This window comes from Periweissella beninensis, from assembly GCF_016908275.1.
Lineage (GTDB): Bacteria > Bacillota > Bacilli > Lactobacillales > Lactobacillaceae > Periweissella > Periweissella beninensis.
The window spans coordinates 57,672-143,373 of record NZ_JAFBDN010000004.1 but is presented as its reverse complement, the minus strand read 5'-3'; the positions used below and the strand labels follow the sequence as shown (position 1 = coordinate 143,373).

Here is an 85,702-nt window from a genome sequence, read left to right as displayed (position 1 = left end):
TGGTCAAAAATTCTTGGGTGGGCATTGGTATTTATTTGATAGTAAAACTGGTGTCATGAAGACTGGTTGGCAGTATATCAGTAATAAGCACAAGAAGGTATATTATAATAGCCAGGGTCAAATGGTTTATGGGAAACAGGTAATTGCTGGCAAAACCTATTATTTTGATACTAAAACCGGTAGAAAACTTTAAGTAAAGTAAATCAGTTAGAAAAATTCTTGCTAGCTGGTGAGTGTGTAGCAAAACCGAAAAAATAAGCCTTTTTCTGGAGTGGAGAAATCCGCTCTTTTTTTTTTTGCGCCCTTACGAAATATTTAGTATGGACATTGACAAAAGAACCAACTCAGAATCTTTCAGGATAAGATTCTTTGCAAGCACCTAATAACCCACCTTAATCAAAGAATAAATTATCTAAAATTTGTTCATCAACGTTATCACGCTGTGATAAAGCCAAAATTTCATAGTTAGACGAACCACATAATCCGTCGTAACTTTGAACTTGGGCTTGGTCAAATTGAAGATACTGTTTTTTCTAATTGCTTTATTTTAGACAGTTTTACTTCAATGTAGGCAAAAGAATTCACAGACCATTGCCATTAACCATTGCCATTAATTGATAACGTTTTTCATATCTCCTAATAAATATGCTTTTATATTATCAACAGTCATATGCAACAACCGTTCTCTTGTCTCATATGGTGCCCAAGCAATATGTGGGGTAATATAACAATTTTTGGCCTGTAATAATGGGCTATCACTAGTAATTGGCTCCCCTTTAACAACATCAGTGGCGTAGGCATAAATTTTGCCTTCATTCAAGGCATTCTTGATGTCCGCTTCATTGGCCAATTTGCCTCGGGCCGTATTCAATAAAATCACCCCTCTAAAAATCTATTAAAATAGCCCCCATTATCTAACCGCTAGATAATAGGGGCTGTTTTTGATTTAAATGGCATAATAGGCTTTAAAATTCAGAGCTAAATTGAATGGTTAATTATTGATTGTGGTTTAACAATCAAACCGACAAACTCACGTTGGCTCATACCCGTGTTTTTACGAAGATCATAAAATTGCCGATGAATTGGGAGTTTCAAAGTAAAGAATTGAACACATAATGCCAAGTAAAAAAATGATAAGTAAATGCAATAAAAAAACCACCAACTCAAACTTCGAATTAGTGGCTTATTCCTAAGCTAGTCTTTTTACAACTTTGCAAGTTCCTTCAAAACTTTTAGTTATTACTTGTACTCTTAAATAATTTACCAACAGTTGGGATTTTACCAAAGTCAGCAGCACTATCAGATGGAACGACAACGGTGTTAGCTGATGAATTAGCTAATTTTTCAAAAGCATTAATCGATTGATTTTGGAAATACTTATCATCAGCATTGGCTAAACCAGCTTGGATAGTATCAATGCGGTAGCGTTCTGCATCAGCCCGTGTTTTAGTAGCTTGAGCTTCAGCGGTAGCAGTAGCCATCAATGCATCATTGCGGGCTTTAGTGGTAAGTTCAATTGATTTAGCTTCACCTTCAGCTTTGGCAATGGCAGCAACTCTTTCTCGGTCAGATGTTAGCTGCTTATCCATAGCCGCTTGAATGGCTGAAGAAGGCGTTAATTCATCAATATTAATGCGATCAACATTAATTCCATACGTATTAGTTAAATCACCAATGGCGATGGCTAATTCTTGGTTAATTTTAGCGGTTGAACCCAGGGCTTCATTTAAATCCATTCGACCAACAATATCCCGTAAGTGACCACGGACAAGTTGGGCCATTGACTCAACTGAATCAGTATTTTCATATTGGTATTTAGCAGCGTTGGTAACGTGATAGTTCAAAGTGACACTAGCTGAAACATCAGCATTATCTTTAGTAATAATTGAATAGTTAGGTAGGGCAAGAGGTGCCATAGCTAAGCTTACTTTATGAATTTTTTGAATAAATGGGATATAAAAATGTAGGCCTGAATCAACACTACGTCGATATTTACCAAGAGTCTCAACTAATCCTTGGTTATTTTGTTGAATAATTTTAATTCCAAATGGCATGATAAAATTCCTTTCTATAATGTAATGGTAACGGTTAAACACGTTGGAGTGTTAATAAATTACCATCAGTAGCAACAATACAGTAATTAGCACTTATATCAATCGACAAATTATTATCAGTTTTAAAACGATAATAAATCCCATTAACATAGACCAGATTATTAACCAAATCAAGACTAGCACCATTAATAATTTGTTTGATGATATGACGATCTTCAAAATTGTTAATAGGTAGCTGTTGCGCTAACAGATTGACAATGTACGAATTGACACTACGGTGATCTTTTCGGGCTAATTCACTAATTTGGTCATATAAATCTTGACTAAGGCGTAATAAAAATCGTTTTTCATCACTCATATGATAGCCTCTCAATATTTATTTGATACTATTATGATATCACAAGGATATAATTATTCAACTAAAATTTATCTATCATTAATTATTTATTATATGTAAGTGTAAAATAAAAGCTTTATTATGTTTTAATTTCGTTTAATTATCGTTAAGGAATGTATAAAAGCTCACATCAGCTAATGCTTATTTGTTAAAACTAGGGTACACTATGGTTAGTGAAATTTAGGAAAAAAGAGATTCTAACATGAATAAATATAATGAACTTACCAAAGAACTATTATCACGCTTATACATGAATTTTGATGGCAACGATCCTATTCAAAAACAAGCCCAAAAATTAATTGTTAAAACTTATCACAAATTAGAAAAATCACAAGACTCATTACAACGGACATTGATGTTTCTTTTTAATAACCTAACAAAACTAGAAAGAATTAAAAAGTTAGTGTTAAATTATCCTAGTCAAGAACTAGTAAATGAATTACGGCACTTAATGCAACCACAACTGGCACTTGGGATAAAGACAAATAATTAGTGTCTAGGAAGGGAAATAATTCCCCAACTAAAGACAGTCTTCAACGCAAGAAATCCTTTTCAAGGCAGGTAAAAACCACTATAATGCGATAGTGGACTGAAAAGAAAGGGAAGTGAACATCGTGCAAAAAAAAGTGGCTAATATACTTGCGATAGTAATGATAACTTGTGTAGCGTTTAGTTTTATTTGGATATTACGACCCACAACATCTTTATTTGCAAGCCAAAATGTTGAAAAATTAACAAAACAAGGCAATGTGTTAACGACCAAGCGAGTGTTGCTTGGTAAAACAACAACTAAGGGCGTTGTTATAGGTTATGCTAAAGCAACGCCACATTGGCGCAAAAAAGCCAACTATCAAGTAAAACAGATGATGACTAGTAATGGACAAGCAACGTTGGTGACAGCTAATATTCCCGCAAATGTGAAAAAAGCTAGCCGGTTAGTAAAGGTAGCGGATAAAACAGTTTTGACGTATCGCCAAATAAAGTATGTACCTGCATTGAATCATTATTATCAAAAAATAGTTACGAAAAGTAAAATAAAAGCAACGTATTTAATTGTTACTTATAAGTAGTTGGTTATGTGATTTATTTAATTTGAATAAAAAGCATTAGCCACAGATTTATAAAATGAAATTTCAGTAGAATAAGCGCAGCGCCGTGGTTAGTTAAGTGGGTTAATCACGGCTTTTTTAGCGGCTAAAAATTAAAAAATCCTTTAAAAAGGTTAATAACATAAAAATTTAATTATCCTTATTGAACTATTGTGAAAAAAAGAGTAATATTGAATGTTAGTGATTGTGCTTTTTTTCACTAAAACGAAGAGAACTTAACAGGAGGAAATTCTTATGAAGAATATCATAGGAATAGTTGGTAGTACGTATAGTAAATCTACCAACCGCTTATTATTACAATTTATTCAAAAACGGTATAGTAATGGTGAACAGGTACAAATCGAATTAGTACCACTTGATAAATTACCATTATTTGACAAACCAGCAGATCGAAAAATTCCAGCAGTAGCACAAACGATTTCGGATAAAATTGAAGCGGCTGATGGTGTTATTATTGCGATTCCTGAGTATGATCATTCAGTACCTGCTCGTTTATCAAATGCATTGGCTTGGTTGTCTTATACGACCCATCCATTTATTGATAAACCTGTTATGATTACTGGTGCATCATATGGTTCTTTAGGTTCGTCACGGGCTCAAGCACATTTAAAACAGATTTTAGATTCACCTGAATTGGGTGCATTAACAATGCCAAGCTCAGAATTTTTATTAGCTCGGTCACTACAAGCATTTAATGAAGATGGTGCTATTACCGATCAAGCAACGTTAGATTACCTTGATCGAGTTTTTGCTAATTTTATGATTTTCATGGATATTGCCGCACAGTTAAAACACACTGTTGTTAAAGATAAAGAAAAAGTGCAAAGTTTTTCTTGGGATAATATTTAGGTTGGAGGAAAAATAATGAAATTAGTTGGAATTGTGGGCTCTGCAGCCAAAGAATCATACAATCGTTTCTTGTTAAAGTATATTGCCGCAGAATTTGGTGATTTATTTGAACTTGAATTACTAGAAGTGAAAGACTTACCATTATTTGATCAAGAAGCTACCGTAACAGCAGATTCATTGATTAATAAATATAGTGATACAATCAAGGCAGCGGATGGCGTGATTATTGCCACCCCTGAGCATAATCATACTGTTGGTGCTGCGCTTAAAAGTGCTTTGGAATGGTTATCATATGATGTGCATCCCTTTAATGACAAACCAGTTATGGTGATAGGAACATCATATTATGATCAAGGAACTTCACGGGCTCAATTACATTTACGCCAAATTTTAGAAGCACCTGGTGTTAATGCGATTACGTTCCCAGGCCATGAATTTCTATTAGCTAATGCTAAAGATGCGTTTGATGAAGCTCATGAAATTAAGGATTACCGCACAGTTAAATTTTTAGAGGCTAACTTAAAAGAATTTAAAAAATTTGTTAAGCTAATTCAACGCATGGACGATGAAGAGTTAGTGGATGATGTAGCCGGCGCATCTGAAAATGCAGATACAGCAAAGGCACCAGTTGCTCCGGTTACTGATAAAGAAATAGCTGCAGACAATGAAGTCGATGATGTAGCTAGTGCTTCGGTTGATGAGTAAGCGTTAATATGTTATTGACCAAAAAATTACATTTGATGGGGACAAGTATTAAATTAAATATTGAGCACCCACAAGCAGACGCATTGTTGGCTAATTTAGCAACTCAACTAGTAGTCTATGAGCGCAGATTTAGTGCCAATGATCAGCGGTCTGAGTTAATGCAAATTACCAAACAAGCTGGAAACGCAGCCGTGAAAGTTAACTCTGATTTATATGAGCTAATTAAAATTGGCAAAAAAATTAGTGCTGACTCTACTAACAATCTAAATATTGCAATAGGCCCACTTGTTCAAACGTGGCGCATTGGCTTTGCTGATGCCCAAATGCCTACTGAAACCCAAATTAACGCGGTCATGCCATTGACTGATCCGAACGCGATTATTTTAGATGATGCCAAACAGACCGTTTTTTTACAACATCATGGTATGGCAATTGATTTGGGGTGTTTAGCCAAGGGTTTTATAACAGACTTATTAGTACAATACCTGGACCAATTTCAGCCACTATCAGCACTTTTAAATTTAGGTGGGAGTAATATTTTAGTTATGGGAGCGGCACCAAATCAACGACCATTTTGGAAAATTGGATTGCAAGTTCCCGGCGATGCGCGTGGCCAGTATGGCTTAATTTTAAATGTTAATGAAACCGCCATTGTAACGTCTGGTATTTATGAACGCACTTTAAACGTAAATGGGCATCAGTACCATCATTTACTTGATGCAACGAGTGGTTATCCGTTACTAACTGATGTAACGAGCATTACTATTATGGCTCCCAACTCATTGCTTGGTGAGATTTGGACCACCGCCTTATTTGGACAATCAGTGGCTACGATTATGCATAAGTTAGATCAACTACCCGACATTGAAGGCATCTTGATTACTAGAGATAAGCAGGTTTTTATATCAAAAGGATTTGTTAAACAGGTTAAAATAGTTAATCCCGCCTTTAAGTATCAAGTAAGTTATCCCAAGTAAAAAGTGTTCATGGTGATAGTTCAAAAAATTTAAAATACCAAAAAAGGGCTGAATATTTAAATTCAGTCCTTTTTACTAGTTTTATTACGAAACTAATTGGCTTGTACGCTACAGGTTCATATTTTGGGGCATGTCCTAACTTACTTGCTTAGCGGAACTGCTAATAAATCGCATAAGGTACTAATTTCAGTAGGGACGGGGTAGTGATTACTAGTTGATAATGCCACTAGTTCATCATGTAGGCTAATATTAGCTTGCATTGACACATGCTTATTTGCTATCAATTGATGATAGTTCAATAATGGCGCTTGCAAAGCAGGTAAACACGCAGTTGCCATAATTGCAGCTTCTAAGGCAGTTCCAATCCGAACTGTACTATTAGTATTTTCATCTCGCTGTTGAAAGAGACGCATAATTTAATCCTCACTAAAATTAATATTATCTGATTTTTGTTCTATGGTTAATTTATAGACAATCTAATGTGACCGAAATTCATCATACCACTTTTTAAATAAAAAGCTAGTAGTTAAACTATGAAATTTTATTACAAATCATGAAAGCGGTTTAATGTTTCATTGTTGTTAAAAAAACGATAAAAGCAAGCTGATTGTTTGATAATATGCTAGAATCAATTAACAACTAAGCACTAGTTAATACTAATTTATTGAGGAGCAAGATGATTAGAAAAATTATTCACCACCCAGAAGCTATCGGGATTGCAACTATGGCCACGATGGTTTTTTTGATGTCAAACTATAATATGCTTTGGCGTTTTGGCTTTGCACACTATACGTTTAAACGCGAAATGGTAATCTATCCGATTGTCTTTTGTGTTGTTTTTATCGTTAAAAACATGATTTCAGCTCCAATTGTGGCTAAAATTCACCAACACTCGGTATGGTTACAACAAAGACCACGTCACATCAGTTTTCCGATATTAGTGATCACTATTAACATTACAATTGTCATGGCAATTATGACATATTTTACTCGTAATTATATTCCTAATCACTATTTTACAAGTTATATAATGAATTGGTTACATACCGTAATTGTTGCAATTCCATTATTTTTCTTTGTGGTTCGGCCAATTATTAAAAAAGTAATTGTGTTGTTACGCAATGTTTATCAGTTAGAAGCTAATTAGTAGGAGTTACAAGAAAAACGTATTTTAATAACCAATAATAGTCAAGAAAGAATGGGGCAACAGCATTGAATTTTTATAAGTTCAATGCTGTTGCCCCATTCATTCTTTCTTGATTGTGAAAATAGTTAACTAATAAGGTAGTTGGTGCTATATATTATGCAGACGCTCCGCTACTTAGTATTATAATAATTGCTCATAATTTGCTGGCCATTTTTATCAGTAGCTTTATAAGCAACTGCTTTATAAGTCCATGAAAGTTTATGCTTATTACTTAAACGTTGTGTTAAGAAGTAACTGTTACTTGATTCGTAAGAGTCAAGTAAGTTAAGCTGTTTACCATAAGTGAAGTTGGCCGCTAAATTTAGAATTGTGGTGGCATGATTAGCACTATCACTATGGCCATTAGAACGATTTAATAAGACGATAAAGTAACCAGACTTAGCCCACTTGTTAATATACCTAGCTACTAAATTACCATGGCTATTACCTTTACCATAACCAAAGTATGCTGAGCCAATCGCTTTGAATGATTCCTTTTTAGTTAAAACCTGATATTTTTTATTAGCTTGTTGAATAACCTGATTAGCTTTGGTTTTGGAAACAGGTCGGGTATAGCCAACATACCCAACTGATTGCCCATTGTTGGATGTTCTTTGATTAGGATTTTTTCCGGTTTGAGCTTGCCAAAGAGCAGCGGCAAACTTGCTGACATTTTCACCACTACGGTAATCAATGATGCCAGCTAGGGCCATCGCATTTGCAATTGAATTTTCAGTACAACCAGAATTGACAAAAGTATGCCCCATATTATCAATTTGCGAACTTGTTGGAATAGTAAAGCGATACCATTTTGTACCAATTTTGACATTTTTAGTGCGACTACCTTGTAAATACTGCCCTGAAAAGTAATTAACAGGTTGTGTGGTACTATTGACGGTAGTGGTTGAACTTTTATGAATATTATTACTATCAGCATAGATCGCTGGTAATCCAATGCCAAGGAGCGTTGTTGATAGCGACAGCGTAGTTGTGATTTTATAAAATGCAGAGTTCATATGTTATTCCTTTAAAACTTATTTAATTTATTTCAATAAAATTATTAATGTTAGCAATAATTATACCGTTTTTATACCAAATTAAAGGTTACATTTAAGTTACTAGTTGTTATCATTGATTGTCATTAGATGATGATGCGCCACCGAGGATAATTATTAAAAACTTGTGAGAACTACACCGAAATGCGAAGTACTTCACAATTTTAAACGAAAGCATGCTATAATTAACTTATTCTCTCATATGTATTTCTTCTTAGTCGGGCTGTAACAGATGTTACAGCTCTTTTTTTATTACGATAAAGATAATGATAAAGTGAACAATCTTTAGCCTTTAATAGGTAATGAATTAAAAAGAAGTAAAATGCTGCTGTCACGAGCATCAGTACTTGAAGGCTATTTAATCTTGGTTGCAACTGGATACGATGTTATAGTTTGTCGTTTTGAAATAAAGCTGGCAAGGATCATAAATAGTTATATAATTAAGAAGGATAAATTTTTAGGTTTATAGGATGAAAAAACAATGAAGATAAGTTTAAAAACATTTTGGGGTCTGACATTTGAGAGTGTCTGTGGTTTGAGTATCTCTAATGGGATAATAGTAGCCAGTCCTAAAAGTAATTTGAATACGAAAAACATCACTTTTTTTAGAAAGTATGTAGGCTCAAACACGTATACGCAAAAAATTTATAAAATCCACCCTAAGTGGGTTACTAATGATAAATTATTATCGGCTGTTATGTGGCAGCCAAATAACAGTTATTTTGTTAAAACTAAAGATATTAAACTGGGAATTAAAGCTAGTAAATTAAATAATTGTGTTTTGAATAGCCATAATATTTATCGAGTCGCTTTGTATGTAGGGCAACATGCCCAACCAAACACGAAATGGCAAGCGTATTATAGCAGTTTATATAATATAAAAATGCAAAAAAATAATAAGTTAGTACGTAATATGACCTTTAATTGGACCCCATTACTTAAAACCAAGTATGGTTATCAAACAACTATGCATTATACAGTTACGAATAATTCACAAACTACTTCATTTATAACTGATTTGCATCCAGTAACGGGGTGGCATGGAACAATCAAATTGGTGTATTAATAAGATGATAGGGTTACCCTAATTGATAAGACTCAATAAAAAGGAGATAAGTATGGCAGATTATATTAAAGATATTCGAAGTAAAGTTGGGCATATGCCAATTATTTTAAATGCGGTCGCAGGGGCTATTATTAATCAAAAGAACCAAGTCCTATTACAAAAAAGATCAGATACACATAATTGGAGTTTGCCAGGTGGCTATATGGAATATGGGGAATCCTTCCAGGATACACTGTGGCGAGAAATGCAAGAAGATACAGGCTATGAGGTTGAAATACTTACTCAAATTGGGATTTTTGAACAAGGGTTTACGATCTATCCAAATGGTGACGAAACGCAAGCTATTAGTATCTTCTATTTAGTAAAGCCAATTGGAAGCACAGCTATTACGGGTGAAACTGATGAAACCTTAGCCTTAGCGTATTTTGATTTAGATAACTTACCACCCTTATTCAATCAACAAAATGCAGATATGTTGCATGCATTAAAAGTGTATTTGCAAAAATAACGCTAGATGATGATTTTCAAAATCTATGCTTAGTGCATATGAAGAGCCAAAACGAACGTACTTTACTCATAGGAGGATAAAACAAATTTTATGTCAAAAGAGGCGCTCGATATCTTACAGCAAAGCGCACCAATTTTTGCAATGTTACAAGATGAAAATCGGCAACAAATTTTATTAATGTTGTGTCAAACTGGGCCACAAAGTGTTAAACAAATTACAGATAAAATGAAATTGTCACGTCCTGCAGTATCACACCATCTAAAGCTATTATTAGATCAAAATTTAGTAAGTGTGAAAAAAAACGGGACAGAACGCAAATATGCCGTAACGTTACAACCAGCCATTGTGCTATTAAAACAATTAACGCAGGCGCTAGAAGATCAATTATAGGTCTTGTCATAAGATACTGAAACAAAGAAAATCGGATAGATTACTTTGTTATCAGTATTTTTTAATTACTAATTAATTTCTCAAAGATGAGGGGAGGACTTGTCAATGAAATTATTAATTGTTATTGATTTTATGTAATTACATATTATTTAATAAGTGAATATATATATTGACTATCAAAGTATACCAATTAGCTTAAAATTAAATATGCATATATTTTTAAGTATTTGATATTTTAAGATAAATAATTGCTTAATAAAAATTAAATTTTCTATATGTTCATAACATTATTATTGAAATCACCAAAATATTAACTTACAATGGATAATAGTTGTATAGAAGGAGATAATAATAGAATATTGGATGTATATATAAAAATTTTTCAAGCAAAAGATAAAGAAGAGTTAGAAAAACTAATTACGGGTGTTGATACTTGGTTACATGAAAACAATGCGTCCTTATACGGTAATGGTTCTTTTAAAATTAATAAACCTAAAAATCAAATAAAAATTAAATATACCAAAAATTAAAAATAACTAAACATTTCAAAATTGAAGTTGATTAAAATTATATTAAAAAATAATTGACAAGCTTTAATTTATTAGCTAAGATACATGTAACTTGTAAATATTTAATTGGCATTGAAAAGATGAGTAAGAAGATATTGATTACTAGCGAGTCTGTGTTTGGTGAAAACAGATAATTGATTAATCTGAAGATGGTCTTGGAGCCGATAAGATAGTGAACGATTGCAAATTATCTTTGGGTACGCCCATTATCGCGTAATGGTTAGTTTCTTTGACCAAATAAGGTTATTTTGGTAACAAAATAGCAAATGTAGGTGGTAACACGAGTAAATCGTCCCGCAGTTTTATAAACTGTGGGGCTTTTTTGCATTCATCGATAGTGAGCAACGCAAAAAATTGGAGGGTAAAAAATGACAAAAATTATTGAAGAATTAGCAGTAGGACCGATCGTATTTAATGGTGCGATGGGAACTGAACTTGATAAGTTGGGTGTTGATACGACTACTAAGTTATGGTCAGCCGCGGCTATTCAAAATGCACCACAAGCTATTTATGATATTCATTATGCTTATTTTAGAAGCGGAGCGCGTATTACTGATACGAATACGTATCAAGCAACAGTACCTGGATTATTAGCAGCTGGGTATGATCAAGCAACGGCCACTTCATTAATTAGGAAAGCGGTGCTAATTGCTAAAAAAGCGCGTGATGACTATGCAAGTGCAACGCATACGCCAAAAGGGTATGTTGGCGCATCTATTGGACCCTATGGAGCTTATTTAGCAAATGGTGCTGAGTATACAGGTGCCTATCAGTTAAGTAAAGAGCAGTATCAAGAATTTCATGTGGGGCGTTTGCAAGAAATTGAAAAAGTAGGGGTGGATTTTTTAGCTTTAGAAACACTACCTCGGTTAGATGAAGCAATAGCAGTTTTAGATTATATTGAAAAAAAGTATCCAAAAGAATTGGTGTGGGTCGCATTTTCTGTTAAGAATGATCAGTCTTTAGCTGATGGTTCAAGTCTAGCTAATGCGATTAAAGCAGTTAGTCAATACCGGCAAGTATTTGCTGTCGGAGTAAACTGCATTGACTTACATCAGTTAACACCAATTATTCAGACTGTTAAAGCTAATACAAATAAAGCGGTTGTCGTTTACCCTAATTCGGGTGAGCGATATAACCCGGCAACTAAAACCTGGGATGCTAACCCCGATGAATTAAATTTTAAGTCCGAAACTGGGACGTGGCTAGCAAATGGTGCGGATATTATTGGTGGTTGTTGCCGAACAAGTCCCCAAGATATTGCACAAATTACACAAGTTGTAACGGAGGCCCGGTTACATGTCTAGACAACACACAAACTTAGAACGGAAAATGCAAGCGCGCCATGTCCAAATGATTAGCATGGGTGGGGTAATTGGCACCGGGCTATTTCTGAGTTCCGGTTATACTATTGCTCAAGCCGGGCCACTTGGGACAATTCTTTCCTATATAATTGGTGCAGTTCTGGTTTATCTAGTCATGGTGTGTTTAGGTGAGCTAGCAGTGGCAATGCCGTATACTGGTGCCTTTCATGTTTATGCAAAACGCTATCTGGGTCCCGCAACCGGATTTGTTGTGGCAATTTTATATTGGTTAACATGGACAATTGCACTAGGATCGGAGTTTACTGGTGCTGGATTAATTATGCAGCAATGGTTTCCACAAATTCCAGTTTGGATTTGGAGTACGTTATTCATTATTTTGATCTTTGGTTTAAACGCATTTTCCGTACGAATTTTTGCAGAAGGGGAGTTTTGGCTAGCTATTATAAAAGTTATCGCAATTTTGACATTTATCGTACTTGGGACGTTGGCTATTGTGCATTTATTACCTTTAAAAAACGGCCAAACTGCACATGTGACAACTAATCTATTTGGGCACGGGCTGTTTCCAAATGGTGTTAGTAAAGTATTTAGTACAATGTTAACCGTAACATTTGCGTTCTCTGGGACAGAATTAATTGGTGTAACTGCTGGTGAGACTAAAGATCCAGCGACAACGATCCCCAAAGCAATTCATAGTACAGTATGGCGCTTAATTATCTTTTTCGTCGGTGCGATTATTGTCATGGCCGCACTAATTCCGTATAAGGAAGCGGGTGTAAGTACTAGCCCATTTGTGGTTGTATTTCGGCAATTAGGCATTCCATATGTGGCTGATATTATGAATTTTGTAATTTTAACCGCTATTATTTCTACTGCTAATTCAGGGCTGTATGCTTCAGCAAGAATGCTCTGGTCATTGAGTAATGAAGGTTTGATTAGTAAAAAAATTGCCCAAACAAATGCTGCCGGGGTCCCAATGCGTGCCTTAGTTTGGAGTATGTTTGGCGGATTATTGGCGTTATTATCCAGTGTAATCGCAGCAGATACTTTGTATGTCGTCCTAGTTTCAATTTCGGGAATGGCTGTAATGTTGGTTTGGGTAGCTATTGCAGCAAGCGCCATTAAATTTAGACAACAGTTCTTCGCGCAAGGTCATCAAGTTGATGAATTAGCATACCATATGCCTGGGTATCCGGTAGTACCATGGTTGGCGTTAATTGGCTCAAGTCTGTCAGTTCTATTGACTATTTTTGATGCGACACAACGCGTAGCACTATACTATACAGTGCCATTTGTAATCTTATGTTATCTGGGGTATTATCTAATTAGTCGGCACTCGGTAACAAATAAATTGTAAAGTAAATATAAATTACAGCTGATTAATAGGAACTTTAACTTTTAATAGTAATATATGATGAAGAAGCATTACTTAAAAGCATTGCGATTGAGACAAACAGGTAAACGGTTTGGCACATGGGCAACGCTTTTTTTGTATGCTTAAAAAAAGATGGTTTATTCCCGTACTTGGTTAACTCAAAGGTAAGGTTGTTAGACGTTGCACCCGGGAACAGATTGGTAAAGAAGCTTGTCTAGGGTGAGGATAGGGGATTGGCTAGTGATATGGTAGAATTAAAATTACTGATGAAAAAATTATTTAAAAACAGAATAAGTTTAGTTAGGAGCGGATAATGAAAAAAGTGAGTGCACCTGTTTTGGTGCTTAGTTCATTTTTAAATACAGCAGGGAGTAGCTTCATTTGGCCCTTAAATACTATTTTTATGCACGATTACTTACATAAATCACTTAGCTTAGCAGGGTTAGTGTTACTCTTAAATTCGTTAGTTACGCTCGGTGGGAATTATTTAGGTGGTAAATTATTTGATAAATTAGGTGGCTATAGAACGCTATTAAGTGGGTTAAGTATTTCAATTATTGCGTTGCTGATTTTGGTATGGCAACACATTTGGCCAACTTACCCATTCTTATTAGCGATGCTAGGCTTTGGTTCTGGGATTACATTAACAGCAATTAATGCTTATGCTGCGAATGCTGACTATCCCAATAAGCAACGCTTGTTTAATTATTTATATGTTGGTTTAAATTTAGGAGTGGCACTTGGCACGGCACTCGCTGGTTTTTTGGCTGATATCAATATTGATTTAATTTTTGAAGCGAATCTAATAACATGTCTTTTATTTGGACTTTTGTGTCTTATTGCTTTTGCAGGAACGAGTCAGCAAAAGCAGGCTACCGTTGTGATGAGTGATTTACGAGATTCTCCTAAGATTGATAAAACAGCTAAGCGTGGTTTAGCATTAGTCATGTTCTTTTATCTGATCAGTTGGGCCACATATTCTCAATGGAGTAGTAATATTGCTTCACATCTGACTAATATAGGGATTTCGATTGGTGCTTATAGTTTTCTCTGGACCATTAATGCGTTAGTTATTGTTATTTGCTTACCACTTATTAGTAAATTAATTGATAAATCGCGGTGGTTCAGCGCTAAACAAGTAGCAATTGGGACGTATTTATATGCAATATCATTTTTAATATTATTGATGGCTCAAACGTATACCATGTTTATGGGCGCAATTATTATCCTGACGGTTGGTGAAATGTTAGTCTTTCCCGCTGTCCCCGCCCAAATAAGTAAGGTGACCCCACCAGGTCAAGCAGGGACATACCAAAGTTTAATCAACATGGCATCAACGGCTGGGAAAGCATGTGGTCCATATTTAGGAGCGTTACTTATATTATTGTGGCATTATAATGGCTTATATATATTAATTGCCGTGATATTAGTTTTATCATTGGGGATGTGGTATCGGGGGATGCAGCTTTTGCACGGAGATAATGAGTAGGAAAACGCCGTTCTTAATTGACTTTTATTATTTATTTATACTAAATTTTTTATTAAAATAATTATTATAGTTATCAACGTTATGTTTTAGGTTTTTAAATGCCAAAGTAAAATTTTTATATTATTACGATGAACAGTTTCATTAGGATTTTTGAAAGTATTATCGATTTGTAAATTTGAGTCTTTTAAGGTGAGTGATATTTTGAGATAATTATCCATGGAGATTTCCTTTCTGCTTGGTGGTGGGTTATCTCTTTTTTTTACACTTTTTTAAAAAATGCAAAAAAAAAAATATACCGGTTAACGTGACGACGTCATGTCTATCAGTACCAAAAAGTGTAGCCCCTTTAGTAAGAGTTATGCTCGCGCATAGCTCTTTTTTTGCAACACTATACATGCTAAAAAGGGTGTACAAATAAAAGTCGCCGTTAAGAAACCTGATGATAGAAAGTATATCGTTGTTCTAAGTTTTGGATAACAAAAAAACGACAATTGCTTTATTTGCAACCATTGTCGCTTTTATGATTCTAAATTAGATAAATTTTTTATAACCTTAGCTTCATCATTTACGATAGTAATTGTTTTTAAACTAGTTCATAGGGTTAAATCTTGCTGACGATAACCGGCAATACCTAAAACAAAGAGTACTCCGGTACTAATAATCATCACACTTAGCCACATCTGACTAACTGCTGTCAGCGGGACATTTGTAATCCAGCCAAAAGGTGTCAAATTATCAATTTGCTTTGGTAAATCAAATAGTCCCCGAAAAACTTTAACGATTAATCCGCTTCCCATGTAAATCCAAAATAGGATACTTAAACGAGGCCAAAGACCACTTATGGCTATACCGAGCGCAATAAAAGAAGTTACAGCCGGAATGCTAGCGCTTAAAAGGTGTTCAAGATATCTAAGTGGTAGTGGTTGATTAAGGACTGTGTTGCCAGTGAAAAACAGAGCCAATAATCCGGCAGAAAGAACAAGTCCCCCCACTAGTAGGCCAAAACAATAGTAGCTTGCGCTAATCGTGATTCGCGTTGGTTTTCCAGCATGAATGATACTCAAATATCCAAAGTTATCATCACGTTTGAGTCTGAATACAATTTGGACACCGGCGATTGCGGCTAAGGCAATAAAAATACTGAGATACATGCCAAGAAAGGATAGAATCATGCTTTGATTAGCAGCGTTAATTTGGCCCACATCTAATATTTTACGATAAAGAGAATTTGTTTTAACAATATCACCAACACCATTGAGCATACTACCCATGACGCAACCAAATATTACCGCACTGATTAACCAGCCAATAAACAAGTAACGTTCAGTTCGCCACAATAAAGTCGGAATTGAGTGAAGCCAACTAGCAGCCGTAGTTCTACCAGCACGTTCAGAAATGATACTGGATCCCAAATCGCGATTAGAACCAATTATGAAAGCACTACTTATAACAAGTATGCTGACGAGCAATGACAAACCTAACTCCCAAAGATTATTTTTAGTATAAAAGTCTACTTTTTCGAACCAGCCAATAGGTGAAAACCACGTTAATTTCTGCTGTTTGAGATCGGTAACCAACCTCAGTAAATAGGTGAAGAGTAAAAACATGTAGCTCAATGTACTGGCTGTACGGCTGTTATTAGTCAATTGTCCAAATAGTAACGCAATGGATCCAAATAGCAAGTTGGCACTGAGCATCCCCAATGCAAACAAGCAATCTCCATACAAATTAGTACCATTCATGTCGATTGTGAATAATAAAAGAAAGTAGAACCCGCTCATAATAATGCTATCAATAAGAAGTTCAAGTAAAGTAGCGGTGATGATCGCAGTTCGGCCAACATTTAGGGCACGAATCATTTCAATCAAGCCATTCTCTTCTTGAACACATGTATTGCGTATAATCAACTGCATAACCCATAAAGCTTGTAAAATAATCATGAAAACGACCATCACACCAGCAAATACAATTGCTGTGTTATATGTTGCCACCCTTGGAATCGTACCAAACATTGCCATCATGCTTGGTGCTTGTAGTATTTTGACAATCGCTATTGAACTCGAGGCTTTCCCTACAAACGCAGCTTCCAATTTACTAGCGCCACTGGCAAGCATCGTAAGTAACAGAATAAGCCAAATTAGCGAGAATTTTAGATTTTGTTGAAGATTTGTCAGAAGTAGATACTTTGCATTTCGATTACTAGTCTGCATAATGTGCACCTTGCTTTCCATAATATCTTAAAAATAAGTCTTCAAGGGTTGGGGAGGTTGACTGGATATCAAGTATAGTTTTGGCGGCAAGGGTTTTCATAATCATACCAAGCGCGTCACGATCAGCAGTGAAAACAGCTTTGGTGTGCGCAGTATTTTTATATGTCAGATCGTAAACACCAACCTGATTACTGATGTCAGTCATTGAAGTAGCGGTGGCAACTGCAATTTTGATCCGTGATAAATGCCGTAATTGAGCAAGACTACCGCTCGCAATCACTTGACCCTCACGAATGATGACAATTGAATCACACATTCGTTCAACTTCGGACAAAATATGACTCGATAGCAACACACTTTTACCAGCCTTCTTCAATTTTAAAACCTCCGTTTGGAAAGTCTGCTCATTTAATGGATCAAGTCCGGCAGTAGGTTCATCAAAAATATACAAATCTACATCTTGTGATAGAGCAGCAATTAACGCAACTTTTTGCCGATTGCCTCTTGAATAGGTGTGTGCTTTTTTCTTCGGATCGAGTTCAAAGCTTTTAATTAGTTCATCGGTCTTTTGATTATGCTTTTGGTTGTTCAAACGTAGCAAGAGATCAATAATTTCACCACCAGAAAGGTTTGGCCACAAATTAACATCACCAGGAATATATGCGATGCGGGGATGAATTTTAGCATCATTCTGCCAGGCATCCTTACCGAAGACAGAGACTGAACCGCCACTGCTTTTTAATAAGCCTAAAATAATTCGAATAGTAGTTGATTTTCCAGCCCCATTAGGTCCCAAAAAGCCCAAAATTTGACCGGTCTCCAAGGTGAAACTGACATCGCTTAATGCTACAAATTTACCAAATTTTTTCTGAAGATGATCAAGCTTGATGATAGTTGTTGTCATGTTATTCGTCCCCCTCAACGATGTTAAAATTTGTGTCATGTGACAAGCAGATTTCTTGTTCAATCACATTTTTCCAATACGATAGTGGTGATTGACTCAGCGATTAACGATCCCCGGCTTTTTAAGCCATACATTAAATACAAAACATAACGAACGAGGAATATCTTAAGTAATCATGCCTATCTTTTGTTCAATATAACATAGCGTAAAAACTTTTTAAATTTGAATAACTCCACTTAGCTTATTTATTTCAATATTCATTTGTCTGATTTATCAAAATTTGTCAAAAAATTAAATAAGTTACACATCTAGCAACTAATTTGAAACTTAAGTTAGGGGCTTTTTTACTAATTACGGTAAGCAAATTGGTATCAATTTATTGGTTTATAAATTAAATTGAGATATTTTTTATTTAGTTTTAAAGTTCGTCTTTTACTATTTGTTACTACCATAGTGTGAATAATGTGACTTAAATTAAAATTAAAAGCGAACTATTATAAAATATTAATTTATTAATATACGTAAAAAACTTGAAAACGACAAAAGTTTACGTTACTATAATCACATATTATTACAAAAAACGAACTTTGTTGAGGTGAAAAGAAAAATGGTTCAGGTAGCAGTTATTATGGGTTCTATTTCTGATTGGCCAGTTATGCAAGCAACTACCGCCCAGTTAAAGGAATTGGGTGTAACTTTTGAAAAACATATTATTTCAGCTCATCGGATGCCGAATGAACTACAAGAATTTGGACTAACGGCTCAAACAAAAGGGTTAAAAGTTATCATCGCTGGGGCGGGGGGAGCGGCACATTTACCCGGCATGGTCGCAGCCAATACGCAAATTCCTGTAATTGGTGTCCCAATGCAAACGCATGCTTTAAATGGCTTAGATTCACTTTTATCGATTGTTCAAATGCCAACTGGAGTACCAGTAGCTACGGTCGCAATTGGCAAGGCTGGGGCAAGTAATGCGGCCATCTTAGCTGCAGAAATTGTCGCATTAAATGATAGTGCCGTCGCGCGAAATCTAGCTAGTTTTAGGGCAAATCAGACCTACATGGCACAAGAAAGTGAGGCACAGCTAGATGAAGATGAATAAGGCACCAATTTTACCGCCAGCAACGATTGGGATTATTGGTGGCGGGCAACTTGGCCAGATGTTAGCGCAAAGTGCTAAGACTATGGGCTATCATGTTGGTATTTTAGATCCGATACCTGACTGTCCGGCGGCGCAAGTTAGTGATTTTCAAATTATTGCGGCCTACGATGATCAAGTGGCTTTAAAAAAATTAGCTAATAAGTGTGCATTATTAACCTATGAGTTTGAAAATGTTAGTTTAATTGCGCTAGAAACGCTTAAAAATGATGTCAGTTTACCGCAAGGATTGAGGCTATTAGCAATTACTCAAAATCGGTTAGTTGAGAAAAACTTTTTACGCGCTAATGATATTCCAACCGTACCGTTTACAGAAATTCAAGCAACGACAGATTTAACAACAGTGGGTGCCTATCTACCAGGTATTTTAAAAACAACAGTGGGTGGTTATGATGGTCATGGACAAGTAGATATTGCAAATACCACGATGATTACGGCCCACGCGCAATTATATCAACAGGCGCCGGCAATTCTTGAAAAACGGCTTGCCTTTGTACAAGAAATTTCAGTAATGGTTACGCAAGATGGCCTAGATCAAGTGCATATTTGGCCAATTGCAGAAAATAAACACGAACAACATGTTTTAAAAACAAGTTTAATACCGGCACAAGTAAGTCCTAAGGTGGCCTTACAAGTAACGCAAATTGCGACAAAATTAGCTAAAAAACTTGATTTAAGAGGTGTCCTGGGGGTTGAAATGTTTGTTACTGCTGATGAGCAAGTATTAGTGAATGAACTTGCCCCACGTCCCCATAATTCGGGGCATTACTCAATTGAAGCAATGAACGTATCACAATTTGAAGGCCACATTCGCAGTATTACTAATTTACCAATTGCACCGTTAAAATTATACCAGCCAGCCCTCATGGTTAACTTACTAGGTGAACAGTTAACGCATGCTAGAAACGAGCTAAGTCATCACCCTGAGTGGCACTTTCACGATTACGGTAAAGCACAAATTCGACCATTGCGTAAATTGGGCCACATTACCGTTATTGGGACCAACGCAATTAATCACAATAAAAATTGGTTAAAAACGGATAAATAAGAGGATAGTAACCTAATGGAAAAGCAAACATTGTTATATGAAGGTAAAGCTAAACAAGTTTATAGCACAAATGAGCCTAATATTTTGTGGGTTCATTTTATGGACCAAGTTACTGCTTTAAATGGTAAGCGTAAAACACAAATCGCTCAAAAGGGGCAATTAGCGAGTGCAATCTCTGATTATCTCTTTAACTATTTAACAGATAAAGGTATCGCTAATCATTATCTAAAAAAAGTGGGCCCAGTTGATCAACTTGTAAAAAAGGTCGAGATCTTACCACTTGAAGTTGTAGTTCGTAATTTAGCAGCCGGCCACTTTGTGACTAAGTATGGGGTACCGATGCATCAAAAATTAACCGCAACGATCCACGAATTTTATTTAAAAAATGATGAACTAGATGATCCATTCATGAATGATGAACAAATTATGGCTTTAAACTTAGCGACAAAAGCGGAAATTGCGACCTTAAAAGCCCAGGCTGATTTGGTAAATCAATATTTAACAACGCTTTTTAAAGAAATTAATATTGAATTAGTCGATTTCAAATTAGAGTTTGGCTATGATGAAACCCAAACTTTAATCTTGGCTGATGAATTATCACCAGATAATATGCGGCTACTTGATATGACAACGCATGCTTCACTAGATAAAGATGTCTTTCGGCAACAAAGTGGTGACATGACGAGTGGTTATCAAATTGTTTTAGACCGCTTAATTAATCGCAAATAATAGGAGAAAAAGCCATGTACTTAGCAAAAATCTATGTAACTTACAAACCATCAATTCTTGATCCAAAAGGTGAAACGGTTAAGGATGCCCTTCATCGGTTAGATTATCAAGCCGTTAGCGATGTCGTGATGGGCAAATACTTTGAAATAAAAATTGCTAATGATAATGAAAGTGATGTGCGGAAAATGGTTGAAGCGTTCAGTCAACAACTACTAATTAATGTTAATATGGAAGTTTTTCGATATGAATTAATAGCACTCTCAACGGCAGTTTAAGGAGATAATAATGAAGGCAGCGGTAATTAGTTTTCCAGGATCCAACTGTGATTATGACATGTACTATGCGTTAAAAAATTGGCAAATTACACCAACAATTGTTCCGGCTAGTGTTACTGATTTGACAGCCTATGATGTAATTTTTTTACCTGGTGGCTTTTCCTATGGGGACTATTTAAGAACGGGGGCCATTGCCCAATTTTCACCAATTATGCAAGCGTTACAAACGGCGAATGCAGCGGGTAAGTTAATTATTGGTATCTGTAATGGCTTTCAAATTTTAACTGAGGCAGGTTTATTACCCGGTACTTTACAAACTAATCAAAATCCAGGCTTTATTTGTACAACGACGGCTTTGCATATTGTCAATTCTACATCAGCATTTTCGAGTGCCTATCAAAAAACCGATATTAATTTACCAATTGCACACGGTGAAGGAAACTATTATATTGACGATGAACAGTTAAGCCAACTAAAAGCAAATAACCAAATTATTTTTACATATAACGATAACCCTAATGGATCCGTAGCTAATATTGCTGGCGTGACAAATGTCGCGGGTAATGTCTTTGGGATGATGCCCCATCCAGAACGGGCTGTTGAAACAATTTTAAACAACACAGATGGCCAAGCTTTTTTTACCTCAATTATTAATTTTTTAAATCAAAAAACGGAGGCTGTTAAAGCATGACACCCACTTATCATGAACCAACCCCAGCTGAAATTAAAACGGCTAAATTGTATTTACCCTGGGGCTTAACAACACAAGAATATGACTTAATTACGACTAAGCTCAAGCGCTTACCTAATTATACGGAGACTGGCTTGTTTGCTGCCATGTGGAGTGAACATTGTTCATATAAAAAATCAAAACCAGTTTTGCGGCGTTTTTGGTCCCAAAATGAACGCGTTTTACAAGGGCCGGGTGAAGGGGCGGGGATTTTAGATATTGGTGATAATCAAGCCGTTGTTTTCAAGGCGGAAAGTCATAATCATCCCTCAGCCGTTGAACCTTATGAAGGAGCTGCCACTGGTGTGGGGGGCATCTTGCGCGATATTTTCTCAATGGGTGCACAACCAATTGCGTTATTAGATAGTTTACGTTTTGGCGAAATTAATGATGCACATACAAAGTACTTAATCAATGAAATTGTGGCCGGTATTGCTGGGTACGGTAATGCCATTGGGATTCCCACTGTTGGTGGTGATACCGCATTTGATGATACGTATGCGGGTAATCCACTAGTAAACGTTATGGCAGTTGGGTTACTCGATCAAGCTGCTATGAAGGTTGGTCAAGCTAAAGGCGCAGATAATGCAATTATTTATGTCGGGGCCAAAACTGGTCGCGATGGTATCCATGGGGCTACTTTTGCATCAGCTGCATTTTCTGATGAAGCTCACGTTGATCGTTCTGCTGTTCAGGTTGGCGATCCGTTTACCGAAAAATTAGTCATGGATGCCACAATTGAAATTGCTACTAAATACCCAGAATTAGTAATTGGTATTCAAGATATGGGCGCGGCCGGCCTGGTATCATCATCAGCAGAAATGGCAGCTAAGGCTAAAATGGGGGTTAACTTAAATCTGGATTTAGTTCCCCAAAGAGAAACTAATATGACACCTTATGAATTGATGCTTTCTGAATCGCAAGAACGGATGCTGTTAGTTATTAAAAAAGGAGCAGAACAAAAAATCATTGCGGTTTTTGCACGCTATGGGCTAGATGCAGTCGTTATCGGGCGGGTCACAGCAGATGAACGCTACCGGTTAACTTTCCAAGCGAAAACGGTCGCTGATTTAGATGTTCAATTTTTGACACATGCGCCTAACTATCAATTGCCAAGTGTCAAGCCTACGCGCTTAATACAGGCTAATCCGCACCAATACCAACCCGTTATTACTGATTTTAAGACCACCTTATTATCGTTATTGGCACAGCCAACGATTGCATCAAAAGCTAGTTTATATCAGCATTTTGATTCGATGGTACGTACTAATACGGTGGTAGGGCCAGGAAGTGATGCCGCTGTCTTACGAATTCGTGATACTAAAAAGGCGTTAGCCATGACTACTGATGTTAATGGGCGTTATTTGTACTTAGATCCATTTAACGGTGCTCAGATGGCGGTAGCCGAAGCAGCCCGTAACATTATTGCGGCCGGAGCGGAACCAATTGGGATTACCGATTGCTTAAATTTTGGTAATCCCGATAAACCTGAAGTATATTATGAACTGACGCAAGCCGGCGCTGGCATTACGGCGTTTGCCAAAGCAATTAATACCCCAGTTATTTCGGGGAATGTTTCTTTATACAATGAATATAATGATGAAGCAATTTACCCAACACCAATGATTGGAATGGTTGGCCTACACACAGATGTCGCCCACATTACGACGCAAAGTTTTAAAAATGCTGGTGATTTAATTTATCTGGTTGGGCAAACAACTGATGCTTTTAATGGAAGTGAAATTCAAAAATTAGAAACCGGTCAAATTACCGGCGCCTTGTTTGGTTTTGATGCACAACAAGAAGTTACTAATCAGCAAGGTGTCTTAGCAGCAATCCGCGGTGGGGTGGTTAACAGTGCCCATGATTTAGCAGAAGGTGGCTTAGCAGTAGCGCTTGCTGAAGCGACTTTTGGTACCGCACTAGGCTTTACTGTTAACTTTAACGGAACCGATGCGCAGTTATTTAGTGAAACCCAAGGTCGGTTTATTATTTCGGTTGATCCAGCTAACCAAGCCACTTTTGAGAGCTATTTTAGTGCTGATTTAACGCAAATTGGTACGGTAACAGCAACTAGGCAGTTAGTATTTAATACCAAGCTAAGCACCACCGAAATCGATCAAAAAACAGCTTATCAAACTTGGAAGGATGCACTAAAATGGCGATTGAAGTGAATGAAAAAACGATGACGGGCTTAAATGAAGAGTGTGGCGTCTTTGGTATTTGGGGGACACAAAAGGCTGCCGAGATCACCTATTATGGGCTCCACGCGCTACAGCATCGGGGTCAAGAAGGAGCTGGCATTGTTGGGTGCTGTGAAGGCACATTGCGACAAGAACGCGGATTAGGTCTACTAGCAGATGTTTTTGGTAAGGGGACTCGTTTGGTTAACTTAGCCGGGAGTACTAGTGCCTTGGGTCATGTGCGCTATGCCACTAGTGGGGCCAATGGTATTGAAAATATTCAGCCATTACTGGCTCATTTTAGTGATACCCAACTTGCTTTGGCGCACAATGGTAACTTGACTAATCAGGTTAGTTTACGACGGCAATTGGAAGCAGAAGGGGCCATTTTCCAATCAACATCGGACTCAGAAATTTTATTACATCTAATTCGTCATTCAAAGGCAACGACTTTGACCGCACAAATTAAAGATGCGCTAAACCAAATCCATGGTGGCTTTGCATTTTTGCTTTTGACACCAAATGCCTTATATGCCGCGCTTGACCCCCATGGTTTTCGCCCCTTTGTGATTGGCCAATTACCAGGTGGTGAATACATTGTGACTAGTGAAACAGCGGCATTAAATGTTGTTGGCGCTAAGTTAGTCCGTGATGTTTTTCCTGGGGAATTAATTAAAATTGATGACACTGGTATGCAAATTGATCATTTTACGGATAAGACGGCACTCCAAATCGATGCCATGGAGTATATCTATTTTGCTCGCCCTGACTCAGATATTTATGGTATTAATGTCCACAATGCGCGGAAACGGATGGGGGCACGCTTAGCTAACGAGCATCCTGTTGAAGCTGATATGGTGGTTGGTGTTCCTAATTCATCACTTTCGGCTGCCTCTGGTTATGCTGAAGCACTTGGTCTACCAAATGAAATGGGACTAGTAAAAAATCAATATATTGCCCGAACATTTATTGAACCTACTCAAGAACGCCGTGAACGATCAGTGCGGATGAAATTAGCCGCGGTAGCTAGTATTGTCAAAAATCAGCGAGTTGTATTAGTTGATGATTCAATTGTCCGGGGAACAACTTCAATGTATATCGTTAAAATGTTGCGTGAAGCTGGGGCAAAAGAAGTACACGTCCGCATTGCTTCGCCAGCGTTTAAATTCCCGTCATTTTATGGTATTGATATGCAAACAACCGCCGAATTAATGGCAGCTAATCATAGTTTAGCTGAAATGACGGCTTTAATTGGTGCCGATAGTCTTGCCTTTTTAAGTGTTGATGGATTAGTTAATGCGATTGGCTTAAATCAACAAGTTGCCGGGACTGGTTTAACAACTGCTTATTTTGACGGACACTATCCATCGCCAATTTATGATTATGCACCGACAATGGCAAAATTTGTAGCTACTGGAAAAGTTGATTATATGGAGGAACCACGATGACAGATGCATATGCCCAAGCAGGAGTTGATATTAGCGCCGGTAATACCGCAGTTAACTTAATGAAGGCGGCTGTTAATGCAACTCATAATGATCATGTCCTAACTGGTTTAGGTTCATTCGGTAGTTTATTTTCGCTACCAGCTAATTTTAAAGAACCAATTTTAGTTGCCGGCAGTGACGGTGTTGGTTCCAAACTTTTATTGGCGATTGCAGCCCAAGATCATACTACAATTGGCCAAGACTTAGTAGCAATGGTGGTTAATGATATTTTAGCACAAGGGGCACAGCCATTATTTTTGCTTGATTATATTGGCACTAATCATGTGAACCCCCAGCAAATAGCGACGATTGTAGGTGGTATTGCGCAGGCATGTCAACTGACTAAAACCGCTCTAATTGGTGGTGAAACAGCTGAGTTACCTGCTTTATACGGTAAAAATCATTATGATTTGGCTGGCTTTGCGGTAGGAATTGTTGAAAAAAAAGATCTACTAGATGGTAGTAAAGTACAAGTTGGTGATGTCGTAATTGGTCTAGCAGCGAGTGGGTTACATTCTAATGGTTTTACACTTGCGCGTAAAATTTTGCTTACTGATCAGCAAAAAAAATGGGCTGATTTGTCCAAAAAGACTCAAGCAGCGTTACTAAATCCAACTAAATTATATGGACCAACGGTATTGCCTTTAATTGATAAGCAACTAATTAAGGGGGCCGCTCATATTACTGGTGGTGGTTTATTAGAAAATTTACCGCGTGCCTTTGGTTCCGATGTACAAGTTGAACTAGATTTAACCAGTTGGCATATTCCGATGATTTATCAAACTATGGCCCAATTAGGTAAGCTTACGTTTCATGATTTATTACGGACCTTTAATTTAGGAATTGGCTTTTGTTTAATCGTGGCACCGGAACACGTCACCCAAGTGTTAAACCAATTAGCAGCCCATAATGAAGAAGCACACGTGATAGGACACATCAAAAAAGCATCACCATCAACACCTACACGGCTAACAATGATTGGAGAAGCTCATTATGGTGACTAAAATTGCGATATTTGCCTCGGGAACGGGCACTAATTTTAGTGCTTTGCACCAAGCCATTATTAATCAAAAATTACCCGCTAAAATTAGTCTAGTTGTAGTTGATCAACCTAACGCACCAGTTATTGCCAAGGCGCAAGCATTAGGTATTCCGGTGTTTATTGTGAACTATCGTGCTTACGCTGAAAAAAAGTTGGCCGAATTAGCAATAATTGAACAACTTAATTTACATCGAGTTACACTCATTTTATTAGCCGGTTATATGCGTATTTTGACACCAACACTGATTACAGCGTATCCCAACCAAATTATTAATATTCATCCGGCATTGTTACCAAATTTTCCTGGTCGGCACGGGATTTTAGATGCCTATCAGGCCAATGTTAAGCTGACTGGTGTTACTGTGCACTATGTTGACACTGGTATTGATACAGGCACAATTATTCAGCAAATGACGGTACCACGGTTGGCAACGGATACCTTAGCTGATCTTGAAAAACGAATTCATGCCGCAGAACACCAACTTTATCCAGCTGTTTTAGCTAAATTACTTTCGGAGGAATAAAAAATTATGCAACGGGCATTACTTAGTGTTTCAGATAAAACGGGCATTGTTGAATTTGCCACGGAACTGGTCGCATTAGATTTTGAATTAGTCTCAACAGGGGGGACATTAAAAGTATTGGCCCAAGCCGGGTTACCGGTCGTAGCAATTGACGATGTGACGGGGTTTCCAGAGATGTTGGACGGACGGGTTAAAACATTGCATCCCCGGGTCCATGCTGGTCTTTTAGCACGGCGCGACTTACCAGCACATATGCAAACGTTAGCAGAGCATCAAATTACACCAATTGATTTGGTCGTTGTTAATCTGTATCCATTTAAAGAAACGATTAAGCAACCTGATATTAAATTAGCCCAAGCAATTGAGCAAATTGATATTGGTGGTCCATCAATGCTTAGATCAGCTGCCAAAAACTACGTGAGTGTCTTACCAGTAATTGACCCAACAGATTATGAAAAAGTTCTTGAATTACTGCATACTGATGGCCTAACGAATCCCATTCGAAAAGCTTTTGCCGCTAAGGTTTTTGCGCATACGGCAGCTTACGATAGTTTAATCGCAACGTATCTTGCTGAAACTGAATTTCCTGAAAAATTAACTTTAAGCTACGAAAAATTTGCTAATCTCCGCTATGGTGAAAACAGTCACCAACAAGCCACCGCATATCGTAGTGCCATGCCCGAAGCATATTCCATCTTATCGGCTGATATTATGCATGGTAAACAACTTTCATATAATAACTTACGCGATGCTGATACAGCATTACGCATTATTGCTGATTTTACTGATCAACCGACCGTCGTGACCCTTAAGCACATGAACCCAGCTGGTATTGGTCAGGCAGACACTATTTATGATGCTTGGGACAAAGCCTTTAAAGCTGATGATATTTCGATTTTTGGGGGAATTGTGGTTTTAAACCGGGAAGTGGATTTAAAAACGGCTCAAGCCATGCACCAAATTTTCCTAGAAATTATTATTGCGCCGAGCTATACACCAGAAGCTTATGCTGAGTTGGCTAAGAAAAAGAATTTGCGCCTGTTAAAATTACCATTTGCACAACCCATTGCACCGATGAAAGATGTTGTGTCTGTTTTAGGAGGAGTATTAGTGCAAGATCGTGATTTAGAAACGGAAAGGGCGTCTGATTTTACAGTTGTGTCGGAAAAACAACCAACTGCCGATCAATTGGCTAGTTTAGTATTTGCCCAAAAAGCAGTGAAACATGTTAAATCAAATGCCATTATGGTTGCCGTGGCTGGTCAGACCCTTGGAATGGGAGCGGGGCAGCCAAACCGGATTGACTCGGTCAAAATGGCCATTCAAAAAGCACAAACCAAAGTAGCCTTTAAAGAGGCCGTCCTAGCTTCAGATGCGTTTTTTCCAATGGCTGATTCAGTGGCCTACGCTGCAGCTCACGGGATTCAAGCTATTGTCGAACCAGGTGGTTCCATTAAAGATCAAGCATCCATTGATAAAGCTAACGAATTAGGAATTGTTCTAGTCTTTTCAAAGACAAGACACTTTAAACATTAGGAGTGATAACATGGCACAGGTATTGGTAATTGGCAATGGGGCACGGGAACATGCTCTCGCCCAACAATTATTAGCTAGTTCGCAAGTGACACAGGTTTTTGTGGCACCGGGTAATCCTGGTATGACTGAAACTGGAATTACGGTAGTTCCAATTGCTGTCACGGATATTGCTAGTTTAGTGACTTTTGCGCAACAAAAAGCGATTGACTTAACCGTTGTAGGAATGGAAGATGCTTTAATGGCTGGTGTTGTAGATGCTTTTAACACGGCTAAGTTAAAAATTTTTGGGCCTAATAAAGCGGCAGCCATACTAGAAGGTTCAAAATCATTTACTAAGGAATTATTATCGAATGCAGCCATTCCGACTGCGCAGTATCAAGTCGTTACTGATTTAGCAACGGCACAAGCCTACATTGCGACGCAAACCTTTCCCTTGGTTTTTAAGTTGGATGGCTTGGCTTTCGGTAAAGGTGTGACGATAATTAAAAGTCAACAAGTGGCTCAAACTTATTTGACAAAACTATATCAAAATAACCCGACCGCTAAACTTGTGATTGAAGAGTATTTGACAGGTGAAGAATTTTCGTTATTTACATTAGTTGGGGAAAAGCAGCTGATTACGTTGCCCTTAGCCCAAGATCATAAACGACTTTTGGACAATGATTTAGGTCCTAATACAGGGGGGATGGGTGCCTATAGCCCACTACCACAATTTGATGATATAATTAAACAGGTTGCTATTGATGAGATTGTGAAACCAACACTAGCCGCGATGCAAGCATTAGGTCGCCCCTTCACCGGTGTTTTATATACCGGGGTCATGCAAACAAGTACCGGTCCTAAGGTAATTGAATTTAATGTACGGTTTGGTGATCCTGAAGCACAAGTACTGTTGCCACAATTAGAAGGGGATTTATATGAATTACTCAATAAGTTAGTTACCGGTGAACCCGTAGTTGCTAAATGGCAAACTGATAAATACTATCTAGGTGTTGTTCTTGCAGCGCAAGGATATCCACAAAATTCAGTCAGTGGTGATCTTTTACCAACACTAAGTAATTCAGGATTAACGCAAGTTAACTATGCCAGTGTCACTAAAACAGATGCCGGTTTCGTGACAGCGGGTGGTCGGGTTGCGACGTTAGTGACAGCTGCTAATACAATTACAGCAGCACAAGAACAAATCTATCAAATCCTAGCGGCTAGTCAAACACAATTACAATATCGTCATGATATTGGTAATAAGGCACTAACCAAAAATTAATCATTAAATTAAAACTGAGTGAGGTACTTACTTAAATGTTATCAGATATTGAAATTGCCCAGGCAGCCAAGATTGCCCCCATTAATGAAATTGCAACTAATCTCGGCTTAGCGCCTCAAGAAATTGAACCATATGGGCATTATATGGCCAAACTAGATTTAAAAAACCGAAAAAATGATCCCATGACTGGTAAATTGGTGCTAGTCACTTCGATTAATCCAACCCCTGCTGGTGAAGGAAAATCGACAGTAACGGTTGGCTTAGGCGATGCGCTCACACAAGCTGGTAAAAAAACCGTGATTGCTTTGCGTGAACCATCACTAGGCCCTGTCATGGGGATGAAGGGTGGTGCAACCGGTGGTGGCTTCAGCCAAGTTATTCCCATGGATAAAATTAATCTGCACTTTACAGGGGATTTTCATGCACTAACAACGGCGCATAATACTTTAGCTGCGCTAATTGACAACCACATGTATCAAGGGAACACCTTAAGACTTGATCCTCGCCGTATTTTATGGAAACGCGTATTAGATATTAATGACCGTGCATTACGGCACACAACGATTGGTCTAGGGGGGCCAACTAGTGGAATTGTCCGTGAAGATGGTTTTGATATTACAGTTGCTTCTGAATTAATGGCTATTTTGACATTAGCAACGGACTTACCAGATTTAAAACACCGAATTGAAGCAATCGTTGTTGGTTACACGTATGATAAAGAACCAGTTACTGTAGCCCAATTAGATGTTGCCGGAGCATTAACTGTTTTATTAAAAGATGCGATTAAGCCGAACTTGGTTCAAACACTTGCACAAACGCCGGTAATTATGCATGGCGGACCATTTGCTAATATTGCCCAAGGTACGAATTCAGTGCAAGCAACCAAAGCGGCTCTCCAATTAGGTGAAATTGCTGTAACAGAAGGTGGTTTTGGGGCTGACTTAGGAGCCGAAAAATTTCTAGATATCAAAGTACCTAAACTCGGCAAAGCCCCTAGTGCGGTGGTCATTGTTGCCACAGTACGGGCTTTAAAAATGCATGGTGGTCAAGCTAAAAGCGATTTAACAACACCTAATATTGCCGCGTTAACTACTGGATTAGCTAACTTAGGGCGACATATCCAAAGCATGCAACGTTATGACTTACCAGTTGTTGTTGCCATTAATGAATTTAGTAGTGATACGCCAGCTGAATTGGCGTTAATTGCAAATTACACACAACAATTTGATGTTAAGGCAATTCCAACTGATGTTTGGGCCAAAGGTGGTGCAGGGGCTAATGCCTTAGCAGCTGAGGTGATTAAATTAACGGAAAAAGCCAGTCAACTACGACCATTGTATGCTAGTGAGGATGCTTTAACGACCAAAATTGAAAAAATTGTGACAGAAATTTATGGTGGTAGTAAGGTTGAGTACAGCCCGAAAGCATTGCGTGAATTAAAGACATTTGCCAAATATGGATGGGATAAACTACCAGTGGTCATGGCAAAAACGCAGTATTCATTATCGGATGATGCTCAGGCACTAGGGGCACCGCGTGATTTTACTATCCATATAAAAACACTGGTGCCAAAACTTGGCGCTGGTTTTATTGTGGCGTTAACTGGGAATATCCTTACGATGCCTGGTTTGCCAGCCGATCCAGCTGCTAATCATATTGATTTATTACCAGACGGTGAAACGATTACCGGTTTATTCTAATTAAAATTGATGGAAGTTGGTTAATTAAGCGTTATAATAAATGAAAACAAATCGATGCTTGAGGAATAAATAAGAATGAAACCTATGATCTAATTCTTATTGGTAGTGGTTCGGTGGGAGCTAGTGCTAGTTATTATGCAGCTAAACAAGGCTTAAAAGTATTAGCCATTGATGCCAATCAACCACCCCATACCCAAAGATCTCACCATGGTGAAACTAGAATAATTCGGCAGGCCTATGGTGAAGGGGCAACCTATATTCCGTTGTTATACTAGCAATTAAACTTTACTAATATTACAAATCAGCCACCAATTGCATAATGCAATTAGTGGCTGATTATTTGTCTTTGATATTTAATAAGCATTAATTATCAAAATAAAATTTAGCTTGATTTAATATTATCATAGGTCTAAAATAAAATGAGTAAAAAATGATAAAACAATGGCATGAAACTAATATAAAAGGCGCAAACATTAAATATAGACTGAATTTGTGTTTAATAAAGCCTAGGAGGAAAAAGAATGATATATCAGAATTATTCACATTATAAGTTTTTCTGGCTGAATTTTTTTGGCTTAATCTACAGTACAGAAAATATTATTATGGCATACATTGTTGGCACTTTGACAAATATGGCGACCCGTCACCAGTTTGCTAAAGTATCTACTTTTTTTATTGAAATTTTGGTAGCGTTAATTATCGTTTTGGCCGCTAATTTGATTTTCAATTATCTTAAGGCTGACGCAATCAAGCAGACAAACACTGTACTAAGAACGAATATACTGCGAGGAATGCTACTCAATAAAAAGGAAGACAGTTCGAATTTAGGTTTTTTGACAAATGATTTTAAACTACTCGAAACGAATCGATACGAGTCTGAGATTGAAATCTTGATTAATCTTTATACAGTTATTTTGGCGCTAAGTTATGCACTGTACTTGAACATTGGAATTACACTTATTTTCTTACTTGGATCCATTCTACCAACGATTGCTTCTAATTTTTTTCAAAAAGGAATTCAAAAAGCCTCTAGAGAATGGACAACTGCTAATAAACAATACGTTAATCAAACCAAAAACTTGTTAGCTGGAACAGGAACTTTTAATTTATATGGCCAACAAGATAGCGCAGTTATGCAGAGTAAAGGGACGATTAGCCACTTAGAAGAAAAATTAGCCAAAATGAATTTACTTAATAATAATACTAATGCGTATCTTAATATTATCGCAATTGGTGGAACTTTCTTATTACCTTTTTCCATTGGAATTATTTTGGTTATCAAGGGACAGACAAGTTTAGGAGCACTTTTTGCAATTACGCAACTATCTAATTCCTTTACTAATCCAATTCTACAAATCCTAAATCAGCGTAATAATTTATCAACGACTAAGGAAATTGTAGCAAAGATAAAACGTTTTACGAGAAAGAATAATCACAAAACGATAAACACCGTTGAACTCAGTCATTTCAATCATTTGCAGGTTGACAATCTTTCATTAAAACGTCAACAAAACAGTCTGGCAAGTAATATTAGTTTTACTCTCAGTAACGGCCAAAAAATTGCATTAATTGGACCATCTGGCTCTGGCAAATCAACATTACTTCAATTTTTGATGTATGGGGATTATGGACAAGCGCAAAGAATCATGCTTAATCAAAAAGAGGTCACCAAGGGTTCATTTACTAATTTGTTTGCTTATTCGAGTCAGAGTGCCGTAATCTTTGCGGATACCATGTGGTTTAACTTGACCTTGGGTGTCCCTCTTGAAAAGGAAAAAGTTATTGCAGTGTGTGAAGGCTTAGATTTGGGTAAACTCATCACAGAAAAAGGGCTAGACTATCAGCTGGGCGATAATGCCGATCAACTATCTGGTGGTCAATTAGCGCGAATCGAACTGGCAAGAGCAATTTTGGCTAATCGGCCGATTCTATTGTTAGACGAAATCAATGCCTCATTGGATAAAACAACATCGAAGGTGATTCATGACTATCTGTTCAGGTCAAATTTTACTTTTATTGAAGTGATTCACCATTATGAACCAGCAAATTTGAAACGTTACGATATGGTCATCAATTTCAATGATTATATGGACGATGATGTTACTATAAAAAAATAATATAAGTAATACAATATCAACGAATATCACTGTTTCAAGGTTGTAAAAATAAAAATTAAAAAAACAACTAATTCAAATTATGAACTAGTTGTTTTTTTATGAGCTACGCTAGCAGTACCATTTGACCAAAAGCGTGATTTCAAAGTGCTTGGACCTTAAATCATGATAAACATTGGCAAAATCATTGGCCGCCGTTCAGTCTTTTCATATAAAAAGGCTTGTAGATCTTCGATAATAGCCATTCTAATCGTGTTTTCAGTTGCGTTAGGATTTTCCATGGCATGTCGGATAGCCCAAAAGACTCTTTTACGACCTTCATTAATCATTTCTCCAGATTCCCGCATGTAAACAAAGCCACGTGAAAGGAGGTCAGGACCAGCCGTAATTTCTTTACGTGCTAAGTCAATCGTTGCAACAACGACAACTAAGCCATCTTGGGAGAGCATTTGGCGATCGCGTAAAACAACATTTCCAATATCACCAATGCCATTACCATCAACATAAACATCGTTAGCCGGGAATTTACCAGCGACACGCGCAGTGTCCTTAGTCAGAGCTAATACATCACCATTATCCAAAACAAACGTATTTTCATGTAAAACTCCAATTTCTTCAGCTAAACCAGCGTGCACTTTAAGCATTCGATATTCACCATGAATTGGCATAAAGAATTTTGGCTTAATTAGTGAAAGCATGAGTTTTTGCTCTTCTTGGCCACCGTGACCGGAAGTATGAATATTATTAATCTTACCATGAATTACATTGGCTCCAGCTTCTTCTAGTTCGTTGATAACCCGATTAACTGATTGGGTATTACCAGGAATGGGTGAAGAACTAAAGATAACGGTATCATTTGGCTGAATGGTGACCTGCCGGTGTGTACCATTGGCAATCCGTGCGAGGGCAGCCATAGGTTCCCCTTGCGAACCAGTACATAAAATCATGACTTCTTCAGCAGGTAAGTGATTAATTTCATAAGCATCAACTAAGGCTTCATCCGGAATGTTTAAATAACCTAATTCGCGGCCATTATTGATAGCAGTTTCCATTGAACGGCCAAAAACAGCGATTTTACGACCTTCAGCAATGGCAACTTCAGCAGCGACCTTCACACGCGATAAATTTGAGGCAAAAGTTGCAAAAATAATCCGACCATCAATATTTTTAAAAATCTTTTTGATAGAATTAGCGACAAACTGTTCAGACTTAGTAAATTCTGCCCGTTCAGCATTCGTTGAATCTGAAAGCAGGGCTAATACACCTTCGGCCCCAAATTTAGCCATTTTTTGTAAGTTAGGTGGCTGTTTAGTCGTTGGTGTCAGATCGAATTTAAAGTCCCCAGTTTCCACAATGACCCCAACTGGTGTTGTGACTGCGACCCCAAATGTGTCTGGAATTGAGTGAGTTGTGCGGAAAAATTCAACTTTTAAATGATCATATTGCAAAACAGTATCTTCATTAATTTCATGTAGCTCGGTACTGTTTAATAATCCATGTTCTTCCAGTTTCCCCTTAATTAAAGCAAGGGCAAGTGGACCAGCATACACGGGAACGTTGACGGCGTTTAAAAAGTAATGGATTGCTCCAATGTGGTCTTCGTGACCATGAGTAATTACCAAAGCCTTAATTTTTTCAACATTTTCTTTAAGGTAGGTATAATCAGGAATTACATAATCAATTCCCAATAACTCATCTTCTGGAAATTTAATACCAGCATCAACCACGATGATTTCATCACCATACTGAATACCATATGTATTTTTTCCAATTTCACCAAGACCACCAACAGCATATACTGCTGCTTCATCGGGGCGAATATCAACTTTGTGCATTAATTAAAACTCCGTGATTGCAAAATTAACACCATCTTGTTCATATTCGAGTGCCGCCGTCGACAATTCTTCAATGAATTCAATATTATGGGTAGTGTTAGTTTCGACCAATTCACGTGCATCTGCTAAGTTATCAGCATTGATGTACAACACTTGCGTGTTTTCACGCTTTGGATTTTGTTTTTTTGTTTCTTGGTAGTAAATCTTAAATACCATGAATAGTAATGCTCCTTAAAATAAATTTTTCACGACATACATTTAGTATCATTATAGCAAAAATAATATTTAATGTCATATAGCAATCAACTGAAAGTTATAAATTAGCCAAATTAGCTTAAATACTGCTATAATTAAAGTAGATTGAGAGGTGTTAAAATGCATGTTTTTTTAATTAGCGTTGTTGCCGTAATTAGTATGATTATCATTTATCATTTAGTTAGTCACCAATCAGCCCAAAAAACAACTGGTACGTTAATCTTAGCAGCACAACACCCAACTAACAAAGCAATGAGTTATGCAATGGCCCAATTGTCTAGTCAATTTAAAGTGGATCCAGCGATGCTTAATTCAACTTTAATTGCCAATGTTTGGGGCCACGGGGTGATGGTATTTGAATTTATTATTCCAGAAGCTAAGATTGATAGTGCGATAAGCACTCAAATTGCACTGGAAAATGAGTTAAATCGCTATGCGCAGCAAGAAAAAATTGTTGGGTATCAAGCTAATTCACAACCTTTTAAGGTTACTGATTTTTGGCAAGAACAGCCTAAACAAGGGGCAAAATGGCATATTGATGTTGCCTATTTAATTAATGAAGCAACAAACGAATATGTGCGAGATATCACGAAACTAAACAATGCATGATATGCTTATATCTGCTATAATTATTTGCAAATGGTTATGACCATAAATGATTCCACTGGGAGAAAAAATTAATGACCCAAATTAAAATTGTGACTGATTCATCCGTCCAATTATCACCAGCAGAAATTGCACAATATGATATTAAAATTGTCCCCTTATCTGTAATGATAGATGGGACCGTCTATTTTGACGGCGAGACAATTCAACGTTCCGAATTCATGGATAAGATGGCACTAGCCCATGCTTTACCGAAAACGAGCCAACCACCATTGGGTTCATTTGTTGATATATACAATCAATTAGCTGATGATGATACCGAAATAATTAGTATTCATATGACTGAGCATTTATCAGGGACCGTCCATGCTGCACATCAAGCAGCTGAATTAACCCATGCTAAGGTAACGGTTATCGATTCGCAATTTGCTGATCGTGGTTTAGCGTTTCAGGTTATTGCAGCGGCACAAATGGCGGCGGCTGGTCAAACTAAAGCGACTATTTTGGCAAAAATGACTGATATTCGACAACATACGCGGCTATTTTTGGCGGTTGATAATCTAGATAACCTTGTTGCTGGTGGTCGTTTAAGTAAAGTTGCTGGGGTAGTTGGTGGTTTTTTAAATATCAAAGTAATTATTGAATTAATTAATGGGGCTATTACGATTAACAGTAAAGGCCGGGGTAATAAAACAATTAATAAATTTTATACTCAACTATATAATGACATGGCTAGCTATCCAAAAATTGAAAAAATTGGTGTTTCACACGTTGGGGCTTTGACGGTTGGTCAAACAGTCGTCGCACAAATGCAAGCACACTTTCCGGATAGTGAAATTTTGTTAGAGCAATCTTCACCAATTCTGTCAACGCATGCGGGCCCTGGGGCCATTGCGATTTCGTATTTGTACGCAGATTAAGGACTTTGTAGCAAAACTAAAAGATAATTATAAGAGCTACTGCCACCACAGATTTGCCTTTTAGGCTTCTTTGGCAATGAGATTGATAGATTAAATAATGCGATTAACTTATTAAGCAACTAATTCAAGTTTGAATTAGCTGCTTTTTTAATGTATCGCCGCATCTAAAACACTAAGCTTGCTTAAAATGTGTAGCCTTATCTTTTAGTGATGTTTAAAGTAATTAATTGGATAGTGTAGTCTGGCATACCAGTTAATTTTGCTTTAATTTGTTTATTGGGATTGATGGTTATAACTTTTCAAGAACTAGAATAAATAAAAATTCGAGTGAATAGCGAGTTTTTACAAACTAAGAAGCTGGTTAAAATTTTAGTCAAGATGTGGTGTTAACATGAAAGGAGGCTTGTAATTAATAGTGATTCGTGGTTATTATTTTAATGAAGATACGATTAAGGAGAAGCAGCATGCGACTAAATAAAAAAAGGGCCCTCATCACCATTTCCGCTACAGTTGTTGGCATTGGAATTGTTGGTTTGGCTTATTATAAGTATATGAATAATAAAGAAACTGTTAAACCACAGTTAAAATTAGTCGCCCTTGGTGATTCCTTAACTGAAGGGATGGGTGATTCGACTAAGCAAGGTGGCTATACGCAACGCTTAGCGAAATTAATTAACAATAAATTAGTAGTTCCTACAAAAGTGCTTAATTATGGTAATTCAGGAGATCGGTCCGATCAAATTAATCAGCATTTAACGAATAGTACCCAACAGCAAATTGCAATTAAAAAAGCCGATGCCATTATTATGACCGTTGGGGGGGATGATTTAATTCAAAAAATTGGTGGGAGTGTTCTCGATCGCTCAGCTAAGGAATTAACGCAGGCGATTAAAGCGAGCGAACCTGAGTATACAGCCAAGTTGACAAAATTAATGCAGTCAATTCGCCGCTACAATAAAACTGCACCAATTTTTGTGTTTGGTAACTACAATCCACTTTATGTTTACTTTGCTAATTTACAAAGTATAAATACTAGCGTTATTGCATATAACAATATTAATAAAAAAATTGTCAAAAAATATCATGGCTACTATGTTTCAACCTTTAAACAACTTACTTTTGGCCAATACCAAAGTGCCTTGGCTAAACAAAAATTATTACAGGAAGCGAATGCCTCGTCTGTTGAAGGAGTGGTCAAAACATTACATGAAAATAAGATAACGGATGAAAAAAATGCCTATATTGCGAAAAGTGATCATTTTCATCCTAATAGCAAAGGATACAACTATATGACCAAAAAGTTGTATGCTACAATGATAAAACATAAGGCGACATGGCTCTATGAAAAATAGTAAGGAGAGTAAGCATGCAAAGAGAACGGAAACAAAAGGCACCAACACGTTTGTGGTTTTGGTTGTTTTGGGCATTAGCCACGCTTATTATTATCAGTGGTATCACAGCAACAACTTTGGTATTCGTGCCTAACAATTATCAAGAAACGCAACAAGTGAATACGAAAACCTCAGATTTTGAAATTAGTTTACAAAAAAATCAAATTAATCGCTTAGCTAAACATTTTTTAAGTCAATATCAAAATAAGCAAACTAAACTCCAGTTTGTCATTACTGATGAGGCGCTTTTGACAGGAACCGTTAAAATCCTGGGCCAAAATATTAACGCTGGAATCACCTTTAAGCCAACCGTCACAAAGGCCGGTAATATTAATTTAAAGGCAAGCTCAATGGCTGTTGGTTCTTTAAATCTACCAGTCTCATTAGTCTTGGCTGTTTTAAAGCAGACATATAGCTTACCAAATTGGGTGCATGTTAATGCCAAAAGTGAATCAATTTTATTCGATTTAAATGCTTTAAAACTAAGTAATGGGCTCACGATTCATGCAAAAACGATTGACATTGATAATGATAAATTTGTTTTTGAAGGTGGAATAAAATAATGCAGGATTCTTTTTATCACTATTTATTAACGCAACGTAGCGATGATCAGGCTGATTTGGTCAGTATTTTTGCGCATAATGCTGCTTTAGATCATGCGTTTCCAAAGCAAAGCCAAAATTATCATGAAATTACGGAATATTTAGAATTAACAGCTGGCTATTTACCAAGTATGGATGTTTTTGATGACGCTTGGCAAAGATATTTAGATAATTGTTAATAATTTAGTACAAATAGGCGTTGGTAACTTTTTTAAAGCTACTAACGCCTAATGTATTTAATGTAATATTGTTAATATCTTGAGATTAACTAAGACAGCAGTTAGCATTAAATGCTAGAATAAGATTGGCTATACTTGAGACTATTTTAGCCTTTTGCTAAAGTAGTTTGCTTGATAAAAAAATTAAACCAAACTATTAATTTTTAAGATTGCCCAAAATACAGATAAGACATTAGTGTCTCTAACCTAAGGAGTTATTAATTTATGGCAAATATTCAATGGTATCCCGGCCATATGGCTAAAGCTTTTCGCCAAATGCGGGAAAATTTGAACGTTGTTGATATTGTTTTTGAACTAGTTGATGCGCGAATTCCAGCTGCTTCACGTAATCCACAATTGGATGAAATAATCACCAATAAACCACGATTATTAATTATGACAAAAACGGACTTAGCTGATCCAGATGAAACTAGTCGATGGTTAACTTTTTATCGCCAACAGGGTATTCATGCCATTGGCTTAGATTCGAGAGATCATAAAACACCGCAAACAGTTACTAAAGCCGCTAAATTAGTGTTAAAAGATAAGCTCGCCAAAGATGCTGAGCGAGGAATTAAAGAACAACCATTGCGGGCATTGGTTGCTGGTATTCCTAACGTAGGGAAATCAACGCTGTTAAACCATTTAGTAATGAAAAACGTTGCCATTACTGGTGATCGACCAGGAGTCACTAAAAAGCAACAGTGGTTGAAAACGCCCACTAATTTACAACTACTTGATACACCAGGTGTTTTATGGCCAAAATTTGAAGATCCGTTGGTAGGTAAGCATTTAGCAATGACGGGAGCGATTAAAGATGCGCTATTAGCCAAAGACGATATTGCTTTAGCCATTATTGCGTTTTATCGTCTTGATAAGCCGCAAGCAATGATTGAACGCTATCATTTAAGTCCGGCGATTTTTGAAACACAAAGCGATGTTGATATTTTATTAACCATTACGCAAAAATTAGGTTTTCGTGATGATTATGATCGAGCAGCAGAACGAATGATGCTTGATTTACGCCGCGGTAAGCTAGGTCGTTATACTATCGAAAAAGTTGCTACTTATCGGACTACCACGGAGGAGGCTTAAGTGGCAACTATTTTAGCAATCAAGCAACAATTGGCAACCTTAGTTGAGCCCGATGAAGCATTTTTAACAGCATTGAAAGCCGATCCACGTAAAGGAGTTCAGGCAGCGGTTAATAATTGGTATAAGCAATATGCTAAGCAACAAGCTAAATTAATCCGTTTTGAGCAGCATCTCCAACTTGAAAAAGAACTGTGGCACGCCGGAGTCAAATATATTGCCGGCGTTGATGAGGTTGGTCGTGGACCATTAGCAGGGCCTGTGGTTGCGGCAGCGGTTATTTTACCGCAAGACTTTTTGTTAGTTGGTGTTAATGATTCTAAACAATTAAATGACCACCAACGGCGACAACTTGCGCCTTTAATTAAAGAGCGGGCCCTAGCATGGGCCACCGGGGTGGTAGAACCACCGATAATCGATGAGATAAATATTTATGAAGCAAGTAGAGTGGCTATGCAAACTGCTATTGAAAATCTTGAGTTAGTTCCTAATCACTTATTAATTGATGCGATGACGGTTGATTTAGCCATTCCTCAAGATAAATTAATTAAAGGGGATGCACGGTCAGCATCGATTGGGGCAGCTAGTATTATCGCTAAAGTTACGCGTGATGATATGATGGCAGCCTTCGCTAAAACATACCCTGGCTATGATTTTGCTCAAAATGCTGGTTATGGTACTAAAAAGCATATAGCAGCGCTCGTTAAGTATGGGGTTACACCACTGCATCGTAAAAGTTTTGCCCCTGTTAAAAAATATTTGTAATAAACCTTATTAGTAAAACCCCACGGTGAATCTCTTTTAATTCTGTGGGGTTTTAAGTTTGACCACTCCGTATTTTATATAAAGATTAATTATGTATTTTAATACGAGGTGTTTATGAAATTAAGAGATTATTTATTACTATTAACATTAGTCCCCCATATTGGTTTAAAGCGGCAACAGCACGTATGGCAATGGCTCCAAAAGCATCCCCAAGCAACACTACCGTTAACAACGCATGTTTTATTTGAAATTCTAACGTTGCCAACTAGTCTTCAGACATTAATTGGGCATGCATACTTGTCAGAGCATCACTATCAGCAAGCCCACAAACAAGGGCCTTTTTTAGCAATTTGTGATTTAGCGTATCCGTTATTATTAAAAGAAATAGCGTTACCACCATTAATTTTATTTTATCAGGGTGATTTACGGGCATTAAAACTACCAAAAATTGCCTTAGTCGGGTCTCGTTTGCCTGACAAACATAGCTATCATGTTTTAGATCAGTTACTACCCGAAATAATTGCTAAGGGAATTGGCGTTGTTAGTGGGTTAGCCCAAGGGATTGATGGGTGGGCCCACCAATTGACTATCCAGCATGGTGGCGTCGCAATTGGGTGCATTGGCACAGGGCTTAATCAGGTATATCCGCAACAACTTGCGAGTTTGCAGGCCCAAGTTAAAGCATATGGTTTAGTCCTTTCAGAGTATCCACTTGATACACCACCACGAAAACACCATTTTCCAGCTCGTAATCGTATTATTGCCGGCCTTTGTCAAGCAACGGTCGTTGTTGAAGCACGGCAAAAATCAGGTAGTTTAATCACCGCTAATATGGCCTTACATGCCAATCGTAATGTATTAGCAATTCCTGGTCCAGCGTTAAATGAGCACTTTAAAGGTAGTAATGCGCTTTTAAATGAAGGAGCTGAATGTGTTATAGGGGCTAATAATATTATTGCGGCGGCGTTAACTAATTTTAAATATTTACCTTAAATTTAAGATTAGCTTTTGACATGCTTATTTAATTTGTGGTATTGTCCTAATTGACCGATAAAAGAACGGTACTAATATTTAAATAAGAAGAAAAAAAACAATTAGGAGCATTTATGGCGACTACTGTAAAGAAAACTACAAAACGCAAAAAAAATTTGGTGATTGTCGAATCACCATCTAAAGCCAAAACAATCGAAAAATATCTAGGGAGTACCTACAAAGTAGTGGCCTCACTAGGACATGTCCGTGATTTGCCAAAATCGCAAATGGGTATTGATATTGAAAATCACTTTGAACCCAAATATATTTCAATTCGCGGAAAAGGTGATGTGATTAAAGGCCTCCGGAAAGAAGCAAAAGCCGCGAAAAAAGTTTTTCTTGCAAGTGATCCGGACCGTGAGGGAGAAGCAATTGCATGGCATTTAAGCTACTTACTAGGTTTGGATCCAACTGATACTAATCGGGTTGTTTTCAATGAAATAACCAAAGATGCAGTTAAAGATGCATTTAAAAATCCACGTTCAATTGATATGAAATTAGTTGATGCCCAACAAGCACGCCGTGTTTTAGATCGGTTAGTCGGGTATTCAATTTCACCAGTTCTTTGGAAAAAAGTAAAGAAGGGTTTATCTGCAGGTCGTGTTCAGTCAATTGCACTTGACTTAATTATCAAACGTGAGCAAGAGATTAAAGCATTTATACCTGAAGAGTATTGGACTGTTGATGCTGAATTTAAAAAACAACGCAACAAGTTTAAAGCGACATTTTATGGTCTTGCTAATAAAAAGGAAAAATTAACCAATAATGCTGCGGTGCAAGCAATTTTGGCTAAACTTGATCAAACAGCTGACTTCACGATTACCAATGTTGTTAAAAAAGAACGGAAACGCCAACCACAACCACCATTTACCACATCAACAATGCAACAAACTGCCAATACCCAACTTAATTTCCGCACACGTAAAACAATGATGGCGGCCCAACAATTGTATGAAGGTATTAATCTTGGTGGTAAGGAAGGCACGGTTGGTCTCATTACGTATATGCGGACTGATTCGACCCGAATTTCTGCGGGTGCCAAAGCGGATGCGGCTCAATATATTCATACTGAATTTGGTGCTGATTTTGCGGCTAGTAAACCTCGAACAACCAAAATGCAAGAGGGCGCGCAAGATGCTCACGAAGCGATTCGCCCATCTTCTGTTTTTAGAACACCAACGTCAATTAAAGACAAGTTAACCAACGATCAGTTTAAATTATATTCCTTAATTTGGTCACGTTTTGTTGCGAGCCAAATGACAGCTGAAGTCTTGGATACAATGACGGTGACAATTGAACAAAACGGGGTAAGTTTTAAGGCTAATGGTGCAAAAACAAAGTTTGCAGGGTTTACCAAAGCCTACCCAGCTGCTAAAGAAAAGGACAATGTCTTACCTGATTTAGTGCTTGGCGACCATGTTAATTTAGTTAAGCTAGATCCGGCCCAACATTTTACGCAGCCACCAGCCCGTTATTCAGAAGCTGCTTTAATTAAAGCATTAGAAGAAAACGGTGTTGGCCGACCATCAACTTATGCTCCAACGCTAGATACGATTCAACGGCGTAACTACGTTAAATTAGAAGCCCGGCGCTTTGAACCAACGGAATTGGGGATGATTGTTGAAGAGGTGATTCGTGAATTTTTCCCCGATATTATTGATATCAAGTTTACCGCCAATGTTGAAAATAAACTTGATAATGTTGAATTAGGTAAAGAAGAATGGGTAAAAGTTATTGAAGATTTCTTTGGTCCTTTTGAAAAAGAAGTTAAAGTAGCTGAAGAAAACTTAGAAAAAATTATTGTAAAAGATGAACTTGCCGGCTTTGATTGTGAAGTTTGTGGGGCGCCGATGGTCGTTAAATTAGGTAAGTATGGTAAGTTTTTTGCTTGCTCACGCTTCCCTGATTGTCGCAATACCAAGGCGGTAATTAAAGAGATTGGAATGGTGTGCCCAATTTGTGGTCTTGGTCAAGTAGTTGAACGTAAGTCACGCCGGAATCGCGTATTTTATGGTTGTTCGCGGTATCCTGAATGTGAATTTACCTCATGGGATAAGCCACTAACCCGTAACTGCCCACATGATCAACATTTCTTAGTTGAAAAGAAGGTTAAAGGTGGTAAACAAGTGGTTTGTCCAAATGGCGATTACGAAGAAGATATTCAAAAATAATGAAAATTAACTTATTAAACGCTTAGTACTAAAATAAGTATCAAAGTAATAAGTATGAATATGCAATATAATAACAAGGGCCGAGTTTTTATAAATTCAGTCCTTTTTATTATTGGTTCACAGTTTTAAGGGTTGTCAAGCTTTTAGCACGCATGTTTTGCAGGGAGATTAAATATCAAATACAATGATATTACTTGTTATAATATAAGAAGCTTAAGCAAGGGAGAGAAATGAATGTCTAGTTTTTTTGTTGTTATTTTAATTATGGTCGGTGCATTGGATGCTGACTTGCTTGGTCGGTTGGTACCAAAAATACCGTTTTAATTTATACTATTATGTTTATGTTTGCGCTACGGTACTTTTTTGTTCGCTTTAATTTAGCCGATCAACACTGGCCTCGTGCTAAACATCGCCTCGATTCATTGATATTTGCTTTGGGCGGATTTCATGGGACAATCACACTTACAATGGCCTTTTCACTACCATTAACCATAAATAAGCAGCCGCTCCCATATCGTATCGAGATTTTATTTATTGCAGCAATGGTTATTATGCTAAGCTTATTATTGCCGGCAATCGTAAGGTCATTAAAAGTTTATTACAAGGCATTAATAATGCGAATCTGCATGCGTTAGAACAAGCCCTTGATGATGGTCGCTTACCAGCTAATATTGAGCCCCTAGTTAATCGTACAATTCGGCATGATTAAAGCCATACTTGGTGGCGGATTAAGCGGCAATTACAACATTGGCATATTTTCAAGCATAAGCGAAATGAGCTAAAACACATTTCCCAAACTCAAGGTTTAAAAACTATGCAAGTAATAATTAAAACGACCACTGAAAACTATCTAGCTAGTCAGACCACTGAAAATAATTTAGCAGAAGTAAATGCCCTTAAAGTTTCTTATCTAACTCGTTGGCATAAATTAGTTCAATTACAAACTAATCAGCAAAATATGATTAATAGTGATACTTTAAATGAAGCATATGTGCAAGGTTTTTAATTAGAATATCAATATTTAAGTGATTCAGTTGCTAATCACATAATCACTAAAGCAGTTACTAAAGAGTTAGCGGATGTCATTGCCAATGCTGAACTAGTTCAATTTCAAACTCACTATTTTGGAAATGAGTAATAGTCGGTATAATATACTTAATATATTTAATGGGGGAATACCATGCAATTATCTTTATCAATGCCAATAACGGGTAAAATTGAATCATTGGCTAATTCACAAGTAGATTTGTTTAACAGCGGCGTCTTAGGGGATGGGTTAGTTGTTTTTGCCACAGGAACAGAACTACAAGCGCCATTTGACGGCTACTATACCCAAATCAATGATCACAATCTCCACATTGAAACAGCTGACGGAGGCCAATGGTTATTACACATTGGTGTGGGATTGGAGCAATTACCAATTATGCCTGTTGAATTTTTTGGTATTTATAATGCAACTAAGCTTGAAGCTGGGGTAACGTTAGCATCAGTGGCGTGGCCAGATACGAAGATGGAACAATTAACAGATCTTTTTTGTGAGGTTGCCTTAGTTAATACCAATCAAGCACGCTTACAATTACAATTTATTTCGCTAGCTGATCATGAAGTTGGTGATTTATTAGGCAATATTTTAACTTTTTAAGTTAACTTAATAATTCAGGAGAACATGATGAACTTAAAAGACATTCAAAATTTATTAACGCAATTTGACGCAAGTTCCTTACAAGAGTTAGATTTATCAGATGGCACGGAAAAAATTTATTTCAGTAAACAAATCAATAGACATAGTCACACACCCAGTGTAACAACAACTTCCTCTGATGAGGCGAGTCCGTTAATACCAGTGGCTGCGGCAATGACAGATAATAAAAACAATTCACAACTAACAATTAAATCACCACTCGTAGGAACAGTTTATTTACAACCAGGAGATGATCAACCTGTTTACAAGCAAGTTGGTGATCATGTGGCAGTTGGTGAGCCACTTGCCATTATTGAGGCAATGAAAATGATGACTGAAATTCCAAGTACGGTAACCGGTACTGTAACAAGTATCTTAGTTAAAAATGAAGAAATTGTGGAATATGATCAACCTTTAATGACCATTCAGCCAATTGATTAAGTTGTGAGGAAAGGATTTTTTGATGGTACAAGACCAACATTTTAATGGCATTATTATGTATCGGCAGAATTACCGTGAACAAGATTTATTAGTCAAAGTTTTAACAGAACATGCCGGTAAACGAATGTTTTTTTTAAAACGGGCGCGGCAAACTAATTTCCCACTAGCGAGTGCCTTATTACCTTTTACCACGGCAACTTATGAGGGTAAACTAAACTTAACGGGTTTATCGTTTATTAATACTGCGCGCAATGTGACTAATTATCCGCAACTTTTGGCAGATATTAAGCTCAATGCGTATACAACTTACATTATGAGTCTGCTAGATGCAGCGTATGAAGATCGTATTAGTATTCCAAAATGGTATAACCAGCTAAAAGTAGTCTTAGGTAAACTCAATGCGGGTATTGATCCGCAAGTAATTGCACAGATTATTGCCATTCAAATGTTAGAACCGTTTGGGGTCAAGCCTAGCTTAAGTGCGTGTGTTAGCTGTCAACAAACGCAAATAACAATGGATTTCTCGCCACGCCATAATGGGATGCTTTGCCAAAATCATTGGGCTTTAGATGAACACCGGTTGCACTTAAGCCCCCGAGCTGTTTATTACTTACAACACTTTCAGACCTTAGATTTAACCCGTATAAATTCCATCACGATGAAACAAGGTACTAAAGATGAACTACAACGGTTTATTGATGAACGTTATACGAATGCTGTCGGTATCCAATTGAAAGCTAAATCGTTTATTGATCAAATGGACTCATGGCAACAAGCTAGTCAAACACTAATTGCTAAAAGACGGCATCTACAAGATAATTAAACGTCTTTTGCGCTTAATTCGTGCCATTATGGCAACGTTACCATAATTTTTTAGCTAATACGTTAAAAAACATGAGCTTAATCACGGTAATTCTTATATTAATGTGGTATTATGATATAAAGCTTATATATAGGCTTTATCTAATATAAATCTTAAGGGGGAATATATCATGGGATTAATATGGTCATTAATTGTAGGTGCTATTATTGGAGCGATTGCCGGCGCGATTACAAGTAAAGGGGCCGCAATGGGCTGGATTAGTAATATTGTGGCTGGTTTAGTTGGTTCTTGGCTTGGGGAAGCCCTTTTAGGTAGTTGGGGCCCACATCTTGCAGGAATGGCTTTAATACCATCAATTATTGGAGCAGTTATTTTAGTTGTTGTTGTTTCATGGGTGGTTAGCCGTAGTCACTAAATATCACTTTTAGGGTAAAAACATAAGTATACAAGAAAGAAGTTGAGGGTTGTGTGCCCTTGATTTCTTTTTTTATGTTAAATGAAGAAGTAATGTTAAGATATTTATGCCTAATGTTATTAATTTTTTAACTGAGAGTTGTGCAATACCCTTCGTTTAGTTTACATAATATTTTTTAGAAAATTAAATGTATTATGCAAAATGTATAAATAATCTACTTTATTAATTCTGTCAAGGGGTTGACAAAACATAAATAATTATATATCATAGAATTGTATTAAAAATCAATCGTTATAGTCGCGCTCAATTTGAGTGCGACTTTTCTAGGCTTATGAGAAAGTTGGTGAGTTTTGTGGCCAAACGCATTCCTGATGAGGTTATCAGCGATGTCCGCAATAGTGTCAATATTACGGACATCGTGAGTGAATATGTGCAATTGCATAAACAAGGGCGGAATTATTTTGGTAAATGTCCTTGGCATGAAGAACGGACAGCCTCATTTTCGGTTAATGAAGAAAAACAGATTTTTCATTGTTTCTCGTGTGGGCGTGGAGGGAATGTTTTTCAATTTCTAATTGACATCTTAAATATCAGTTTTCCCGAAGCCGTCATAAAAATCGCCGAGCAACAAAATATTCCGATTGATGAGCAATATTTAAAAAATGAGCAAGCTCCTAAACCTAAGGGGAAAGAAGCCGCCATTTATGATTTATATCAGCAAGCAGCTAAGTTATACCACCATATGTTAGTTAATACGCAAGCCGGGGATGCCGCTTTGAATTATTTAACGGGACGTGGGCTTGGTCGCGATTTAATTGATACTTTTAACTTAGGTTATGCACCCACAAATGAATTATTATTACCGTATTTTCAAGAAAAAGGGATTGAATATACTGTACTACGCGATAGTGCTTTGTTTATTGAGGATGATGAAGGGCAATTACATGATCGCTTTACCAATCGAGTATTATTTCCCATTCGTAATATGGCAGGTCAAGTAGTTGCTTTCTCTGGCCGGCGGATGGCTAATGATGATAGCCCAAAGTATATTAATTCACCGGAAAGTGCGATTTTCAAAAAAAGTCGAGAACTCTTTAATCTGGACTTAGCCAAGCAAATGATTCGTAAAAGCAAAACGGTTTTTTTATTTGAAGGTTATATGGATGTTTTAGCAGCATATACTACTGGTCTTCCTAATGGTGTTGCTTCCATGGGAACATCGTTAACACCAGAACAAGTTGGCATTTTAACGCGCTTTGCAGAAACACTAATTATTGCCTATGATGATGATGAAGCTGGCCAAAAAGCAACAGCTCGTGCCATTAAATTAGTACAGGCACATAGTAATAAGCTCGCGATTAAGGTTGTGCGGTTAGCTGAAAAATTAGATCCTGATGAATACTTGAAAAAATATGGAGCAACTGCTTTACAAAATGCTTTGCAGCATTCGCTTGAAACACCATTAACTTTCATGCGTAAGTATTTACGTAATAATTATAATTTAGCTAATGAAGCGGAAAAACTCGCGTATATTGAAGCCATTTTAAAAGTTATTGCCCAAAGCCCTAATCAAATAGAACGGCAAATTCAAGTCAATGAATTAGCAACTGAATTTGCAATTAAAGCAACTACGTTAGAGCAACAGCTCAGCCATTTTGAACAAGAACCACAAAATGACCAGCGAGGACATGCTAACCCCTTGTCAGTAACCAAAAATAAGCAATTAATCCAAGCGCCGCCCCTTAAAAGTTATTCACGCATTGAACGGGCCCAACGTACGTTGCTGTTATGGATGATTCATGATCCTTTAGTGTGGCAAAATGTGACAGCGCTTGATGATTTTCACTTTAGTCAAGTTGAATATGAAACCTTATTTTTAATGGCTCAAGGTTATAAAACAATGTATCAAACCTTTGACTTAGGAGCATTTCTAGATTTTATTCAAGATCCTAATCTGATTAGTAAAATGAGTGAACTAGAAAATGATCCGTTAATTTCAGCCCCTCAATTATCAATTGTGCCGGAATTAATTCAGATTATTACTAAAGAAATACCCTTGGCAACTCAAATTGCTACAACAGTTGCCGATATTAACGAGGCTAAACAGTTAGGTAATAACGAATTGTTGTTACAACTGACTAACCAATATATTTCATTACTAAGAGAGCAGCAAGCAAGTCGTCAGTAGAAGAGAAGGAGACTATAAATGGCTGAAGCACAAGAGTTTGATAAAAAAACGTTTTTAAAGGACGTTAATGGTTTAATTAAAGATTATCGCGCAAAAAAAGAAATTAATTATGATGAATTAGAAAGTCGCATTGCACAAAAGTACAATTTGGATGCGGATCAAATTGATAAATTGATTGAACGGGTTGAAGATGCTGGTATTTCAATCGTTGATGAAAATGGTAATCCATCCGAGCATGCGTTGACAGCTAAAAAAAATACCCCTACTAAAAAAGAACTAGCTGCAGCTGATACAGCACCGAGTGGTGTTAAAATTAATGATCCGGTCCGCATGTATTTGAAAGAAATTGGCCGTGTTTCACTATTAACTGGTGAACAAGAAGTCGCTTTAGCTTTACGAATTGAAGAAGGCGATGAAGAGGCTAAACAAGAGTTAGCTGAAGCAAACTTACGGTTAGTTGTTTCTATTGCGAAACGCTATGTTGGCCGTGGCATGCAGTTTCTTGATTTAATTCAAGAAGGAAACATGGGCTTGATGAAAGCAGTTGAAAAATTTGATTACCGTAAAGGATTTAAATTTTCAACTTATGCTACGTGGTGGATTCGCCAAGCAATTACGCGAGCCATTGCCGATCAAGCCAGAACTATTCGGATTCCCGTACACATGGTGGAAACAATTAATAAATTAATTAGAATTCAACGCCAATTGCTACAAGACTTAGGCCGGGAACCAACCCCTGAAGAAATTGGGGCTGAAATGGACATGCCAACTGAAAAAGTACGTGAGATTTTAAAGATTGCACAAGAACCAGTTTCGTTAGAAACACCAATTGGTGAAGAAGATGATTCACATCTGGGTGATTTCATTGAAGATCAAGATGCAACATCCCCTGCGGATTCAGCGGCTTATCAAATGTTAAAAGAACAGCTTGAAAACGTCCTAGATACCTTAACTGATCGAGAAGAAAATGTTTTACGCCTACGGTTTGGCTTGGAGGATGGACGCACGAGAACTTTAGAAGAAGTTGGTAAAGTCTTTGGGGTAACGCGTGAGCGGATTCGGCAAATTGAAGCCAAGGCGCTTAGAAAGTTACGGCATCCTTCACGTTCAAAACAACTAAAAGATTTTCTAGACTAAGCTACGTTACTGTACCGTCACTAATCAATTAAGGTAGTAGCAGCCTATTATTATCTAGAGTTTGCTTAAGCTGTTTTTATCAAAATAGTGTTGTAACTAATACCTTTTAACAACCCCCTTGCATTGGTAAGTACCAAGCGAGGGGGTTTTCTAGTACAAAATCGTATTATGGAGGGTGTTAGTAATTAATTTTTGATTGCAAAGTTAAGTTTGTTGTCCATATTTAAGTAACTTATAGTATAATCTTTAAGTTAAAGTGTACAGTTTGGGCTATCATGGTCTTAAAACATGATATTAACAGACTTTACGACCTGATTAAAAGCGTGTAAGCTAAAAGAGGTGCAATTTTAAATTGCCATTAACTTAATAATGCAATCCTTATGCATATAATTGTAGCATTAACAAATGCGATTAATAAAATTTAATAAACGAAAGAAGGAATCAGTAATATGGCGCAAAAACCGGAATACTCAGATGATTCCATTACAGTCCTTGAAGGACTTGAAGCAGTCCGTAAACGACCAGGGATGTATATCGGTTCAACCGATGGGCGTGGATTACATCACTTGGTATATGAAATTGTTGATAATGCTGTTGATGAAGCGTTAGCTGGTTATGGCGATGAAATTGCCGTAGTAATTCATCAAGATAACGCGATTACAGTCGTTGATCATGGGCGGGGAATGCCAGTGGGGATGCATGCCTCTGGTAAACCAACCCCAGAAGTAATTTTAACCGTACTACATGCAGGTGGAAAATTTGGTCAAGGTGGCTATAAAACATCAGGTGGTTTACATGGTGTTGGGTCATCAGTTGTAAATGCCTTGAGTGCGAGCTTAACCGTCACAATTGTTAGGGATGGTTATGCGTATCAAGAAATCTTTGAAAATGGTGGCCAGCCCGTCGGAACACTTGAACGTTTAGGTGCGACCAAAAAACATTCTGGAACCACCGTAACCTTCAAACCTGATCCGAAAATCTTTTCGACCACTGTGTATAGTTTTAATACTTTGGCGCAACGGTTGCGTGAATCCGCCTTTTTATTAAAAGATATCAAAATTACTTTAACAGATGAGCGTGTTGGTCAAGAGCGACATGAAGAATTCTTTTATCAAGCCGGAATTAAAGAGTTTGTCGCTTATTTAAATGAAGATAAAGAAACCCTTGGTGATATTATGTATTTTGATGGTTTTAACCAAGGCGTGGAAGTTGAAGTTGCGGCACAATATAATGATGGTTATTCCGAAACAACATTATCATTTGTTAACAATGTCCGTACACCAGATGGGGGGACCCATGAGGCTGGGTTTAGATCAGCCTGGACCAAGGCGTTTAATGAGTATGCCCGCAAAGTTAGTTTATTAAAAGAAAAAGATAAGAACTTAGAAGGTGCTGATGTCCGTGAAGGATTATCAACAGTCATTTCTTTACGGGTGCCTGAGGAATTATTACAATTTGAAGGACAAACTAAAGATAAATTAGGTACGCCTGAAGCTCGGACAATTGTTGATACCATTGTTAATGAGCAATTAGGTTTCTATTTAATGGAAAATGGCGAATTTGCGCAAACATTAATCCGGAAAGCTATTAAAGCGCGTGAAGCCCGTGAGGCTGCCCGCAAAGCCCGTGATGAGAGTCGCAATGGTAAGAAGCGTGGTAAACAAGAACGCTTGCTATCTGGTAAATTGACCCCGGCACAGTCCAAAAATGCCAAACGAAATGAACTTTTCCTTGTCGAAGGTGATTCCGCTGGTGGTTCAGCCAAACAAGGGCGTGATCGTAAGTTTCAAGCCATTCTGCCATTGCGGGGAAAAGTTTTGAATACGGAAAAAGCTAAATTAGCGGATATTTTAAAAAACGAAGAAATTGCGACAATGATTTATACGATTGGTGCTTCAGTTGGTGCGGATTTTAAGCTTGAGGATGCTAATTACGACAAAATTATAATTATGACCGATGCCGATGATGACGGGGCGCATATCCAAACCTTATTATTAACATTCTTTTATAAATATATGCGACCTATGATTGAAGCCGGGCGAGTCTATATTGCTTTACCACCACTTTATAAATTACAAAAAGGGGCCGGCAAAAAGCAAATGATTGAATATGCCTGGACAAATGATCAATTAGCACAAAAAGAAGCTACCTTTGGCCGTGGTTATGCCCTTCAACGATTTAAAGGGTTAGGGGAAATGAATGCTGACCAACTGTGGGAGACGACTATGAATCCCGAGACGCGAACACTTATTCGGGTTAAGCTAGAAGATACCATGTTAGCTGAAAAACGCGTAACGACCTTGATGGGTGATAAGGTGGAGCCCCGCCGGAAATGGATTGAGAACAATGTCGCCTTTACTTTAGAAGAAGCCGACTCAATTTTGGATACTACCAATACATTAAGTCAAACAACGACGCCAATTCCAAGTGGTGTTGAAACTAACGACCTAACTACGGTAGTTCAACCTGAGATAACTAATTGGCAAGAATAAAGATAGTATTAACAGATAACACTTTTCAAAGGAGCAAAACATGGCTGACAATATTCAAGAATTAGCCCTTGAAGATGTAATGAGTGACCGCTTTGCACGTTATTCAAAATACATTATTCAAGAACGGGCCTTACCTGACATTCGGGATGGCTTAAAGCCAGTGCAACGCAGAATTTTGTTTGCAATGAATAAGGATGGTAATACATACGATAAAGCATATCGTAAATCAGCTAAGTCCGTTGGGAACGTCATGGGTAATTTTCATCCCCATGGTGACTCATCAATTTATGAAGCAATGGTGCGGATGTCACAAAATTGGAAATTACGCGCACCACTAATTGAAATGCATGGGAACAATGGTTCAATCGATGCGGATCCCGCAGCGGCCATGCGGTATACAGAGGCACGGCTTAGCAAAATTGCTGGTGAGTTGTTGCGAGATTTAGATAAAGATACGGTAGAAATGGTTTTAAATTTTGATGATACAGAGTATGAACCAACCGTCTTACCAGCACATTTTCCCAATTTACTAGTTAATGGGGCGACTGGGATATCAGCAGGGTATGCTACTGACATTCCACCCCACAACCTTCGGGAAGTAGTTGACGCATTAATTTATTTATTAAGTCACCCTAGTGCCACCACTGATGCATTAATGGAATTTATTAAAGGTCCTGATTTTCCAACTGGTGGAATTATCCAAGGGATTGATGGAATTAAGCGAGCTTATGAGACTGGTAAAGGTAAAGTTATTTTACGGTCTAAAACAGCCATTAAACCTTTAAAAGCAGGTAAACAACAAATTGAAGTTAGTGAAATTCCATATGAAGTCAACAAAGCCCAACTTGTCAAAAAGATTGATGAAATTCGCCTTAATAAAGATGTTGCTGGAATTGTTGAAGTTCGGGATGAATCCGATCGACAGGGTTTAGCGATTGTCATTGAATTAGCTAAGGATGCCAATGCCGATGGGATTTTAACATATCTCTTCAAAAAAACAGATTTACAAATCACTTACAACTTTAATATGGTAGCAATCCATAAGCAACGGCCAGAACGTGTCAGCTTAAAGACAGCTCTAAGTGCCTATTTAGAACATCAAAAAGAAATTATTACGAAGCGAACGGCTTTTAATTTGGCTAAGGCCCAAAAACGACAACATATTGTCGCTGGTTTAATAAAAATGATTTCAATTCTAGATGCGGTCGTAGCTGCAATTCGAGCGAGTGAAAATCGGAAAAATGCCAAGCAAAATATTATGGACCAATTTGGCTTTACTGATGAACAAGCAGAAGCTATTGTTACGCTCCAATTGTACCGGTTAACGAATACCGATGTTACGCAGCTTGAAGCCGAGGCAACACAATTAGCCACTGCAATTGCGCAATATCAATTAATTTTAAGTGATATCAAAGAATTACATAAAGTGTTACGCAAAGAACTAAAAACGTTGGCTAAAGAATTTGGAGATGATCGACGGACTGAAATTCAAGCCCAAGTTGAGGAATTAAAAATTGATACGACTGTGACTGTTGCCGATGAAAATGTCGTGTTACTTGTTTCCAAAGCCGGCTATCTCAAACGCTCATCGCTACGTTCATATAATGCATCAAGCGAAGGTGAAAATGGGCTCCGGGATGACGATGTTCCAGTGTATTTAGCAAAGGTTAATACGTTATCCCATTTATTCATTTTCACGAATAAAGGAAACTTAATTTATCGGCCAGTTCATGAAGTTAGTGATGTTAAATGGAAAGATACTGGTGAGCATCTCTCCCAAGCAATTAATGGCTTAGATTCTGAAGAAGAAGTGCTGCAAGTATTTGTCTTTAATAACTTAGCGGAAACGGGGATGTTTACTCTCGCCACATCTGATGGATACATTAAACAAACTGCCTTTGCTGATTTAACGCCGGGACGAAATTATCGTAAACGAGCAAGTGTTGCAATCAAATTAAAGCAACCGCAAGCAACCGTGGTCAATGTTTTATACTTACCGCTGGGGATGACCGATACAAGTGTTTTATTACTGACCCAAACCGGGTATGCGTTACGGTATGATTTAGCCCAAGTTCCCGTATCCGGAGCACGGACGAGTGGCGTTAAGGCCATGGATATTCGAGATAAGGAATCAATTGTTAGTTGCTTGTTCGTTAAGGACACCGATCACTTAGCATTAATTACTCAACGTGGTGCGTTTAAACAAATGTTAGTTAGTGAAATTCCACTGAGCTCACGGGCTCGTCGTGGCGTGGTGATTTTACGTGAATTAAAAGCTCAACCTCATGAAATAATTAGTGCTTTAGGTATTGACGCTACAGAACAAGATAAGGCATTGCAAGTAATTACTAATCGCGGCTTAACGCATGATATTTTGGTTGCTGAACATCCGCTGAGTCAACGTTATTCAAATGGTTCCTTTGTAATTGATACAGCTAGTGAAGGGGTGCCAATCGCCCTAAATCAATATCAGATAGAACTTGTTTAACGTATTAAATTTTCTTTATAGAGTTTAATATAAGTTTAATTTATGCGTTGTTATAAATTAAAAGTTAAATTGCTTGCATTTTTCTTATATTGATAATATCATGTATAATATAATATCTATAGTTAGGAGCAATTGGCGATGAAAACTACTCAAGAAAATATTTTCTCATCAAAGACGTTGTCATACTTTCTACAACTTTCTGAGACCATGAATTATACCCAAGCCTCACAAATTTTAGGAATTACACAACCAGCGTTAACACAACAAATTAAGAAACTCGAAAGAACTGTTGGAGCACCATTATTTTACTCAATTGGTAAAAAATTGCGAATGACTGATGCTGGTTTAACAATGCTAGCAACTACACAACAAATTTATGAACTATTAAATAAGGCAACTGATGAAATTCAACAATCAACTTCAGCAACACAAGGTGAAATTTCAATTGGTTTACTTTCTTCAATTGAAGATCGAGTAATTGAAGACTTTATTACGGTATATTATCGTGAACATCCTGATGTCCGTGTTACTTTCTACACGTTAAGCCGAAAGGAAATTTGGGAGCGACTCGAAAATAACCGTATTGATTTAGCGATTATGTATTTACCAGATGATTCAATTAAAAATTGGAAACCATACACTGCTAAATCAATTATGAATGAAGATTTGATGTTTGTGCATAGTAACCCAGCTCTAGCTAATCTTGAACAAGTTCGTTTAAAAGATACGCTTTCATCAGATTGGGTAACTTATCCTGAAACTTATTATATTGAACAAACTGTTCGGGAAATTTACAAAAACCACTTACTAGATATTCCTAAGTCAGTGGCGCGTTTCTCAACTCCAAATCAAATTTTACGCTTTGCTAAACAAACAGGTACCTTTACGGCATTACCTAATTCTTATGTTGCTAGTCAAAAAGGTAACATGGGTGAAAATATGCATGCTGTGCCCTTTGAACCAAATATTAAGTTTGACTTATCATTTGTTTATCGCAAAGATAAGAGTGAAATTCCACGAATCGCTAGTTTCTTACAAGCATTTGATACTTACTTAGCTGATAAGAATTATCTAACCCGGTTAACAACGCTCGACTAATTTGGCGCTAAACTTTAAAAATTTATTTTAAACAACTAATTAATAATTTGAATTAGTTGTTTTTTGTGATTGCACATATTAATGGAATTGTTTTTTATAAACTGGAAAATTAAATTGAGCAGGTACAAAAAGTCTGCATTGATATTCTTAAAATAGGGCGGGTAGCAAAAAAGGGTGCTGGGATTGATAATAGTAATCACATAAACATGTGATTTTGATAATTTCTAGTAACATTATGCTCTACCCTCGATGATGCCAAAATTTTTAATTTTTTGATGGTACATTAAGGAAAGTTAGCATATAATTAAAGTGTATGTAATAAGCAACTATTTAATGAAGGAGTCACATAATGACAAAAAAATTAGTTTTTGGGCATGCTAATCCCGATACAGATGCAATCGTTGCAGCCATGGCCTACTCATATCTTTTAAACCAAACAGGACAAGAAACTGAAGCAGTCGCCCTTGGTACTCCAAATGAAGAAACGCAATTTGCGCTACGTCATTTTGATGCAACTGCACCACGAGTTATTACAGCTGCTAAACCTGAAGTTAATAGTGTTATTTTAGTTGATCATAATGAAGCTCAACAATCAGTCAGTGATGTCGCTGAAGTTGAAATTAGTGCAATTGTTGATCATCATAAATTTAATTTAACAACTGCGACGCCACTAAATATTCGTGCTGAAGCACTTGGGGCAACTTCATCAATTTTATTAAAAATGTTTAACGAAAATAAAGTTGAAATTCCAGCTAATTTAGCAGGTTTAATGCTTTCAGCTATTATTTCCGATACTTTATTATTAAAGTCACCAACAACAACTGAATTTGATAAAATTGCAGTGCAAACTTTAGCTGAAATTGCAGATGTTGATTATGAAACATATGGCCTTGAAATGCTAAAAGCTGGTACTAATCTCGCAACTAAATCAGAATTAGATTTAATTGAAGGTGATGCTAAATCATTCGAAATGGGTGGTAAACAAGTGCGCATTGGTCAGGTCAACACAGTTGATATTGATGAAGTATTTGAACGGCAAGTTGCTCTAGAAGAAGCCATGCAAGCTGAAATCAATCAAAATGGCTATGATCTTTTCTTATTTGTCGTAACAAACATCTTAACTTCCGATTCTGAATTATTAGTTGTTGGTGCCCCAGTTGCGCCAATTGAAAAAGCCTTTGGTGGTAAATTAGACAATGATCGCTTGGCCTTACCAGGGGTTGTTTCTCGTAAAAAACAAGTTGTGCCACCATTGACAGCTGCTTTTTAATTACCAATTACTTGTAAAACTTAAATTTTAAATAATGTGAGGGGTGTGCATGAACGTGAATAGCGAACAAGGCACGTCCCTTTTTGTAGTAAGCAATTTAAAAATTTTAAGCATTAAAAGGGTGGGATTTGATATGATTAAACAACAACTTGACTTATCACAAGATGATTGGGATAAACGGGCCATTAAGTGTTATTTAAAAGCGACAAAAAAGGCCCCCTCAGAAACTTTAACGGTTGGTAGTGAGCTGTATACTAGCATGCTAAAAGCAGTTCGGCGGTCACCACTTGAAAAATTAGAGCTTGTCTTAAACCATTTAGGCGCCACGATTGATAATAACGGTTTTTTACAATTAGTTGGGCACTACCGATTAACTAATAACTTACCACCACATGCTGTTTTTTTAAAGTTGTGGCGTCATTATGTGCAACGCGTTTTTAAAAAAGCTCCGTTAAATGCTAATTATCCACCAAGGCTTAAATTATTAGCCCAAAAAGTTCATTTATTTCGTAGCTATTTAGATCGGCAAATAACACACTATGTATTACAAAACTTTACCGGTAAAACTGATTTTGCTAAACTATTAGCCTACGCACGACTTAATCGCTTAAGATTAGATTATACAACGATTGCAAATTACCATAATCGCTATCCTAAGTGGCGTGGCTTTACATATCCGCAAAATTTTAAAGTACAAATCACGAAACATAGTCGAATGAGTGAATTCATCATTAACTTAGAAACTGGTAATTTTGTAAGTGAATGGCAAAATTATCGGCAAGATATAGCCAATTTACGGCAAGTTGATAGTAATCCTGCTAACTATCCAATTGAACTAGCACAACCAATTGCTAATACTAGTTCATTCAATTATGGGCGCTCTAAGGGTACAAATCCGCTTAATTGGTTATTACCTGAAAATACTCATTTTAGATTAGACATTAGCCATCCTGATGATCCTAAAGTTAGAAAAAAGATTACAAATCATAAAAATAATTTTGCGTGGGTGGCGCCCAAAAATTATTATTTTAAAGATAAGGCGCATGTTTTACGGGGCGAATATGCAGATATTGTTAAAATTGGACCGCGTGATTTTTTTGCTTGGCAACAAATTCCAGCTACCGATAAAATGCAAGTTTATCAAACGTTTGTGCAATATTGTCAGCGACGCTTACCACTACCAAATCCAGGCTTTGCTTATTTTTTAAAACATGCTTATCATAAAAATAATTATGCCTAATTATAAAAAATAAAAAATAAGGTGTGGACTTATTAGTTAGGGCTATGTTAAACTGACAACAATCAATAATATTTATGCACTAGGGGTGTGACAGTTATCGTCACTGAGATTAGCATTGCGCTAGGACCCTTGAACCTGTTGAGTTAATACTCGCGTAGGGAAGTAGCTATTACCTTAAAAATAATGCTTTTTTTAAGATGCTTATCCATACGTGGGTAGGCATCTTTTTTTAGGAGAAATTAAATTATGATATTTTCAGAAGTTTTAAAAAGCCATGCTGAACCACTTGTTAAGGAAATTATTCAGCATCCATTTTTAACAGATATTACTACTAACACATTAGCACCAGCCGCAATTATTGCGTATGTACAGCAAGATGAATTTTATCTTAGCCAGTATGCATTAGCATTAAAAGCTGCTGCAGATTTGGCACCAAGTCCAACAATTGCTCACGTGCTTATGCCGTTACTTTTTGAACCAAATAGTGAAAGTATTGCGCATACTTGGTTATTAAAAAGTATTGATATTAGCCAAGTTGAGCAACTCCCAACAACAGTTCCCAACCCCACTACACAAGCATATATTGATTTTTTATTTGCCAATAAAAGTAAAGATTTTTTCAGTTTAATTACGGCTTTACTACCATGTGCTTGGGTTTATCCTGAGTTTGCAAAGCAGCTCGTACCGCAAGAAGTTACTGATAATCCATTAATTAATTGGTTGCAATTATATGATAATCAATTTCCCGATCTTTTAAAAATGGACTTAGCTACCGTTTTATTTACCATCTTAGATCAAGAAACATTTACACAAAGTAAGCAACAACAGCTTTTAGCAATTTTTTTGCAAGGATGTATCTATGAATGGCACTTTTTTGACGCAACGTATTTTCAAAAAACACGTTTATTAGCTAATACTAGTACAATTACAATGGAGGAATTAATGAATGCTTGATTTTACTATATTAAACGATATTCGCCAACAAAATCCAGTCGTAGTAACGTTTGCTAATTTTGTAACACCACAAATTGTTGCTAATGCTATCAATGTTATTGGTGGTTCGCCGATTATGACACTTGAACCAGCTGAAGCTGATGATTTAATTAGTCTCGCAACTGCCTTAACTTTAAATTTAGGAACATCCCAAGGAGCTGAAAGTGATTTTATAGAATTAAAAGCACTGGGTACGGCTGCTCACAAATATAAAATTCCAGTTATATTAGATCCTGTGGCCGTTAACGTGCCATTCAGAAGTCAGTATGTAAAAAAGTTATTGACAAATATTGAAATTGATATTATTCGTGGTAATGCTAGTGAAATTGCTTTCTTTGCTGAAATAAATGCTAAATCAAGAGGTATTGATGCGGTTGAAGAACTAGATAGCGTCAGCGTTGCCATCCAAGCAGCTAAAAAAACTGGTAAAATCATTGCTCTAACTGGAAGGATTGATGTCATAACTGACGGACGTACTACGTATGTTATTCATAATAATACGCAACTTTTAGCAACCAATGTGGGGTCAGGAGATATGCTTTCTTCACTAATAGGTACTTTTTTATTACCTGGCGTCCCTCGGTTACAAGCAGTTGCCACTGCTGTATTAGCGATGGGTGTTGCTGGTGAATTAGCTGCACAAAAAACACCTAATCAACCAGGTTCATTTAGTAATGTTTTACTCGATGAACTATATCAGCTAACACCAACTAAACTAACAGAATATGGAAAGTGGGATTTAGTTAATGCCTAAACAAAATATCACCCAATTTCCACAAATTTTAACAATTGCCGGGATTGATAGCAGTGGAGGTGCGGGTATTAATGCAGATATTGTAACTGCTTTTGCGCATCAAGTTTATGCTGCCACCGTGGTAATTGCCATCACTGCACAAAACACGTATGGCGTACAGGCAACTGATTTATTACCACCAACAATTATTGAGCAACAGTTTGCTAGTATCAATGATGATTTAGCGATTCGTGCAGTAAAAACTGGCATGCTTGGTGACAAATTACATGTTGAAATGGTAGCCACAGCGTTAGAAAAATATGATTTTGGTCCCATCATTGTAGATCCAGTTATGATAGCTAAAGGGGGGGCCCGTTTGTTAACTGCTGATGCAATTATGACCATCAAAACTAGATTATTACCATTAGCAACATTAGTAACACCAAATTTACTTGAAGCGGAAGCCTTGGTTAATTTTAAAATCAATAATGAACAAACGTTAATTGCGGCAGCTAAAGAAATTCAACAGCTGGGTGCTCAAAACGTACTCATCAAAGGCGGTCATGGACAAGGGCATCACGTAAAAGATTTATTACTACTAGCAAATGGTCAGTACCATATTTTAGCAAATAATAAACTTGCGACACAACGCACGCATGGGACTGGTGACACGTACGCGGCGGCTATTGTTAGTAATCTTGCGACGGGTATGGGGTTAGTGGATGCCGTTTTTGCCGCCAAAGAATATTTAATGAATACTATTAAAAAAACAATTATTGTTGGTCATGGTCATGGCCCTTTAAATCATTGGGCGCAAGCTGAGGGGGAATGAATGCTAAAATTTGAAACTAACATGTTGCAATGTTACTTAGTCGTGGGTCGCCAAGATCTTAAGCCAGGTACTGATATTCTTGAATTTGTAGCTACAGCTTTAGCGAGTGGTGTGACAGCCGTTCAATATCGTGAAAAGGGTCTAATGGCCCCAAATGACACTACAAAACAAGCCATTGCGCTTGGCTTACGAAGAGTAACTAAACAGTATAATGTCCCACTAATTATCGATGATGATTGGCAACTAGCTTTGCAATGCCAGGCTGACGGTATTCATATTGGTCAAAGTGATGTAAAGGTTACCGAATTAGTAAATATTTTAACCCAGCGATCGCTACGGCCTCCTTTTATTGGGCTATCGGTTAGTACCCCTGAGCAAATGCCGAATGCTACAATTGCTAGTCACTTAAGTTATATTGGCAGTGGCCCTATTTTTGCAACCAACTCTAAGCAAGATGCTGATCCAGTAATTGGCATTGCAGGGTTACGGAAAATAATTGCTATTACCAATTTGCCAATTGTAGCTATTGGCGGTATTGATTATAATAATATCCAATACCTAAAAAACCTACCAATTAGCGGTGTAGCAATTATTTCAGCGTTAACAAAAGCGCCAATAAATAAATTACCCACTATTGTGCAACAACTTAAATTTAATTTTTAGATCATCAATGGATATCTTATTTTAACTTTTTGTAGTATACATGTATTTATGGGTTTATCGATCAACCGCGTCTCGTGTAAGCATTTACATGTTATCAGCAGTATAATAATGATATTAACAATTGAAGGGAGCATCACAATGAGTTTAAAATGGGGAATTATTGGTACTGGAACAATTGCTAACCAAATGGGTGCAACCTTATTAAGCCGTGATGGTGGTATTGATGCGGTTACGGCTAGAAATACTGCTAAACTAGCCACATTTGCCAATACTTATCATGTCGAAAAACAATATGCAAGCCTAGCAGATTTATTAGATGATGATGCCGTCGATGCGGTTTATGTGGCCACACCACATAATTTACATTATGAAATGATTAAGCAAGCTTTACTTAAAGGTAAGCATGTTTTGGCTGAAAAAGCGATTACAGTTAATGGGACCCAGCTCAATGAATTACAAACATTAGCTAAATAAAATAATCTATTACTACTAGAAGCAATGACGGTCTTACACATGCCATTGATCAAAAAATTAAAATCACTTATTGATGAAGGGCAACTAGGTCAAATTAAGCTGATTAATGTCACGTTTGGTAGCTATAAGCCATATGACGTTAATAATCGTTTCTTTAATCCAGCTTTAGCGGGCGGCGCATTATTAGATATTGGTGGCTACGCTTTGACTGGGGCACGCTATTTTATGAGTGAGTCACCAACCGCGGTTCAAACATTTGTCGATTTTTTTGAAACGGGCGTCGATGAACAATCAACGACTATTTTACAAAACACCCAAGGCGAACTAGCCACCATCAATTTATCAATGCAAGCTAAACAACCTAAAGCATTGACAGTTTCGGGGACAAAAGGCTATTTTCGTATTATGGAATTTCCACGCGCACAAGAAGCACTATGGTTTCAAACGGCAACTAAGACAACTAATGTAATAAAGGTAGGTACGACAGCAGATGCCCTTAAATATGAAATAGATGACTTTGAAGCAGCGTTACAGCAGCCTAACTTGGCTACACAATACAATTTAATTACCGATGATGTTTTTAAACTGTTTGATGTATTAAGAACAAAATGGGGCTTAAAATATAGTTTTGAATAAGTAAACAGCATTTAAAAATGTAGGTGTAATAATGATGTTTGCTACTAACATATAAAAACGGACTAAATTTTTATAAATTTACTCCGTTTTTATTTTTTGGTTACGATTAAATTGTATGGACCAAAAATGAAAATAAGTTAAATTGTAATATAGCTGTTATTTACAATTGATTATTTGGGTTATAGTATAGGGGTTAACTAGTCTGATCAAATGAGGAAAAGAAATGAAAACAATTAAAATTAAAGTGACACCAGAATTAGTTTTACGTTCGACCGTGACCACTGATGCAGTTGATCTTTTTAGGTTAATTGATGATAATCGTGATCAATTAAAGCAATGGATGCCATGGGAACCATTAACTAAAACTATTAAAGATGAATTAGCTTTTATTCAAGTATCTCAAATGAAAGTGCGTAAAAATCAATTAGTTCTTTTGACAATTGAGTATATGGGCCATGTTGCAGGTATGATTGATATCCATTCTATCAACCCAAGCTTAGCACAAGGTGAAATTGGCTACTGGTTAGGAAAAGATTTTCAGCATCAGCATCTTATGCAACAAGTCGTTAATGCTTTGAGCATCTATGCCTTTACCAATCTTAAAATGCATCGTTTAAATTTATATACGGATGTTGAAAATCAGGCAAGTCATCATGTTGCGCTTAATGCTGGTTTTAAAGAAGAAGGGCGGCTTGTTGAGTATTTGAAAGATGCTAGCGGTCAATTTCATGATGCTTTGATACATGGTCGAGTTAACCATAACTAATTTAATATTTAATTAATATCAACAGCGTAAGTTGCTCTTGTAGGTTGCTTTTAAGCAAAACAGGGGTAGTTTTAGATGAAATTAGAAAAAAGAAAGCTTGGAAAATTAACTAGACAGCCCAACTTAGTGATGCTGTTAGTAGCTATCATTGTTAATCTAACAATCATTATTAATAATCCTAAGTTGATTAATAGCTATGATACACCATTTCATATTAATCGGATTATTGGTGCCTGGCAAGGTTGGCAAAATGGTCAAATTATTCCATACATTAATACAACTGCGCTAAATAATTTAGGCTTAGGTAGTAATTTTTTTTACGGGACATGGCAAGCCTTTTTATTGGCGCTAGTCTATGGCATAACGCATTCCATCATTGCGGTTTTTATCTTGTTTAATATTAGCGTCTTATTAATCGCTGGGATTAGCATGCGTAAATTACTTTTAAAATTTGTAAATAATTTTTATAGTACCTTGGGTGCTGTTTTCTATATTAGTTCACTATTCGTGCTTCACAATTTATTACTAACAGGTGATCAAGGGGCACTATTAGGAATTATGTTTTTGCCAATCATTATCTTCAATCTTTGGCAAATTGTAATTGAACATCGTAAAAGCATTGTTGTTTTAAGCATTGGCGCATCATTATTATTAGCGGGTCATCTATTAAGCACCTTTTTAGTTGCATTAACAATTGGTATTTTAATAATTAGTTTACCCAAACTTTTTTTACAACGATTTGTTTTAAAACAGTTATTTAAAGTATTAGGACTAACTTTGTTTTTAAGTTGCTACTATTGGATTCCATTATTATATTTAAAACACATTAACTTATATAATGTTTTTAACAAACAAGTCTATACGATGGATCGAACAGCAACCTTTTTAAATAATTCTAATAATTGGCAACCATACAGTAGCTTGATTTTATATATTAATATAGGGTTGTTGATGCTACTGACCGTTACGGTTATTAAAATCTTTTGGGTTAATAATAAAACGTTAAAAACATCTTTTGGAAATGTTTCACCTAAAAAACTTTTGTGCTATCCGGTTAGTTTAACTATATTGTTTTATAGCCTAAGCTATGCCCCCATCAATTGGTCATATATGCCTAGCTGCTTTTATAGTTTACAGTTTAAATGGCGGTTTATGTTGATTGGCTACTTCTTTATGACAATTGCCATGGTAATAAGTTTGTCCTTTTGGCAATCTACAATTAAACGAGCTACCATACAGCGTAGCCTGTTGCTTAGTCTCAGTACCTTGTATGCTTTAATGGTTCAGGGGCAAATGTACCAGTATTCCTATAGCATTCGCCATGCGGTTAAAATAACTAGCCGTTTAACAACTGGTTATAAGGTATATAATCCTCATACTAAAAACGATGCGTGGTATTTTGAATATGCAACGACTGGTGTTTATCAAAATCAAAAACTAATTACTACTAAAACAAATGATTGGTTAAATGGTCAATATATCCGGACTAATCACAATCAGGTAACCATTAATCAACGGCGTAAAACAACATAAACAATAACATTTAAAAAGATTTATTACCCAGGGTACCGCTTAAGACCAGATAATGGGAAATACGTGCAAGCACATTATAATCAAACCAGTCTCGTAACATTTCAGTTACCTAAAGGATATCGTGGCCGTGTACAATTAGTTTATCAGACTCCTTTATGGATTTGTGGTCTGTGGCTCTTTAGTTGGTCCGGTTATCTTTGGCTAAGTATTCATAAGTTTAAACAGGACAGAATTTTGAAAAAGCCGCTAAGTATTAAATAGCGGTTTTTCTTATAAATAAATAGCAAAATTAGACCAGTTTAATAGATGTTTTAAGCTTCAATAATTGTTATTTATTTCACAAAGGCGTTTTTAAGAGCTTTTTAAGCTGCCTAAGTTAGTTTAGCGTATTTTTTAATAAAAATGCGTAAAAAACTATAAAATAGGTTTTTGTCATATACAATTATATATTGCAAAAATTGATGAAAATACGTTTCAGTTAACTTAAAATAATCAGTCAAATTGGTCAATTTACCGTAAGTTGTTTATTCAGTTGCTTATTATGGCGTTAATTACTAAGCAAACACACTCAAATACTTATCACGGAATAATTAAGCAGCAAGGCACGTATCAGGTAAGAAAAATTAATGCAGAACCTTACTAAATTTAGATAAAATAAGTTAAGTGATCAATTTAAAGTTAGGACTAGAAAAAGTAAGAAAGTTGTCTTTTGGGTTATTGATATAACTTTTAATAATATATATTATGTAAACTAGATAATATATATTATCTTTTTTCGCTCGCAAAAAACTAGCATACATTTTATATGTATAACTAGTTTTGTAATTAACTATTTTTAATATGTTTAAGTAATGGTTGCGTAATCAACGGTACGTAGATCATTCCAACCAACATTTCGGCAATCCCATTGAACCCGACCACGCTAATTAATAACCAATGAAAAAGATTACTATTTGGAATCCCATTGTACGTTGTATGCATGACATTAAAGCCTAGCCATGTTGTCATAACAACACTAGCGGTATTCACAAAAGCTGCTAGCAAACCGGCTAAACTTAGTTTGAAAAATAACTGATTTTGCGGTGAATTAATTAAATAGCGCTTAGCAAACCAACCAATTATGATGGCAATCATAATGCGTGCGCCAATGGCTGTAAATGGATTTTGAAATATTAATGCCCCAATTGATCCTGGATTACTCCATGCTCGGATAAATGAGATTATACCAAAGAAACCACCAATAATTATCCCCGATTTAGTTCCTAAAATAATGGTCGCAATAGCAATGGTAAATTGAATAATTGTTGCAAAAACACCAACAGCGACTGCACCTAATGGAATATATCCTAAAAATGGTATTTGTGTTTGTAATAAAATAATTGCCATAAACAGTGCGGTCAGCACCAATTTTTTTATTTTGGTAATGGCCATGCCAAAATCTCCTATTCAATAAATTTAGATTAATTATTTAGTGCGTTAATTTTTTTGTTTCGCAGTTTTTAGAGCAATCACAGTTAAAATTTGTTTTGCAATGCTTGCTTTATCTGCTTGTGCTAACTGAATATTGGCTGCATTAGGCTGTAAAAGTGTCACCGCATTTTGATTACTATCAAAGCCAATCGCGGTATTACTAACATCATTGGCAATAATCATATTTACCTTTTTGGCGGTTAATTTAGCTTGTGCATGTGCTAGTAAGTTATTAGTTTCAGCCGCAAATCCTACGACGAATTGTTGGTGCTTATGGTGTCCTAAATACGCTAAAATATCTTCAGTTTTAATCAAAGTTAGCATTAGTTCAGATTGATTGACCTTTTTTTTAATCTTTGTCACAGCACGCGTTTTCGGTTGATAGTCTGCAACGGCCGCTGCCATGATAATAATCTGATGCTTAGCAAACTCTACTTTGACTTTATGCGCCAGTTCACTGGTTGTTTCAACCGTATGAACAGTAATCCCAGTAGGTATTGGTAAAGTAACTGTTGTCGTCTTGATTAATGTTACTTCAGCTCCGAGCGCTTGTGCTTGTATTGCTAATGCACACCCCATTTTACCGGATGATTTATTACCGATATACCGCACAGGATCTAAATATTCCCGTGTTCCACCTGCTGTAATTAAAATTTTTTGGCCTTTTAAAATTTGTGTTGCTTGCTTCTTTTGGGGTTCGCTATCTTGTATTGCATGCCGCAACCACTGATAAACTTCATTTGGTTCTGGCATACGGCCTTTTGCCTGATAACCCTCGGCTAAGAGTCCGGTTGCTGGTTCCATAACAGCAATCCCTGCTTGCTTTAGTTGCGCCAAATTCTGTTGCGTTGCTATATTATGCCACATATTATCATTCATCGCGGGAACGATATATTTTGGCCGATTACTTGCTAATAAAGTCGTACTTACTAGATCATCCGCAATTCCATTGGCAATTTTCGCAATTATATTTGCGGTTGCCGGAATTACCACGATTACATCGGCCCATGCACCCCATTCAATATGGAAAATAGCTCCTGTAGGGTTTTGCTTTTCATCAATAAACATTTTCGTTAAGACTTGATTTTTGGTCAATGTCGCAAAAGTCAGTGATGTAACAAATTTAGTCGCACTTTCAGTCATCATGACACGGACTACGCAATGATTGGCTTGTAATAGTCGCACAAAACTAACAGCTTTAAACGCTGCGATACCACCACTAACTAAGACTAATACTTTTTTGTTAGACATTTTGCTCCTCCTTTAAATAATCCTATCTCATAGTTAGATTTCATTGGTATGCTAAATAAGTATACGGTATAAACTAATTTTTGAAAAGGCTTTACGCTACCACCGTGATAACTGTTAACCTATTCGTAGTTACTTTAGTATCAGTGATTCCTTGTAAGTACTAATTGGCTTAATGCCACAAGTACCAATGGTAAATATAAACTATTTAAGCCAACTATTTGCAAGATACTTGCTAACAATGGCCAAATATTTTCCAACAAAATGCAAGCGAAACAAGCTCCGGCTGCCACTATTTGTATTAAACCGATTAATCGGGCTAAATCCGTGTGCCCATAGTATAATTCTGCCAATAGTAATAAACAATTAGCACAGAAGAGAGCACTACAACCAATGATTGATCCAAAGGCATGTAAAAAGCTGTGTAGATTTGCAAAATAACTACCTGAATAATCAAAAATACCGGTAAAAAGACAATCGCCAATCCCATAAGTAATTATTAAGCTGGTAACTAATAAAGCTAATTTTTGACTAATTGGCTTTAAATAAAAATAATAAAATGGTGTTCCCAAGATAAATAGCAAGCCGTCGAGATCTTCCCAACTTTTAAAAGCGCGCCGCATTGGCATTCCAGGAGCCCCTAAATCACTTAACAAAGCAAGTTGTTTGTTTTGTTGAAAGGCACCCATAACAAATGGTAATACTATTTCACGACCAATCACTAGTAGCATAATGCCTAGACTGCCATATATGCTTATTGTTTTTATTTTAGTCTTTATCATCTTGACCATCCTAAACTTTAATACTGTTAATTTTAGATTAATTGAAAAAATTTGTCTATGCGCTTAATTAATTAAAGAAGAAGCAAGCAAAATTGTAGAATTTTGCTTGCTTCTTCTTGTTTTTCCTAAACTTAATGTTTATATTTTATATCTTTTGTGCCTGTCCTTTTTTAACTATCACAGATAAAATAATACCGATAATGGTAATGCCAACATTTAATAACACAATAACTCGTGATGCCCCTTTACCTAAAACATTTGTGATATAGGCTGCCCCTGATAAAACTGCATAGTTGGCGATACTTGAGGCAATCATAACCATTGAAGTTGCAAGTCCTTTGTTCAAGGGGAAAAAAATAATCGTTGTTGATGTCGCTAGTTGCAATAACCCACCTACTGCTACATAACCGATTACCACACTACCAATATAAAGCACGAATGGTGCTGTTATTACATAACACAGTAAAAGCATTACTACTGAAATGGCAGGATACAAAACAAGAATTGTTGTTTCCTTAAGGCCTAATTTTATTAATTGTGCCGTTGCTAAAACACCCAAAGCTGCCCCAAAGGCATCACATGATTGTAAAACGCTTGCATCTTTAATACCATATAGTTGACCTAGTTCTTGATTACAGTTCAGCCACAACATAAATGTTGTCGAAGTTGTAAAACCTGGTAAAATCGCCGCAACTGAACTTTTATTAAAGTTGAGATGTGGTTTTCCTTTTGTAGCCGCATTTGTTGTTGCTATCACTTCCGCTTGTTTTAACTGTGGGAATGGTAGAATTATCACTAAACCAGCATCAATTAACATAGCAATCCCACACACGATAAAAATCGTATGGTATGACATATGTGAACTAGCAATGAAACCAATTAAAAATGGTAATAAAAATTGTGCAGTTACAATTGACATTTTAGTAAATAAATTAGCAATTGAAGCTGAATTGGCTCTATTAGATATGTCACTGTTAATTGGTTGCCACAATTATTAAAAAAATTTGAAAACAACCAACTAACCTCTAGCAAGTTTTCAATTAGTACTGGTACTGGCTTAAGTCCTGATATTTTAAATAGTTTACTAGCAGAAGAGTTTGATGTAGCCTTTTGCTCTAAGTGTCGTGATGATAACTTATTCGAATTCACCCCAATAAGTCGGCAAAAAATGGTTTTAATCACCCCACTTAATCACCCGCTTGCCAATAAAACAGCTGTTAATCTAGCCGAAACACTTCCCTATCCTTAAATTACCTTTGCACTTAAAAGTGGGCTTAGCCACCAGCTTGCTGATTTGTTTAACTTATGTGGTGGTAAACCAAATAGTATTTGTGCGGTTGAAGAAGATGAAACAATCGCGGGTTTAGTGGCTAATGATTTTGGAATTGCAGTTGTGCCTATGATGGACATGTTATATAATCTACCAATTCGTATTATCCCAATCTCATTTCCAAAATGGGAACGGCTTATCTATATGGTGACTGTCAAAGGCCGTCTTGTTAACTCTGATACTACTAAATTAATAAATTTTATCAAAGGTATTAATATTTTGAATTAATTAGCGCTATAAAAAAGAGCTGAAAAAAGGTGGCTACCTTAAAGTGATATCACTTTAAGGTAGCCACCAATTACAGCTTTTTTTATTTTGTAATTATCATAATTAATTTAAAAAATAATTATCTTAAATACCGATAAAAATTTCTAATTGCTTGTTTATTATATTTTTCCGCATTAAATTGTTTATAGCGTTTAGTACTCTTAACTAACTTTATTAGCCCCTTAAAGATAGCAGCTACTGTGGTGCCATTAGTTAAACAGCCGTATTTTTCATGACGGCCAATAACATATTGATTAGTCGCAATATTAGTTGCTAATATTTTTTTACCAAGTGTCATTGCTTCTAATAATACCATTGGTTGTCCTTCCCATAATGACGGTAAAATAAAATAATCTGTTTTTCGAATAAATTCGAATGGTTTATCTAGATATCCGACTAAAAAAATATGCTTTTCCATATGCAAGTTTATAATTTTGTCTTGTAATATTCTTGCTAATGGTCCTTGGCCCAAACAGTACAAACGTGCAGTATAATCAATGTCAGTAACATATTTTGCAAATGCTTCAATTAAATTAAGATGATTCTTTTCTGGTGAAAGTCGGGCTGAAACAACAAAATTAGCAACATTTTCATCAAAATCAACAATTGTTTCTCCAAAAATATTTTCCATTACTTTAAATTTTTGGGTAACATCTACCGCCAACGCTTGCTCTAAATTTTTTAAATTCAGTGTATTAACTTGAGCCTTAATCTTACGTGGTTTAATATATGCTTTCAGTTTTTTAGCATTAATATCCCGAAGTGCGGGTGAAACAGATAATGCCAAATCAAATTTCTTCAATAACGTAAATAAAGTAGTTAAATTCTGATAGTGTGGTTTATAATCACCAATCTTACGCAGCGCATCTGCAGCTAAATCATTATGCATAAAAATAATATGCTTAGTCGCCTTAGCCGCTACTATGTTATGTGCCCAATAGAAACTATAGCCACTATAATCAATTGCTACATCAAAAACTTGGTTTCCCAATAATCGTCGCATATTCCTTTCATAACCTATTTGGGGATAAAAGGTGGGATCATTTACACCTAATTCATTATTGTAGGCATCTTCAAGCCGTTCATTAACTGTTAAAAGCGGTGCGCCAACCAAAAACATTTGGCGGACATTTTTTGGTACTTTTAATGTGTTTTCGAGTCCACCATCTGTGGCTAATGCGCCAATTTGGGTTACATCATATTGCGTAAAATCAAGATTACTCATTAAATTAATATAACTGGTCGTAATCCCGTTTTTGGCTAAGCTACCAGGATAAATTAAAATTCGTTTCTTAAAACGATGTTGTTGAATAATTTTAAGATTGTTCGTTTGACCCTTAAAAATGGCATCAACATATTTTTTAGTAGTCTGACCATCATCATATTTAACCATATCAGCAGCAATTTGTGCATATTGCTGCTGATATTTTAGGTTAATTATATCAATATTGTTAATATCATCAATGACATTTGCCAAGCGACGCTCAATTGGCCCCGGTAGGTTCTTTTCTTTTAAGTATAAACCACGTTGAGCTTGATAAGCATCTTTATCGGGGACAAAAAAGATAATTGGTTTCTTAGTTGCTAAATAATCAAAAAAGATACTTGAATAATCAGTGATTAAAATATCGACAAGACCTAAAAATTTATTAGGGTCAAAGCTATCAGGAATTAAAGAATGTACTAAACTAGGCTCATTTCTAATTAAATCATAAATAAAAGGATGCACTTTTAGCACGACATTATATGCTGGTAAACTAGTCTGTAACTGTTTGAAACTTTTAATTATACTAGCAATATCATCAGTCGGCGCATTGACTGCCTCTCCTTTCCAAGTTGGGGTCCAAGCAATTACTTTTTTATTATTATCAAGTTTGATTCCTAGCTTTGTAAGTTGCTGTTTAAGCTGGACTTGATTCGCGTTTAACGTAAAATCAATTCTAGGATACCCATTTTCAATAATTTTACCAGTAAAAAGACCAGCTAATTTATATCCATTTAATAAAATATTAGTAGTATGAGTATTGGGAGAAATTAAATAATCAGCCATCAAAAAATTACGGACCACATTTTTTGATTTACCAGGATCACCTGGCATATCAAATCCCATATGCTTAAGTGGTGTGCCATGCCAGGTGTTTACAATAATCTGTTGTGGCTGCTTGACAAAAAATGCTGGTAATGTTGCATTAGTGATTAAATAATTAGCAGTTGCCATTGCTTTAAAATATGCAGCGGTATTTCTAATAACGACTTTAACATTATCCTGTTGATATTCATCTAATTCATGAATTGTCGGATTGTCAGGATTATTAATCACCCAAATATGTTGATAATTAGCAAAAAAAGTATCTTTTTTAAGATAATCAAAAATCGCTAATGGTGAATCAACAATCGTTTGTCCATCTCGTGATTCATATAAAATTGTCTGTGGAATAACTTCAGTAGTTGTGATGAGTTCAGCATAATAACTAGCAATTCGACTATCAGGTGTCTTCGCAATCGGAATTGGTACGCCATTTTCAACTAACTTAGTATGAATTGCTTGCTTAACTTTTATAATTGCAAATGTTAGTTTCAACGACTTGTTAATATAAGGAGTCAACACCAAGACATTGTTTTCATCAGCCAATTTAATAACATGACTGTCATAACCAATTTTCGTGCTTAATTGCTTATCTAAATTGGCATGTAAGTCCAAATACCAATCGGTAATTTTGGCTTGTAGCTTTGGCGTTGCCGCGATTAGCGTCAAGCGTGGTAATTCCGCTAATTGCCGCCTATGATCACGATTATCAATAACCAACCCTAAATCTAATAATCCTTGTTGTTGCCATATTTGAGGCCAAATTTCTGTAATAAGGATAGTATTACTTATCTTAAAGGTTAACGCCTCTTCAGCAACATTTTCACTTGCCAGATAATATTGATCTTTATTATCACGATTAGTAATTACTAGATAAAAATCCTTATTTTGCGAAATCAATTGTGCTGTGTCGACTTTAATAAGTAAGCCATCATTAACACTGGTAACATCCGTAATTGTATACTTCTCAGCAATCATTTGTTGCGGCATGTTTTCTCTAACTACTAGTTCGTTATCAATTAACCATGCGGCTTGCGCTTGGCTTTGAATTGCTTGATCACTATTTCGCTGAACGATATGTAATTCTGCTTCTATTTTTGTGTTTAAAAAAGTTAAATCTAAATTAGGTGGTGCTAACAGATACACACTTTTAAACGCGTATTCCGTTAATAACGCTAGAATGGTTGTGATTGTTGAATATTTTTTCCAAAGATCTTCATTAATATCTATTACTACCATTCCAGTCTTAGGCTCCACATGCTTTAAATGAGCTAAGTTTAAGGCTCTTTGTTTGTCATTTCGCAATAATTGGCTAGTTTCAGATTGACTTAAGCTTAAGGACACTTTTAAATTAAAATAACTATTAACATAAGGATAAAAATGCATCAATTGATGATTTTCAAGTACCGTTGTTAACGCTTTAATTGGCAAAAATTTTGCATAGATATTATCCCGAATTTTTTCACCCGGTTTCCGATTTACTAAAATATTTTGTAATTCATTACGCGTCTGGCCACTAAAGCCTTGCAATTTGACCATGTCTTGGCGCGTTTGGAGTTCCGTAAAAGTCAATTTTAAATACGTATTTAATAAAATCGTTGCCGTCTTTAAATCAAATTCTTGATAAAAATCATGCAACTTTTCTTTACTAATCGTAATTTCAAAAATGACCGTATTATGAACCTGACTAATTATTTTAGCTGCTATTGCTATGCCATGATTATTAGTTTGGTCAATCATTTTGAGACTAAGCTTTGCAACTGTCAATAGTTGTATTGCCATACTACCGCGCCAAATCATGGCTATTGGCGTTGTTTCAATCTCAGTGATACTCGTATTACCAATATAGCCGCGGATACCAGGAACCGTATTAAGCATCATTGCTAAATTTCCATTAACCGTCCGGTGGAAAAACATGGTATTTGCTACCGTTTGATATTTAAACGGCCCAATTGGCGTAACGGTCCTAAATAAATTTGTATTTAACCGTTTAAATTGACCAGTGCTTTCTTGAAAATAAAAATCGACTTTTCCCTTAGTAGTATTAATAATATGATAATCATTCGTTAATTCGTTGATATTAACTAAATAGGCTCCCGCTACTAACGGTAATGGTCTATATTTATGATTAAAATAAACGAATAATCCCTGTACTTTAAAATCGACTAGTTTAAGTGTGAAACTATTATTATTAACTCTTTTATAAATTAATTCTGTCAAAATTTTATCCTTCTCATAGATAATATAAATAAATTCCCGAATATAAATTATACACCTAATCAATGATCAATATAACTTATATTAGGCATATTACTTTTTATTTAATATTTCCGGCCATATTATCAAAATATGGCTTACTAATTCATCGCTATAAGTACTGCCTAACCGAAACCACAAACACTTCCTTATTATTTGCCAAGCAAAAATGCAGTAAAAAAGCCTGGGATTACCCCAGACCTTGATCAACGTTATGCTTAAAACATCCGTTAATTGTGCTTTTGTTTTAATGCTAGTATTTTTTGATATAAAAATACTGTTAACAAGTAATACAATACGTATAAGATAACTACGACAACTGCCGCAAAACCAAATCCTAAATAAACGTTGCCCATGATTGGTTTAAACATTGGTAAACCAAACCAAACATCTAAGAACCCAATAATCATTGGAATACCAAAGATAACACCAATTTCTTTAGCATTGGTTTGTTTAAGTAAACTAGTATTAGCACCAATCATTGATAAAATGCGATACCGTTTTTTATCAATTGCTGTATTACTTAATACTTTAAACATTAAAGTACTTGCAAGCATTGTTAAGAATGCAATTGCTAAGAAGAAGCCCATAAACTCAATCCCCCCCATGTAACTACGTAATAGTTGAACAATAGGATAAGTACCAGTAATGGTATCCGTTGAAAAATCAGAATGATTTGCCATTTGTGATTTAACTAACGCCGCTAAAGTTGTTTCATTAGCATTATAATCTTTAACCCGAATAACCGTAATCGAACCAGATTGCCCTTTGGCTACAGCAAATGCGGTTTTATTTAAAAAGCTAGCATCAATCGCTCCCATATTATTAGCAGTAACATTAACATTATTAGCAGTAATATTAACCAATAATTGATTTAAAGCTGATGGATATTTATTAGCCAGTTCTTTGGCATCAGCGTAAGTTGTCTTTGGTATTTTTAAGGATTCTTGCGTCTGCATAGTACCATTAGTTGCTAATACTGGTAGGTTAACTTGACTAAACTCGGCTTTACTTAAATAAAGTTTGGCTTTATTTACCATTTTATATTGATAAGTGGTCTTAAACGTAACGCCTGTTAACTTGTCAATATTTGCCGTCTCTTGCTTAGTTGGATCTTTAATTGCAATGGTGTATGCGGAATTTTGGCTAGCCAAAATAGGAACAGTCATTTGAAAGCCTCGACCTACACTCAATGCACCGAGTGCTAATGCAAACATTAGCGTCACAATTGTTAGTAGCTTATCAAATGCGCTTAAGCGGAAGGTTAACTGACCAATCGTAAAGCGCCGTAATCCCTTATATGAACCAGTTAACTTTTGTAAGACGTTCAAAATTAAAATCAAACTAGCACGAATAATTAAGAATGTTCCACTCACATTCAAAATCAAAGCTAAGATTAAGCCCATCAAGCCCATTTGCGCAATTTTGTGCATGATTATGAAACTTAAAATCATCAAAATAATACCCAAAATACCAAAAATAAAATAACGTCCCATTTTAGTTGGTAGTTTTTCATTTACTTGATTGGCATGGAGTAAATCATTAAGTTGCGTGCGTTTTAAATGCAATACATTCCAAATACCGTTAATTGTTAGAATTACTGCAAAGAAAACAATCGTAACAATTAAGCCTCGACCATTAAAAAATTGCCAATGTGGTAAATTCAAATATAGTAATTTTTGTAAAACATTCCCTGCAATCGCTGTCAACGCCATACCGACGAAGATCCCGACTACTGAAGCTAATGAACCTAAAATAAGAGTTTCTCTAAATAATAACTGTGAAACTTGGCTTTTAGTGGCTCCATACATCATCAATAAACCATATTCACGTTGGCGTAATTGTAATAGAAAATTATTAGCAAATGTTAAGTAAATTAATGTAATGAATCCTAGTAAAAATTCACCAATCACAAAAATTAACGTAATTTGCTGAATTATTGAATTAGCTTCTAAGAAAGCACGATTATTAGCAATCGTGGTAAACATAAAAAAGATTGCGACTGCAATTGTCAAACCAGTAAATAACACAATAAAATCTTTTAACCGATGTTTAATAGTTGATAAAGCAATTTTTGATAACATAATTTATCTCCTATTCATTAAAGTTTCCTAGTGTTGTCAAGACATCACGATAGAAATCTTCTCGACTAGCATTGTGTCGTTCTAACGTTTGTACGATTTGACCATCGCTCAAAAAATGAATTTTTTGCGCAAAACTCGCTGAAAAAGCATCATGGGTAACCATTAAAATCGAAATATTATTTTCCATATTAATTGCTGATAAATAATTCATCATTTCACGTGCATTATTTGAATCAAGTGCACCGGTAGGTTCATCACCAAAAATCAGACTTGGTTGATGCACCAATGCTCTTGCTGCTGCAACCCGTTGTTTTTGACCTCCCGATAGCTCGGTTGGAAATTTATTTAACTGTTCGGTTAGATTAAGTTGCTTGGCAACTAAATGGACCGCTTTTTTTATTTGAGCTTTTTTAATTTTTTGAAGGCTTAATGGCAAAGCAATATTATCAAAAACATTAAGGCTTTCAATTAGATTGTACTCTTGAAAAATAAAGCCTAATGTTTCACCTCTAAATTTAGCCAAGTTTTTGTCGTTTAATTGCCAAATATCTTGATTGTTAACCTTAACGGTTCCACTTGTTGGAGCTTGCAATGTTGCTAGCACATTTAATAATGAAGATTTACCAGATCCTGAAGGACCCATGATTGCTACAAACTCGCCATTGGCAACCTGGAGATCAATCCCTTTCAGAGCCTTATATGGTTTATTAGTCTTTTGACCATAAACCTGCGTTAAATTATTAACTTCAATTACGTTTTTCATAATTGTGATTCCCTTCTGACCATTTAAAATTGATTAATGCTGGTGGTGTATTGCGTGTACCACCTGTACTACAAATTATAGTACACTTAGTAAAGCAAAGTTGCAAGCCTCTTTTATTAATTTTAATTAATTACTTAACATTTTAGCGATACTGAGGTTCCATTAGATTACTAAGTAAAAACGACTAGACATTTGCCTAGTCGTTACTGATTAGTGAATTGTCAAAAGCAACATACTTAACAACAACTAATTTAGCCTATCTATTATGAACTGGTTGCTGTTGTTTCAATGTATTAATACGATGTTTTAAATAGGGAAAAATATGCTGATCACTCCACCCAATGATAGCTCCTTGACATAAAAAGGCAAATAACGTACCGATATTAAACGCCACAATCTTTCTTTCAACGATCCAAATGATTATAATGATCGTTAAGGGAAAAGTAAAATTTAATAATTGAGCTAAGATCGGGTTTCCATGCACATATTTAAACCGAATAATATTCGTCATATCGTCATTTGGATGTAAAATAAGATTAACTCGTTGATAAATCGAAACCGCTATTGCTAGTAAAATAATTCCTAAGACATCTAAGCCAAGTCGAACACCATAATTTAAAGTACCAACGCCGATACGACCAAACCAGCTCGCCCAAAGAGAAACAAAAAAGCCAAACGGGCCAATAAATAATAAATTACCAATAATTCTCGGCCACTCAAGATGACCCAACAAGATAATATTTAGCCCAATCACTAATATGCCATATAAAATAAGGATGAAGCTAATGTCTTGTCGTGTTACTAATGCCAAATTAGCCGCGGAAGCAGTCCACATGGCACTGCCCAGATTACAAGCAACCGTTAAACCGTTGCCCATGCTATTTAAAATTAGCGAAATAATCAAATAAAAAGACATCTCACGCCCTGTCAGATTGCGTGTGATGCCGGTATTTGTTTCATACATAAACTGCCTTCTTTTTAAATTATTTTAACTGTACTTTCTGTTGTTTAATATAATTTAAAATTGGAAAAATTACAAGCGCTGTTACAAATGATAATACAATTCCTTGAATTAAGTTAAATGGTAAGACCATTTCAACAATCCATTGCTTTAAATTTAACCCCACTGATGCTAAGCTAAAGTTCGCAAATTTTTGATAAAGAGGAATTGCATAAACATAATTTAAGAATGCCATCACAATCGTTAAACTAACAGTACCAAAAGTTGCCCCAATAATATAGTTTTTAAGAGTAAGGACAGGACTTTTACGGGTAAATAGCCAAATTGACGTTATAAAAAGTGCCATTGCAATAATATTCATTGGCATTCCAATCCAATCATTGACACCACTATTCATAATCAAAACCTTAATGACTGATCGAAATACTAAGATGACCAACGCACTTGGCAAGTCCATGATTAACATCCCAATCAAAACAATTACCACTGAAAAGTCTAGTTTCATAAAGCCACCAAACATTGGTAAAGTTGGAAAAATCATTAAAACTGCTGCGACTGCTGATAATAAAGCAATTACTACTAATCGTCTAGTTCTAGAAACACTATGCATAATATATACCATCCTTTGATACAGGATCTTCGTGGTTTGGCTATTCAATTAAATTTGGCCAAATAAAAATCCTCTCTGTCTTCATCACAAAGAGGATTGATTTGTCCATAACAAAATAAACCAATCTTCTACATACCAGACTTTACTGTCGGTACTGGAATCACACCAGTTCAACTTGTTAAAAACAAGGTCGCGGACTTTACCGCCGGTCGGGAATTACACCCTGCCCTGAAGATTTACTGTATATTAATTTAACTAAAGCATAACTTATGCTTAAAAAGTTGTCAAGAATTATTTATAATCAATTCTTAATATGTTTAAAGTCGCCCTTGTTGCTTAAAGTTAGCAAAGCCACTTTGTAAGGCTTCAACTTCTTCAAACCGTAAATCACGATACTCCCCTGGTTGTAATCCGGTTAAATCAAGGAAGCCATATTTTTCTCGGCGCAAACCAACAACCTCATGCCCAATTGCTTTAAACATTTTTTTAACCTGATGATTACGACCCTCATGAATCGTAATTTGAACTAAACTAGTTGTCTTGCCCTTTTTTGTATTTGTAGCTAAAATTTTAGTTTTGGCGGGTTTGGTTTTTTTCCCCTCGAGGATAATACCATGCCGCAAAGTTTGGAGTTGGTCATTAGTTGGTAAGCCTTCAACCTTAGCAGTATAAACCTTATCGACCTCATATTTAGGATGGGTTAATTGTTGCATTAAGGCCCCATCATTAGTCATAATTAAGGCCCCAGTAGTATCATAATCTAGGCGTCCAACTGGATAAACTCTTTCAGGTACATCAGTTAATAAGTCAACAACCGTCTTTCGGCCCTTTTCATCACTAACTGTTGAAACAACACCACGTGGCTTATAAAGTAAGTAATAAACATGCTTTTCGGGTTGTTGCATTGGAATGCCATCAACCTCGATCTTATCTTTTGTTGCAACTTTATAACCTAATTCTGTCATTACTTGACCATTTATTTTAACGTGACCTGCCTTAATTAACTCTTCTGATTTACGTCGTGACGCAATTCCGGCTTGGGCCATTACCTTTTGCAATCTATCTGCCATTAATTACTCCTTCTTAGTATCTGTTTGTATCGTATTATTTTGCTTATTGAACGCTGCTAAAAATAAGTCACCGGTCATTTCAGTATTATCTATTAAATTATCCTGGTCGGTTAATTGTGGTAATTCGGTTAAACTTTTCAAACCAAAGTAATTTAAAAAGTAATTTGACGTCCCATAGATAATTGGTCGACCAGGTTTATTTTTACGCCCAATATCTTCAATTAGATTGCGTAACTGTAGTTTCTGAATAATTGAACTTGACTGAACACCACGAATTTCATCTACTTCAATTCGCGTTACTGGTTGGCGATATGCGATGATCGCTAAAACCTCTAGTGATGCTTGTGTAAGGTTGGTCGAGAGCGGTTCTTCAAAATACTGCTTAATTACCGGATTAAGATTAGCCTTAGTCGCTAGCCGATATACTTCTGCATTCTGTAATAATTCAAAACTACAATCATCATCAGTTTTGTATTTCCGCGCTAATTCATCAAGCATTGCAATCAAAGCAGGTTTTTGAAACTCAGTTAACGCTTTTAAATTATCTAAGCTAATTCCTTCATCACCCGCAATAAAAACCAAACCTTCAACTTGAGCTAAACTTGTCACGATTATATACTCCTAAAATATTAAGTTTAATTTATTTTTACTGCCTGGTAGAGCATTATTGTGGCATTATGCGCCGTTTGCTTAATTAATAGTTTATGATGCTTGGTCATTTCAAGCATTGCTAAAAACGTTGTTACATACTCTGTAACTTCAAAATCATCATTAAATAACGTCTTAAATTCAATTCCTTGCGGATTAGCTGCCAATTGTTGCGTAATGAAAAATGTTTTTTGTGTGATAGTATAACTTTCCTTTTTTATCGTAGCCGCAATTGGCACACTCAGCTGTTTTCGTTTAAGCATTTTGGTAAATGCTGCTTGTAAATCAGCTAGTTCAATCCCTGGTTGAATTGGCTTTAATTTAATTTCATGTGGTACCGCCATAGGTGTTCGTGAAAACTGTTGTTGTCGCGCTTGCTCATATTCATGTAACTGATTAGCCGCCTGTTGATATTGTTTATACTCTAATAACTGGTTGACTAAGTCCTGACGTGGATCTTGATAAACCTCATCACCAGTTTCAATATCAAAAGTTGGTTGTTGCGGTAGAAGATACCGTGACTTTATTTGCATTAAACTCGCGGCCATGACAAGAAATTCACCCGCAATATCTAACGATAAATTTGGCTGGCTATGTAAAAATTCCATATACTGTTCGGTTATTTGAACAATCGGGATATCATAAATATCAACTTCTGCTTTTTTGATTAAATGTAACAATAAATCAAGTGGTCCTTCAAAATCACTTAATTTGATTTGCAGTTCGCTGTTCATAATTACGTCTCCATGCATTAACAATTTTTTGGCCAGCAATTGTACCCATTAAAATTTCATTCGGATAACATTGATTTAACGCATCCAAAACTTCAAATAAAAGTGGGCCATTGCGAAACTCTGGCATAATTGAAACATACCTTAAGACTAAAACACCATAGGTATGCTCAACACCAACTAACGCAATAAAATGGCCATTATTATCACGCCATAAAAGTAATTCCCGTGTTGAACTAATAGCATACCATGAAAATTCATTATCTAGTCGATTGACATCTCTTAATCCTGGGACATACGATAATAAACCCATAGCATTCTTTTTAAAATCATCACGATACTTTACTAACATTAATGTACCCCCTATTATTATTAAGCCCGCGGATGTGCTTTATTGAAGACTGCACGAGCTCGTTCATTCGTAATGTGTGTATATATTTGGGTTGTTGAGATATCCGCATGCCCTAACAATTCTTGGACAATCCTTAAGTCAGCGCCATTTTCTAAAATATGCGTTGCAAATGAATGGCGTAATGTATGAGGGGAAACGTCTTTAGTTATCCCTGCTTGCCGGACTATTTGTTTAATAATTTTCCAAATACCTTGTCGTGTGAGATGATGTCCATGATCATTTAAAAATAAATACACACTTTCGTTGCCTTTTAATTGCTTAGGTCGGACATTATGATAATAGCGAGCCACCCATTCAATTGCTAAGTCACCGATTGGAACAACCCGTTCCTTGTCACCTTTTCCCAAAGTTTGTAATAATCCTAATTCAAAATGCAAATCAGAAATTTTTAAATTAACGATTTCAGAAACTCGTAAACCGGTAGCATACATCATTTCAAGCATGGCTCGATTACGAATACCCAATGGTGTCTTTACATCTGGTGTGGCTAAAATCAATTCAACATCGGCCACACTTAACACATCCGGTAGATGTTGCTTCTTTTTGGGCATAACTACTTTTTCCATTGGATTGCTAGTAATTACGTGCACTTGAATTAAATACTGATAAAATTTGCGTAATGAAGTCACCATATGAATGATGCTATTTTGCGAACTACCGCGCTGATTTAAATAAGTTAGATAATTTAATATTTCAAAATGACTGACTGTCGTCGCCGTTATTTTTTGTTGTTTTAAATAAGTTAAATACTTCCTTAAATCTTGCCGATAACTTGTAATTGTATTAGTAGCTAAACCTCGTTCAACCCGCACATATTGTAAATATTCCGTCACTAACTTTTTATTATCCATTAGTTTTCCTTATTAACTAATTTTAATTGTCCTTCACTTTGTTGTACTAAGCGTTGTTTTAACAGGTTACCAATAGCACGTTTAAATTGACCTTTTGATATGCCAAAGTATTCTTTAATTGCTTTGGGATCACTTTTGTCAGTAAAAGGCAGTGTATGGGTTTGATTATGTTCAAGCATTGCTAATAACATTTTGGCATCTTGCGAAATCGCTTCATATGCCCGTGGCTTTAAGCTTAAATTAAGTAACCCATCTTGGCGCACCCCAATCACACGAGCTTTAACTACTTCCCCTAAACGTGGTTCTCGATCACGTTCATCAGGATGGACAAAACCCATATAATATTCATCAGTTAAAACAAAGGTTCCTACCATTTTTAAGCGAAAAACAGTTGCCGTAATATTTTCATTTTTTAAGGCAGGGCGTGCTTTAAGCGTCACTGCTTTAAAAATACTCTCATCGGCTAATTTTCCCCATAGACGACCTTTATTATCAACCATTAGGCTCAACATGACCCGATCACCCTTTTGGGGCCATAATGCCATGATAGTGGGTAGTGTATCTAATGAAATTACGACATCTTTATTTGGTAAACCAATATTAACAAAAACACCTAAGTCCCGGCGTTGAGCAACCACCTCACCCCACGCATAGTGACCAATTTGTACCTTGGGCAGCTTACGAGTCATTTGCATTTGATGATTTTCATTTTCATAGGCAAACCCAGTAATTAAGCCACCAATATGTAACGTTTTGCCTTCAGCATCCATTTCACTTTTTAGCATCTGGAAGGTGACCCCCGCCTTTTGCATAAAATAATACTTGTCGTTTGAATCAGTCACTTTTGCTTCAATTACACGACCTACAAGTTCTTGCATTTTTTTTCCTCAACTTCTTTTAATTACAATTATCATATAATAATATCCAGTGTTTAGTATAGCATGGATAGTTTACATAACCTAGAATTCAACTAATAAATAGTGTAACTTTTTAACATCTAGTTTACAAAACTATTTAAATAAGTTACACTAACTATAACAACTAGACAAAAGGAGCTGATTAAGGACATGCTAGAAAATAAACGCTATCAAATAATCTACGAAATTTGGAATGCTATTACCCATGGTGTTGGCTTCTTATTAGCAGTCGCTGGTTATATTATTTTACTAATTCATGAGGCGCAACTCCAGCGAAGCTCATTTGCCATGACCGCCTTTATCATTTATGGTGCCACGGTTTGCTTCTTCTTATTGATGTCCACGCTGTTTCATTCACTTGTTTTTACGCGTGCTAGCCGTATTTTTCAAATTTTTGATCATGCTGGTATTTTTCTCGTTATTTTTGGTTCCTATACCCCTTATTGTTGGTTAGCAATCGGTGGTGT

The 85,702-nt window shown here is 36.3% G+C and carries 79 protein-coding genes, 4 pseudogenes, 2 riboswitches and 1 other annotated feature (1 of these 86 running past the window's edge); of the genes and pseudogenes, 59 read left to right on the top strand and 24 right to left on the bottom strand.

What is annotated here, in order from left to right; translation table 11 throughout:
- Positions 1-193, top strand: a pseudogene (locus JOC59_RS02945) (N-acetylmuramoyl-L-alanine amidase family protein); the annotation flags it as partial.
- Positions 194-610: 417 nt separating this feature from the next.
- On the opposite strand, the pseudogene JOC59_RS02940 reads toward JOC59_RS02945, so the two are convergent.
- From JOC59_RS02940 to JOC59_RS02930, 3 genes and pseudogenes are all read right to left on the bottom strand, one after another.
- Positions 611-883: pseudogene (locus JOC59_RS02940) on the bottom strand (NAD(P)-dependent oxidoreductase); the annotation flags it as partial.
- Positions 884-1,232: 349 nt separating this feature from the next.
- Positions 1,233-2,054 (bottom strand): SPFH domain-containing protein, encoded by an 822-nt coding sequence (locus tag JOC59_RS02935; protein WP_205143306.1) that lies wholly within the window; start codon positions 2,052-2,054, stop codon positions 1,233-1,235.
- A 34-nt stretch (positions 2,055-2,088) separates the two neighbouring features.
- Complete coding sequence (locus JOC59_RS02930) at positions 2,089-2,412, bottom strand: type II toxin-antitoxin system antitoxin (protein WP_205143305.1); 324 nt, start codon at positions 2,410-2,412, stop codon at positions 2,089-2,091.
- Positions 2,413-2,653: 241 nt separating this feature from the next.
- Between JOC59_RS02930 and JOC59_RS02925 the strand changes: the two genes are divergently transcribed.
- The 5 genes from JOC59_RS02925 to JOC59_RS02905 all read left to right on the top strand — a co-directional run bounded on the left by JOC59_RS02925 (position 2,654) and on the right by JOC59_RS02905 (position 6,091).
- Positions 2,654-2,944 carry a hypothetical protein gene (locus tag JOC59_RS02925; RefSeq protein WP_205143304.1) on the top strand — a complete coding sequence of 97 codons (291 nt, stop codon included), beginning with the start codon at positions 2,654-2,656 and terminating at the stop codon, positions 2,942-2,944.
- Positions 2,945-3,065: 121 nt separating this feature from the next.
- Positions 3,066-3,521 carry a hypothetical protein gene (locus JOC59_RS02920; protein ID WP_205143303.1) on the top strand — a complete coding sequence of 152 codons (456 nt, stop codon included), beginning with the start codon at positions 3,066-3,068 and terminating at the stop codon, positions 3,519-3,521.
- 273 nt (positions 3,522-3,794) lie between these two features.
- Positions 3,795-4,409, top strand: a complete 615-nt coding sequence (locus JOC59_RS02915) for an NADPH-dependent FMN reductase (protein ID WP_205143302.1) — start codon at positions 3,795-3,797, stop codon at positions 4,407-4,409.
- A 15-nt stretch (positions 4,410-4,424) separates the two neighbouring features.
- The gene (locus JOC59_RS02910) at positions 4,425-5,114 is read left to right on the top strand and encodes an NADPH-dependent FMN reductase (RefSeq protein WP_205143301.1); all 690 of its coding nucleotides are present in this window, start codon (positions 4,425-4,427) and stop codon (positions 5,112-5,114) included.
- A gap of 8 nt (positions 5,115-5,122) precedes the next feature.
- Positions 5,123-6,091, top strand: a complete 969-nt coding sequence (locus tag JOC59_RS02905) for an FAD:protein FMN transferase (protein ID WP_205143300.1) — start codon at positions 5,123-5,125, stop codon at positions 6,089-6,091.
- A gap of 140 nt (positions 6,092-6,231) precedes the next feature.
- Here JOC59_RS02905 and JOC59_RS02900 read toward each other — a convergent pair whose 3' ends face one another.
- Positions 6,232-6,504, bottom strand: a complete 273-nt coding sequence (locus tag JOC59_RS02900; protein ID WP_205143299.1) for a hypothetical protein — start codon at positions 6,502-6,504, stop codon at positions 6,232-6,234.
- 263 nt (positions 6,505-6,767) lie between these two features.
- On the opposite strand from JOC59_RS02900, the gene JOC59_RS02895 reads away from it, so the two are divergent.
- A complete protein-coding gene (locus JOC59_RS02895; protein WP_205143298.1) occupies positions 6,768-7,238 on the top strand; it encodes a hypothetical protein in 471 nt (156 codons plus the stop codon).
- A gap of 170 nt (positions 7,239-7,408) precedes the next feature.
- Here the strand turns inward: JOC59_RS02895 and JOC59_RS02890 are convergent, their stop codons facing one another.
- Positions 7,409-8,293, bottom strand: coding sequence for a hypothetical protein (locus JOC59_RS02890; RefSeq protein ID WP_205143297.1), 885 nt, complete (start codon positions 8,291-8,293; stop codon positions 7,409-7,411).
- A 520-nt stretch (positions 8,294-8,813) separates the two neighbouring features.
- Here JOC59_RS02890 and JOC59_RS02885 point away from each other — a divergent pair.
- The 7 genes from JOC59_RS02885 to JOC59_RS02855 all read left to right on the top strand — a co-directional run bounded on the left by JOC59_RS02885 (position 8,814) and on the right by JOC59_RS02855 (position 15,054).
- Positions 8,814-9,398 (top strand): hypothetical protein, encoded by a 585-nt coding sequence (locus JOC59_RS02885; RefSeq protein ID WP_205143296.1) that lies wholly within the window; start codon positions 8,814-8,816, stop codon positions 9,396-9,398.
- 52 nt (positions 9,399-9,450) lie between these two features.
- Positions 9,451-9,906 (top strand): NUDIX hydrolase, encoded by a 456-nt coding sequence (locus tag JOC59_RS02880; RefSeq protein ID WP_205143295.1) that lies wholly within the window; start codon positions 9,451-9,453, stop codon positions 9,904-9,906.
- A 90-nt stretch (positions 9,907-9,996) separates the two neighbouring features.
- Positions 9,997-10,296: an ArsR/SmtB family transcription factor gene (locus tag JOC59_RS02875; RefSeq protein ID WP_205143294.1), complete on the top strand. Its 300-nt coding sequence runs from the start codon at positions 9,997-9,999 to the stop codon at positions 10,294-10,296.
- A gap of 359 nt (positions 10,297-10,655) precedes the next feature.
- On the top strand, positions 10,656-10,826 hold the full coding sequence (locus JOC59_RS02870) for a hypothetical protein (protein ID WP_205143293.1): 171 nt from the start codon (positions 10,656-10,658) through the stop codon (positions 10,824-10,826).
- A 102-nt stretch (positions 10,827-10,928) separates the two neighbouring features.
- Positions 10,929-11,165: a binding site (T-box leader), on the top strand.
- A gap of 68 nt (positions 11,166-11,233) precedes the next feature.
- On the top strand, positions 11,234-12,172 hold the full coding sequence (gene mmuM / locus JOC59_RS02865) for a homocysteine S-methyltransferase (RefSeq protein ID WP_205143292.1): 939 nt from the start codon (positions 11,234-11,236) through the stop codon (positions 12,170-12,172).
- On the top strand, positions 12,165-13,547 hold the full coding sequence (locus JOC59_RS02860) for an amino acid permease (protein ID WP_205143291.1): 1,383 nt from the start codon (positions 12,165-12,167) through the stop codon (positions 13,545-13,547). The genes mmuM and JOC59_RS02860 overlap by 8 nt, the downstream gene beginning before the upstream one ends.
- 331 nt (positions 13,548-13,878) lie before the next feature.
- The gene (locus JOC59_RS02855; protein WP_205143290.1) at positions 13,879-15,054 is read left to right on the top strand and encodes an MDR family MFS transporter; all 1,176 of its coding nucleotides are present in this window, start codon (positions 13,879-13,881) and stop codon (positions 15,052-15,054) included.
- Positions 15,055-15,647: 593 nt separating this feature from the next.
- Here JOC59_RS02855 and JOC59_RS02850 read toward each other — a convergent pair.
- Entirely contained in the window at positions 15,648-17,264 is a 1,617-nt protein-coding gene (locus JOC59_RS02850; protein WP_205143289.1) for an ABC transporter permease, read from the bottom strand.
- A complete protein-coding gene (locus JOC59_RS02845) occupies positions 17,254-18,168 on the bottom strand; it encodes an ABC transporter ATP-binding protein (protein ID WP_205143288.1) in 915 nt (304 codons plus the stop codon). Before JOC59_RS02845 ends, JOC59_RS02850 begins: the two co-directional genes overlap by 11 nt.
- Positions 18,169-18,775: 607 nt before the next feature.
- Here JOC59_RS02845 and purE point away from each other — a divergent pair.
- The 14 genes from purE to JOC59_RS02775 all read left to right on the top strand — a co-directional run bounded on the left by purE (position 18,776) and on the right by JOC59_RS02775 (position 33,962).
- Positions 18,776-19,270 (top strand): 5-(carboxyamino)imidazole ribonucleotide mutase, encoded by a 495-nt coding sequence (gene purE / locus JOC59_RS02840; RefSeq protein WP_205143287.1) that lies wholly within the window; start codon positions 18,776-18,778, stop codon positions 19,268-19,270.
- Positions 19,263-20,375, top strand: a complete 1,113-nt coding sequence (gene purK / locus JOC59_RS02835) for a 5-(carboxyamino)imidazole ribonucleotide synthase (RefSeq protein WP_205143312.1) — start codon at positions 19,263-19,265, stop codon at positions 20,373-20,375. Before purE ends, purK begins: the two co-directional genes overlap by 8 nt.
- A 15-nt stretch (positions 20,376-20,390) precedes the next feature.
- A complete protein-coding gene (purC, locus tag JOC59_RS02830; protein ID WP_205143286.1) occupies positions 20,391-21,104 on the top strand; it encodes a phosphoribosylaminoimidazolesuccinocarboxamide synthase in 714 nt (237 codons plus the stop codon).
- 14 nt (positions 21,105-21,118) lie between these two features.
- The gene (gene purS / locus JOC59_RS02825; protein ID WP_205143285.1) at positions 21,119-21,379 is read left to right on the top strand and encodes a phosphoribosylformylglycinamidine synthase subunit PurS; all 261 of its coding nucleotides are present in this window, start codon (positions 21,119-21,121) and stop codon (positions 21,377-21,379) included.
- 10 nt (positions 21,380-21,389) lie between these two features.
- The gene (purQ, locus tag JOC59_RS02820) at positions 21,390-22,070 is read left to right on the top strand and encodes a phosphoribosylformylglycinamidine synthase subunit PurQ (protein WP_205143284.1); all 681 of its coding nucleotides are present in this window, start codon (positions 21,390-21,392) and stop codon (positions 22,068-22,070) included.
- Positions 22,067-24,283, top strand: coding sequence for a phosphoribosylformylglycinamidine synthase subunit PurL (purL, locus tag JOC59_RS02815; protein ID WP_205143283.1), 2,217 nt, complete (start codon positions 22,067-22,069; stop codon positions 24,281-24,283). The genes purQ and purL overlap by 4 nt, the downstream gene beginning before the upstream one ends.
- Complete coding sequence (gene purF, locus JOC59_RS02810; protein WP_205143282.1) at positions 24,268-25,740, top strand: amidophosphoribosyltransferase; 1,473 nt, start codon at positions 24,268-24,270, stop codon at positions 25,738-25,740. Before purL ends, purF begins: the two co-directional genes overlap by 16 nt.
- Positions 25,737-26,783 carry a phosphoribosylformylglycinamidine cyclo-ligase gene (purM, locus tag JOC59_RS02805; RefSeq protein ID WP_205143281.1) on the top strand — a complete coding sequence of 349 codons (1,047 nt, stop codon included), beginning with the start codon at positions 25,737-25,739 and terminating at the stop codon, positions 26,781-26,783. The genes purF and purM overlap by 4 nt, the downstream gene beginning before the upstream one ends.
- Positions 26,773-27,345: a phosphoribosylglycinamide formyltransferase gene (gene purN / locus JOC59_RS02800; RefSeq protein WP_205143280.1), complete on the top strand. Its 573-nt coding sequence runs from the start codon at positions 26,773-26,775 to the stop codon at positions 27,343-27,345. The genes purM and purN overlap by 11 nt, the downstream gene beginning before the upstream one ends.
- A gap of 6 nt (positions 27,346-27,351) precedes the next feature.
- Positions 27,352-28,881, top strand: coding sequence for a bifunctional phosphoribosylaminoimidazolecarboxamide formyltransferase/IMP cyclohydrolase (purH, locus tag JOC59_RS02795; RefSeq protein ID WP_205143279.1), 1,530 nt, complete (start codon positions 27,352-27,354; stop codon positions 28,879-28,881).
- Positions 28,882-28,891: 10 nt separating this feature from the next.
- On the top strand, positions 28,892-30,145 hold the full coding sequence (purD, locus tag JOC59_RS02790) for a phosphoribosylamine--glycine ligase (protein WP_205143278.1): 1,254 nt from the start codon (positions 28,892-28,894) through the stop codon (positions 30,143-30,145).
- A 35-nt stretch (positions 30,146-30,180) separates the two neighbouring features.
- Positions 30,181-31,845 carry a formate--tetrahydrofolate ligase gene (locus JOC59_RS02785; RefSeq protein ID WP_205143277.1) on the top strand — a complete coding sequence of 555 codons (1,665 nt, stop codon included), beginning with the start codon at positions 30,181-30,183 and terminating at the stop codon, positions 31,843-31,845.
- A gap of 65 nt (positions 31,846-31,910) precedes the next feature.
- Positions 31,911-32,120: an FAD-dependent oxidoreductase gene (locus JOC59_RS02780; RefSeq protein ID WP_338090187.1), complete on the top strand. Its 210-nt coding sequence runs from the start codon at positions 31,911-31,913 to the stop codon at positions 32,118-32,120.
- Between the two features lie 246 nt (positions 32,121-32,366).
- Positions 32,367-33,962 carry an ATP-binding cassette domain-containing protein gene (locus JOC59_RS02775; protein WP_205143275.1) on the top strand — a complete coding sequence of 532 codons (1,596 nt, stop codon included), beginning with the start codon at positions 32,367-32,369 and terminating at the stop codon, positions 33,960-33,962.
- A gap of 155 nt (positions 33,963-34,117) precedes the next feature.
- On the opposite strand, the gene rnjA is transcribed toward JOC59_RS02775, so the two are convergent.
- Positions 34,118-35,794: a ribonuclease J1 gene (gene rnjA / locus JOC59_RS02770; protein WP_205143274.1), complete on the bottom strand. Its 1,677-nt coding sequence runs from the start codon at positions 35,792-35,794 to the stop codon at positions 34,118-34,120.
- Positions 35,795-35,797: 3 nt separating this feature from the next.
- Positions 35,798-36,010: a DNA-directed RNA polymerase subunit epsilon gene (locus JOC59_RS02765; RefSeq protein ID WP_205143273.1), complete on the bottom strand. Its 213-nt coding sequence runs from the start codon at positions 36,008-36,010 to the stop codon at positions 35,798-35,800.
- Positions 36,011-36,169: 159 nt separating this feature from the next.
- Between JOC59_RS02765 and JOC59_RS02760 the strand changes: the two genes are divergently transcribed.
- The 29 genes from JOC59_RS02760 (at position 36,170) to JOC59_RS02625 (ending at position 66,749) form a co-directional block, all read left to right on the top strand.
- The gene (locus tag JOC59_RS02760) at positions 36,170-36,658 is read left to right on the top strand and encodes a hypothetical protein (RefSeq protein ID WP_205143272.1); all 489 of its coding nucleotides are present in this window, start codon (positions 36,170-36,172) and stop codon (positions 36,656-36,658) included.
- A 71-nt stretch (positions 36,659-36,729) separates the two neighbouring features.
- Positions 36,730-37,575 carry a DegV family protein gene (locus JOC59_RS02755; protein WP_205143271.1) on the top strand — a complete coding sequence of 282 codons (846 nt, stop codon included), beginning with the start codon at positions 36,730-36,732 and terminating at the stop codon, positions 37,573-37,575.
- Between the two features lie 464 nt (positions 37,576-38,039).
- Positions 38,040-38,927: an SGNH/GDSL hydrolase family protein gene (locus JOC59_RS02750; RefSeq protein ID WP_205143270.1), complete on the top strand. Its 888-nt coding sequence runs from the start codon at positions 38,040-38,042 to the stop codon at positions 38,925-38,927.
- 14 nt (positions 38,928-38,941) lie between these two features.
- Positions 38,942-39,529: a YpmS family protein gene (locus JOC59_RS02745; RefSeq protein WP_205143269.1), complete on the top strand. Its 588-nt coding sequence runs from the start codon at positions 38,942-38,944 to the stop codon at positions 39,527-39,529.
- Positions 39,529-39,747 (top strand): YozE family protein, encoded by a 219-nt coding sequence (locus JOC59_RS02740; protein ID WP_205143268.1) that lies wholly within the window; start codon positions 39,529-39,531, stop codon positions 39,745-39,747. The genes JOC59_RS02745 and JOC59_RS02740 overlap by 1 nt, the downstream gene beginning before the upstream one ends.
- Positions 39,748-40,011: 264 nt before the next feature.
- Positions 40,012-40,881, top strand: a complete 870-nt coding sequence (ylqF, locus tag JOC59_RS02735) for a ribosome biogenesis GTPase YlqF (protein WP_205143267.1) — start codon at positions 40,012-40,014, stop codon at positions 40,879-40,881.
- A complete protein-coding gene (locus tag JOC59_RS02730) occupies positions 40,882-41,643 on the top strand; it encodes a ribonuclease HII (protein ID WP_205143266.1) in 762 nt (253 codons plus the stop codon).
- Between the two features lie 114 nt (positions 41,644-41,757).
- Positions 41,758-42,636, top strand: coding sequence for a DNA-processing protein DprA (gene dprA / locus JOC59_RS02725; protein ID WP_205143265.1), 879 nt, complete (start codon positions 41,758-41,760; stop codon positions 42,634-42,636).
- A gap of 113 nt (positions 42,637-42,749) precedes the next feature.
- Complete coding sequence (topA, locus tag JOC59_RS02720) at positions 42,750-44,846, top strand: type I DNA topoisomerase (protein WP_205143264.1); 2,097 nt, start codon at positions 42,750-42,752, stop codon at positions 44,844-44,846.
- An 814-nt stretch (positions 44,847-45,660) separates the two neighbouring features.
- On the top strand, positions 45,661-45,852 hold the full coding sequence (locus JOC59_RS02715) for a hypothetical protein (protein WP_205143263.1): 192 nt from the start codon (positions 45,661-45,663) through the stop codon (positions 45,850-45,852).
- 174 nt (positions 45,853-46,026) lie between these two features.
- Positions 46,027-46,488 carry a PTS glucose transporter subunit IIA gene (locus JOC59_RS02710; protein WP_205143262.1) on the top strand — a complete coding sequence of 154 codons (462 nt, stop codon included), beginning with the start codon at positions 46,027-46,029 and terminating at the stop codon, positions 46,486-46,488.
- A gap of 27 nt (positions 46,489-46,515) precedes the next feature.
- Complete coding sequence (locus JOC59_RS02705; protein WP_205143261.1) at positions 46,516-46,968, top strand: acetyl-CoA carboxylase biotin carboxyl carrier protein; 453 nt, start codon at positions 46,516-46,518, stop codon at positions 46,966-46,968.
- Positions 46,969-46,990: 22 nt separating this feature from the next.
- Positions 46,991-47,791: a DNA repair protein RecO gene (gene recO, locus JOC59_RS02700; RefSeq protein WP_205143311.1), complete on the top strand. Its 801-nt coding sequence runs from the start codon at positions 46,991-46,993 to the stop codon at positions 47,789-47,791.
- A gap of 169 nt (positions 47,792-47,960) precedes the next feature.
- Positions 47,961-48,206, top strand: a complete 246-nt coding sequence (locus tag JOC59_RS02695) for a GlsB/YeaQ/YmgE family stress response membrane protein (protein ID WP_205143260.1) — start codon at positions 47,961-47,963, stop codon at positions 48,204-48,206.
- A 343-nt stretch (positions 48,207-48,549) separates the two neighbouring features.
- Positions 48,550-50,394, top strand: a complete 1,845-nt coding sequence (gene dnaG / locus JOC59_RS02690; RefSeq protein ID WP_205143259.1) for a DNA primase — start codon at positions 48,550-48,552, stop codon at positions 50,392-50,394.
- Positions 50,395-50,412: 18 nt separating this feature from the next.
- On the top strand, positions 50,413-51,531 hold the full coding sequence (gene rpoD / locus JOC59_RS02685; protein ID WP_205143258.1) for an RNA polymerase sigma factor RpoD: 1,119 nt from the start codon (positions 50,413-50,415) through the stop codon (positions 51,529-51,531).
- Between the two features lie 449 nt (positions 51,532-51,980).
- Positions 51,981-54,023 (top strand): DNA topoisomerase IV subunit B, encoded by a 2,043-nt coding sequence (parE, locus tag JOC59_RS02680; protein ID WP_205143257.1) that lies wholly within the window; start codon positions 51,981-51,983, stop codon positions 54,021-54,023.
- 40 nt (positions 54,024-54,063) lie between these two features.
- A complete protein-coding gene (gene parC / locus JOC59_RS02675; protein WP_205143256.1) occupies positions 54,064-56,511 on the top strand; it encodes a DNA topoisomerase IV subunit A in 2,448 nt (815 codons plus the stop codon).
- A 138-nt stretch (positions 56,512-56,649) separates the two neighbouring features.
- On the top strand, positions 56,650-57,609 hold the full coding sequence (locus JOC59_RS02670; RefSeq protein ID WP_205143255.1) for a LysR family transcriptional regulator: 960 nt from the start codon (positions 56,650-56,652) through the stop codon (positions 57,607-57,609).
- 349 nt (positions 57,610-57,958) lie between these two features.
- Positions 57,959-58,879: a manganese-dependent inorganic pyrophosphatase gene (locus JOC59_RS02665; RefSeq protein WP_205143254.1), complete on the top strand. Its 921-nt coding sequence runs from the start codon at positions 57,959-57,961 to the stop codon at positions 58,877-58,879.
- Between the two features lie 49 nt (positions 58,880-58,928).
- Complete coding sequence (locus JOC59_RS02660) at positions 58,929-60,119, top strand: DUF3114 domain-containing protein (RefSeq protein ID WP_205143253.1); 1,191 nt, start codon at positions 58,929-58,931, stop codon at positions 60,117-60,119.
- A gap of 71 nt (positions 60,120-60,190) precedes the next feature.
- Positions 60,191-60,297: riboswitch (TPP riboswitch) on the top strand.
- 68 nt (positions 60,298-60,365) lie between these two features.
- Entirely contained in the window at positions 60,366-61,073 is a 708-nt protein-coding gene (locus JOC59_RS02655; protein ID WP_205143252.1) for a thiaminase II/PqqC family protein, read from the top strand.
- Positions 61,066-61,866: a hydroxyethylthiazole kinase gene (gene thiM / locus JOC59_RS02650; protein ID WP_205143251.1), complete on the top strand. Its 801-nt coding sequence runs from the start codon at positions 61,066-61,068 to the stop codon at positions 61,864-61,866. Before JOC59_RS02655 ends, thiM begins: the two co-directional genes overlap by 8 nt.
- Complete coding sequence (gene thiD, locus JOC59_RS02645; RefSeq protein ID WP_205143250.1) at positions 61,859-62,677, top strand: bifunctional hydroxymethylpyrimidine kinase/phosphomethylpyrimidine kinase; 819 nt, start codon at positions 61,859-61,861, stop codon at positions 62,675-62,677. The genes thiM and thiD overlap by 8 nt, the downstream gene beginning before the upstream one ends.
- A complete protein-coding gene (thiE, locus tag JOC59_RS02640; protein WP_205143249.1) occupies positions 62,678-63,340 on the top strand; it encodes a thiamine phosphate synthase in 663 nt (220 codons plus the stop codon).
- A gap of 138 nt (positions 63,341-63,478) precedes the next feature.
- Positions 63,479-63,814 (top strand): Gfo/Idh/MocA family oxidoreductase, encoded by a 336-nt coding sequence (locus tag JOC59_RS09315; RefSeq protein ID WP_239516998.1) that lies wholly within the window; start codon positions 63,479-63,481, stop codon positions 63,812-63,814.
- 39 nt (positions 63,815-63,853) lie between these two features.
- Positions 63,854-64,450, top strand: a complete 597-nt coding sequence (locus JOC59_RS09310) for a Gfo/Idh/MocA family protein (RefSeq protein ID WP_239516997.1) — start codon at positions 63,854-63,856, stop codon at positions 64,448-64,450.
- Positions 64,451-64,673: 223 nt separating this feature from the next.
- The gene (locus JOC59_RS02630) at positions 64,674-65,216 is read left to right on the top strand and encodes a GNAT family N-acetyltransferase (protein ID WP_205143248.1); all 543 of its coding nucleotides are present in this window, start codon (positions 64,674-64,676) and stop codon (positions 65,214-65,216) included.
- Between the two features lie 75 nt (positions 65,217-65,291).
- Complete coding sequence (locus tag JOC59_RS02625; RefSeq protein WP_205143247.1) at positions 65,292-66,749, top strand: glycosyltransferase family protein; 1,458 nt, start codon at positions 65,292-65,294, stop codon at positions 66,747-66,749.
- A gap of 825 nt (positions 66,750-67,574) precedes the next feature.
- Here JOC59_RS02625 and JOC59_RS02620 read toward each other — a convergent pair.
- The 4 genes and pseudogenes from JOC59_RS02620 to JOC59_RS02605 all read right to left on the bottom strand — a co-directional run.
- Positions 67,575-68,180 (bottom strand): ECF transporter S component, encoded by a 606-nt coding sequence (locus tag JOC59_RS02620; RefSeq protein WP_205143246.1) that lies wholly within the window; start codon positions 68,178-68,180, stop codon positions 67,575-67,577.
- A gap of 45 nt (positions 68,181-68,225) precedes the next feature.
- Positions 68,226-69,470 carry a bifunctional phosphopantothenoylcysteine decarboxylase/phosphopantothenate--cysteine ligase CoaBC gene (coaBC, locus tag JOC59_RS02615; RefSeq protein WP_205143245.1) on the bottom strand — a complete coding sequence of 415 codons (1,245 nt, stop codon included), beginning with the start codon at positions 69,468-69,470 and terminating at the stop codon, positions 68,226-68,228.
- A 140-nt stretch (positions 69,471-69,610) separates the two neighbouring features.
- Complete coding sequence (locus tag JOC59_RS02610; protein ID WP_205143244.1) at positions 69,611-70,249, bottom strand: DUF998 domain-containing protein; 639 nt, start codon at positions 70,247-70,249, stop codon at positions 69,611-69,613.
- Positions 70,250-70,394: 145 nt separating this feature from the next.
- A pseudogene (locus JOC59_RS02605) lies at positions 70,395-71,198 on the bottom strand (MFS transporter); the annotation flags it as partial.
- On the opposite strand from JOC59_RS02605, the pseudogene JOC59_RS09305 reads away from it, so the two are divergent.
- Positions 71,199-71,807: pseudogene (locus tag JOC59_RS09305) on the top strand (LysR substrate-binding domain-containing protein).
- Positions 71,808-71,925: 118 nt separating this feature from the next.
- Here JOC59_RS09305 and JOC59_RS02590 read toward each other — a convergent pair.
- The 11 genes from JOC59_RS02590 to JOC59_RS02540 all read right to left on the bottom strand — a co-directional run bounded on the left by JOC59_RS02590 (position 71,926) and on the right by JOC59_RS02540 (position 85,196).
- On the bottom strand, positions 71,926-76,152 hold the full coding sequence (locus JOC59_RS02590; RefSeq protein ID WP_205143240.1) for a glycosyltransferase: 4,227 nt from the start codon (positions 76,150-76,152) through the stop codon (positions 71,926-71,928).
- Positions 76,153-76,418: 266 nt separating this feature from the next.
- On the bottom strand, positions 76,419-78,272 hold the full coding sequence (locus tag JOC59_RS02585) for an FtsX-like permease family protein (protein ID WP_205143239.1): 1,854 nt from the start codon (positions 78,270-78,272) through the stop codon (positions 76,419-76,421).
- A gap of 10 nt (positions 78,273-78,282) precedes the next feature.
- Positions 78,283-79,035 carry an ABC transporter ATP-binding protein gene (locus JOC59_RS02580; RefSeq protein ID WP_205143238.1) on the bottom strand — a complete coding sequence of 251 codons (753 nt, stop codon included), beginning with the start codon at positions 79,033-79,035 and terminating at the stop codon, positions 78,283-78,285.
- A gap of 256 nt (positions 79,036-79,291) precedes the next feature.
- Positions 79,292-79,999 (bottom strand): DUF6198 family protein, encoded by a 708-nt coding sequence (locus tag JOC59_RS02575; RefSeq protein WP_205143237.1) that lies wholly within the window; start codon positions 79,997-79,999, stop codon positions 79,292-79,294.
- Positions 80,000-80,018: 19 nt separating this feature from the next.
- A complete protein-coding gene (locus JOC59_RS02570) occupies positions 80,019-80,606 on the bottom strand; it encodes an ECF transporter S component (RefSeq protein ID WP_205143236.1) in 588 nt (195 codons plus the stop codon).
- Between the two features lie 119 nt (positions 80,607-80,725).
- Positions 80,726-80,846: riboswitch (FMN riboswitch) on the bottom strand.
- Between the two features lie 77 nt (positions 80,847-80,923).
- Positions 80,924-81,676, bottom strand: a complete 753-nt coding sequence (locus JOC59_RS02565) for a pseudouridine synthase (RefSeq protein ID WP_205143235.1) — start codon at positions 81,674-81,676, stop codon at positions 80,924-80,926.
- Positions 81,677-81,679: 3 nt separating this feature from the next.
- A complete protein-coding gene (gene scpB, locus JOC59_RS02560; RefSeq protein WP_205143234.1) occupies positions 81,680-82,285 on the bottom strand; it encodes an SMC-Scp complex subunit ScpB in 606 nt (201 codons plus the stop codon).
- A gap of 26 nt (positions 82,286-82,311) precedes the next feature.
- Complete coding sequence (locus JOC59_RS02555) at positions 82,312-83,058, bottom strand: segregation and condensation protein A (RefSeq protein ID WP_239516996.1); 747 nt, start codon at positions 83,056-83,058, stop codon at positions 82,312-82,314.
- Positions 83,027-83,407: an N-acetyltransferase gene (locus JOC59_RS02550; protein ID WP_205143232.1), complete on the bottom strand. Its 381-nt coding sequence runs from the start codon at positions 83,405-83,407 to the stop codon at positions 83,027-83,029. The genes JOC59_RS02555 and JOC59_RS02550 overlap by 32 nt, the downstream gene beginning before the upstream one ends.
- A 20-nt stretch (positions 83,408-83,427) precedes the next feature.
- The gene (gene xerD, locus JOC59_RS02545) at positions 83,428-84,318 is read right to left on the bottom strand and encodes a site-specific tyrosine recombinase XerD (protein ID WP_205143231.1); all 891 of its coding nucleotides are present in this window, start codon (positions 84,316-84,318) and stop codon (positions 83,428-83,430) included.
- Complete coding sequence (locus JOC59_RS02540; protein WP_205143230.1) at positions 84,318-85,196, bottom strand: CvfB family protein; 879 nt, start codon at positions 85,194-85,196, stop codon at positions 84,318-84,320. Before JOC59_RS02540 ends, xerD begins: the two co-directional genes overlap by 1 nt.
- A 189-nt stretch (positions 85,197-85,385) precedes the next feature.
- Here JOC59_RS02540 and trhA point away from each other — a divergent pair, with 189 nt between their 5' ends.
- A protein-coding gene (gene trhA, locus JOC59_RS02535; protein WP_205143229.1) for a PAQR family membrane homeostasis protein TrhA crosses the window boundary here: on the top strand, positions 85,386-85,702 show its 5' portion. It continues 322 nt past the right edge of the window; the window shows 317 of its 639 coding nt (coding positions 1-317); its start codon is at positions 85,386-85,388; its stop codon lies beyond the right edge, outside the window.

What these genes read in the sequence shown, in the direction of transcription:
- JOC59_RS02935 (WP_205143306.1), bottom strand. Translation starts at nt 2,054, where the DNA reads ATGCCATTTGGAATTAAAATTATTCAACAAAATAACCAAGGATTAGTT.
- JOC59_RS02930 (WP_205143305.1), bottom strand. Translation starts at nt 2,412, where the DNA reads ATGAGTGATGAAAAACGATTTTTATTACGCCTTAGTCAAGATTTATAT.
- JOC59_RS02925 (WP_205143304.1), top strand. Translation starts at nt 2,654, where the DNA reads ATGAATAAATATAATGAACTTACCAAAGAACTATTATCACGCTTATAC.
- JOC59_RS02915 (WP_205143302.1), top strand. Translation starts at nt 3,795, where the DNA reads ATGAAGAATATCATAGGAATAGTTGGTAGTACGTATAGTAAATCTACC.
- JOC59_RS02910 (WP_205143301.1), top strand. Translation starts at nt 4,425, where the DNA reads ATGAAATTAGTTGGAATTGTGGGCTCTGCAGCCAAAGAATCATACAAT.
- JOC59_RS02905 (WP_205143300.1), top strand. Translation starts at nt 5,123, where the DNA reads ATGTTATTGACCAAAAAATTACATTTGATGGGGACAAGTATTAAATTA.
- JOC59_RS02900 (WP_205143299.1), bottom strand. Translation starts at nt 6,504, where the DNA reads ATGCGTCTCTTTCAACAGCGAGATGAAAATACTAATAGTACAGTTCGG.
- JOC59_RS02895 (WP_205143298.1), top strand. Translation starts at nt 6,768, where the DNA reads ATGATTAGAAAAATTATTCACCACCCAGAAGCTATCGGGATTGCAACT.
- JOC59_RS02890 (WP_205143297.1), bottom strand. Translation starts at nt 8,293, where the DNA reads ATGAACTCTGCATTTTATAAAATCACAACTACGCTGTCGCTATCAACA.
- JOC59_RS02885 (WP_205143296.1), top strand. Translation starts at nt 8,814, where the DNA reads ATGAAGATAAGTTTAAAAACATTTTGGGGTCTGACATTTGAGAGTGTC.
- JOC59_RS02880 (WP_205143295.1), top strand. Translation starts at nt 9,451, where the DNA reads ATGGCAGATTATATTAAAGATATTCGAAGTAAAGTTGGGCATATGCCA.
- JOC59_RS02875 (WP_205143294.1), top strand. Translation starts at nt 9,997, where the DNA reads ATGTCAAAAGAGGCGCTCGATATCTTACAGCAAAGCGCACCAATTTTT.
- mmuM (WP_205143292.1), top strand. Translation starts at nt 11,234, where the DNA reads ATGACAAAAATTATTGAAGAATTAGCAGTAGGACCGATCGTATTTAAT.
- JOC59_RS02860 (WP_205143291.1), top strand. Translation starts at nt 12,165, where the DNA reads ATGTCTAGACAACACACAAACTTAGAACGGAAAATGCAAGCGCGCCAT.
- JOC59_RS02855 (WP_205143290.1), top strand. Translation starts at nt 13,879, where the DNA reads ATGAAAAAAGTGAGTGCACCTGTTTTGGTGCTTAGTTCATTTTTAAAT.
- JOC59_RS02850 (WP_205143289.1), bottom strand. Translation starts at nt 17,264, where the DNA reads ATGCAGACTAGTAATCGAAATGCAAAGTATCTACTTCTGACAAATCTT.
- JOC59_RS02845 (WP_205143288.1), bottom strand. Translation starts at nt 18,168, where the DNA reads ATGACAACAACTATCATCAAGCTTGATCATCTTCAGAAAAAATTTGGT.
- purE (WP_205143287.1), top strand. Translation starts at nt 18,776, where the DNA reads ATGGTTCAGGTAGCAGTTATTATGGGTTCTATTTCTGATTGGCCAGTT.
- purK (WP_205143312.1), top strand. Translation starts at nt 19,263, where the DNA reads ATGAATAAGGCACCAATTTTACCGCCAGCAACGATTGGGATTATTGGT.
- purC (WP_205143286.1), top strand. Translation starts at nt 20,391, where the DNA reads ATGGAAAAGCAAACATTGTTATATGAAGGTAAAGCTAAACAAGTTTAT.
- purS (WP_205143285.1), top strand. Translation starts at nt 21,119, where the DNA reads ATGTACTTAGCAAAAATCTATGTAACTTACAAACCATCAATTCTTGAT.
- purQ (WP_205143284.1), top strand. Translation starts at nt 21,390, where the DNA reads ATGAAGGCAGCGGTAATTAGTTTTCCAGGATCCAACTGTGATTATGAC.
- purL (WP_205143283.1), top strand. Translation starts at nt 22,067, where the DNA reads ATGACACCCACTTATCATGAACCAACCCCAGCTGAAATTAAAACGGCT.
- purF (WP_205143282.1), top strand. Translation starts at nt 24,268, where the DNA reads ATGGCGATTGAAGTGAATGAAAAAACGATGACGGGCTTAAATGAAGAG.
- purM (WP_205143281.1), top strand. Translation starts at nt 25,737, where the DNA reads ATGACAGATGCATATGCCCAAGCAGGAGTTGATATTAGCGCCGGTAAT.
- purN (WP_205143280.1), top strand. Translation starts at nt 26,773, where the DNA reads ATGGTGACTAAAATTGCGATATTTGCCTCGGGAACGGGCACTAATTTT.
- purH (WP_205143279.1), top strand. Translation starts at nt 27,352, where the DNA reads ATGCAACGGGCATTACTTAGTGTTTCAGATAAAACGGGCATTGTTGAA.
- purD (WP_205143278.1), top strand. Translation starts at nt 28,892, where the DNA reads ATGGCACAGGTATTGGTAATTGGCAATGGGGCACGGGAACATGCTCTC.
- JOC59_RS02785 (WP_205143277.1), top strand. Translation starts at nt 30,181, where the DNA reads ATGTTATCAGATATTGAAATTGCCCAGGCAGCCAAGATTGCCCCCATT.
- JOC59_RS02775 (WP_205143275.1), top strand. Translation starts at nt 32,367, where the DNA reads ATGATATATCAGAATTATTCACATTATAAGTTTTTCTGGCTGAATTTT.
- rnjA (WP_205143274.1), bottom strand. Translation starts at nt 35,794, where the DNA reads ATGCACAAAGTTGATATTCGCCCCGATGAAGCAGCAGTATATGCTGTT.
- JOC59_RS02765 (WP_205143273.1), bottom strand. Translation starts at nt 36,010, where the DNA reads ATGGTATTTAAGATTTACTACCAAGAAACAAAAAAACAAAATCCAAAG.
- JOC59_RS02760 (WP_205143272.1), top strand. Translation starts at nt 36,170, where the DNA reads ATGCATGTTTTTTTAATTAGCGTTGTTGCCGTAATTAGTATGATTATC.
- JOC59_RS02755 (WP_205143271.1), top strand. Translation starts at nt 36,730, where the DNA reads ATGACCCAAATTAAAATTGTGACTGATTCATCCGTCCAATTATCACCA.
- JOC59_RS02750 (WP_205143270.1), top strand. Translation starts at nt 38,040, where the DNA reads ATGCGACTAAATAAAAAAAGGGCCCTCATCACCATTTCCGCTACAGTT.
- JOC59_RS02745 (WP_205143269.1), top strand. Translation starts at nt 38,942, where the DNA reads ATGCAAAGAGAACGGAAACAAAAGGCACCAACACGTTTGTGGTTTTGG.
- JOC59_RS02740 (WP_205143268.1), top strand. Translation starts at nt 39,529, where the DNA reads ATGCAGGATTCTTTTTATCACTATTTATTAACGCAACGTAGCGATGAT.
- ylqF (WP_205143267.1), top strand. Translation starts at nt 40,012, where the DNA reads ATGGCAAATATTCAATGGTATCCCGGCCATATGGCTAAAGCTTTTCGC.
- dprA (WP_205143265.1), top strand. Translation starts at nt 41,758, where the DNA reads ATGAAATTAAGAGATTATTTATTACTATTAACATTAGTCCCCCATATT.
- topA (WP_205143264.1), top strand. Translation starts at nt 42,750, where the DNA reads ATGGCGACTACTGTAAAGAAAACTACAAAACGCAAAAAAAATTTGGTG.
- JOC59_RS02715 (WP_205143263.1), top strand. Translation starts at nt 45,661, where the DNA reads ATGCAAGTAATAATTAAAACGACCACTGAAAACTATCTAGCTAGTCAG.
- JOC59_RS02710 (WP_205143262.1), top strand. Translation starts at nt 46,027, where the DNA reads ATGCAATTATCTTTATCAATGCCAATAACGGGTAAAATTGAATCATTG.
- JOC59_RS02705 (WP_205143261.1), top strand. Translation starts at nt 46,516, where the DNA reads ATGAACTTAAAAGACATTCAAAATTTATTAACGCAATTTGACGCAAGT.
- recO (WP_205143311.1), top strand. Translation starts at nt 46,991, where the DNA reads ATGGTACAAGACCAACATTTTAATGGCATTATTATGTATCGGCAGAAT.
- JOC59_RS02695 (WP_205143260.1), top strand. Translation starts at nt 47,961, where the DNA reads ATGGGATTAATATGGTCATTAATTGTAGGTGCTATTATTGGAGCGATT.
- rpoD (WP_205143258.1), top strand. Translation starts at nt 50,413, where the DNA reads ATGGCTGAAGCACAAGAGTTTGATAAAAAAACGTTTTTAAAGGACGTT.
- parE (WP_205143257.1), top strand. Translation starts at nt 51,981, where the DNA reads ATGGCGCAAAAACCGGAATACTCAGATGATTCCATTACAGTCCTTGAA.
- parC (WP_205143256.1), top strand. Translation starts at nt 54,064, where the DNA reads ATGGCTGACAATATTCAAGAATTAGCCCTTGAAGATGTAATGAGTGAC.
- JOC59_RS02670 (WP_205143255.1), top strand. Translation starts at nt 56,650, where the DNA reads ATGAAAACTACTCAAGAAAATATTTTCTCATCAAAGACGTTGTCATAC.
- JOC59_RS02665 (WP_205143254.1), top strand. Translation starts at nt 57,959, where the DNA reads ATGACAAAAAAATTAGTTTTTGGGCATGCTAATCCCGATACAGATGCA.
- JOC59_RS02660 (WP_205143253.1), top strand. Translation starts at nt 58,929, where the DNA reads ATGAACGTGAATAGCGAACAAGGCACGTCCCTTTTTGTAGTAAGCAAT.
- JOC59_RS02655 (WP_205143252.1), top strand. Translation starts at nt 60,366, where the DNA reads ATGATATTTTCAGAAGTTTTAAAAAGCCATGCTGAACCACTTGTTAAG.
- thiM (WP_205143251.1), top strand. Translation starts at nt 61,066, where the DNA reads ATGCTTGATTTTACTATATTAAACGATATTCGCCAACAAAATCCAGTC.
- thiD (WP_205143250.1), top strand. Translation starts at nt 61,859, where the DNA reads ATGCCTAAACAAAATATCACCCAATTTCCACAAATTTTAACAATTGCC.
- thiE (WP_205143249.1), top strand. Translation starts at nt 62,678, where the DNA reads ATGCTAAAATTTGAAACTAACATGTTGCAATGTTACTTAGTCGTGGGT.
- JOC59_RS09315 (WP_239516998.1), top strand. Translation starts at nt 63,479, where the DNA reads ATGAGTTTAAAATGGGGAATTATTGGTACTGGAACAATTGCTAACCAA.
- JOC59_RS09310 (WP_239516997.1), top strand. Translation starts at nt 63,854, where the DNA reads ATGCCATTGATCAAAAAATTAAAATCACTTATTGATGAAGGGCAACTA.
- JOC59_RS02630 (WP_205143248.1), top strand. Translation starts at nt 64,674, where the DNA reads ATGAAAACAATTAAAATTAAAGTGACACCAGAATTAGTTTTACGTTCG.
- JOC59_RS02625 (WP_205143247.1), top strand. Translation starts at nt 65,292, where the DNA reads ATGAAATTAGAAAAAAGAAAGCTTGGAAAATTAACTAGACAGCCCAAC.
- JOC59_RS02620 (WP_205143246.1), bottom strand. Translation starts at nt 68,180, where the DNA reads ATGGCCATTACCAAAATAAAAAAATTGGTGCTGACCGCACTGTTTATG.
- coaBC (WP_205143245.1), bottom strand. Translation starts at nt 69,470, where the DNA reads ATGTCTAACAAAAAAGTATTAGTCTTAGTTAGTGGTGGTATCGCAGCG.
- JOC59_RS02610 (WP_205143244.1), bottom strand. Translation starts at nt 70,249, where the DNA reads ATGATAAAGACTAAAATAAAAACAATAAGCATATATGGCAGTCTAGGC.
- JOC59_RS02585 (WP_205143239.1), bottom strand. Translation starts at nt 78,272, where the DNA reads ATGTTATCAAAAATTGCTTTATCAACTATTAAACATCGGTTAAAAGAT.
- JOC59_RS02580 (WP_205143238.1), bottom strand. Translation starts at nt 79,035, where the DNA reads ATGAAAAACGTAATTGAAGTTAATAATTTAACGCAGGTTTATGGTCAA.
- JOC59_RS02575 (WP_205143237.1), bottom strand. Translation starts at nt 79,999, where the DNA reads ATGTATGAAACAAATACCGGCATCACACGCAATCTGACAGGGCGTGAG.
- JOC59_RS02570 (WP_205143236.1), bottom strand. Translation starts at nt 80,606, where the DNA reads ATGCATAGTGTTTCTAGAACTAGACGATTAGTAGTAATTGCTTTATTA.
- JOC59_RS02565 (WP_205143235.1), bottom strand. Translation starts at nt 81,676, where the DNA reads ATGGCAGATAGATTGCAAAAGGTAATGGCCCAAGCCGGAATTGCGTCA.
- JOC59_RS02555 (WP_239516996.1), bottom strand. Translation starts at nt 83,058, where the DNA reads ATGAACAGCGAACTGCAAATCAAATTAAGTGATTTTGAAGGACCACTT.
- JOC59_RS02550 (WP_205143232.1), bottom strand. Translation starts at nt 83,407, where the DNA reads ATGTTAGTAAAGTATCGTGATGATTTTAAAAAGAATGCTATGGGTTTA.
- xerD (WP_205143231.1), bottom strand. Translation starts at nt 84,318, where the DNA reads ATGGATAATAAAAAGTTAGTGACGGAATATTTACAATATGTGCGGGTT.
- JOC59_RS02540 (WP_205143230.1), bottom strand. Translation starts at nt 85,196, where the DNA reads ATGCAAGAACTTGTAGGTCGTGTAATTGAAGCAAAAGTGACTGATTCA.